Source organism: Cohnella sp. GCM10012308 (assembly GCF_042649185.1).
In the GTDB taxonomy this organism is placed as follows: Bacteria; Bacillota; Bacilli; order Paenibacillales; family Paenibacillaceae; genus Cohnella.
On sequence record NZ_JBHRYU010000016.1, the window covers coordinates 1 to 115,343 of the forward strand.

The following is a 115,343-nucleotide window of genomic DNA, read 5'->3' on the forward strand; positions in this document are numbered from 1 at the left end:
CCTACGTGTTACTCACCCGTCCGCCGCTAACTCAGTATGTAGCAAGCTACAAACTAAATCCGCTCGACTTGCATGTATTAGGCACGCCGCCAGCGTTCGTCCTGAGCCAGGATCAAACTCTCCATAATAGCGTTTTTGACGAAAGACGTTTCGTTAGAAACGACGATAGTCGAAAGACGCACAGGTAGTTCGACTTGCTCATGATAAAGCTGGTATAACTTTTGCTTCCGCCCGAAGGCTTCAGCGTCCGTTTGTTTTAACGCTCGATGTTCAGTTTTCAAGGAGCAATCTCTAACCGTTTGTTTCCCTTGCCTGTCCGCCTCGTTTTGTGAGGCAGGAATTAGATCATATCAATTACGGATGAATCTTGCAACAATCAAAATCTTCCAAATCATAATATTGTATTTTGATTCATCAAGAAGTCACCTCCTATTAAGATTCCAACGTCTATCTATACGCAGAACAAAACGATTCTGCCGATTAATATTGTTCGCTCTCGGGATGAGTTCGTGAGACTGAATTTAAAAAGCCGCTCCCCATTTGAAGGGAGCGACTCATAATGCCGAGCCTTAAAGCTAACTTTTAATTCATTAAGCTTGGATCTATGAAACCTTCCCAAGCAATGACCGATTGCGCATAATTGTCGATTACATTGGCCGCAGACTTAATAGATGTCTTATCGAAGCTGTCCAATTCTCTAAAATCTTTATCTCTTGCTGTCGTCGAACTCTTAGCATAATCTTGATCGTATAAATAAGCCAAAGATTCGTTAAAGCTAACATCCGTTTCTTTAAAGTAATTTATGTACGTATTAATTGTAGCATCGTCATCCGGTTCCAATGACTGCAAAGAAGAGCGGATCTTTTCCAAGTCCTCAAGTATATAGTATAGATCCTGGAAACCTAAATCCTTCTTTGTTAACTGCTCTCTTTGGATCTCTTTTAATTGAGTCAATACTAAATTGATTTTTTCCAGCGAAGCATTTTTCTTCTTCTCGGGAGCTGCATTGGTTGTTGAACTTGTACCAGAATTAACAGCAGCGTCTGTTTTAGTAGCGATCGGTATACTGTCATGTTGTTGGTTACATGCACTAAGAACAGAAAGAGATAATACAAAAATTAAAACCAATCGCTTTTTCCCGTTCAATTGCCGCCCCTCCATAATACGTACTGCACGCATCAAATACATCTTCAACCTCGATGATTATATTCAATTTTTTCCACATTAGTCAAGATCTCAAGCAACCATTCAACCATACTAGAATACGAATTCGGGAGAGAAACCTTGCAGTTAATAAAAAAGAGCATGGGGACGACTCTCCCCCTGCTCTTCGTATATTCTCCAGACGTCTCAACAAAGTCATGCTAACTATAACAGTGATAAAGTGTATCCGAATGAGAAGCTGATCTCCTGATAAGGAAAGTTGCCGACTTTCGACACTGAATCACGCGCCGCTCCAAACCGACGGATCGTGATGGAAGGAAGGAATCTGCTCCGGCCCCTCGTACGCGGAATATCCGCCGTCGACGTACAGAACCGTTCCCGTAATGAACTCCGCTTTGGAAGAGCACAGAAACAGAGCGGCGTCGGCTATATTCTCAGGTGTCCCGAGTCGCGCCTGCGGCGTTCTCCGCACCATATCGTCTTCCTTCAGGATTCCTGCGAGGAACGCCTGATTTAATCCGTCCGTTCGGATGTATCCGGGAGCGACGGCATTCACGCGAACCCCGTCGAGCGCCCATTCGCAGGCGAGCGTCCTGGTAAAGCTGTCCACCGCCGCTTTGGAAGAAGCGTACGGAAGACGCTTGCTGACGCCGCCCCCGCCTAGAATGGAGGAGATATTGACCACCGTTCCCGCCCGCTGCTTCAACATCAATTTACCGGCTGCCCTCGCGCACAGAAACATCGATTTGACGTTCGTATCATAAATAAAATCCCATTCTTCTTCGGTAAAACTAACGGTCGGTTTGCGGATCGTCGTGCCGACATTGTTGATTAGAACATCAAGCCGGTTATACGTCCGACGGATCTCCGCAAACAGACGTTCCACATCCGCGCCGGACGATACATCGGTCCGGATGCTTATGGCCTTGCCTCCCATGGCTTCAATCTCGCGCGCGACGCTTTCCGCAGCGCCGCCGTCAATATCCGAGATCACGACGGAAGCGCCTTCCTTGGCGAACGCGAATGCAGTGGCTTTCCCGATCCCGTTGCCGGAGCCGGTTACTAGAACGACTCGATCTGCAAACTCCACCTTAATCATCCTTTCGATGCGATTGACAAGTCCTTTATGTTCTGAGAAAAAACCGCGTGCTGGAGCCGCCATCGACGGTCAACACTTGTCCGGTAACGAAGTTCGCGTCCGCGGATGCGAAAAACCCCACGACCTTGGCCACATCTTCCGGATATCCGATCCTGCCGAGCGGGATCTGTTCGCCGATGGCTGCCGGATCGTGTCCCGGTTGGCCGTGAAATTTCTCCACGTCCGTAGCGCCCGGCGCGATCGCATTGACCTGAATGTTGTATTGCGCGAGGTCTAGCGCAAGCTGGCGGGTCAAGGCATTGATCCCGCCCTTGGAAGCGGCATATGCCGAATACTTCGGCATCGTCGTGTTCGCATGAACGGAGCTGATGAAAATGATCTTGCCTCCGCCCTTCTTGACCATATCCCTCGCGCAGGCTTGAGCGCAAAAGAAGCCGCCCTTCAGATTCGTGTCCAGCACCTCGTCCCAACGTTCTTCCGTGACTTCAAAAAAGTCGTACGTCGGATCGACGGCCGAGTTGTTGACCAAAATATCGATGCCGCCCCATTGCTCGCGAATGGCTTCCACCATCTCGCCGATCTGCTTGAAGTCGGAGAGGTCCGCGCGATGGAGCAGCGCTTTTCCGCCCGATGACCGGATCGTCTCCGCCGTTTGGATGGCCTGCTGCTCGCTGCTGCGATAATGGACGACGACATCGGCTCCTTCCTTAGCCAATTCAATGGCAATGCCGCGTCCGATTCCTCTGCCTGCTCCCGTGACGAGCGCGATTTTTCCTTGCAGCCTCATAGGTAAGCGCCTCTTTCTGAACCGGAATTATTCATGGACCGTCACGTACGACTTGCCCCACTCCCGAAGGCGCAGGTCGTATACGGGGTTGGCGCCTTCCTCCGGATGCGTGGGCCATACCGTGAAAATGACGAGCTCTTCCGTATCGCTCTTGTTGGCGATGGCGTGGTATGAGCCGCCCGGAATGAACGCGACGTCGCCTGGCAGCAGATCGTACTCCTGCCCATCCAGACGTACCATGCCCTGGCCTTTAATCACCAGGTAAAATTCATCATATTCGGCCGGGTGATTATGATCGGCATGGCTCGCTCCCGGCGCCACGATTCCCATATTGATCTGGGCGTTATGCGTATCTGAATTCGTTCGGTCGATGAGCATTTTGGAAGAATACGTTTCGTCGACGAACAACGTCTTCACTTCGGCTGCGCGGATCACATTTCCTTTACGCATGAGACAATCACTCCTTGTCAGATGTTATTTCGTATATTCTTCATTGAATTTTGTTGACGATCGAAGGGACAGGCCTGCCCTCCAGGCAGTCTATGATGCGCATGGCAAGCAGATCTCTCAAGCGGTTTTCGGATTGCTCGGAATACCAGGCCGCATGACCCGTGACGATTGCCTTAGGATGCTGGAGCAAGGGATGATCCCGCTGCGGTGGCTCCGTCTCCATAACGTCCAGCGCGGCAAAGGACACGACGCCTTCGTCCAACGCGGCGAGCAAGTCGCCTTCGTCGATGATCGGCCCCCGCGAGACGTTGATAATGGCCGGCTGCTTCAGCATGCGGGCGAACGTATCGGCGCAGAACATGCGACGGGTTTGTTCCGTCAACGGACAATGGATCGTGATAATGTCGGACTGCGCAAGCAGCTCGTCGAACCCGGTCATTTCCGCGTTGCGAGGCAGCTCCGCACGAGCGAGATAAGGATCGTGAATCAGGATCTTGCAGCCGAAAGGAGCCAACATCTCGATCACCTTCATGCCGATCCGCCCTGTCCCGACGACGCCGAGCGTCGTCTCTTTGATCGCGCGAATCGGTTTAAGCGCTTGCACTTTGCCCCAGTCGCCTTTTCTTGGCAACGACGTTGCCGTCGGCAACTTCCGGTTGACGGCAAAGATGAAGCTGACCGCATGCTCCGCGACTTCGTCGACGCAATAGTCCGGCACGTTAATAACCGGAATTCGACGTCTGGATGCGGCTTCGAGATCAATATTGTCGACGCCCACGCCGTACCGTCCGATCGCTTTTAAGCCTGGCAGGCGGTCCAATAAAGCATCCGTTACCTGTTCGAGATTTACGATCAGCCCTACGATATCCGTTAGCGAAGCCGCAAGATCCATTGGATCGTCGCATTCATAATAATCGGCTTGATAGCCGGCCGGCTCGAACAACTCCCGTTCCCTGCGGTCTCCGAAAATACCCGCGCCCAATATCGCAAGCTTTCTCACTCCCCGCTCTCTCCTCCCCGCAACGTTAACAAGCGCGCGCTATACGCAAATCAAATCTGTACGCACAACAAATATACAACATAATTATTTTGTATACAATATTTATTTAAGGTATTCATAATATCTACGTTGAATTCAAGACTATAAAAGAAGTACAATCACAATTAAGATGAGAAGTTCCGACCGGGAGTGGATGAGAGAAATGAACAAACTGGACGATCCGCTTGCGCGTTCGATTCAAGCGAAGGAAATCGTGAAGCGGCTGAGAACCGACATTATTCTCGGCGAGTACAAATCGGGGTCCCGATTGATCGAATCGAAAGTCGCCGACCGGCTCGGCTGCAGCCGGGCGCCGATCCGAACGGCTTTTCAATTGCTGTCGCAGGAAGGGCTGGTGCTGAATCTCTCGAACGGCGGCACCGAGGTGATCGGCTTCACGTCCAAGCAGGCTCATGATTTATTCGAGCTGCGCTTGCTGCTCGAACGAAAAGCGCTCGAACAAATATTGGCGAGTCGTTCCTTTCAATTCCGTCCCCTTTTCGAAGCCATGGAGGACTTGGAACGATGTCTGTCCATTCCCGACAATGCGCCGTCTAGCGCGGAGACCTCCGTTCTCGACATCCAGTTCCACCGCAGCCTGGTGATGATGGCGGAGAACAGCCCCCTTCTGGCGGCATGGAATACGATGGCGAACGTGTTCCAGGCCATATTGGAAATCACGAATATGACCAGCGCGACCTACCGGCAATTTTACGATAGTCATCGCCGGTTGGCAGATCTGGTCATTCAGAGGAATCCCGATTCGTTGGACGAGCTGACGCTTCATATCTCGAATGCCAAAGAGATCATCATCGCCCGGCTTGAACAGAACATGAAGCCCTGACCCATCGCCGCAACGATTACTCTTGCGCGGCTACAGGAAACGGCTCCTTTTGCGGTAAGCGCCGGGCTGCATGCCCGTATGCTTTTTGAACCATTTACAAAAATGATGCACGCTTCCGAACTTCATCCGTTCGGCGATCGCGGTGGAGCTAAGCTCCGTCTCCTCGAGAAGCTGCCGGGCTTTGGCCAACCTGGCCTGGTTATGATAGTCTCGCGGCGTCTGCCCGAAGCATTGCTTAAATAATCGGGAGACATAATCGTGGCTAAAGGGCAGCCCGTCCGTCAGCCAATCGGTCCGGTAGCTCTCCATCGTATGGCTCTCCAGGCTTTCTTTCACGCGGAGGATTCGCTTGTCTTGAGGCAATGCAGGCGGCGGCTCCTCGATCACCCATCGCGCGACTCTGGCCAACAGCTCGGTGAGCAGTCCTCTCAACACCATTGCGCCTATCGCCCGGTTACCCCGATACTCCTCGACCAATCGCTCGAAGTATGGCAGCGGCCAAGCGCCCGTCTCCATTCTCGGGGGAAACGGTACGGGGACATCGGGGTTTATTTGTTCGAAGCGATCCCAATCCACGTTTTGAATCATTCGCAGAACGTCGTCCAGGCCGGAATGACCTGAATAACCGAAGTGCAATCCGTACAACACCAGCGGATCGTCTTCGCTCGAACAGAACCAGTGGGGCTGCCCCGGACCGTAAGTGAACAAACAACCGGCATAAACGCGGAACGACTGGTTGCCGATTCTCGCATTGCCTTTCCCGCTCCTCACGTAGATCCATTGATAATCCCCGATGATCCGAGGTCCGAAGGATTCGCCCGGAACGCCGACCCAACGGTTCGCAAAATGAACGACCGGCTGCGCGTTTTCGATGGCCTTGATGAATGCTTCCAAATCGTAAGTCCTCCCTTGATTCCATTCCGGTAAATGACAATCCTGTCCGCTGCCATCTAAATGATTTTCGCAAATCGGATGGTATGATGACAACAATACGAGAGGGGGAAACGCAAATGATGAATCCCGTAATGGACAATGATCGAAAGCCAGTCTCAGGTACGTTCTCGGACGCCGTCCCGCTTCTTGACCAGCCCGATCGATTGCGCCCCAGAGCGAACGAAGATGGCGTTCTGTTCTTCAAAGGCCTTCTCCCGCGGGCCCGCGTACTCGAAGTCCGCCGTCAAGTCATGGACATCCTGGACAGCTTCGGCGTGATGAATCCGCAGCATCCGATCATGGAAGGCATGGCCGATGTCGAAGCCGTCAACCGTTACACCTCCGATGAGCTGCAATGGAACGGCGTAGGCGTCACGTTCGAGATGTACCACCGGATTCAAAAGCTTGAAGCGTTCCATGCCATGGCCCACGCTCCGGAAATTCTGGCGGTATTCTCTGCCCTCTTCCAAGAAACGCCGTTTCCGCATCCTAGGAATATCGGCCGGGTCATGCTCCCGCATCGCGATGCGAAAATCACGCCTTCGCACCAGGACTTCCTGCATATCCAGGGCGCGTCGAACACCTGGACCTGCTGGATGCCGCTGGGCGACGTATCGAGAGAACTGGGCGGCCTGGCCGTGCTTAAAGGAAGCCATCAGGCAGGCCTGCTCGGCGTATCGAGCAATCCTGGAGCCGGCGGTCTGGAGTCGATCCTGTGCGGACTCGATTACGAGTGGCAGACGGTCGATTACGAGGCTGGAGACGTGCTCGTCTTTCACAGCCACACCGTTCATAAATCGATGCCGAACCAAATCCCCGGTCAGATCCGGCTATCGTGCGATTACCGCTATCAGCCGGCAAGCGAAGTCATTGAGCCCGCTTCATTGAAGCCCCATGGTCCGTTTGATTGGGATGAACTCTATGCGGACTGGACGAATGAGGAGCTCAAGTATTATTGGAAAAGCAAGGAATTCCGGTTTACGGAATTCGATCATTCCATCCGATGGCAAAAAGAAAAAATATGCTGATGGAAGAGAAGCTGCGAACCGGATCTTCGGCGTCGCAGCTTCTGTTTGCTATTATAGCAGAATCGGCGCCAGTACCGGCGTCAATGCATCGGCGATCCGCATGAAGCCAAGGTCGGTCGGGTGGACGCCGTCTACCGTGCATTCGTTCCAGAGCTCCCCGAGCAGCTGAGCCCCGTCGTAAAAGTGAACGAAGCGATCGCCCTGCCGCCGAAGCTCCTCCACCCACTCTTTTTGATAATCCCGCCTCGCGATTCGATCCAGACAGGATGCCGTCTGCGTATGCTCGTAGCCATAAGGAATCCGCGATACCACGAGGATCGGTACGCTTGTATGCCGGCTGCGCAGTATGCGAATAAATTCGGGCATCGTCCGGATCAGATTGTCGATATTCGGATTGTTGGCGTCATAATCGAGGACGATGCAGCCCGGATCGTCGATCTCGGACATGAATCTCGCAATCTCGGGGTCGCCTTGGCCGTTGCCGGAAAAACCGAGGTTGATAAATTCCCGGTCGAATCTGCGGCTCAGGATGTTGGTGTAAGACATCCCCGGTCGCGATGCGCAGCCTCCCTGCGTAATCGACGTTCCGTAAAGCACGACCTTGCGATCCGAGGCGTAGGCCGGATACGCGCTGATACCGGCACCCGGATTTACGCCGATACGAACTTCATGCACGCCCTGGAACAACGGAAAGTTCAACGTGACGCAGCGCTGCGCAGCCTCCAGGCCTTCAAAAAAAACATACTCGTATTGATCGGCATCGTGCGAAAATCTCGTCGTTCCGAAATACCGCTGCGCGCCGGGCGCTCCTAAATAACAGTCGAATCCGTTCACCGCCGTCGCGGGGATATGCTCCGCGGTGTTCGGAGCGAAGAGCTTGACCTGAATGGCGAGCTTGGTCGCATTCGTCCGGAAACGGATCTGGCCCCCTGACGTATGGTTCGCCAGCTCATCCAGGATCTCGCGAATCGCGCCAGGCGCGACGGTCGGCAGCCGGCGATATTTGCGCTCCTTGGTCAGCCAGGCAAAGCCGGCGATCTGAAAAGGAGGCTCATCTGGTGCGTGCCATATGAGTTGTTCCAGTTACACCATCCCCTTTTCTCCGGACAACCGTAGCAGCAGCTTCAATTCCTGCGGCGGATTCTGAAGACGGAGCTGCGTACCGCTCCAGGTTCCGTTCCATTCCGTAGCCAGGCCTTCGCGAATTTGATCGTCTCCAGCAGGCCGTTCAACCTCTCTTATTCCGTAGCCATCCTTTAAAACGAACGTTGCTTCGATCGCCTGAATTCCCTTCGGAAGCCGAACCTCGACTTGGAGCGCGTCAAACGAGCTTCTGGTCACCTTAAAGGAAAGCTCGCCCAAATAGGTCCCTACCCGGTTCGCTTCAATCCGCTTCCCGGGCTCCAGCCAATCGGCAGGCGCGCAGGGCAGCAGCTTAAGCGTACGATCTTCCAAAAGGTAGAGCGAATTCATAATCATCTCCATCACGCGGCCGTTGCCGCTACCGTTCGGCTGCCAGGGCGACAACCAAGGCAGCTGCGGACAGAAGCGTTCATGGACGTGAAGGGTATCCAGCGTCGTCGAAAAAGCCATGGTCGAATAAAAATAGCGCAGCGCCTTCTCCCGTTCTCCGCGCAGGCTCCATACCCGATGCCAGATTCGCTCTGCCTGGTTGACGTAGTACAAATCGATCGCCGAGCCTGCATATTGCTCCTGAAGCTTGCCGAGCGCCGCATCCTCCATCCCGGGCAGCTTCACCGCGAACAAGTCGCCCATGGAGAAATAGCTGCGCATATAATACTCGATCTCCGGCACAAGCGAATCTTCGGCGGAGAGAATCCCCGTGTCCAATAAGCAGGCAGGACCGTCGATCGCATATACGGCTTTCTTTTCGCCCGGCCCGGTATACGCTTCATTGGAGATCCAGCGGATCTGCTCGCCCGGGGGATGCGGATAGGTGGCCTGCAGGACCGCCGCTTCCAGACATTCCCGGTAATCCTTGGACGCCGCCGCGTATTTTGCCGCGTCTGCATATCCCCATTCCTGGAGAGCAAGGGTCATCATGTGCAAGCCATGCCACGTATGCGCGTCCGAGAAAAAGAAATGCCCCTGATCCGGCCAATCGTGAACGCGTCCTTTCGGCAGCAGGCCGTAGTGCGCCACTCTTGTGCCGTCTTCCCGGACGATTTTAGTCGCGCTGCGTTCCCGCTCGATCCATTCGCAGGCTTGAACGATCGCCGGCAGATGCTCGCCGAACCACGATCGGTCCTTGGACGTCAAATAGTAATCCGCCAGTATCCCGAGCACTGCTCCCGTCTCGCACATCCAGAAAATATGCGCGCGAAAGGATCCCTCGGGAGACAAGATGTCCCCGGCAGGTCCTTTGCTGCCGGTCTGCGTGCTTAAAAAATACTGCAGCGTTTTTTTAACCGTATCCCCGTATCCAAGCCGATTCAACATTTTCAAATAACCGGATACTTCCCAGGAATACACGGTCATATATTCGTTGAACCCGCCTTGTCCGGGCAACGCGGAGCCATCCGCTCTTTCCGCGATCAACTGCAAGGCGTTGGCTTGGGCCGTATCGAATATATCCTGAATAATCGGCTCCGGCACATGAATGCCCGCTTTACCGGATAAGGCCGCATTCCAGACTTGCCTGCTTCGTTCGATGGCCGCTGCTTCATCTAATCGAATTTCATTTTGAATGAAAGCAAGGTCATTCGTTCTTCCGGTCACCGTGTCAAAAATTTCGATATGAATCTTTTTAGACTCACCCGGAGAAAGCTCCATTTTAAACTGAAGGATATTGGCGAATTCGCCGGCTTGTGCCGCATACGCCGCGCTCGTGCCAGGCGCCGCCTCATACCGCACGATCGCATCGCCTTGCCGATCGACAAGAAGCCCGCTTAAGGCATCGATGGCCCTATGCTCGAGCTCCATTCCGTTCAGCCAAGGCGCAAAAACCTGGTCGTAAGGGACATAATCTTCGTTGATATCGACATAAAAGTTCTCATGCATGTCTTCGACGCTCGCAAAATACCAATCCGCCGATCTGGCGAGGGTCGGATGCAAATTGGTAATGGAAAGATAAAGATGTACGCGCGCGCCTCCATCCGGCTCCGGTACGGTCAAGCTCGTTAATCGATGATCAAAGCCGGCTTGCGGCAGCGAGGAGAACAAGATCGGTTCCTTGGGCGACAAGTACGTTTGCTCCACCTTGCGGAAATCGAAAAATTGCGGATCCCCGCCCGCAGAAGCGCTTACGAAAAAGCCGTGTCCTCTTCGGAGCTGGCCTTTACGCGCGAGCGCATCCTTAAGGATTAACGTCAGATCAGGCCTAACCTCTACCAATGTATCTGCCAAAGGGGGATGAATAAAAATACGTTTGGAACGGGTTCTGGGATACCGGCCGGCTATTTGAGACCAACTGGGTTCATTAAGATGCGGAAGCGTCATTACATCTCCCTCCCGAGGGTGGTTTGCGAATACCGGATTAAATTGAGAAGCAGCCGGTCCGCTGCCGGATGACGATCGATATGGGCCAGAACGTTCAATGCATTCAAGAAAAACCGGCCCTCTTCAGTCTGGTAATGAGCGATTAACAGACTCGACTCGTAACCGCGAGGAATCCGATAGTGTCCCGTGTTGAAGCCGGCGCAAATCGTTTCGTAGGGCGTATCTTGTCCCAAGAATATCTCATGCGAGATCACTTGACCGTAATAGTCCATATCGAGAATGCCAGGCCCTTGCAGACCGTCGAATACGACATGCCGGTTGGCCACGCATTCCTTATGATAGATCGATTCTTTGATGCTCTTGCAAGTGCCCTTATTCGTCAGAGGCAGCCATTGGATAGCCGATTCGTTGTCGATAAACAGCATCGGGTCCGCAAAAAGAACGGCTGCGCCATTTTTCATGCGTTGTTTAAGAAGCATCCAGGTTTCTTCGTTCGAGGCATCGACCGGATTGCCGACAATGATGACTTCCTGGTTTGGACTTTCTCCCGCCTGAAGCGGTACGCAATTCAACCCGCGATCAATGAGCCATTTCTCTACAGCCTCATCGATCCCCCAAAGCGTCACTTGTCCGTTGCTTAGCGGATAAGCTTTCGGATCGGTCATCTGAAATTTCACCGTGCCTCCCGAAGGCGCGCCGCCTCGTTCCAGATTAGCCGCAAACGTATAACTTCCTTGCAGGCCGTCGATTTTGATCGTCTCTTTGATGACGGGGACCGCAAATGGCATGCTCTTCGGGATCGTGAACGTAACTACTTTTTCCCAAACCGTGCCTGTCGGTCCGAAAACCTTGAATCGAGCCGGGTATTCCCCTGGTGCCAGCGCATCCTCCGTGGCCAGAACCGCTTCGACCGTAATCTCCCGGCCGCAATAGCCATGCATGGCATCCACGAACAAGCACCACCTGAGCGGGGCAAACCCGTCGCTAACCGCATCGAACATCGCCGGCTTCCATTCGCGCCACAAGGTCCACATACCTTCGCCGCACATGCCGTGATCGAGCATCCCCGTTAAGTTGTATCCGCATAGACTAGGATTGGAGCGAATCAGATCGAAGCCGAACGTGCGTTGGCGAGCGTTCAATCGCTGGCTGTCGCGGAGCATGTCCTCCGGGAACGGATAAGCGTCGTCCAGACCGAGCCGTTTCCAATCCGCATACAAGGACTCGCTTTGTTCCTGCAGCCAAGAAGCGTCTTCCAGATCGGTCCGGGCTTGCGCTTGCTCGAAGCGCCTCCATTCATTAATGACGTTAAATAGGCTGCCGATTCCGTATTCCGAAAGATAAACCGGCTTGGTGCCGTTCCCCAGCTGGCGAAGGAAGCTGTTCGTCTCGGCGGATTGCGGCGTCGGCGGATAAAAATGAAATTCGCCGCAGCCATCGGCGGACGGGCGATCGAACTTGAGCGTCGGCGCGTCGGGCGCTTCGATCCCCCAGCAATACTCCCATTCGTCGCCGCCGGGATTGCTTGCCGAGCCGATGCTGAACCGAAAGTCAAAGCGGCCGCTATTGAGAAGCGCCAGCCGGGACGTGTCGTATCGACGCAGGGTCGGCAGAAAGGCAACCGCCCGCTCGAAGACGGGCCCGTCGTACGTTTCGTTCAATAAACTCCACGCCGCGATGCAAGGGTGATTGCGGTCGCGTTTGATCATTTCGATATTGCTGTGGTCGTAACGCTTCCCGACTTCTTCGGAATAAGGAAGCGTCGGATATTTAGGGTCGCTCGTGAAATTCAAGCACCAGTTTGCCATCGTCTCCTGGAAAACCAGCAATCCGATCTCATCGCAAAGATCGAGCTGTTCCGGCGAAGCGACGCCTGCAATAAACCGAACCGCGTTAAATCCGGCAGCTTTCAAATAAAACATATCTTTGCGAAGATGATCGGACAAGGTCTGTACGTGCATCGTAACGGGCGTCGCATTCATCGTATGCGTGCTTTTCAGGAAGATCCGCTTGCCGTTTAAGTGAAAGAAACCGTCCACGATCCGAAAATCCCGGAATCCGAAACGTACGGATTGCCTGTGCGGGCGTTGCCCGGCCGCGTGAATCTCGATTGTCAATTGATAAAGAAAAGGGTCTTCGAGTCGCCACAATCGCGGATTCGGGATCGTCAAGGTCATCTCATGAACGGACTCGCCGCTAATCGCGTTCACGTTAACGCGTTCGGCTTGAATCGTGTCCCCGGATCCATTCGTTCGTGCGACAGAGCCATTCAAGTCAGCGGTCGTTGCTGCGCTAAGGCTGTTGCGCACAGTTGTCGTGATTTTTACGATGCCCGTATTCATATCCGGCTGCACGAAAACGTCCGCGACATAGACGGCAGGCACCGTCCTCAAATCCACGTGCCCTTTGATTCCGCCATGGTTGAAGTCCCCGCCGGCCGATGCGACTTCATTTTTGTTGCGATGCGGCACCTGGCCAAGTACGATGCCGTCAATCGGCTCATTGGTCGGATTCAGCACGCGAACGGCCAACAAGTTCCCGCCTTCGGCGAACCATATATCCGTGACGTCGAACTCGAAGGGCGTCTCCCCGCCTTCGAAGGAGCCGGCGCGCTTGCCGTTCACCCATACGTCGGCGAGATAATCCACCGCGCCGAAACGGAGGATGGTTCGCTCTCCAGCGGAGCGAGCGCAATCGTCGTCGATCGTTTTCCAATACCACGCAACGCCATGGTATCCGGGAAACACTTGCTGGATGGCGCCTGGTACTGGAGCGGGTTGCGCTTCGAAACGAATGCAATCGAACCACCGCTCCTCGATGCCTTTATTTTCCCGGTCGACGAGAAGCTCCCAGGTTCCGTTTAACGATAGGATGCTGCCTTTTTGGCCCGTTGCGGTCATGGTCATGCGTTACGCCTCCAATTGCCCTGTCCCTATGGAATTAAACCGCGTCCGAAAATGGTATTCGCCGGACCCGACCTGGACGACTCGCCTCTGCCCGATAATGCCTAGATCGATCATGGACGCGTCAGTCCGGTCAATCCTCTCGCCATGCAATGGCACGCCGCTCTCATAAACTTGCTCCCCGTCGATGAACGGAATATGGATGTCCGCTTTCGTATTCGGCGGGATCGTCACCTGAAGTTCGGCGAAGCCGCCTTCGATCGACCAGCGACTACGGATCGTGCCGTAACTGCTCTCATATTCGCAATCGACGGAAGCGAGTCTATCGTTCAAGAAGGGACGAATTTGAATATGCTTGTATCCGGGCGTCCCGGAAGCCTTGTCGATTCCGCCCATATAACGGAACATCCACTCCCCTACGGCGCCAAGCGCATAGTGGTTAAAGGAATTCATGCCCGGCGTCTGGAAGCCTTTCTCCTCGGTCCAGCCGTCCCAGCGCTCCCAGATCGTCGTCGCTCCGTTGTTAATGGAGTACAGCCACGAAGGATACGTTTCTTGAAGAAGCAGACGGTACGCAGCCTCCTCATAGCCTGCTTCGCACAGCACGGGCAGCAGATATTTAATGCCGTGAATTCCTGTTGTAATATGCCAGCCGCGTTGCTCGATATCCGAGATCAGATGGGCGGCGGCCTTCGATCTCCCTTCCTCGGGAAGCAGCTCCATGAACAACGCCATCGCATAACCGGTTTGCGTCTCCCCTGCGATTCGTCCGTCTGTCCCGACGAAGGCTTCGTTAAATCGGGATCGGACTTGCTCGAAAAGTTCGGCGTACGAGGCGGCTTGTTCCTTTTTCCCGACCGCCTCCGACATGGCCGCCATAAGCTTGGCGCAATAAGCGAAGTAGGCGGTTGCGAACAAGTCCATCGGCGTGCTCGCGTTGAGGGACAACCAGTCTCCGTAATACTGGGTATCCGTGCGCAGCAAGCTCGGATTCATCTTGATCAGGAAGTCCATCCAGGCGGCCATCGCCTCGTAATGGTCCTCGACGATCCTTCGATCCTCATAGACGCTGTACATCGTCCAAGGGATAATGACGCCTGCGTCGGCCCAGCCTGCGGAAGCGACGAACGTGCACCAATCCGAAAATCCTTTGAGAAATGGCGCCGTATCCGTAAAAGCGCCCGTCTTCCGCTGCGCATCCACGATATCGGTCATATATTTCGCGAAAAAACCCGCTACGTCCATGTTATACGAGGCGGTACGGGAGAAGATCTGCGCATCTCCGGTCCACCCCATCCGCTCGTCTCGCTGCGGACAATCCGTGGGAACGCTAATAAAGTTAGCGCGCTGCGTCCAATAGATATTGCTGAACAACTGATTGACGCCCGCATCGGAAGTGACGAGCTTGCCGGTTTTCTTCATCGCATTGTGGATGACGCGGCCGGTGACTCTTGTCACTTTTACGTCGGCGGGAGCGGTAATCTCTGCGTATCTGAATCCGTGGAAGGTGAACTTGGGCTCGTAGCTTTCTAACCCCTCGCCTTTGAGGATATAGGTGTCTGTTTGTTTGGCCGTCCGCAAATTATCCGTGTAGATGGAGCCATCCTGGTCTAATATTTCCGCATAGCGTAAAGTAACTTTGGATCCCCGATCGCCGGTCAATTCGATTCGCGTCCACCCGACCATATTCTGGCCGAGATCGATGAGCTGCGCGCCCGACGCCAGCTTCCGCTCCGCAATCGGCTTTTTTTCCTCCATCACTCGGATCGGCGGGCTCGCCTGGGCCGTGATCCACCCTTTAAAATCGCCATATACATGGGGACTGCGCCATGCCGAATCGTCGAAGCCCGCTTCATTCCACCCGGCGTGCTCCAATCTGGCGTCGTAGCTCTCCCCCATTAGAAAATCCGAAAACAAAATCGGTCCTTTGCTCTCTTTCCACGAGGCATCCGAGACGATCGTGTCTTCGGTTCCGTCTTCGTAGCGGATGGCCATCTGCAGCATAAAACGAAGCGCTTCGCCATAGAGATTTTTCCCGTACCAGGCGATATGGCCGCTGTACCAACCCTCGCCGACAATACTGCCGACGGCATTCGAGCCCTCGTGCAGCATTCCGGTGACATCGTAAGTCCTGTAATGCACCCGGGTCTGATAATCGGTCCATTCCGGCGCAAAGTAGTCCTCGCCGACGCGGCTGCCATTGATGCTGAGCTCGATCGCGCCGAAGGCCGTCGCGAATAGCGTCGCGCTTCGCACCGGCTTTTCGATCGTAAAGGATTTGCGGAAGAAGCTGGCTTCGCGATTGCCTTCGACTGGTTTGAAAACCTCGCCGATCCAATTCGCCTTCCAGTCGCTTATGCGCAGCAGCCCCATGGACCACTCGCTTATTTCGCTCCAACCGGACGGATGGTCATCCCGGTCCCACACGCGAACCTTCCAATAATAGCGTTCGTTGGACAATAGCGTAGGCCCGTCATAGGACACGAATACGGATTGCTCCGAATTCACCTTCCCCGAATCCCATACGATTGCGGACGCGTCAACAAGCTGCTGACGATCGGAGGAGACGAGGATTTGATAAGCGGATTGGAGAAATCCCCTCGACTTTGTTTCGATCATCCAACTCAGCCTAGGGCGCGGCGTGTCGATGCCCAGCGGATTGTACAAGTATTCCGTCTTGAGATTCGTCAGGATGACGCTGTTCATGAGTCCGCCTCCAATCATTAGAGCAATTGTCCGATCCGCGGCTGGAATTGCGGGTCCTGCGGATCGTAGAATACCATCTCGCGTTCGAAGTCCGTACCGAAATGGTTCAGCTTCGTTATGTCCAGATCGATGCCGAAGCCCGGGCGGTCGGGAACCGTTATTTTCCCGTCGTTGAACACCAGCTCCTCGCGCAGCAGATCGCCCTTCATAAACTTAAGATGGGTATCGTTGGCGAACGGGAAGTTCCGCGACGATGCGACCATGTGCACGTTGCCGAGCGTGCCGATGCCCGTCTCCGCCCAACTGCCCGTGGCGCACCAGACGCCTGCGTGGTTGGCCAGATCGACGATCTGCCTGGCCTTCAATATGCCGCCCGCCTCGGACGGATAGACGAGGAAGCAGGCGCAGGCGCGCTTGTCGATCAGCCGCAAGGCATCCTCGTAAGTGGCGCAGCCTTCGTCCGCGATGATCGGCACGTCGACGGCGCGCGCGACGGCGGCCATGCCGTCCACGTCGTCGAAGCGCGTCGGCTGCTCGACCATTTGCAGATCGTATTTCTCCATCTTGCGGATCGCCTTGATCGCCGTCGGCACGCTCCAGTTCTGGTTGGCGTCGATGCGGATCTTCATCGCGGGACCGACCGCTTCGCGCACGGCTTTGACCCGCTTCGTATCCAGGTCGATGTCGCGCCCGACCTTCAGCTTAAGTTCCGTGTAGCCCGCGGCAGCGAACTTGCGCGCTTCTTCGGCGTTGACTTCGGGCTTGTCGATAAAAATGTAGCCCGAGAACGCCACTTCCTGCTTCACCTTGCCGCCCAACAGGTTGTAGACGGGCGTGTTCAGGATTTTGCCGCGCAGGTCGAGCAGCGCCATCTCGATGCCCGCCAGGCCGTAGTTGCCGATCTGCTTCCAGTTGACGCAATATTCCTCGAGCCGGTGGAGGATCGATTCCAGCTCCATCGGATCGCGGCCGATGACGAACGGGGCGAACTCCTTGTCCACGACGGATTGGATGACCGGTATCGTCGGTCCGACCGACTCGCCGATCCCGATCAAGCCTTCGTCCGTCTCGATCTGCACGATCAGCGAAGGCGCGCTGTACCTTGTGCCTCCGGACCATTTTTCGCCTTTAAAAAAGGGGATTTTAATTGCTTTCGTATGGACGGCGACGATTTTCATTGCGAATTCCTCCTATTCGTGATTAACGATTATTTTAATTGCTTCATCCGGTTCGTTCCGCGCGAATTCGATCGCTCGGTCCAGCTCGTCGAAGCTGTAATGATGCGTAATCATCGGACTCACCTTCACGCTGCCGGAGGCGATCATCTCGATGACCCGCGGCCATACTTGCGGCGCGTTCGTCGAGCCCAATAGCGTTAGTTCCTTCAGCACCGCTGCCTGAATGTCCGCCTGGACGGGTTGGCCCGGCAATCCGAAGAGCAGCAGCCGTCCCCCTCTTCGGAGCAGCTCGATCCCGAGCTTCAAGGAAGCCTCGTTGCCTGCAGCATCGATGACGATATGCTGGGTTTCCGCCGCCGGAAGCGGATCCTCGGCATCCGGGGCTTCCGACCGCAGGTTGACCGCGGCGTCCGCGCCAAGCTTGCGACCGAGCGCAAGACGATTGTCGCGCATGCCGATCAGCGTGACCATGCTTGCGCCCGCCGCTTTTAACAGCTGCACATAGTAGAGGCCGGTCGGACCGTCCCCGATCACGGCGGCATGCTGTCCAAGGCGAATATCCAGTTTATCGATGCCGCCCAGGCAGCAATGGAGCGTCTCCGCCTGGGTCGCTTCCTCCAGGCTGAAGTTGTCGGGCAGCCGGTACAGATTGGCGGCGGGGACGTTTAGATACTCCTGCCAGCCGCCCGGGAATTGCAGTCCGATCTCTCCTGCTTCCGCGCAGCGGTGCTTGTTGCCGCTGCGGCATTCATGGCATACGCCGCAGCCGATGAGCGGATCGATGCAGACGCGGTCGCCCGGCTGCCAACCGGTTACGCCTTCGCCGACGCGCTCCACGACGCCGGCCAGCTCATGGCCGAGCGCCAGCGGCGGCGTGCCGAAGCCGGCGTGGCCGCTCATGATATGCAGATCCGTGCCGCAAATGCCGATCGACAGGATGCGGATCTCGACTTGGCCGCTGCGCGGTTCTTCGCGCCCGATATCGCTTGGCGCCATCGCATTGAAGCCCGTCCATTGCCATATCTTCTTTTGCATCTGCAGCACCCTCCTTCTCTTAAAGCGCGATCGCCGTATCGTAAGTCGTTAAGATGCCCGCATCGTCAACAATTGCAAAGGACAGGGGCGCGAGCTGAACGGGATACTGGCGGTCATCCCATTGAACGATTCCCCGGTTTTCCGTTTCCAGCAGATTAAACAAAATACACTTGCCGCCGTCCTTGAGCCATACCAGGCCGATCTGGTTCCCCTCCGCGAGCCGCGGGAAGTCCCAGGAGCCTGGGGCAACCAGCCGTTGCAGCGAAGAAAGCTGCGCTGCGGAAGGTCTTGCCGCCGCTTGTTGATCCCAAACGACAATGTTGGTCGCGGCAAGCTGCAGCTTTTCCAGTAGATCCTTGTTTTTTATCGCTGCCGCTTGGTCAAATACGACTTGCTTATAACTTGGCAGCTGCGCCAGCCATTGTTCGCTCAACCGGTAATCTCCGAAAAATAACAGCAGCTCTCCGTCTACTCCGCCCTGGTCCGCGCGAACGGCCTTGACCGGCAATCCCGCCAGCAGCGGCAGGCTCGTCGGAACGAATGCTTCCGCGAATGCGCCGTGCGTGCCGTATGCCAGGTGAACCGGAAAAGCTCTCGGCACGTCGGCGGTCGCTTGGTCCAACGCCCGCAATACCGGCAGCGCGTCCGCGATCGCATGCCAGTAGCTCGCGTCAAGCACCCATGTACCGCTCATGAACAGCACGTTCTCAATGCCTGCCGTAATGGCCAGCTTCGCTTTGTAGACCAGATTGTGCTCCTTTAACGAGCGCGGCGGAAAAATCGTCGATTCGCTGTACGCGAATTTCTTATCGATAAAGCTCAGGTGATACAAAATGCCGAGCAGCTCTTCGGCTTTGGCATGAGGGGCCGTGAATCGCGTATCGTTGAACTGGTACTCTCCCACCCGGAACAGCGTGTCGGGAATTTGCTCGCGAATCGATGGAATGTCGATCCCGTGCCGCTCGTCTCCGAAATGCATCACCATAATGCCGGGCTGAACGCCTTCGATATCCGTTGCCTTTACGACGTCCGTCACTTTGACGCACTGGAACGCGACCCAATCCTTCATGATGGCCGTGTTGTTCTTTTGCGTCATTTCGACCAGCAACGATTCCCTTGTCTCCTGCCGATCGTAGGTGCGATTGAATTCCGCCACGCAAGCATCGCAATAGCAACCTTCAATAAATTCGTTGAAATTGCCGGCTCGCAGATCGTCGTCCAGGAATACTTCCTTGAAGCCCGCGTCGCGGAGCAGCATGGCCGCCTTCCCGTTGTCCTCGATCAGACACTTATCGATGGCTCCGCAATAATAGACGGTCTCGCCTTGGATATCGACCCGATAGTGCCAATGCTTGGGGATCTCCAGATCCAGGTCGGGATCGTCCGGGTTCAGCGCGTTGCCCGGGTGGCCGATCGGGATCGTGACCGCGCCGACCTCAAGGCCGTGCAGCTCCGCGAACGCCTTGGCCTGCTTCAGCTCCTCGAGGTCGACCATCTTGCCCGAGAAAAATCCGGCGATCCAAATCTTCTCGATGCCGGCGTTCTTGATGTTCGCGATCAGGTCATCCCGCGTTGACGTGTCCAACAATGGCTCATGCGCCATGCTGTATTGCAGCTTCATATTTATCGCTCCTGCCAGTTCAATTTTAAGGAAGTCATTTGAAAAATGACGCTATGCCCTTCACCAGGTGAGGCGATTGGTTTGGTAGCGGCCGAAATGGTCGCATCGCCTTCACTAGAAGAGGCGATGAGCTTGGTAGCGGCCGAAATGGTCGCATCGCCTTCACTAGAAGAGGCGATGGGCTTGGTAGCGGCCGAAATGGTCGCATCGCCTTCACTAGAAGAGGCGATGGGCTTGGTAGCGGCCGAAATGGTAGCATCGCCTTCACTAGATGAGGCGATGGGCTTGGTAGCGGCCGAAATGGTCGCATCGCCTGCACTAGGAGAGGCGATTGGCTTGGTAGCGACCGAAATGGTCGCATCGCCTTCACTAGAAGAGGCGATGGGCTTGGTAGCGGTCGAAATGGTCGCATCGCCTTCACTAGAAGAGGCGAGGGGCTTGGTAGCGGCCGAAATGGTCGCATCGCCTGCACCAGGACAGGCGATTGATACATACCAGCTGCACTTCGCTAGCTACTTCACAGTAACATCCCTCATATCCCTGTCAGGCAGCGGCGGGAATGCCGCGTGAGGCTCCGACTGGTACCAAAATGCCGTGGATGCCACGTCATCCTGCAGGTGCAAAAATTTTTGTTTGTCCTCGGCATTCAACTGCCAGCCTAACGGCTGAACGGTGGCCTTAAAGTCCGCTGCGAAGAAAATCGGATCGCAGCGAGCAATTATCGCCTAATGGCAGCAGGCGCGGACTTCCCGTAAGCTTCTGCTCAATAGGGATTCGACGGCATCATTTCCCAGACCTCAATTGTCTCGAAGGAAGCCGTGCCTCCCTCGCTGAACAGATAGACGCCCGTGCTGTCCAATCTCTCCGGGTACACCCGTCTTGCGATCGCTTGCCGCTCGTTGGCGAAAATCTCGATCACGCCTCTGTCGATATAAACCGTTAATTCGAGTTGCTCGGCATCTTTCAATTGAAAAGGAGCGGCCTCCCTCGCCTTCCAGCCGCCCGCGCCGCTGCGCGTCGAATCGAATACGAGCGCCTTCGTTTCGGCATCGTAATACAGCAGCGCGACTTCCTCCTCGTCAGGGGAAGTTCGCACCTTCAGCCCCGTTCTACGGGCGGACCCGGGCGCGATCGTCAGCTTTATTTCGGAAGACAAGCCGTTTATGCCATCCAGCTCCAGCTTGTCGCCATCGGAGAGCGCGACGGCCGGGAATTGCTTGGCGTTATATCTCAGCATGGCAAGCTCGTCTACCGGCGCCATCCGCAACGTATGGTCTTCACCCAGCCAGACGGTTCTAGGCAGGCTGTACACGCCCGACCACCCGAAGCTTGACTCGTCTTCCAGATTGTCGATGATCCACACCCATACGATCTGCCGGCCCTTATCGTCCATCAATGCTTCGGGAGCGGCGAACGCCCTGTCCACCCATGTCATGCGCCCATGACTTTCCGGCAGGAACCTATTCTCGCTGTATTCGCCGATATAATATTGGCAGCCCTTATTATGCGAAATGAACAGCTGCAGGTATTTGCCGCTTGGCGCCCCGCCTTGTCCGGACAGAGGCAGCGGGAAAAAGCTCGCGCACATATCGTCTTCCGATTCCTGCGTCCATTTGTTCGTGCGGTCCCGTTCGTAAAAACGGTCGACGTACGTCCATTTCTTCAGATCCGTCGATTGGAATAAATCCGTCCAATCTCCCCTCGCTTCGAGCGGAGAATCTTCGCTTCTTCCGTATTTGCCGAGCACGCACAGATTCCCGGTTTGCATATAATAGACGCCGTCTTTTTTCCAAATATTGCTCGGATCGCAGCTCCCCGCATATACGTGCTCGCCGTTTTTGCCGACGACTTCCGTTATGCCGTTTACCGTGCTCTGGATCGCCAGCGTATCGAACTTTTCCCATTGCTCATAGTGACGGTCCGAGCTTCTTGCGATTCCGACGCCGCCGCCGGCCATCGTCTCTATATTGGTCGCGAGGCTCGAATAAGAGATGTACGCGGTGCCGTCCTCATCGACGAAGGCGCCCCCGCTAAACGCGCCGTTATCCCCGTCGCTTGGAACCAGCGCGTCCGGATGATGGCGCCAATGAACCAGATTGTGGCTCGAAATATGTCCCCAATTAAAAGCGCCGGTCGCGCTCGTGCAGTTTTCATAGAGATACATGAGATGATATCTGCCGTTCGCGTAAAAAGCGCCGTTGGGATCGCCCGGCAAGCCGAAGCCTTCGGGCATGGCAAAGTGATAGCCTGGGCGGTAACGGTCGGCAAGAAGCAGCAGCCTGAAATCTTTCACTGTCCGGATCGATTCTTTTATCGTTTTATGGTCCATAGCCGGCACCTCCAGCCTGTTCGTAACCGCAACTTGCGCCTATAAGAGAATTTTTAAGATCGCGCTGCTGAATACGCGGTCGAAGAGTCCCCAATTCTGATCGACAAGCCCATAGGGATGGTTGACCATATTGCCTTTAAGTTCCGTTATGAAATACTTGCCGAACGTATGAAGGTTTTTGAAGTAGCTGTAGCCTCCGACAAAAGCCACCTCGTATTCGGCAGCCAAGCCGCGATAGAGGTCGTGGTAGTGTTGAAAATGGCTAGATGATCCGTTTCTGGAGAAAAGCGGGTTGGCGCCGTTATTCGTAAGGACAATGCAAGGAATGCCGGCCTCCCGGATGCCCTGCAAAATATAACGGGCGGCTTCTTCCGTCTCCTCGGGACGGCCGTAGCATACATCGTTTATGAAATACTCCATCACGATCAAGTCCGGCGCAACGCTCAACACTTCGTGATGGAAGCGGTGCCTGCCATGTCGCATCTCCTCTCCGCCATAGGCAATGACCGAAGTCGAGATTTTTGTCTTCGGATAGGCTTGCCTCAGCGCGCGAACGACTTGCGCGGGCCATAGTCCGTGACGCGCGTTGCTGGCGCCGAACAAAGCGATGCGTACCGGCCTGCCTGAAGCCGCCTTCTCCCTGAAGCCGTCCAGATGACTGCGCTGCTCCAGGGGAATAACGTCCAGCGGATCGCTCCCGTCAAGCGCATGTTTGCGATCGAATATCATTTCCGGATATGCCGTGACCTTGTAGGTGCCGGACAAATCAACCGCTGTATTCGAACCCGGTAGCGAAAAATCCAGCTCCAGCCCCCAACTGACCGGATACCGGTAAGCGGATTGCAGCAGCAGCGGCAGCTTCCGGCCGTGCGGCAGCGCCTTGGCCTCCGTCCAACGAAGCGTATCCGGCGTCAAGGTGCGGTTCGTTCCATAATCCTCTCCCGTTGCCCCGATCCGGACCTGCAATTTTCCTTCGGCATCGCCTTCCGCCGCATGAACCTCGACGATGTAGGTTCGTTCCACCATGTCCTCGTACCGTCCCGTGAGAACAGGCAGCGAATCCGGCGACCGGGAAGAAGGCAAGCGCTCCGCGGCGATCAGGCTGCCGCCGCCATAAATGCAGGATTGCCCCCAGCCCGTGAACACATGGGCCAGTACGAAACCCGTTTCTACCTCCGGCGGCTCGGGCAGCAGCAGCTCGCGGGATTCCGGTGCTTCGCTGTCGCCTTCGACGACGTGTATTGTCCCATCCTCGAGCAGCACGATGGCGTCGTATCTGCATAGCCATACGGCGTAGTCGAGGGACAGCTCCTGATCGACGACGATCTCCCCAAGCGGGTGTCGCTTGACGGTGCCCCAGTAGCTGTCTTGCGTATAATCGACGTCCGGAACGTAACGCTTCCCCCGGTCTTTCGAATACACCTGCAGCGAGCCCGGAACCATTCGCTGGTAAGGCATCCCAGCGGTGCCGCGAACGTTTTCGCCGTTCCAGCCGCTTGGAGAAGTCGCGCTCTCGCCTGCAATCCGATAGCGTTGGTCGTTAAACCGCCTTTGCCCGGCTACGCGAATACATACCGTAGCGGCTTCGGCCAGCTCGATGACCCGGTTGCCGGTCGCGATGCGTCCGGGTTCGACGATGACGTTCATGGACGCCGGCATCGTAGGAATGACCGCAAGGCCCGAATAGTTTGTTTTCATTTATGGTCGCTCCCCGCTCCTGAGGTCGTTACTCTCTTTTGGTCAGCAATATCATTTGAGAGGTTAATGCCGTATCCAGCTCGATCGCAAGACCTTCTCTCGACAAGGCATAACCGCCGACAACGAACTCGCTTCCTTCCGGCTCGATCCGCACGCGATAGCTCGCGCCCTTATCGAGGCCTTTGAAGTTCAACGTGTAGCGGTCTTCATCCGCGTTAACGAGCCTGAACACGGTCGCTACGGCTTTTGTCCTGTCCTCGGAAACGTACTCCAGCGCGGCCCAGCCCGTACCGTCGGCGCCAGGGATAACCGGCGTGTGATGGTACACTTTAGCCGTTCTGTGGAAGGTGCGGATGAAATCCTTATAAATGCCGATATATTTTTTGGCGCAAGCCATCGTGGACGGAGTCGCTTCCGCAATAGATGGCGCGATCCCGCACAGCATCGGGTGTCCCATCATAATCACGTGCATCTGAGAATCCAGATTCCCTTCCATTCCCGGCGAGTACGACCTGTTGATGAATTCGGGCGGCAGTGCCATGCTCATGCCGTTCAGGATCCGCACCGTGCGCGGCATTTTGAACCAATCGGATACCCATGTCGTGGTGAACCGGCTGACGATGCCGATATCCGTCCGTCCGCCGCCGCTCGCGCAATTCTCCAGCTGCAGATTCGGAAACTGCCTGCCAACCCGGTCGAAAATCTCGTAAATGGCCTCATTATGCTTCCAATGCGTATTCTCATTCCGGCCGTCATGAAGGTTAAAGCCCCCATCGTGAGAGCTTGAATTGTAATCGAGGCGGAACATATCCAGTTGGTATTTTTCGACGAGCCGCACGATCTCGGAAGCGACGTAGTCCTTCACTTCCGGCTTCGCAAGATCGAGCACTCTAGGGAAGGTGCTGCCGTATTTCGTTAAAAACCAATCGGGATGCGCTTCGGCGAGCTTCGATTTCGAGCCTGCAGTTTCGATTTCGACCCACAATCCGCATTTCAAACCCTTTGATCGCGCATAGTCGTAGACGGGAAACAGATCGTTCGGAAGGATGTCGGCCGCGTACCAATCGCCCGTCGTATTGCCCCAGTCGGCGCCCGCCGTTCCATTGTTGCCGTACCATCCGGCATCGATCATAAATAGCTCTGCGCCAATCTCCGCCGCGAGGTCTACCTCTTCTTTAAGTCCCGCTTCGCTCATCTCCGGCTGCTTGTAGCCTGGAACCATATAACCGGCTTGGTTATAAATGACGGGCTGCAAGCCGTCTCCGACCTGCCGCAGGACGGATTGCCGCAAATACGCATGCAGGCGCTGGACTGCCGTATCCAGGTCGGCATGGCTCATCCCGAAATGCATATCCGGCGCCGCGATCGCCTCGCCCGGCGCGATCAGTCTGGCGGGCGACGGCGTAACCGGTTGAACCTCGAAGTTCAAGTTAATCTTGTTCGGAAGACGGCTGTCATTAAAATAGTCGGCGAAAAAGGATGTCTTCCAGTTGGAGGACCAGCCCATTTGACAGACGAAATAGCCGCCGTTGATATTGTTGCGCAATATAAAGAAAGGGCTGCTGTGCCCGCTCATGCCGAATGTCGAGTTAAAGAAGATGCCGGTATTGACGGGAATGTCCTGCCAGGCAAAGTTTCCCTCATTCGCCCAATACAAATCCTTGAATCGCCCGACGGAATAAGGCGAGACCGTGTCGTCGCGCAGATTATCGGCGATGTTATCCGTAACGTTCCAAATACATCCCTTAAACGGGATGACGTTCGTAAGCCCCAATGCCGTCTTTTCCGAAAGATTCACGATCTCCAAGGTTCTTTTGAAAAATCCGAAACCGCAGCAACTCGTTATTACTTTTAACTTAATAGGCTTCACTGCATGCTTTAACGTTAACGTTCCTGTCGTGTTCCCCAGCTCATCCCGATCCGATGCGAAGTCGGAAAATTCCCATCCGTAATACAATGATTCTCCGTCGATCGTCAGGTCGAAGGCGGGTTTATCCTTTAAGTCGGTATATTCATAAATGGTCGTCCCGTTATCTTGAAACCCTGCGAACAGCAATCTGCCATCCATTAGCTTTTCTGTGTAAATCGACAGCTCCGACTTGTACTGGAAGCGCATGTTGTCAAGATCGGCGACGATCGATGTCGAATTTGCGGACACTTTAATTCCCTCCCGTTGATTTCCTGAGCTATGCTGGGCCAGTAGAAAAGGGACCACCTGAAGGCAGTCCCTCTTCAATTGCGTCAATCCGAATCCTATTCCAGGTTGTTCTCTTTAACGAACGCTTTGGCGTCATCGATGAGCTGGTGGAATTCGGCATAAGCTTTGTCTACGCCCATCGCTTTAAAATCATCGATGGCTTTGTTCTGCGCGGCTTCGAAGGCTGCGTCGTCCTTCGCCATAATATATTTCGCAACGTTCGCCAGGAAGTACGTTTCTGCCTTCGTCATCACTTGTTGATTCGGCTGGGACAATTGTTTTACGAACGCAGTGAAAGCAAAGTATTTCGAATCGGTAACGGCTTTTCCGTCTTTAATCAGCTTGTCGTATACTTGCCCCGGGTACAGTTCCGCCCCGAATTGCTGAGCCAGTTCCTTTTCGGCAGGCGTAACCGTAGACGGATCGATAACCAGCTTCAGGTCAAGCGGATAGCCGTCTTCTGCCGGCCATGCTTCATGTAGATTGGACAATTTGTTCAGCGTCGTCGTACCTACGCTTTTCAGATAGTCGCTGTATCCAGGGTCGGAAGGCTTCGCCATCTTGCCGATCAATTGCGGCTTGCCGTCTACGACATCCCAATCTACGCCTTTGACGCCGGTGAACAGCAATCTTCCGCCTTCGTCCCCGCTAAGGAAATTAAACAACTCCATCGTGCGCTCCGGATATTTATTCGCCTTGGTGATGGCGCGGGCCGGTCCGAGAAGATTGCCGCCCGGCGCGTCTTTCGGATACAACGCCATGTAGCCTGGGAACGGACCGGGCAATTGCAGCAGTTCCGCATCGGCTACGCCGGTATTGGCGACTAGATCGGCGCCGCCCATCCAGAAGCTTGCCGCCGAGTTATACACTTGGCCGTTGTTCAGCTTGGCGATGTATTGATCGATTTTTTGCGTGAACCCTTCCGGATCGAAGATGCCCATGCGGTATGCTTTATTGAAGAACTTGATGCCGTTCCAGAATACGCCGTCTTTTTGCAGGAAGTTGTCTTGAACGTCTCCGTTTACTGCGCCGATGGAAGTATCGAACGACCAGTTGTTATATCCCATCGAGAACGGATAAGAGATAATGTAAGGGAACATGTCGCCGCCGGCCCATGCCGAGAACGCATAGGCTTTCTTGCCGTCCTTCGTTGTCGGGAACTTGTCTTGAATTTCTTTATTCACTTTTAAGAAATCGTCTTCATTCGTCATCGCCGGAGCGCCGATCGCTTTATACAAATCCCATCTTGTATAGAATCCGGCAAGCGCGCTGCTAAGAGGGACAGGAGTGTCGCTGGCTTTATTCACCCGAACGGGCAGGAAATAAACTTTTCCGGTGTTGTTGCTTGCCGACGCTTTCATAATTTCCAGCGCTTGCGGCGTGTTTTTCTTAATATTCGGACCGTACTTATCGATCAAGTCGTCCAATGGAATAACCTGACCGCTCTGAATCAAGGAGTCTACCAAGTCGGAGATCCCGGCAGTCGATAGGATATCAGGCAAGTCGCCGCCGGCAACGAGCGTTTTCGCTTTTACGGCGTCGCCCGTGATTAGATCCAGCGTAATACCCAGTTTTTCCTGAATAACCTTGGCAATGGATGTATTCCATACGCCATTCAAGCTCGCATCCGAACCGCCAATGAATACTTTTAACGTAATCGGATCTCTTGGAAGATCGGTTCCGGCCGAAGGGTCGGCTGCCGGGCTTGATGCAGCTGCTTGGCTTGATGCAGGCGCAGTACCTGAAGCGGGTGCGGACGATGAAGCATTGTTCGTTGCGTTGTTGCCTGAACACGCCGTCATGGCTAGAAGGGACATGCTGGCAACCATAGCGAGTAAACTCGTTTTCTTTTTCATCCCTGACATCGAATAACCTCCCTAGTGATTGACTTGCTGTTTTATCTATTGATACATGGTTTTCTAGAAAAACCATCATATCCGAATTAACCTTTCACTGCGCCAAGCATAATGCCCTTGATAAAATTCTTCTGCAAAAACGGATAGACAAGGATAATCGGAAGCACCGAAATGACGGTGATGCTCATCTTGATCGTCTCCGGCGAGAGCTGGAGCTGCCTGCCCGAACCCGAATTGGCCGTCATGGCCGCAAGATCCTGAGACAAGCTCTGCGCTTCGTTCAGATAGCCGTACAGAATGACTTGAATCGTCTGCAGATTGGCTTTCTCGACCAGCAAGTAATTATCGATCCAACTATTCCAGCAGCCCACCGAGGCATACACGGCTACGGTTGCGATAATCGGTTTAGAGAGCGGAAATATAATTCTGTTGAAGACGGTCATAAACCCGGCGCCATCAATCTGAGCCGACTCTTCCATCGAAGAAGGTAATTGCTCGATATAAGTCTTGACCAGGATGATATAAAAGGCGTTAATGATTCCCGGCAGGACATAGAGCAGGAAAGAATTGCGAAGTCCGTACGTTTTCATCGTGATATACCACGGGATCAGGCCGGAATTGAGATACATGGAGGAGATCACGATGCGATACATGAATTTGCGGTAAGGCATCACGTGTTTGGTAAAGAGATAGGAAAGCATCGCCGAAAAGTACACGCACAAGACGGTGAATATCACTGTCTTTTCTACCGAAACCAGGAATGCGTGCGGAATTGTATTTAAACTGAATATTTTAATATAAGCGTCGATATTGAAATTGCCGGGCCAGAGATAAACGCCTCTTTGCGCCAATCTGGGTTCGCTGATCGAGTAAATGAAGACGTAGTAGAACGGATAGATGCAGATAAAGGAGAACAGGGCCATAAACACGTAGTTGAATTTATCAAAAACGCGTTCGCCCAGCGATTGTTGTTTGCTTATCACAGGATCGACTCCCCTTTCGTTTTCTTGGAGAGATAGTTGACGGCAAACAACAGCGCAATGCCGAGCAAAGATTTCACCATCCCCAATACAGTCGCATATGAATAGTCGCTGACAGCCCAGCCGACTTGATAGATGAAGTAATCGAGTACATTCAGCTTATCCGCTACAAGCGGGTTATAGAAAACGAGGAATTGATCGAGTCCGTTGTTCAACAAGTTGCTGATTTGTAATAAGAGGAGGACAAAAAAGGTCGGACCCAATCCCGGAATCGTGATGTACCGCATTAAGCCGAATTTGCCGGCACCGTCGATGCGGGCCGCCTCGTATTGCTCGCTGTCGATCCCTGCAATCGCAGCCATGTAGATGATCATCGTCCATCCGATCGTTTTCCAGACATACAGCCCGGCCTGGAAAAACCAGGCGGCACCGTTGTTGCCCATGATTCCGATAATAGGCACATCGAGATGTAAATTTCTTAACAAGGTATAATAGAGCCCATCGCTTGAAAAAACGGCGAACGTTAGGGAAAATACGACAATCCAGCTTATAAAATTAGGCAGCGTGGTCACGGTCTGAATAAATCTCTTGTACTTGCCATGCTTGACTTCATTGATCATGACGGCTGCAATCAAGGGCAAGGGCGTAACCAGGATCAAGAGCAAGCTCATGGCCAGCGTGTTTTTGAGAACCCGGTAAATTTCGCTTCGTTCGTTATAAATCTTAACGAAGTTATCGAAGCCTACGAACTTCAGCTGCGAGAAACTAAGTGCCGGATTGTAGTTATAGAAGGAATAGATCCAACCAAATAACGGTACGAAGTAGAACGCGATCACGTAAATCATAAATGGCATGGCGATTAGGAAGTACTTCCACCCGATTCTATTCTTTTTGGGTAGCATGGTTTTGTTCTCCTTGGTTTCAATTGGTCTGTACATTTATTATAGAAAACGCTTACAGTTAGAAAAATGAACTTTCCGGTGAATTACACAACAAACCTGCACGCCTCCTCAAAATCTTTGACCGCCGCCCTCAAAAAGTTGTATTTTTTTTACGTTTGTTGCACTTTTGGAATCGTGAATTTTAGTTCGGTTCCCACCTGCTGCTCGCTATGAATGACGATGCCGTATCGGTCGCCGAAGTGAAGCTGGATTCTGCGGTTCGTATTGAATAAGCCGATTCCTTTCTTTTCTGTAGAATGTTCGCTGCTGCTGCCATGAATAAGAGATTCCCTTTCCTCCTGCAGCTTCGTTTCGGACATGCCTTCGCCATTGTCGGAGATGGTCCAGGCGATTTCGTTTTTATATTCCGTTGCCGTAATCGTTACCGTCCCGCCGTTACGGTTTTTCAGACCGTGCGTAATCGCGTTTTCGACCAACGGTTGCAGCAGGAATCGGAGAAATTGGTAGTCCATCACCTGCGGCGAGATATGTTTTTGGAGTTTAACGCCGCCCGCCATTCGATAATTCATGATCTTGATATAATTTTCGATATAATCGATCTCTTCCCTGATGGTGCAAAGCATGCCTTGCTTAAACATCGGCTGCAAATAATCGCCCAAAGTCGTGATGCTTTCCACGATATTGTCCGCCTTGACCATAATAGCCATCCATTTGATCGTATTTAACGTGTTGTAGAAAAAATGGGGGTTGATCTGCGACTGCAAAGCGCCGATCTCGATCGTCCGCTTCTCTTCCTGAATCGATTCCTTTTGTTCAATCAGCTCTTGAATATTTCTGGACATTTTATTGAATTGCGCAATGAGAATCCCGAGTTCGTTCTTTAAATCTAGTTCCAACGTGAGTCCCAGATTGCCTTGCCCCATACGTCTTACGACGGTCGTCAGACTGTTCAAAGGCTGCGTTATTCTGCGAATCCAGTACCGCGACAGAATGGCTGCCGATGCCAAACTGAAAATAAACATCGTCACAACGATGAGTCTCAAGGTCAGAATATCGCTAATAAAGAGGCTTACAGGAATCTCGTTGACCAGGATCCAATTCAACGCACTGATCCGATAGGACATGATTTGTTTGCCGTTACTTTCTTCGCTGGCAAACTTGTCGCTCGTGAGCGCGGGTTGATACACTTTCTCAGGCACAGCCCCGGCTTGACCGATTTTCTCTACATTGCCGTGAGACACCACGCGGCCCGTTTCATCGACCAGATACATTTCGTTATTGTCTATATCGTTGGCGTGATTGTAAATATCGTTAAAGTACTTCATGTCCATATTGAGGACAAGCGTTGCCGCGTGGTTATTTGAGTAGAAGCTGCGCGCCGCGGTAATGTAGTTCGTAGACGCAGTCTCTTTGCCGGGTATCGCATTCGTATCCGCAATGTTGAAGTCTTGATCGGTAAATCCGCCGAACCAGACAAGCTTCTGCGCTGCCGACTTCATCTTGCCGTAAATTTGATTCTGGTAAAATGCATTCACTTTACTGGTGGAATCGAATAAAATATCGTTTCTTTGCGCAGTCGTTCGAATCATAAAGCCGTTATCGCCAAAATAACTGATCGAATCGATAAAAGAATTGTCCGAGAGCGCTTCCGAAAAAAATTGAAAAGCCGCCGAAACCTGCACGACGCTGTCCATCTCGCTCATACTCTTGAAATTAATCAAATTTTGCAATTCGGCCTCTAAAAAGAGCTGTCTGGAAACCTGGTCCACCTCGTTGACAAACACCGACAGATTATAATCGTTTTGCTTGAACTGCTGCTGATTCGTATCGATCGCATTTTTTTTCAATACATTCAGGATGCCGTAGTAAGCGATCAACGAGCTGATCGTAAAGATAAACAGAAAGATGATCAGGAACGAGACGACCAATTGATTCGCCAGGGAATTTCTGTTTGCTCTATTGAACAGTCTCATCATCCGCGTCATTTTCTCTGTCCTCCCTGCTGTCCACGAACCATTGCTTCCTGAATTCATGGGGCCGCATGCCCGTAACCCTTTTAAAAATCCGGCTAAAATAGCTGTCATCCTTATAGCCTGTCTTTGCGGCGATTTCGTAGGATTTCAGATGTGTGTTCATCAACATGTTTTTGGCCATATCGATCCGGTAAGCGTTCAAATATTCAATAAAGCTCGTCTCCAAATGCCTTTTGAAAAGCCTGCTTAAGTAGCTCGGATTCATCTTCACTTGATCGGCCAGCTGCTGGAGGGAAAGATCCTGATCGTAATGCGCCTGAATATATTTGATCGCCTCGGCGATTTCTTTGCTGATCGCTCTTTTTCTCTCATGGTAATATTGAACCTCAAGCAAATATTGCGTAAAAATCGCGATAGTTTCATCCAAAGTCGTGCTCTGATGAATTCGGCCTGCATAGTCGAGCGCCATACTGGAGATGTCGTCTGCGTAAATATTGAGGTTAACGGTCGGCCAGTGAATCCAGCGAATGATCACCACCTGGATATCCTGCCTGGATATACGTTCAAGCTGACCCAGCGACTGAATGCCGGCTTCGATTTCTTTGAAGTACCGGTCGTTAAACGGCTCCCGTTCGCGAATCATTTTGTCGAGCTTCGCGGCAACGTTTTTCGAGATGCGATCCGCTCCCATGAGATCCGATCGGATGTAGGTTACGTTACCGAGCACGAATCTTAAATCCAGCATGCGTAGGCATTCCACATACATTTGCTTAAGCGCGGAGTATCCGTTGTTGATGGAACTGATCCCAAAAATGACGGATGCGTTCAGGTACGTTTTGATGACGCTGCTGATGTGCGACAGAATGTCCTGCAGCTGCTGATAAATGTTTGATTCGCTGACGATATCCTGGAAGCTGAACGCCAGGATGTATTTCTCGTCGCGCTCGTAAATGACTTCTCCACGGTTGTAGCCGGCGAGCAGCTCGCTCATCATATTCAGGATGCTGAATCGGATCAGGTTCCCGTGGCTATCCTTGAATTTGTTTTCCATCTGCTTGAAGTTATCGATGGCCATCACGCAGAGAATCAGTCTTTCCGGTTGGAGTCGGAAATGAAGCTCCTTCGTTATGACGGCGAATTCCGCATCCGAGTATCGCCCGTAAGACAAATAGTCCTTCATCGCGTTTTCCTTGAGATTGATGGCGTTCAGTTGGTCGTGCTGCGGCTCTGCGGAGGTTCGGACGCTTTTCGTCTGCAATTCGGCCTGCACCTTCTGCAAGACCTTCTCCATCTCGTCGATGGACATCTTGAACTTAAGGATATAATCGGTCACGCCGAAACGGATGGCCTTATGAACCCAATCGAATTCTTCGTAAGCCGTCAGAATGATAATCTTGGTCTCCGCATCGTTCTCCCGGATGCGGGAGATCAGTTCCATCCCGTCCATATTCGGCATTCTGATGTCGGTCAGGACGAGGTCGGGCCTTGCTTGCTGGTAGAAATCCCACGCAGCCTGCCCATTCGAGAAGTCGGCGATAACCTCCATGCCTAATTTCGACCATTCGATGGAGTTTTTTAGACCGATGCGCACCAGCATCTCGTCTTCTACAATGATAACTTTGATCATCGCCCACACCTCGCTATTCAAGCTGCCACTGAATGTAAATAGAAAGAGCCTATTCGGATAAAGAATCGGCTCTTTCATACTAGGTAATTGAATTGATGTATATAGCGGCGATTACGTCAGCTTGACCTTCAGCAGGCGGTCGCCATGCGCGTACCAGCCCCGGGCCTCGCCGATTTTTGCGCCGCTGCCTTGTCGAACGGCACAACCCGACGAATCCAACTCGACCGGTTCATCCTCGTAGATTGCCATATCCGGATGAGTCTGAATGAATACGATTCCCCGGTCCTGGACCATCCCGTATTCGCCAGGCGATATCGCGTCTAACGCTGTCCCGTACAGCCGTTCGCCGGGAGCCCACCGCTTCACGCCGTCCCCGCTTCGCGATACCAGATTCCCTTTGCCGATATCAGCCGATCCGGTATTTCGAACGAACCGGTGGATCTGTGGATCGCTAATGGACCACTTGCCCCCGCAAAGCTCATCGAACGCAGTAGGAACCGACGTGTAGCCCAGGTCCAACGTGGTAACGGCCTCGACATAATCAATCGAATTGCCCCGCAGCTCGAACGAAAAGCTGGATTGAACGTACGAACGCAGCTGCTGAACCGCAACGCCTTTAATATAGAGATAGCGGAGAAATTCCGCCCGGCAGCCCTCGACGATGATCGTCTCGTTCCCGTAGGTGATCAATTCGCCAATCACGATGTATGGGCAGATGCAGTTGTATAGCTCAAAACGACAGCCCTCGCCCGCGTATGCCTCGAAGCCGTTATGCATCCAAAGCATGCCGTTGGAATGGACGCCTCTGGCGACAACGCGTTGGCCTTGCCGCAGCCCGCAAGCGAGTCCATTCTGATAATTGCCCATATCCGGCGTGTTTTCGTTGATTAATGTGCAATCGAGAAGCTCGATCGTACCCTGCAAATATTCGTCGTCGATGTGCACAGGAGCCTTCAAATTATAGCTGACGATGGTCAGGTTCCGAAGCGACGCGTATTCGATCCGTTGTCCGTAATAGGCCGTGTCGAACACGGCTTTCGCGTCGCTGTAGTCATCGTCGCGTTTTACGATTCGTACGCCGCCCCGCGATTGCCCGACAAGCTCCACGTAACTTTTCAAGCCCAAATACAGGTTTCCGTCATTCGAGAGATCGTAAATGCCGTTCAGAATTCGCAGCACGTACCGCTTCCGGGCCGAGTTATCCGCGATGTCGTCGAGTGCAGCCTTAAGCTCCGTATAATCGCAGTCCTCGCCGGCGGTTCCGCCGGCTTTTACGACCTTCTCCACGAGTTCGTACCGTGCGCTCAAGTCCTGGGCCATGCCGGAACCGCCTCCTTGCGGGATCAACGTAATCTTGGATACCGTATCAAACAGGGAAGCCGTATCGATCAGGGAAGCGGTATTGACCAGGTAAGTAGTATCGGCTAGGGGAGCAGCTTGAAGTTCGGCATATAGCCGTGAATCCGGAAAGCCCGGAAGCCTTCGGCATACTCGTATCCGGCCTGCAAGCCTCTGAACTTGTCCGATATCTCCATGATGCTGAGCAGGTTATGCGACTGATACACATCCATCCAGTTGAACTGGCTGGTATGCTTGGTCAGTGCTTCCTTCTTCAGCGGGAACACGTCGGAGGTGTCGACGTACACTTCCGGCAGGAAGCCGATGCCGGCGGCAGGCGTGAAGTAGAACAGAGACGGATTTTTGGCGATCGGCGGTTCGTCCGCCGGAATCAGCTTGCCGGGAATCGACAATATGACCTCGCTCACGATTTTTCCGGTAACGCCGTGGTCCGTGCTCGGATCCTCCGGAGAATGGGTCAAGATGACGTCCGGATCCGCCCAGCGAATCGCGTTGATGACGGCTCGCCGCGTCTCGGGCGTGTCTTGCAGCCCTTGATCGTCGAAGCGGAGGAAACGGACTTCCGCACCCAGGATTTTCGCCGCCTCCAGCTGCTCCTGTTCTCGCTGCGCAGCGATGGCCTCTCTGCTCTCGTACTCGTTCGAGCCGATATTGCCGCTGGTCGTCAATGCGATAAAGATGTTGTGGCCTTGCTGTTTGTACTTCAACAAAGTTCCCGCGCAGTACACTTCGATGTCGTCCGGATGCGCGCCGATGGCTAATACGTTCATAGGGATCCTCCCGCTTTCGAATCAAGTTAGATTTTTTTCAAACGAATGACGTTCCAGGACAGCTTCGGCAGGCTAATATGCAAGCGGCCGTCCCGCAGCTCGGAGCCGCTTGCGGCATGCGGCGTTACGTTCAACGGGTCGCTCGCCGTATTTCTTGCCTTCGGATCCGGGTTCGTCAGCACCAGATGCTCAGCGATCTGGTAACCGGCGAACTGCCGGAGATCGGCCTCGACGTCCAACGCTTCCGTAAGGTCCCGATTCACCGCAAAAATCGTGAGCTGCTCCGATTCCTCGTCGTAAACGGCTGCCGATTCCAGGCATGGAACGTCCGTAAACTGCTTGCAGTCGTACTTGGGGCTGCGAATGATCGGCTTCAACGAGACGCCTCGTCCGTACATCGATGCATGCAGATAAGGATAAAAAATCGTCTGACGCCACGCGATTCCGTTGTTCGCGGTCATGATCGGGGCAATCACGTTCACCAGCTGCGCAATGCAGGCCATCCGGATGCGGTCCGCGTGCTTCAGCAGGGATATGATCATGCATCCGACTACGATCGCGTCTTCCAGCGTATAGATATCCTCGATCTGCGGCGGCGCGATCGTCCACCGCTCGAGCTGCTGATCGGCGGCCGCGCTGTGATACCACACGTTCCACTCGTCGAAGGAAAGCATCATCTGCTTCTTGCTGCGCTTCTTGGCCTTCATGTAATCGCAAACCGCGATGACGGAATGAATGTAATCGTCCATCTCCAGCGTCTTCGCGACGAAGCTGGCCGTATCGTCCTTGCGATTCCCGTAATACGTATGCAGCGACAAGTAGTCGACTTGATCGTACGTATGGTCGAGCACGGTGGCTTCCCATTCGCCGAACGTCGGCATGTCGCGCATGGAGCTGCCGCAGGCGACCAGCTCGATCGAGGGATCGACCCACTTCATGAGCTTCGCCGTCTCGAGCGCCGTACGCCCGTATTCGTCGGCCGTCTTGTGGCCGATCTGCCAAGGACCGTCCATCTCGTTGCCCAAGCACCATGTCTTGAACTTGTGGGGTGCTTCGTAGCCATGGGATTTGCGCAGATCGCTCCAGTACGTGCCGCCGGGATGGTTGCAGTATTCGATCAAGTTGCGCGCATCCGCCGGTCCGCGCGTGCCCAGGTTGACGGCCATCATCACCTCTGCACCGACATTTTGCGCCCATGCCGCGAACTCGTTCGTCCCGACTTCGTTGGTCTCCAGCGCGCCCCAGGCCAAGTCAAGTCTTCGCTTGCGCGCGGCGACGGGGCCGACGCCGTCCTCCCACTCATAGCCGGACACGAAGTTGCCGCCGGGATATCGGATGATCGGAACGCCCAGCTCCTGAACCAAGGCCATGACGTCTTTGCGGAAGCCTTGCTCGTTGGCCTCCTGATGGCTTGGCTCATAGATGCCGCCGTAAACAGCGCGGCCGACGTGCTCGATGAACGATCCGTACAATCTGGGATCCACGGTGCCGATGACGTATTCTTTGTCTAGAATCATTTCTGCTTTAGTCATTCGCGTTGCGTTCCCCTTTTCGAATGCAATTTCCTTGTGCTGCTTGCTTATACTTGTGTTGTCGGACTACAGGGTCGCTATTTTCGTATTTTGAGCCCTGCGTGGGGCAGGTCCGGACAGAGAATCCGTTATTTAGCAATCTAACGCTCGAAAGTGGTCATTTTAGCTATAATAACGGATGCTGAGTCCGCTTCACCCGCTTAGGGTGCGAATCCCGTGAAAATAACGGCCGCTGTGTCCGCCAACTCCCCGTTCTGTTCGCCTTGTCGCAGCTGCGCTAGCGGGATAACTCGAATCGGTACGTTCCCGAGCCTGCTTCGATTTTCCAAGCGTCGGCTTCCTCCGCCACCGAGAAGATGCCCTCCGCCAGCTCGGCCGGTCGACCGCTTTCCCTTAACGGGCCGCCGATGGCCTTTGGCACGAAGATCGTTGCAGTTGTATTCGCCGGGATCTCTACCGTATGGGTGAAGCCGTCATCCGTCTTCTCCCATGCCGACCCGATTCGGCCTCGGACGGTATCAATCGAGCCGCTCACGCTCGTCAGGTCGCCTAGCGGATATGGCTTGATCATGCTCGTGCGGTACCCGTTCGTACTCGCCTTGATGCCCGCCAGATGCTTGTAGAACCAATCGTCGATCGTACCCAGGAAATAGTGGGCGTAGGACCGCGTTTCCGCTTCCCACGCTTCCCAGAACGACGTGCCGCCGACGGCCAGGCAATAGCCCCAGCTCGGGTAAGTCGTCTGATTCGCGATCTGGAAAGCGAGTTCGCCTTGCCCATGCTCCGTCAGGACCGGGGCCAGATACTTTGTGCCGAAGCAGCCCGTGTCGAGGTGCCCGTTCGTCCGCGTCCGAATATCCTCCGCCAAATGTTCGATCACGCGGGGAAGACGCGCATCGGGCACCGCGCCGAAGGCGACCGGGAGCACGTTGGACGTTTGGCGGTAACCCGCTTCGATTGGCGTGCGGTAGACCTCGTTCTCTGCATCGTAAAACTTTTCGTTTAACGCAGATTTCAGCCGCCCTTCCGCAGCCAGGAACGCCTCGCGATCCGCGTGCTCACCCAGCACGTCGGCGATCTTGGCCATCAAATTAAAGGAATGGAGCACGTAGGCAGTCGCCAGCAGATCGCCGCCCTCCGGGCCGATGAAAGGCCCCGGTACCGCCCAGTCCGCATAGCTCTCGTCGGTACTCGTGCCGTCGACCAGCCGATCCCATTCATACTGCAAATACCGCTTCATGGCTTCGTAATGTTTGCTAATCGTTTCGCGATCCCCGTAATATTCGTACAAGGTCCACGGGATGACGACGAACGCAGACATCCACGCGGGCGTGGGGGTCATGTACAGGAAAGGGCCCGGAGCCGTATGGCAGACCGCGCCATGCTCATCCTGCGAATCCGCGATATCCTGCACCCATTTGCCGAAAAACGTCGTCATATCGAAATTCATCGCCGCGCACTCGGAGATCGCTTGCGCATCGCCCAGCCAGCCGCGCTTCTCGTGGAAAGGCGTATCGGTCGGTATGCTGTGAAAATTGTTCAGCATCGTATCCGCCATCGCCTGATGAATCCGGCCGAATAACGCGTTCGAGCTTGCAAAGCTGCCTATAATCGCTACGTCATTATGAAAAACCTTGGCCTCCAGCTGAATATTGCCGAGCTCGCATGCGCTCTCGATCTGGATATAACGAAAGCCTTTATAACTGAACTTGGGCTCCCAGCTTTCCTCTCCGCCGCTCTTGCAGACATACACATCCTCTTGCGCATTCTCCCAAAACTGATGGTCGTAGCCGGCCTTCCATATATCCAAACGGCCATCCGCTCGCTGCATTTCACCGTAGATCAGCTTCACGCTGGCTCCCGGCTGCGCGGTAAGCGTCAATTGCGCCCAGCCCGTCGTTACCTTGCCGCAGTCGTAAACGAAGACATTGGGCTTGGGATTCGCGACAAGCACGAATGGAACGGTCTCGACCACGCGGATCGGCGGGACGAATGCGGCTTCAATCGTGCCTTCCGACGGCGTCATCGCGTTTACGGGAACCCAGTTCTCGCTTGCAAATCCTGCCTTGTTCCAGCCGTCCTGCTCGTAGCGCGCATCGTACTTATCGCCGTACCAGATGTTATCGTCCCGGGTCGGACCGTCCGCCGTTAACCATGAGCGATCGCTGACGACCACGCCGCTCGATCCATCTGCGTAATCGATCTGCAATTGCAGTAAAAACTTCGGTTCGATCGTTCCTGTACCGGGCTCGGGCTTGCTGAAATTGTCGCCGATCCAGTCTTTCCCGTACGCATAATACCCGCGCCCCAGCTCGACGCCGATACAATTGCTGCCGGAATGCAATAGCTGCTCGCCTTCGAACGTTACGTAATACACGCGTCTCGGGAATTGCGTATAATCCGGCTGCAGCAGCCCGTCTCCCAGACGCTCGCCGTTTAAGCGCAGTTCAAAATAACCGAGACAGCACATATACAGCCTGGCACGCTTGACGGCCTTCGCAACGGGGAATTCCTTGCGGATGAGCGGGGCCGGACCTCTTCGCTTAATCCTTCCCCACGGCTGGTCGCCAAAGTCGGCGATCACCTTCGCGGGCTGCCAGTCCTTCCCCGGATAATCGGCAAGCTTCCAGCTATCCTCGGTTGCGTATGAGGCAACCCAAGTGGAATCGGTGGAGATTCTCTCGATGGAGCCGTCTTCATAATGGAACTCGAAGCTGCCGATAAAGCCCGCATGGACGGAGTCCGCGTACGCGACTTCGCACGCAAGACAGTTATCCCCTTCGTTCAGCTTGGCACTGAAATCGATATAATAAAAAGGCGAGGACCAGTCCTGCTTCCATCTCGTATTCTGCTTGGCAATCGTGCTTCCGTTGACGAACAACGTGAAGAGACTCCCGCAAGTCCCGTGGAAGATCGCTTGTCGAATCGCTTTATGCGAGGGCAGACGAACGACTTTTCGGAATGCAATCTTAGCATCCGCTTCTTCCTTCTCGAGGGCGATCGACGTATGCCAGATCCAACGGCAACCCTCCAGCGGATTATAGCTCGAATTGCCGCCAATCCACTCGCCCCGCCAATCTTCGGCATGCAGCAAGCCCGTTTCGAACCAGGCTGCGGCGCTCCATTCAGAAGCGACGCCGTCACCGTCCCACACCATTACCTTCCAATAATAACGTTGACCGGATACCAGCCGGCTTCCCGCATATCGAATTTGCAGCGTCTCGTCCGAAGCCACTTCGCCGCTATCCCAGGCTCCTCCGACCGAACGATCAAGCTGCGTCTCATCCTTATCGACAATTATGCGATAGCTCGATTGCCGCTGCGCTCGCTTGGAAGCATCCAGCTTCCAACTAAACAAGGGCTGCATCGTGGAGATCCCCAAAGGATGGACGGTATTGTCCGTCTTCAAATCGTAAGCGGTTACAGCAGCGTATGATCGACTCATCTCGTTACCTGCCGTTCTTTAAGGTTAGAGGATTATGCCCTTTTCACGAAAGCGTTTAACATAAGAACTGTTTAATTAAAATCGTTAGACCTGCTTCAATCATCAGGTAAGTTGTCTGACCAATTTAATGATAATATATGTGATTTCACATGCGCCGTCAATGTATTTCCGGCTAATCGTCGTTTGGAATCCAATCAGATTCCAAACTCAAGGAGAACCCTCCTCCATTGACGGAAGATAGAACGTGTTACCGATATCGGCATCGCATCCGGTTAGCTTGTAATGCGGGCCGGACTCCTTGTTCTCCTCGATTGCAATCCCACGGCAAATCGTGCTCGGACGACCAGCGTCGCTGCCAAACCCGTCTCGCGAGTTGTCGTACGTATAGGCAAGTACCTCCGCCCCATCGTAGACCAGCTCGTAGAAGATCGGGTCGCCTTCTATAGTATATTGCGTAATTCGTACCTGATTCGCCACGCCCGTTTCGAGGTTCGCCAGGAACAGCTTCCACTTATCGAGATTGTACATTTTTCCGTGAACGTTCACCACGTCGCCATTCTCAACGGCTTGTTCGACTTCATAAGGATCAGATGCTGCTGGGAAAGGTGTTGGTTTCGCCTTTGGAATAACCGTTCCACCGGGTGCGGGAGCGGTAGTCGGGTTAAATGAATTCGCGCCAGTTGTGCCGGATTTCTCCATGCAGCCAGTTAGGAGAAGGAATGAAGCGGTTATTGTTAACGCCCATTTGTTCATTAAATGTCACCTCGAATGTAATAACGTAATAGAGGGGATAAATGTTTTGGGTTAGTCTCCACTTCCTTTCAGTGTTATTTAACAAGAAGACGAACTTTCCTTGAAAAACTGTCCCAGTCACCACCGTATCCAGAGTTCATTTCCCATCCGGCTGCTTTTAAATCAGCTCCTAAGGTCATTAGTCGTTTAATGATGTCGCTTTTCAATTCTGTGCTTGAGGAATTAGGATATGCAGGGTATCTCAAGAAATAGATGCTTAATCTACGCAGATCTTCTTCTTGGGTCTTATTAATCAGTCCAGTGTCTTTACCTGTTTGTAACAAGTAAATAATGCTTTCATTAACATCTTCTATTTTTTCGATTACCTTGTCCGGTTCTTTCCAATTCGCGTTATTTTGGAGTTCGATCGCATTTTCCAGTTGAACCAGATCGCCCTGCAGCCCAGAGGATAGATTGGAGTAAACGTTTGTCAGGTGGTTCGACTTCAGATATAAATAAGTGATTAAAACAAGATTTAGTAAGATTGAACAGATGAATATTATTTTCTTCGCCAACTCCATCACTCCTTTCCATAATTTAGATGCAATTTATTAAGTTATGTTGCGATAATCTTGCCAAATTGCTTAGGCATACTTAAATCAACTGGATTCTGAAAAAGAACGCAAAAAGGCCACTAAAAACCTACCGTCCAAAGACTGACAAGGCTTTATAGTGGCTCCGATGCCATTACGTTTTAATCTATTAGGCCGGCGCTGGCACCGAGACTTCGAACGAAGCGGTGTCCTCTTTAATCTCGACGATTACTTCGGCCGATAACTTCACGCTCGTGCTTTGCCCGGGTGCTACAGGCTCCGACGTGCTCATCGCGAACTTGCCCGGGGGCAAGTGCAGTTCGAATACGCCCTGCCTCGGCTTAAACAGCATTTTTTGGCCGTTCACGGTGTTCCTCACCGACAATATTCCGTTAAAGTTGGCCGGATCGGTTGCCATCACGCGCGCTTTTACGTTGAGTGGCGGTAAAATTAGGCGCGAGGGCTCTGCTGCAGCTTCTCCAATTTTTATTATCGGCTGACGATCCAGAAGCCATGCCTTGCCGTAAACGAGTACTGATTCGGGTTGATAGTTGCCTCTATCAAAGTAGGCATATTGGACAAATCTGACGTTTACTGGAGAACCAATACTCGTATAAAACGGACTTAACTTTACGTTGCCCTCCCAAACTGGATCGCCTTCGGCGGTCTCTATTGCAAGGCGCGACAGTGTCTGAGCCGCATCGCGCACCAGCCATCGCTCTACGCCACGATCAATTGCAGCCCTTCGAGGCGTTATAGTGTTATACCATAAAAGATCCGGGTTGCCGCCATGGCGCAGCAGCTCTTGAATCGTATCATAACCGGCAGCTCCGGCAGCATAGTAGAAAACATCCGTTGACACTTCGGCTCCATACTTTATCAAAAGACTGACCGTATCGTAGGATGGCATGACCGTCGGTCGCGGAATCGGTTCATTCATGATGATTGGGTACTTTTTAAAGGTTTGCTCCAATAGCGTATACGGGCTATCGCAGACTTTACTATTTGCATCAAGTCCATGTTTGAGGAGCACTTCCAGCGTCTCGGTCGCCTGCTTATCGCTTGGGTAAAGCAGCGGAACAACCTGTGCTTGCTTATATGTGCCTCCCCGATTCAACAGATGCTCTGCGATAAGCGGTCGGTGTTGCTGAATGGCGTAATCCAAAGCCGTCCAGTCGCTAGAAACGTTGATCTTCGCATTTGCGTCGAAACCGATGTCAAGGAGCTTCTGCAGCTTTGCCGCATCTTCTTGCATGACCGCGTTATATGCCTGCTCGTTAAGCCTCTGACGGCTGTAGCTGAATGTAAATCGCTTGTTTCTGTCGTCATAGCTCCATACATCGTATTCTAAAACGCCAACGGCCAACTTTGCGGGTATGTAAAGCGTTCCATTGATAAGCTTGGGAGAATATTCGAGCTTGGCCGTCTTTCCGTTAATGACTGCATTTGGAGAACCGATCGTTCCGGCTATGCTACGGTCTTCGAGCTTGGCGGAGAAGGCGTTTTTCTGCAGCTGAAAGACTGCGCCGACGCTTTGGAAAAATGCGCGAGCCGGCACCATCAGTACCTGGCCGAGTCGAACGGTCTGAAGCTGAAGGGTTGCTTGACGATCGGAAACGTTAAGAGACGAGATCGATGACGATAATGCCGCTGTTGGGGTGGCGGACATTGCAGATACAGGTTGTACTGCAAGCAGCAGTGCGACGGCTGTTGCCGTTGACAAGCGTAGTCTAGCGATTTTCATTTGGGCCCCCTGGCTATTTAATCCACTTCCATTATATAGTGAATGCGATTCATTGGCACTAGATTAATGCAGACAGAAATAACCCGCAAGCGGACACTTGTATCAAAGTGCCGATCTTGCGGGTCACGTTTCAGCTTGGTTCGCTCATTTATTTCGTCAAGATGTTCAGCAGCCGGTCAACCTCTTGCGTCCAATCCATTCCGATCATCTTCGCATCCTGCAGCATCAGCCCGTTAACGACCGATAGAAACAAAATCAATCGTTTGTAAGCATCGCCCTCTGCGAATTGTCCCTCCTGCTGCCCTCGGACAAATATAGGGATCACCCGCTCGATGGTATCCTGCGGGGAATAACGCTCGATAGCTTCTCTAGCCTTGCCCGGAACGCCTTCGGACGTAAGTGCCTGTTGAACGAGCAGGAAATATTGCTTGTGTTCTTCATCCAACAAATGAAGCGTAAACGCCCTAAGCTGCTCAAGAGGAGAACCTGGCAACTTTCCGATATTCTCGATGGCGCTCCGGGATTCCTCGATCGCCTCTTCCACCAGAAGCCCGAAAATCTCGTCTTTGGAATTAAAATAGCGATACGATAAGCCCTGACTGATGCCTGCTTCCTCCGCGATCATGCTCATCTTCGTGCCGGAAAGGCCTTTCTCCGCAAATATTTTAAGAGCCGCCTTTTTAATCTGATCTTTGCGTTCGTCGATAGCTTGATCGGCTTGCGCTCTTGCTATTCTTGGCATTCGTTATCCTTCTTCCTATTCGCAAGTCGTTCTGTCGGGTCAAGCCCGAGTAATGCGGGTTTGAGACTCGCTCGCTTCCCACAGCTTTTTGGCCGCATCCATGCTGCCCGCTTGCGCTGACGGCGTTTTTGTTTGCTTGTCATAGTAATACCGCCCGCTCTCCAGATTGTGGGCATCGGTATCCGCCAGCCATACAAGCGTCTCCGCACCCTTCTCCGGCGCCTGGGCAAATCGCTTCATGACGGCCATCGTCATCCGGGCCAGCCGTCCGTTGTCTTGATTGAAGTTCGTGTCGACGAGTCCCGGGTCGAAACAGTAAGCGGCAACATTGGTGCCTTGCAATCGCTTCGCCAACTCGGCCGTAAATAAAATATTCGCCAGCTTTGTTTCGGCATATCGGAAGTTAGGGCCGCCCTTCAATTTGCCCCAAAATCCGAAACAACGCTTGCCGTTCAAGTCATCGAAATCGATGCCTTTCCTGGCCATCTTATGGCCGTGGGACGACGTCGTGATGATCCGGGCATGTTCGCTCAACTTCAGTTTATCAAGCAGCAGTGTCGTTAACAAGAACGGCGCGATGTGATTGACCGCCCAGGTCATCTCCAGTCCATCCTCCGTCAGTTTATGGTCAACGAACATGGCGCCGGCATTATTGATCACCATATCGATCCTCGGACACTTCGACGACATCTCGTCTGCCGCTTGCCGAATAGAGCGCTGCGAGGACATGTCGGCGATAAAAACATCCACCGTAATCTCAGTACTGGAACACTTCCTTAGCTTAGCAGCAACCTCATTCGCTTTGGCCGCATTGCGCGCAACGATGCCCAAATTCGCACCTTTGGCCGCTAACGCGTGCGCAGCCGCCAAGCCGATCCCGCTCGTAGCTCCCGTGATAACGATATATTTACCTTTTACGTTGTGACCATCAGCATGTTGAATTCCGCTCATAGGAATTCCTCCTTGTTAATTAATGAATGAACGATTCATTTGATTATATTGTATGAACGATTCATTCATTTGTCAACAGGAAGAAATATAAAATTTCGAGCCTAAGTAAAGAACAGAATCCCATGAGCGCATGCTCACGGGATCCGTTCAATAAGTTAGCTTCAAATTCGAATCCCGTACAAGGAACCGCCGTCGACTCGGTACCATGCGTCCAACCGGTATTGCTGCGCGCTCGGCTCACTGAGTACATGCTCGCGGTATTCTATATATCCCGATCCGCTTAAAGAATATAAGATTTTACCTGCCTTCGCGGAGTAAAGGTACGAAATGCCATCAACCTTGTATATGACCGTGCCTTCCGGGATTCCTCTTTTATTGTAGAGCAACTCTCCCTCCCCAGGCCATTGATGTTCAATCATACCGTTCTTCCACTCGTTCGTTACGGTTGATCCATCGACCTTTAAACTATATACAACGCCATCGACCGTTATCATGGCTTTGATTACCTTGCCACCAGAGCCGGCAGCATCGTAAACCTTGCCCTGGCTCTTATCCTTACGGCTGAACAACCATAGCACTTTATCGCCTGTTTGTTTCCATAAAATAAAATTTTGGTCAAAGTCAAGGATCGTTCCGTCGAAGTGGTAAAGCAATGTTTCCGGCTTTGGAGTCGGCGTGTATTTTACAGCGGAGATCGTCCCGCTCTGCTTGGGACTTGTATTGCCGGCGGCATCGACTGCGACCAATGAAAAGAGATAGGACGTCTTTGGAGACAATCCTCGAACCTCGTAGCTGTGTACAGCCCCGTTCACGGTCGTTAGCAACGTATTGTTTTGATAAAGCAAGTACTTGGCTATCCCCGACTCATCCGTAGCTGGCAACCAACTCAGTTGCAAGCTGGTAGAAGTCACATGGGAAAACGCGAGCACATCGCCCTGCGGCCAAGCTGGCGCTGTGGTATCCGTTGGTGCTTGAGATTTGACAGTAAAGATCGTATCGCCCAACAAATAGCGGAGCTGGCCACCGACCCATTTTGCAACGCCCGCGTCGCCCGCAATTTGCAGCGTCTTGCCGATCTGATGGTTGTATCGATACAATTTTCCTCCATTTGCAATAATCAGGGTGCCGTTATGATCTAAAGCATAAATGTCAGCTTCCGTATCAAAGTTAGTTGCTTGCGTCACCGCACCTTCCGGGGATCGCAAATAGAACTGTCTTACCTCACTTGCGGTCGGCTCTTGAAAGGCGATCCAGCCCCCGTTTACTTCATAGCCTTTATGCGGCATCAAACGTTCCGTAGTCGTTCCATGAGCGACTTCGGTCACAATTTCGTCAGCGTACTTCATCAGACTGCCGTCTTCCAATGTGAACAGAATAACCGCTCCGTCTGTCACCGGGCCGCGCGGTGCTCCCGTATAAGTGAAGGCAGCCGTCGTGCTGTCCGTTAACGGGTCATACCTTAAAATGGAATCGTTTTGCACGCCGTTGTTGTCCGGCTCAAGCAAAATAGTGCCGCCCGGTTCCAGCTCAAAGCTGTGATCGAATGGATACGCAATACTGCGCGTTGTGCCTAGCTTGGTATCTATCCAGTGGAGCGTTCCCGCGTCCGAAATCGCCACATAGTTCCCTCTTGCCTGCCAAGGCGATCCCGACTCTACGGGGACAGACATCAGCTTTTCTCCAGTCCACCAGAACAGCTTCATTTCATACCAGCCTGTGTCGATGACAAATGCAGCTCCGGCAGGCGTAAGCTTAAAACCTTCCGATCTGTCCGTCGTAACGCCATTCAGCAGTCCGGTCTCCGTTCCATCTAGGCGGTCTTTGATCATTAATGCACCGTCCCGAAGGAGCAGCATACGGGACTCATCCGCATCCAGGATTTGCGAGTCTGACTCGCGCTCCAGCTCTACCAATTCGGGACTGGATTCAACATGAACGGTACGGGTGACATTTACGCGATGATTGTCATCGCCGCTTGGCGTGCTGCCATCCGAGATCGAATATCGGATGTTCAGCGACTTGCCGTCATACGGCGTAACATCAAAAACGCGGTCGAACTTGCCTGCCCCCTGGTCACTCTCGATGATATCCGGATTTCGGGGATCTACCCCTATTTGCACTAAAAATGAAGGCTGCGCGAGGTCGTCTTCGGCTTCAGCGATGACATGCAGGCTATTATTGCGGATAACGGCGTGATTGGTTGATGGTTCCAGCCGCGTCACGACCGGGGGCTCGTCCACAATTTCTGCTATGCCGGTTGTGGAAGCGGCTTCAGCGACAGCCGTGCGAAAGGACAGAAACAGCGCTAGAATCAGTAACCCGCAAGCCAAATGCGTAACCCTTTGACTCATTTCATTTCACTCCCATGGACGTTTTTATTAAACGTACCATAATCAGGGAAATATAAAATTACGCTGATGAACCATATTGCATGCCCTCCAAATCAGTAGATACAATGGATATTTCGCACACTACTCATGAACGCCACCCTTCTTTTTTACGCGCTCTTCCATTTTTCATCGAGACGGCTATAATCTAGTTGACTACTTGAAGAAATCCAGGCCATCTGGCGGACATAGGAGGCTCGCAAAGTATGCGCAAACGCACCATTCCCGGTATCGCTCAGTCGTGTTCGGTCATCGTCATGGGCGGCGTCGATCTCGGGACACGCCTCGACGAGCTTCAGTCGATGCGGCTCCTGGATCTTTATGCGGACGCAGGCGGCAATATGGTCGATACGGCCGAAGTATACGGCAATTGGGTTCCGGGCAAGACGAATGCAAGCGAGATCGTAATCGGCAAATGGATGAAATCGCGCGGGAACCGGGACCGTATGATCGTGACCACGAAGGGCGGGCATCCGGACCTGGGATCGATGAATGTCTCCAGGCTTCATGAAGCCGATATCAGAGCCGATGCCGAAGGCAGTCTGCGCCGGCTGCAGACGGATGCGATCGACCTCTACTGGCTGCACCGCGACGACCGGACGATCCCGGTATCCGAGCTGCTCGGTTCCCTTGGAAGGCTGGTCGAAGACGGAATCATACGAGGCTTTGGCTGCTCCAATTGGGAGACCGATCGTATAATTGAAGCAAATCGGCTGGCGTCTCAGCAAGGTTTGCCGTTATTCTCCGCCAACCAGGCTTGGTGGAGTCTCGCGAGCTTGGATAAGTCACGCATCGAGGACCCGACGGTCGTCGTATTTGACGAAGACATGTACCGTTATCATGCGGAAACAGGCATGCCGCTATTTGCCTACTCTTCTCAGGCCAAGGGATTGTTCTCTAAAATGGAGGCAGCCGCAGCGGCAGGGAAGGTCTTTGATGCCCCTCCGTTGTATTCGGTTTCCGCGAACACGAACCGATTCGAGCAAGCGCGCCGCATCGCCTCGGAACGTGCCGTGACGATCTCGCAGGTCGCGCTCTCCTATATCGTCTCTCGTCAGTTTCCTGCTTTTGCCGTCGTTGGCGCTTCTAACGAATCGCAGCTGTCGGACAGTATGGGCGCCGGCGTATTGATTCTTGATGAAGTAGAGCTAATAAAGCTTGATGGCGGACAGTACGTCGAATAAAGCAAAAGCCTCGTCCCTTCAGCAGGGGCGAGGTTCTTGCTTTGTTCGCTGCAAAAAAGACGCCAATGTAATAGGCCTGCCGATCGGTCGGCAGGCTTCATAAGTCGTATTAACGGCTTTTGTCCAACAACGCTAATTCTTTTAAAACTTCATTTATATCGCGTTCTGGATTTAACGCTTTGATCATTTCGACCGTAATAGGAGCCCCATTATATATTTGCCCTACGATATCTAACGATAACGACAATTCAAAGTAGCCTTCCGCGAATTCTACAAAATCCTCGGGCGTTTGGAATATGCAACCGACGAGAAAATCAGAACCATCGTTCTCTCCATCCGCGAATTCTACATCTCCCTTGCGCCAGGCCGAGTCGCTGCTTTCTCTCCAAATGCAAAACGTCACATCGTCTTTTTCCAAGGTATCGTCTTCGAGCAATCGCAGAAATGCTTCGGGAACGTCGTCATAGATTCCTTGTACAACGTGATGTTCGTCCTGCGCATAGGGGCTGAATTCAGATTCATGATCGAAGCCCTTCAATATACATCCGTCCCGGGAAAACAATATGAACAGACGATCGCCGGCGCCATTCTCGATTTTCGCCATACTGACGTTCTCATCCCATTCTTCAACGAGGCTGTGATATCGAAGCCAATCCTCTTGACAGAGAATGATATTAAGAGCCGCTTGAATTCTCATTAGCTTTTTTAGATTGGCCGGTTCTGGTATACGGTTTAATACGTTTGCTCCCATTCATACGCATCCTTTCATCTTTTCTTTTAAAGTTCATGACGGGATAATGAAAAGATACCTTGTTCTGCTCCGAAACGATATTACCAGCCCAACAAATGGACTACAATCCTTTAACCGTACAACCCTAAAAAATGATTCTCATTTTTAACCTTTGTTCCCGTTCGGACCAGGCATACCTCGGCTTACCCGATATTGCGCCGGGGTGACGCCGAACTTTTTCTTAAAAACACTATGCAGATCAAGCCGGCGGAGCGCAATACAGGCTGACGCTATCGGCCGCAGTCGGTTCGATTGCTTGGTATCGCGACAGCGCCAGTTCGTTCAGCGGCACGGCCAGCCAAAATGGGTCCGCAATCTCCGGGGACTTCATTATCCGTGCCGACAACGCCTGGCAAAGCTCCCTGATAAGCCAGAATACGCATTCGACGGCCGATCCGCTGAACGTCTCGCTCGGTCAAACGTTCCAAACGTCCGCGCCGTTCGACCGCGTCAGCATGACGATCGGCACGTATGCGACGAGCAGTTCAGGCTTCAACGCTGCGCTGTATCAGGACGTGGGCGGCCGCTGGTCGTTGAAGGTCAAGCAGTCGTTCGAAAATGTTCTCGATAATTCGGAGGTTATCATGAATTTCGGATCGCAATCGGCCGGAAAATATTTGCTGGAAATCACCTATAAATCCGGCTCGATCAGCTGGTATCGCCAAGCATCGGATGTTTACACCGGCACCGGCCTATACGCGCTGACGGATGGGAGTCCCGTCGCCGGCGACCGCCAATTCAGCGTCTACCGCGGCAAATACCGGATTGAAGTGCCTGCCGAAAGCGTCGACGTGACCATCGATGCCGGGAATCGCTATATCATTCCAAGTTAAGCAAGGAGTGACCCTAAAATCTTTGTAAACCAAATAGCTAATAGAATCATTGAATTAACTGAATAGGATAATGCCAGTTTCCTTAATATTCATAGAGCTCCTCCTTCTACATCCTATTATTAGGTGATTGTGAGTTTGGCATTTTCAACGAGCGGAACGAGAAGACTATATCTTCGGAGCGCATGCCGCGCAAAGTTGTTTTTTTGTCCACTTTGTCTACAATCGTCCGAGATCATTCTTTCCGATAATGCCACTACAATAAAAATCTCTCCTTAATCATTTCGGCAACTTCATGAGCCATAAGTGCCGTATTATTTATTCTTAAATAGTTTTCCTTTTTAATTTCCCCTTCGAACGAGTTTAATCGATGTTGTTCCATTGTTTTTCTCAAATCTCGTTCGGAGCGTACAACATCCCTCTTCGTCGGTTTGTGCTCCAGCCTATGCGGGGTCTTGTTACGCGCTACTCTTTCCTCCAGATCGGCTTCAAGCTCCACGAAATAGACTGCCGCACCTTTTTCTTCGAATACGTTAACGATTTTATCGACGTAGTCCCAGTCGCTCTGCAGATCGAATCCCCACACGTAAGTGAATATCATGCCATCCATATCGCTTGCGGCGGCCGCCTCAAAGATGTCCTGACGAAATTTATTCGCTAACCTCCACATCTCCGGACTAAATCCAAAATAGGGAACCAGCAATTCAATTGTCATATGATTATGAAATAGCTTTAAATCCGTTATTTTCTCCAGTTCGTGCCCCACAGTCATTTTACCGACTGCTTGAGGGCCGTATAACAAAACGAATTTCAAACTTAATCACCGCTTTCAAGGGTTATGAAACGCTTTTCAAAAATCCGGTCATGAGTTATTTGGATGCGGGAGCGGTTCCTTCCAAATTTATACGCCTAACGTTTAATGAAGTTGTACAAAAACAGGCTCCCGGCTCAATAAAAAAGAGCAGCTTGCCTACAAGGCAAACTGCTCCAGCGTGAGACGAAAATGTCTCGTGCGTTTTTAAAACCTCATTTAGCGTCACCGGTTGTCCCGTTATGCTTGTGTTGATAGGCTCGCATCATGACAACCGTCGCCATTTCGCGCGTGACGGAGCCCTTTGGATCGAATAGGCCGTTCTGTCCTTACATCAAGGAACTCGACGCTGCCGTTTGCACATCCGCTATTGCCCAGTCCGAGACGCTCCCCAGATCGCGCAGCGGAGTGGCCGGCGTTGCCGGTTGAAGATTCAAAGCTCTGACGATGACCGAAGCCAACTGCTCGCGCGTAATTGCATCGTTCGGTTGGAAATAGCCATTGTAGCCGTTCACCAGTCCGGCATGGGAAGCCGTATTGACATAAGTGTAATACCACTTGGACTTGGGCACATCCTTGAAGCCCCCTACATTGTCGGTCGTAGCGGTCACCTCCTGAATGGAGACGAGCAGCTTCGCGAATTCAGCACGTGTCAGATTGGCTTTTGGGTTCAGCTTGCCGTTGCTCCCTTGAACGAATCCTTTTCCGACTGCATCCGTCATTGAATCGTAAGCCCAGCTCGAGATCGCGTTCGCATCCGAGAACAGCTTATTCATGTCAACGTTCCCGCCGCTTTCGGCGCCTTCGACCGTGTATGAGACATAAGTGGTGAAGTGATTCGTTTTGACGATCAGGTTGTCGCCTTTCACGAACGCATAGGTGATTTTTTCGGCTCCCTTCGTCGCTGCGGCGCCTTGCGAGTCGTCGGCATACACCGGAATAGGCACCCATTTTCCGTCTTCTATAAAGCCGGCTTTCCGGTCTTTTGCGTTTTGGAACGTAAGCGTTACAGGTACGGAAAACATGAAGGATTGATCCTTCGCCCCTAGAACGAAGGCGCTATCGATCTTCTTCAGTCGTTCTGCAGAGGCAAGGCCGCCTTGAACGAGCGCTTGAAGCCCGCTATCCGTCGTATCAAGCTTCGTGAAAAGCTCGATGGCGCTTCCGCCCTTCACCAATGCTTCATGTTCAGGAATTTCGAGCGTGAGATCGCCGCGTTTAACCGTAATCTTAGGCATATCTTTCAATACAGCATTGAGATCGAGTAAGACCTTTGGCTGAATGTCCGGTATGTTGACCTGGATGCCGTTGGGATAGGATTTGCCGGCTTCTACTGCGAAAACAAAATCTTTCGCAGCGTTCTCGGAGACATTGACCACCGTTGCAGTCCCAGCTGCGCCTCCTGAACCGGTCGAATCGCCATTGTATGGATGGCCCAGATCGGCGCCAAGATCGGTCGTATAGCGCCACTGTACGCTATCGCCGTCCTTTAACTGATAAAGACTGGCACCGTAATCCGGGTACGTCCCGTTGACGTTATACATCCAACCGCTGAGATTTCCGTGATCGAACTCGCCGTCGCCGGCGATCGATTGTACGTACACGCTATTGTATAACGGCGTGTATTCATATTTGTAAGCAATCTGCTTGCTATCTAGCGCGCGTGACAGTACGGTCCATACGGTATCGCCATCCTGAAGCTCAACGCGCTCCGGGACGATCACATAACCTTTGCCTATCGTGTTTTTGTCGATCGACAACGTTACGTGTCCGGTTGTGTTTCCGCTGCCTCCGCCGTTTGAAGGATCCGCGGATTTCTCGGCATAAGCGATAAACTGGGTAAAATGCTTGGTCTTGACGATCAGATCTTCTCCGCTGTCGTACGCGTACTCGTCTTTGCCCGTTTCCATGCCGGCCGCGTCATCGGCGACCTTTTGAATCGTGTGGGCTTGATCGTTTTCAACGTATGCGGCATTCTTTCCCTTCAAGCCTGTGAAGGTCAGCGTGATAAACCTGTCGAACGTCACCCGATTCGTTCCGCCCATCGCGAACGCCTTCGCAATGGAATCCAGCTTCATGCCGCTTGCCACGATGCCGCCGATCTTCTCGTTTAGCGTCGGGTCAGAAGCGTCGACGGTCGTGAGCAGTTCTACCTTGGATGGATCGCCGCTCTTAATCTGCGTGCCTTGCGGAATAAAAGCGGACACGTTCCCCTTCGATACGGCTAACGCTGGAAGATTGCTGTCCGTCGCCGTATTCAGGCTAACCTTCGATCCGGAATCCGCTGGGATCGTAACCGTTACTTGCTTGTTCTGGTCGTAAGGATAGAGCGTAAGGCTGTAATCGTGCGTGTCCAGCGGGATATCGACGACCGGCGTCAAGCCATCCGGCAGCGGCAAATCAATTACTTTAGGTGCTGCGGGATCGACGGCATCCGTCATATCGTACAGCCGATTCTCGCTCTTCGTATAGCGATCGTATGCGATGAGCGCATAGGTGCCTTGGTCGGTCGCTATGCTGTCTACTTTGCCAGTCAGTACGTGCTTGAAGCCGCCATCGGGAGCGCCAAATGACAATAACGCCTCCAGAACGGACATGCCTTGCTTGACGAATCGCGCATCCGTCGCCGAATCGATGCCCAGAGCGGATAGCGCCGTAACGACCTGCGCGATGCTCTCGCTGCTGGTGCTTCCGAAGTTCGTAAAGCTGCCCAAGTTGTTCTGTTTGGCAGACAGCCAGACGATCGCCCGATCGATCGCCGCTTGTACCGAATCGTCAGACGCGTAATACGGTGCGAGCGCCTGCATCGCCATCGCGGTCAGATCGACATCGGCCGTAACCGTGCTGAAGCCCCAGCCGCCGGCCTGTTCGGTGCCTTTTTTCACTTCATTGTTCAGAATATATTGAATGAGGTTTTCCCTGGTCGCTTGGTTTTTGCCTTGCGCGACGGTCGGGAACGCATAGCCTCGCGTATCCATCGCGATCAGCGCCCAGATCGGACCGTTGATGCCTTGCTTAAGGACATAATCGTAATCGGACAGCGCCTGTGTCGCGTCAAAGCCCCCGACGTCATGCGGATCCTTGGCGATCGAAGCCAATCCTAGTATAAGTCGCGAGTGCTCTGTGCTCTTGCTCTTATCGAGTACGCCGTCGTTCTGGGCGACTAACGAATTGATTTTCGCCGTGACATTGTCGGAATACTTCGCATAATAGCTTGCAGGTATATCATAATGCCCGCGCGCGAGCGACAGTACCGACCATTCGCCCCCGAGCGTACCGAAGGTCGGTTCCTTTACCATATTCGCAATCCAAGTGAGATTTTTGCCGAGCTGATCTCCGACGATGCCCGACAAGTCATAGTAAACCGTAAACGTGCGAAGAGCCGAGTTGCCTGCGTTATCCGTAGCCGTAACGACGATCGTATTGGCGCCCACGATCAGGTTGGCCGTATATTGATTATCCTTGGGCGTAAGCGCGGTGCCGTTCAACTTCACCGCCGGGATGATACCAGGCGTGCCCGCGTCGGTCGCGGTTACTTGAAAGCTAAGCTGCTTCGTATCCGCATATGACTGGTCTTCAGTGCCGGCGATCGCGAGCTCCGGCTTGACGACATCCCATCCCAGTCCGTCGGCCAATTCCGTTAATGCCTGATCGACGCTAACTTGCGTGCTCTCGATATTTTCAAGCACTTCATAGGCATGCGAGTACAAGACAGCTATTACCGGATCGGCAAGCATCGTGTCTCTGGCAGGATCGCCATTGATCTTGCCGATCAGCGCCGTCAATTCATCCTTATCCGCCGAATCGATATAGCCGAACCCCCACGAAGTGTCCAGATCAGCGCCGTAGCCCCATACCGTAAACTGCGTTCGGACGACGTCTCCGTCATGCGGTTGGTAATTCGAGAACCCGTAGGGGGGGAACTGGTCGTTGACTTCATACATCCAGCCCGACATAGGGGTATAGTCGAATTCGCCGAGCCACTCGGAATCCTGCCGCCCGACGAGCGTCGCTTTGCCTAACGCGATTTGTTCGAGTATGTAGGCCGGCACATGCGCTGCTTGCTCCGAATCTCGCACATCGGATAAATAAAATGCACTGTCGATGGTTCCTGTATGCTTGATGTTATCGTCGCCCAAAGCCCGGGCGATAACTGCCGCGCCATTCTCTCCAGCATAAAAAGGTACGCGTGTCGGCTCCAGCTTGTAGCCTTGCCCCAGCGCGAACTTCTCGACACTCAACGTGATATAGCCTTCGAGCGCTCCCGCAGCCGCAGCGGTGCCAATTGTTTTAGCGCCGGCCGCAAACAACGAAAACGCGACACTTAGCGTGAGCAGCCAGGTCGTTATTTTTCTCATCATGGTGTAATATCCCTGCTTCCCATTCGTTATGCTTGCCGATTCGCGGTGTGAACGCAATAAAAAGAACCTCTTAACGGAATCGTCAAGAGGTTTTAAACAGAGATCGCCAAATATACAGGCAGCCTCAATTAAAACACCCCCTATCGCTCGTAGAGTTGTCGGTGTACATTTCCGGCAGGTCTTCTGGCTCGAGAATCATCGTCCCATGCCGCCTTCCCGGATCGTCCAGTGGCGTGTGGCATGAAGCTCATCTCTTACAGCGGCGGGACCGCGCGGGAATTGCACCCGCTTCCCTTTTACCCCGTCCATAACGCTGGTTAGCAAATCATGACGGGCACCTGAAATGAAAAATATTCAATTAGACTTGATCATCATAGCGGAATATCATGCCTTTGTCATGGATGGTTTTTGGCATTTTTATGAATACCGCAAAACAGCCCGAAGACCAAAAGTCTCCGGGCTGAATCGATGACGCAAGCCTGTCCGCGCTTATAGACGCCATCCAGGCAGCATCGACTTCGTATTTTGCAGCATGCGGTCGAACAATTGCTCCGCGCGATCGCGCGGTATCGTCACCAGCGGATCGTTCACAAATGCCTCCAGCGCCAGTCTTTTATCCTGCTTCAGCGCGGCCAACAGCGTCGTCTCCTGATTCGTGACATGACGCAGCACCATCTCATGAACGGCGTCCGGCAGTCTGCCGGCTACGACCGGGCGAACGGAGTCGTAGGCGAACACGGCATTCGTCTCCACGACCGCGCCGGCCGGAAGATCCGTCGATTGTCCGCGGTTCGTCAGGTTCACGTTCGTGATCAACTCGCCCATGCCCAGCAGCGATTTGATCATGTCGATGCCCTCTTCCCCGGTTGGCTTCAGCGTAAAGCTAACTTCTCCGACAGCCAACCGGTCTCCGTCGGCATGCAGCTTCTGCTGATTTTGGATACGCCAGTCGACCTTCGTCAAGCTGAACTTCCAATCCCGGACCGTCTCCGGATCCCGGAGATACTGATCGCCCGGCATAAACTCGGCCAGATGCCGGTCTCCGGCGGCTGCGATAACGCCGTACCGGCGGAACAGGTCGAACTTCACCCGTTGCGCCGACGCAAAGTGATCGTTGAGCCAGTGACCCTTGCGGCTGCCTTCGAACCCTTCCTCGTAAAATTCGTCGACAAAATCCTTATAGAGGGGAAACAGATCGATCCCCTGATAAGACGCCTGGTCCAGCCAAGTAAAGTGATTGATCCCGAGCACGTTCACCTTGATCTCCCTGCGGTCCACCTTGGCAATCCCGAGCTTGCGCTCGACCATCTGGGCAAGCAGATGCTGCGTTCCGAACACCTCGTGGCAGCAGCCGATCGCCTTAACTTCCGGGAACACTTCGTACAGCGTTCGCGTGCATAGCGTCATCGGATTGGTGTAATTGATCACCCACGCCTTTGGCGCATGCGCCTTGATCGCGCCGGCAATCTCGACATACTGCGGAATCGTCCGCAGCGCGCGCAGAAGTCCGCCCGGGCCTACCGTATCGCCGACGGACTGATAGATGCCGTATTCTTCGGGCAGATGAACGTCGGATGCCATCAACTCGAAGGAGCCGGGCAAGATGGATATGATGACGAAGTCCGCGCCCTTGAGCGCTTCCTCCAATGTTCGGGCGGCTTCGTACCGCCACTTGCCCGGCGCATCTTCCCGCTCTGCCAGCCTGTTACCGATGACCGCGTTTTGTGCTGCTGCATCGTATTGCAGATCGTACAGCCTGACGACGCCCGACAGATTCGGCTCCATCGCCAGGTCGCTCATCAATCCCCAGGCCCAGCCTCGCGAACCGCCGCCGATATAGGCAATTTGTAAGTCTCTACGCTTCTCTCCGCTTGCTTGTTGCATGGCCGCACGCTCCTTATCCTTTCAAACCTGTGGTAGAGATGCCTTCTACAAAGTACTTTTGCGCAAAGAAGAACAGTAAAATACATGGCAGAACCCCGGTCACCGACATCGCCAGCACCTGGTTCCATGACACGACGGACGAGGCGTCAAGCGACATGCGCAGGCCAAGCGACACGGTGAAGTTTTTTACGCTGCTGATGTAAATAATCGAGTTGAAAAAGTCGTTCCAGGTCCAGATGAACTGGAAGATGCCGACCGAAAAAATCGCGGGCTTGCTCAGCGGCAGAAGGACGCGAATGAGCACCATAAACGAATTGCAGCCGTCGATGATCGCCGCTTCGTCCAGATCTCGCGGCAGCCCGCGGAAAAACTGAATGAGCATGTAAATAAAAAACGCGGAAGTCGCAAACCCGGCCGGCACGATAAACGGCAAATAGGAATCCAGCCAACCCAGATTGCGGAACAGAATGTAGCGCGGGATGATAATCGTCGATTCCGGCAGCATGAGCGTGGCCATCATGAGCGAGAACAGCAGCGTCTGCAGCGGAAAACGAAAGCGTGCGAAACCATAGGCGACCAATACGCTTGAGGCGATCGTCAGCACGACGGTCGGCACAACCAGCTTAAGCGTGTTTAAGAAGAAATCGGAGAAGCCGTACTGGCCGTTCCCCTTCCAGCCGAGCTGGTAGGAATTCCAGACATACGTATGCGCAAAGAGCTTGCTGGAGCCGAAAATATCCTCGTTCGTTTTAAAGGAAGAAACAAACAGCCAGATCAGCGGGTAAATCATGATGAAGCCGAGGACGATGAGCAGTACGTAAAAGCCCGCCCGTCCCAGCGCGCCGCGCCGTGCCATCGTCATTTGGCCTTCCCCCCGTCCTCGTAGTACACCCATCGGTTCGATGTCCGGAAGATAACGGCGGTAACGATCATAATGATGATGAACAAGATCCACGATAGCGCCGATGCATATCCCATTTTAAAGAACGAGAACGCTTCTTGATAAAGCTTGAGCGCGTAGAGAAAGGTTGACTTCATCGGCCCGCCGCTCGTAATGACAAATGCGCCCGTGAACTCCTGGAAGGCATTGACCATCTGCATGACCAGGTTGAACAGCACGATCGGCGTGAGCATCGGTACCGTAATCCGGAAAAACATGCGCGTGCGCGAGGCGCCGTCGATCGAACCGGCTTCGTACAGCTCGCTCGGGATCTGCTGCAAGCCGGCAAGGAACAGCACCATCGAGGATCCGAACTGCCAGACGGACAGCAGGCCCAGCGTATAAAGCGCGATATCGGGATTGCCGAGCCAGTCGATCGGACCGATGCCGATGGCGCCCAGCGCATTGTTTACGACCCCGTCCTTCATGAACAGAAAGCGCCAGAGCACCGAGATCGCTACGCTGCCGCCGAGAATGGAGGGCAGATAATAGACCGTGCGAAAAAAGTTGATCGCCTTCAGCTTCGCGCTTAAGATCAGGGCGATGAACAGCGCGAACGCCAGCTTGACCGGCACGGCCAGCAAGACATAGATCGAGGTGACTTTTAACGACTGGCGGAAGTCCGAATCTTCCGTCAATATTTTGCGATAGTTGTCCAGACCGACCCAGTGCGGCGGATTGATCATATTGTAATCCGTCAACGAATAATAGAATGAAGCGATAAACGGATACAGTTGGAAAGCAAGCAATCCAATGATCCACGGAAGCACGTAGACGAGGCCGATCCATTGATAGTTCTTTTTGCTCCTCCAGGACACCGAGTCGCCATCTCCTTTCTAACCGGTTGACCCACAATCAAGCGGCGGAAGCAAGCAGAGCGGGAATAAGCCTCTTCGTTCCGCCGCCTTGCGTCAACCTCTACCCTTCAGCTCTTCCAGCTTTTTTTGCAGCGTCTGGATTAACGTGTCAGCCGCTTTATCCGGCGTCAGCTTGCCGTATGCAGCCTGCTCGATCACGTCTTGCAGGACGGCCGACACTTCCGAATTGGTCGCCACGACGCCATCTACGATGCCGGCGCTAGCGAGTCCGTCCGCAACCGCCTTGGTAACGGCAGGATCGATCTTGCCGGCTGCAAGCGCCGCTTCCTGCGCGGACTTGGAAGCCGGCGAGGAACGGACGTCGCCCAGCAGAACCGCCGCATCGGGGTTGGTCAGGAACCAATTCAGGAATTTGACGGCTTCATCCGTATTCTTGCTCTTGGCATTCACCGCGACGAGCTGAGACGGACGAACCAGCTCTGCCGTATCTTTGCCATCCTTCGTGACTGGCGGCAGGGCGGTCGTGACGACGGTTCCTGCCGGCAGCACCGATTTTAAAGTGAGCATGGTGCTGCTCATCGCCGGGATCATCGGAATGTCGCCATTGATCCACTTCGTGTTCTGCTCGGTTTTGCCGAAGAACAAGTCGGCTTCGCCGAGCGGCTGATAGACGCCGGCTTCCGTTGCCCGCTTAATCCAGTCGAAGCCCGCAACCGCGTCTTCCTTGGCGAATCCGAGCGTGTAGTCGTTATTCACCCATTGATTGCCCGTGCGCTGCTTGAGAATGTTGGTAAAGTCCTGCATGACCATGCCATGGTCCGCTACGAGCAAATATTTGGTTTTGTCGCTATCGTGCAGTTTCTTGCCGGCTTCGTACAACGAGTCCCAGTCCCACTTGATGTCGGTCGGCACGCCGAGCTTGTCCGCGGCGGTCTTGTTAATGACAAGTCCGTAGGCGTTCACGCCTGTCGGCAGCCCGACCACCTTGCCGTCGTAGGTCCCGAAGTTTTTGAGAAAATCCGCATCGAAGCTGTCCAGAGACATATTCGGCTCCTTGCTGAGATCGAGGAAAAAGCCGCTCTTGCTAAGCTCGGTCATCCAAGGCACATCGAGTTGGATAATATCGGCCGCGGTGGCGCTGGCCAGCTGCGTCTTCACTTTCTGCTCATACCCGTCGAAGCCTTGGTACTCCGCTTCAATCGTGACGTTCGGCGCCACCTTTTTGTAGGCTTCGATGGCTGCCAGCGTCGCTTTATGACGGTCGTCGCCGCCCCACCAGCTGAATCTGAGGGTGACGTCCTTGGCTTCGCCTCCGCTTTGCCCCGCATCCGCGCCGTTTGCGCCCTCATTGCTTTTCCCGCAGCCTGCCAGCAAGCCAGCCGCTAATACAGCCGTCATCGTAGCGGGAATCCATCTCTTCCGACTCATTCAAATCTCTCCCCTTCACTTGATTGGAAACGCTTCACTCATTATAAAAACGTTTTCTCGTGTTGATAACGCATCCAATCTTCGATTGTGGGTGTCATCTTTCAAGTGTTTTTATGGTGAGGGTATCCTTATATCGGTTAACGTATCCTCATTATACAAGTTGATCCCGGAACACCGTAAAGGCGTTTACATGTGCGCTTTGGTGCTATAATAGCTAGGAAAAACGACATCACAGAGGTGTTAGCCCGTGTATAAGCTGCTATTGGTAGACGACGAGGCCGAGGCCCGCGAAGCGCTGTCGCTTTACTTTCCCTGGCATGAGCTTGGCTTCGAGGTCGCGGGTCAAGCGGGCAACGGGCGGGAAGCGCTCGACATGATCGCTTTGCAGGGGGACATCGACATCGTTTTAACGGACATCCGGATGCCCGTCATGAATGGCATCGAGCTGGCCGAGGCGATCCGCGAACGCAAGCTGGACATCGAGGTGCTGTTCCTCAGCAGCTACCGGGAGTTCGAATACGCGCAAAAAGCGCTCAAATATCGCGTGAAAAATTATATCGTGAAGCCGGCGAAATACCAGATGCTGATGGACGTATTCAGCGAGCTCAAAGCGGAAATGAGTACCTCACGCCGCGCCGAAGAGACCGCCGGCTTGTCCGCTCGCACTCAGATCGGCGAGGAAGGTCTCGTCATGAGCAAGATCAAGGCGTATTTGCAGGAAAATTATCGGACGGCTACGCTCGAAGAGGCGGCAAAGCTCGTCCATATGAACGCCAACTATCTGAGCTACCTGTTCAAGCAGAAAGTCGGCGTTAACTTCACCGATTACCTGATCCGCGTTAAAATGGAGGTCGCGCTGAGGCTGCTGGCGGACGTTCGTTATAAGACGTACGAGATCAGCGAGATGGTCGGATACAGCAACGCGAAGAACTTCACAAGAACGTTTAAAAGCTACTATGGCAAAACGCCCAGCGATTATCGGAACGGATTCGAGCATTCATGAAGAGACGCTATTTTATCAAGCATCTGGCGACCTTCGTCATCCCCCTGCTCATTCCGCTTCTTTTGCTCGGCTCTGTGTCCTTTTTCACGTCCCAGCATGAGATGAAGGCCGATATCAACCGCAGCAGCCAATTTCTGCTGACGCAATCGCAGCGGCAGATCGAAATGATCCTCGACGAGCTGGATACGCTTAATCTCGCCCTTTATCAAAATGCCAAAGTATTTAACGAACTGGCCAATGTCCTGCGCAGCCCGAGCTACTCTTACGAAAGCTCGTCTGCCTATCAAATTATAAGCGGATATATGACAGCGCTCACAAGCTCGAAGCCCTATATTCAATCCGTCTACTTTTACATCGATAACCCGAACGGCCGCTTCCTGTCTTCGGTCGACGGGCTGTCGACGTTCGCGCATGCGACGGATATCGCCTGGTTTGACGAATTTATGGCCTATGACGGACCGCCGCACGAATGGACCACGAGGAGATCGACGAAGCAGCTTGGCATGCCGGACACCGTGACCATTTCCAACGTGATCTCGGCTCGTCATATCGGTATTTTCCTGAATATCCGGCCGCAATATATCGAGCGCATTTTGCGCAGTATCACCACGTACGACGGACAGAAGCTGCTCGTGCTGGACGAGAACGATGAGATCGTTTTTTCCAACGTCCCGGCCGCTTCGATAGGCGAGTCGGAGCTGCAGCGCGTGGTCGGGGAATCGTCGCCGTTTTTTGACATGGAGACGGACGGCGGGAAGGAAAATGTCACCCAAGTGGAATCGGCCCGTTATAAGTGGAAATATGTCTCTATTATCCCCCACTCGTCCTTGTATCGCACGCCGTCCCGTATTTTATCGTTTACGATCGTTTCGGCCAGCGTTTCCTTCGTGCTCGCGCTGCTCCTGACCTATTACCTGACGCACCGCAACTATCGGCAGCTGCTGGCGATCACGACGCTCATCCGCTCGGCCGAGAACAACCGGGCCCCTTTGAAATCGCCGGTCGACGTGCGGGACGAATATGCGTTTATTACGCAAAATATCGTAAAGCATTTTATCGAGCATCGTTTTGTCGAAACGCAGCTGTCGGAAAAGAAATATCGCCTGCAGGCGATGGAATTGCAAGCGCTGCAGGCGCAAATCAATCCTCATTTCCTCTACAACACGCTGCATTCGATTTATTGGGAATCGGTCGGACTGACGGGCAAGCCGAACAAGGCAAGCGAGATGATCGAGCAGCTGTCCGACATTTTGTCGTACTCCTTCAGCAATCCGAACGAGCGCGTGACGTGGGAAGAAGAGATTGCCAATACGATCAATTACGTGAGCATCCAGAAGCAAAGGTACAAAAACCTGTTCGATGTCATTTTCGAATACGAAGAAGACATTCGCGGGTTGATCACGATGAAGCTGCTGCTCCAGCCGCTGATCGAGAACAGTATCTACCACGGACTTCGAGAAAAGCCCGGCGGCGGATTGATTAAGGTAAAAATATTGCGTCGTGCAGATGCGCTTCGAATTACGGTGATCGACAACGGCCTGGGCATGGAGCGTGCACGCTTGTCCGAGATCCGACGGCGCCTACGCCAACAAGACGATGCCGGAGCCCATATCGGCTTGCGCAACACGCACAAACGGCTGGCGCTTATGTACAACGAGAGGAGTCAGTTTCGCATCCTCAGCAAGCCCGGCTTGGGTACGGTGGTGTCCATCGTGATTCCGGCGGCTCCGCCGGCTATAGATGAATCGTCTCCATGATCGATAAAATTGCAAAAAGGATGAAGCTTCGGCTTCATCCTTCCGTTTTCCTATATGCGTTTTTCTATGCGTTTCCCAAATGCGTTTTCCTATCTGCATCCATTTGCCGTGCTTGTCTATGGACGCAAGCACATGCTTGCCAACGCGCGCGCAGCGGCGCTTTTCGCATTACTCACGCCATTTCTCGCCAATTCGCGCAAGGGTTCCTCGGCAGCCGTAAATTGCTCCGCACCTAAGCGTTCGCAGGCCCTTTCCTGCACGTACATATCTTCATCCTCGAGCAATGTGAGCAACTGCGCCAGATCTGCCTTGGGTGTCAGTCCTACGATTGCAAAGGCTGTCTGGCAGCGGATGTCCTCTTGCTCCTCCTGCTTCCATAATGGCCACAGCTGATCCACCGTTGCTCTGTCCCGATCCAGCTGTTCTCCCGGACTGTCTTCCGGAGCCGGATAATCGAAGGTCCAGTCGCGCCACTCCCCCTCCGGATCTGCATCCATCCGTTCCAGCAGCGAGATGACGCTGCGCCAGCGCGGCGTCAAGTCCGTCTCCTCATGAGACATCGCGACTAGTTTCCCGGCAAGCGGCCCGCTGCGATAAATCGCTATGTAATCGCCCCCGCTATTTTCCCATAACGGCAAAATGTCTCGATAAACCGGGATAGACGCGATCTTCTCCAGCAGCTGACCTTGTTCCTGTACCGACATCCACCGCATATCGTATTCCGTTCCAAGCTGTTTTTCCGCATGCCGCTCCAGTGCGTGCAGCTCCGGTTCAGGCATCCGGATGCCAAGCGACGACAGCCATTCCTTCAATTCCATGATTGCTCCCTCCTTGTCTCTACCTATATTAAACCAAAATAATCCACACGAAAGCCGAAATTGCGATTCGCCGGGCATCCGCAGCAAATTGCATTTCTTCGCCCTATGCGTTACTATTTTTACATCGACAAATTTGCAGGTTTAAATAAGGAGGAAGCCCCGCCGATGTGCCCGCGTACCAAAGAACAAAATGAGCGCATTCGCATGCAGCGCAAGGAACAGATTCTCGAAGTTGCCGCGCGTGCCTATTTCCGCACGGGCGGCAGCTTTGACGTTCGCGACGTCGCCCGCGAGGCTGAGCTCGGGTACGGAACGGTTTACCATTATTATCCCAATCGTCATTTATTGATTGAAGACGTGCTGGACAGCGGCTTTGAGCGAAGCGGGCAGGCGTTGGAAGAATGGATGGACATTTACGGAGACAGCACCGATGGAAGTCCATTGTTGGCTTATTGCCAAGCGCTGCTTCGGTTATGGCAGGCGGACGCCCGCGCCTATCTCGTCTACAAAATGGCGGCCGAGCACTATGCAGGCTTGCCTGAGAAAGATCGGAACGCCGCCAAGAGACGATTCCGGGAGCAACTGTACAATCCGCTTCAAGCGATCGCCCGGCGTGATGACGACAGCATTGACCACATGCTTGCCGTCCTGGTCGGCTGCTGCGGACTGCACTACTATGCGGGAAATTCGGAGCTGGATGTCGATCGTATCGCCCGGCTCGCGATGCAAGCTATTACAAAGGAGTCCTGAGACGACCATGATCATTTTAAAAAGCAAAAACGAAATCGAAGCGATCCGCAAAGCCTGCCAAGTGGTGGCCGAATGCCATCGCGCGATCGCCCCGCTTATTCAACCGGGCATCAAGACGAGCGAAATCGAGCGTTTATTCGAGGAAATCATTTTGAAGCACGGCGCCAAGCCATTTACGAAGGGGTACAAAGGCTATCAATATACGACTTGCGCCTCTGTCAACGATGTGATCGCGCATGGATTTCCCAGCGACAAGCCGCTCGAGGAAGGCGATATCGTGACGATCGATACAGTGGCCGAGCTCGATGGCTGGCTTGGCGACTCGGCCTGGACCTATGCGGTCGGTAAGATCTCCCCGACAGCCGACAAGCTGATGCGCGTCACGAAGGAATGTCTCGACCTCGGCATTGAGCTGGCGCAGCCCGGCAATCGGCTCGGCGATATGACGAGCGCGATCCAGCGGCATGCCGAGTCCAACGGCTTCGGCGTGGTGCGCGATCTCCTCGCCCATGGCATTGGCCGAGACCTGCACGAGGATCCGAATTATCCGCATGTCGGCAAGCCCGGCAAAGGGCCTCGCATCAAAGAAGGCATGGTATTCACGATCGAGCCCATGATTACCGAAGGCACGTACCACATGTCAATCGACGAGGACGGATGGACCGCACGGACGCTGGACCGCAAGCTCGCCGCCCAATACGAGCATACGATCGCGATCACTGCGGAAGGACCGCAAATTTTGACCGCGCAATAACTGTCTTATTCACAAAATTTCAATGTATCCTTCTGTTCCATTCACGCGAATCCGTTGCCCGTCCTTGATCAGTCTGGTTGCATTTTCCACGCCGACAACGGCGGGCAAGCCATATTCGCGCGCGATTACGGCACCATGGGTCATCAGGCCGCCTACCTCGGTAACCAGGCCTTTAATGGATATGAATAGCGGTGTCCAACCAGGATCGGTAAAGGAAGTGACGAGTATATCTCCTTCCTCCAGATGGGCATTTTCGATATTTAAAAGGACACGCGCTCTTCCTTCTATGACGCCCGAAGAAACAGGCAGGCCTATTAGTGCTTGAGCCGGCATATTTTCTCGTTGATACGCGCCAGTAATGATCTCGCCTTCAGAGGTTATGACGCGCGGGGGCGTTAGTTTTTCGAAAAATCGGTAATCCTCTTTGCGTTTGTCAATGATCTGTTGATCCAGTTTGTTGGTGCGTGCGACTTCTTGAAGATCTTCTAAAGCGAGGTCGAACACATCTTCTTTGGCACGGAAGACACCGGCTTGAACGAGTCGTTCCGCCTCTTTCAGAATGGCTTGCTTGTATACGAAGTAGCGACTAATCATGCCGTATTTCGGATATTCCCTGTAACCAATGAAGTTCCGGACTAGGTCGATCTTTTGCTTCGCTTCCAGCGCTTTTTGCTCGCCGTCCGGCAGTTGCCTCAATCGGTTCAGCAGTTCTCGTTCTTTTTCGAGCGCCTCCTGGCGCCCCTGCTCGAATTTTTGCTTGCCGGCATTCGGTCCTAAGTTTTGGATGTGACCCAGAATCATGGGAACAAGAGCGAGCGGTTTTTCGCTCCAGCGGGTTCTCGTAATATCGATTTCTCCGGGGCAGCGCATTCCGTATTTGGCGAGATAATCGCGGATCGCCTCACGGGCCACTTTCCCTCCGTTGAAATGAACGATTTCCTCCAGAAAGTCATCCGCTTCCGTATGCTGTAAATAATGAATGACTTCCGGATAGGGGCGAATCTGATCCGCGACATCCAGTAGCGCCAGACCCATTTCCGAAGTAATATTATTCGGTACCGATTGAGAGAGCGTATCGACCGCATTTATTTCGCCCAACCACGCATTCATGCGATCATTGATCCAAGCTGAAGCATTCATGGCAGCCATAAACAAAGCCGTACTCTGAGGATCGAACAAAATCTTCTTTAATTCCCGGATGTCCTCCAAAATAAAATCGAATAGCGCCGGTCCCGATTTCGTCTGAATGTTCTGCTTCAGCTCTTCAATCGATGCTTGGTTACGCATGATTAACTCAGAAACGATTGCGGGATCGTACTCGATCGGTGCAGGCACGTCGGTATCAACTCTTTTCGGAGTCGACACCGAGGGATCATGAGGCAACAATGCGATAAACTCTCGGTCTATGATTGTTCTGACCGCACCCGATATCAAGGGATCGGAATCCAGCACTTTTAACATAGCTTCCCGGCCTGCAAGGGTAGTCAGCCTGGGGGCAATATCGACAAACAACCTTCCACCGGCTTGGCGCATAGGTGCAGGCGTAATCAATAGGTAAAGAGACAAGCCCAACGGCTTTATGGGATCTGTCATCATCTGTTGATGGCCGACGGATAAATAAACGTGATTTTCTTCATCGTTCGCTTCGGGGATCGGGAATAAAGTCGTGATCGGCCGACTCTGGACGATATAAAATATGTCGTCAACCAGACACCATTCGATATCCTGCGGGCAACCAAAGTGAGCTTCGATCTGTCTTCCGATGCTTGCCAGCCGTAAGATTTGCTGATCTGCAAGGGTTTGAGACTGTTGCCGATCTGTATCGATCGGTTTCTTCTCCGTTCCTCCCTCCGCGTTTCCGTAGAGCGCCCATTTTTTGTTCTCAACTCTTTTCTCGACGATCTCCCCTTCCCTCACTTTATAACAATCCGGAGTGACCAGACCGGAGACCAACGCTTCTCCCAGTCCAAAGCCGGCATCGATGGACAGTAATTTTCGGTTAGAAGTTAAGGGATCGGCGGTAAATAAAATACCCGAGGCTTGAGGGGAAACCATCCTTTGAACGATAACGGACAAGTACACTTGCCTGTGATCGTATCCATGCTGCATACGGTAAATAACCGCGCGCTCCGCGAACAAGGAAGCCCAACATTGTTTGATATGCCGTAAAATCGATTCTAGGCCGACGATATTCAGATAAGTATCTTGCTGGCCGGCAAACGAAGCATGCGGCAAATCCTCGGCCGTCGCGCTGGAACGCACGGCATAAGCATGTCCTTCGCCGAATTGGGAGAGATAGCTTGCTACCGCTTGCTCAACTTCGACGGGGAATTCTGCTCCCAGAATGGTTTGGCGGATTGTGCCGCTGATGTCGCCAATTTGCTCCCGATCCTTTATTTTAAGTCTCGATAACTGATTCAATAACTCTTGATAGCATTCGTTATTTTCGACGGCCGATCGATAACCGACTGTAGTTACGCAGAATCCTTCCGGCACTTGAATTTCTGGTATTCTCGAAAGTTCTCCTAAGTTCATTCCTTTTCCGCCGACAAGCCCAAGCTGCCTGCGATCCATCTCGTTAAAATCGAGCGCCCAAGTATTCATTCAACTTCTCTCCTCTACTTAACTTGAATTGAGAAAACATTTGACAATAACTGAGCGGCGGGTTATAATTAAATTATAAGATGTTCTATTTTTGCCAACTTACCAAAAATATTCTCGATCCAATTTTAACATGATGCCCAATTGGGCGCAATAAGAAGAACCTGGAGCGTTTATCCAGGTTCTTTTAGTTACATTAGATGTATAGAATTGACTAGATTCGGCTTGATTTTGACTAGCTTCGGCGGCGATTCGTCACGGACTGCGCACTTTCGGCTTGACGAAGCTTTGCGATGTTTTGCAGGTCGAAAAGCCTGCATTTGTACATGAATTTTTCACCTTCTCGCGACACTCCATCCAATTCCTGCATATGCGCAGGTTTTTCCGGAGCTTAGGCTCAAATTCTAGATTATAGAGGGAAATACCTGCATTTTCGCATCTTTTGTGTCCAAAAGAAGCGGCTTTGACGTAAACAGATGTATATATGCAGGCATTTCATTTCGGCAAAAGAACGACGTTAGTGACGAATGTCCACCCCTGCCGAGCGGTTTGCTCCCGACTGGAGCATCTTCCAGGCCTACCATTGCCCCTTATCCTTCATGCTTCGCCAAATAAAATTGCACGATCGCCACCGTCACAAGAAAAATGAGCACGTAAATTCCGATTTTAACCCACAGTTTGGATTTTCCCTTTTCACGGCTTTTTGGTGTCGTATACTTCATGACCATCGCACGGATCGCGTCTTTCCCCGCCAAGTATCGCTTCGGTATGAGATGTCCGGCATTGCTGGCGATGAACAGATAGATTCCTTTTTTATTCATGATAACCTTCTGCACGTCCGGCCATAGAACCTTGGAGGTTGTGGACTCGGATGCCATATGAAATCCTTCCGGCGTAAATTCGTAAATTTTCTTTTCCTGCAAAAACTTGTTTTGATAGCTGCGGACCGCGCTTCGGTAGAGCGTAATGGGAAACAAGGCGCTGAAGATTACAAAGAACAAGCTGAAAGCATAGGAGCCGAATGGCTTTCCCTGAGAGATTTGGAAAATAGCATAGGCAAGAAACAGGACGCCCATAGAGGCAATGATCCAAATGCCCCCGTTTCGCTTCATGTACGAAAAATTAAAATCTACGACATCACGACTCGTAAGCTGCATCTCGATTTTTTCGTATTCCTCCATCTAAACGCTCCTCGATTAATATAATTGAAGACGATTTGGTACATTTAGGTGAATTGCAAAATGCTGTATGTAAGTTAAGTTTGTTCGTTAGCAATCAAATCGGAATGTAGACTCAGAAAAGCGCGGCGAGCGCAACCGATAACCCGCCGCTTTTTTTGTCCTGACGAGTCCTGCCGCCCCTTCTATAGCCGCTTGTTTTTCTTCTCATCGATATAAATATCCAGTGCCGTAATGCCCCGCGTCGCAAGCTTGATAAACAAATAGAGACTGTACAGCCCTAATAAAATAAATAATCCGTAGACAATAATTAAGATCGTGGGGAGCAGCTCGAATCCGGAATCCACTTCCATCGTACACCTCTGTTTTCATTGTGATGGCTTAACACAATGATAACCTTAAAACCCAAATATGGGGAGGACTTTTTGTCCTCCCCAAAGTTTTACATGCTATTTGTTAAAAGATAGTCGGCACCATGCCCCCGTCCATTCGGATCGGCGAGCCTTTGAACGCGGAGGCATACGGACTGCAGACGAATGCGGCCAACCGACCGATCTCCATCGGGCGTATAAAACGCGCAATTTCAGATTGCGGTAAATTTTTTGACACAAAATCCTTCTCTTTTTCCTCGAAAGTCATCTTTTTATCCGGATAAAAGCCTTCGATGATCGCTCGCACGTTCTCTGAAAGCGTCGGTCCCGGGAGGATCGTATTTACCGTGACTTCCATACCCTTGGTCAGCTTGGACAAGCTTCTGGCTAAGGACAGGAGCATCGACTTGGTCACGGCATAATGAGGCATCTGCCCCGAAGGCATCACGGCTTCCTCGCTCGCGATAAATAGAATGCGTCCAAAATTTTGTTTGATCATGGCGGGTAAATAAAATTGGGTCAGCCTGTTGGCGGCCAGCACGTTGGTGCGAATGTATTTCTCCCATACGGCATCGTCCAGGTCGTCATAGGACATGAGCTCGTAAACGCCCATGCTATTGACCAATATATCGACATGTGGGAATTTCTCGAGCAAAGCATCTCTTTGTTCTACGTCCACGAAATCCGCAGTCGCCTTCCGAGGCTTGGTCTCAGGGAATTTGGTCTGAATCTCATTTACCGTAAGCGCTACTTCGGCATCGTTCCTGCCATTTATTAGAACATGAACGCCCTCTTTTGCAAGTTCAACGGCAATCGCTTTGCCGATCCCCCTGCTTGAACCCGTTACTAATGCGGTTTTGTTTCTCAATTCCAGCTCCATCTGTCCCTACTCCTTATTCTGAAGATAGGGATCATGATAGCGCGTTTGACCTTGGCGGTAACTAGCGCGTTGCGTCAAAGTTCTTGCGCCGCGCGCCAATTCGCCGGCGTCGTGCCTTCCCAGGAACGGAACGCGCGATGAAACGAATTGGGGTCCTCGAATCCGACGAGGAAAGCGACCTCTTTAATCTCTCGCGAGGGGTCTGCTAAAAAAGCGAGTGCCTGCGCATGTCTGGTGTCTGCCAGCAGCTGCTTGAAGCTCGCTCCCTCTTCCGTCAAGCGGCGCTGCAAGGTGCGATCGCTCAGCCCCAAAGTTTGGGCTATGCTCTGTATGTCGATCCTCCCCTGCGATAGGCAGCGTACAAGAATCCATTTCACCTTATCGCTTAATTTTTGATTGCTCTGCAGCTCAGTCAACGAACGATCCAGGGCCGGCGTCAGAATATCGAGAAGCTCTTCATTGTAGGAGGCAAACGGGAGATCCAGATCGCTGCGGCGCAGCGTAAGCCGATTGACGTCCGCGCCAACCTGAACCGGGCAACCGAAGAAACTTTCCAGAACGACAGTATCGCCCATTTCGCCGACAAACGAAACCGATTGAGCCGTTAGCGGCAGGTTCGTTCCGCGGCGGCCCAGCTCCAGAAGATAGGCAAGCGTCGTACCGACCATAATCGAGGGGCCAGGCTGCGTCGCATGCGCCCATTCCAGATCGATAAGGCCATGATCGTCTGTTTCTCGCATGCGCAAGTGCTCGGGCGGACACATCTGTTTGTACCGCGTCATTCGCGTTAACGCATCCCGATAATCCCGGGCATGGAAGGTCGATAAAGCGGCCGGCGGATATTGCGCCGTCTCGAAGGCGGTGGCCAACCTGACGATTCCGGCGGCGGTATCGCCGACGAGCTCTGCGTACGACTGCCAGATCGCGTAATATTGAGCGGTCGTGACGACCGGTTCATTCATCATGGATAGCGGCAAACAGCATTTGCGCAAGATGTCATGAGGGGCGATCCCTATTCGGCGCATGCTGGCCCAAAAGCCTGGTGCGAGCTTCACTCGGTCAGTGGCGATTGCGTTCAAACTCAATACCTCCCGAGACAATGTAAAATGGAAATGGCCCACGGCGTCCGTGGACCATAAGTTCTATTGATTATAACTTAAGTATGGCGAAGTTGCCTATCCTGTTCTTTGTTGCATGGGAGCCAAAAAAGTCCATCGCACGCATTAGTGTTACGGTTTATCTATTCCGTTTATCTTCTCAAAGTAAGGGGCGATCATGGCGGCGAGTCGCTCGAATTCCTGCTGCTCCTTCTTATTCAATTTATCCTCATGGTTAATCTTGTTTTCATCTGTCATTTTCAGCTTTAGTTGCATCAACTGCTTGGATAACGTTGTATAATCCTTGAATTCGTCTTCCGTGAGTTTGCCTTTTGCAGCCTGCAGCATTTGCTCAATTTGCTGGTAGTCCTCCCTTGCGCCTCCGCGCTATTCAATGTCACCAGAAGAGCCAAAGATATGGTCCGCCAGATAGGATGATGCGTATACGACAGACGGAAACAGGATTGCTGCCGTCACAATGCCCGCATGCATCCTTTTTTTTCATTCGAGTTCCCCCCCCAGCTCATGCTGCAATTCTGAATGCAGCACGGCTTGATCCTGCGATAGACGAGAAAAGAAACCGTCCGATAAACATCTTGGTTAGTCGCCTGATAGAAAAGCTGAAACGCAGGCTCTTCGCCAGATACTGCCTTTTCAAGCCAATGAACCAACTCTTTATCATTCATGGGGGGCCCTCCCTGACTGTTACAACCCATCATTCGCTCTTAGCTTGAAAAAGGTTCAGTAATAGACGGGTTCATCAGCTAACTTGTATCCTCCTGCCTTTATGAACGGAAACCGCACAAAAAACCGTCAAGGAAGATCGAAGATCACCCTGACGGTCATATTAGGCTTGGCGGAGCTCCGAACCTCGACTCGCGCGGAACCCCTATCGATGGAACTTTCGACAGTCGTTCCGTTGATCAGGCCGACAGCCATGTCGGTGTCGCGGCCGTTCGTCACCCGCGCCCTTCCACTGCGTAAAGCCTGCAAATATACATCCTTTTTGCCGATGTCGACCCTTTTGAGAGAGAAAGATGCAAATACATCTTTTTTCTTCCATCAGGCCGATTCCCAGCTTTTGCTTTGCATTTACCTGCATATTTGCAGGTATTTCCTCAAGTGGTGCGAGTCGGCAGAAAATACATGTACAAATGCAGGCTTTTTGAGTTCACCCAACATCCGAAAAGGACCGGTACGCCGAAAGCAGGCTGCTGCTGCTTCTTCCTCTCCCCCGTCCGCGATTCGCGGCGCCCGAGTCTGGAAGGAAAGCGGAAGGAAAGTAAGCACGCAAGGACATTGGCCCCAATGAAAGCTTCGGCAACTCGATAAAACTAACGCCCCTGCCTCATCTCGTAAAGCTTGACGGCCAGATGAAGCTGCAGCCGGTCGTTCACCTTTTCCGGGTCGAGCCCGAGCAGATCGTAGACGCGTTCGATGCGGTAAGCGACCGTGTTGTAGTGCGAGAAAAGCGCCTCCGCCGTCAGCTTGCCGTTCTCGTTGTGCTGCAAGTAGCATTGGAGCGTTTTGAGCAGCTGCGTATTGTGCTTGCCGTCGTAGTCAAGGATGGGCTTGACGATGCGGTCGAGAAATTCAAGGACCTGCTCGGACTCGGGAAGCATATACAGCAGTTGATAAACGCCTAGCTGATTATAGCGGATTTGGGCGTCGCGGATGCCGCAGATCGAGCTGATAAAATGGATTTTGCGCGCTTGCTCGCAGCTTCGTCTGACCTCGTCCGCCGCGTCGACGGGATCGCCGACGCAGAAGGAGACGTCCGCTTTGGATTCCAGCCCGAGCAGGCGGGTGAGCCGATAAAGACATTTCTCCAGCTGCTGGTTCAGATGCTCTGCCGTCTCGTGCGAGACGAGAAGCGCCATATGTCCGTCGAGCTGCGTTCCCCAAATGCCGTCCCGTTCCGTGCTGAACCGGCGGAATTGCTTGATCGCCTTGGACAGAAGCTTCGGATTGGCATGCCTGTCCGGGAGCTTGACATAAATAGCGCTGTAGGCGCCTTCGCGAGCTATGCGGCATCCGCAAGCGTCCGCCCTCGCTTGGATGTCCTGCCGGGTGACGATGCGTCCGGTAAGCCAGTCCTGCAAAAATTGGTCGACGTACTTGGACTCGACCTCGCGTCTGGCGTGAAGATTGGACAATTCCAGGCTGACCAGCACCCCGATTCGATCCATGGTCAGCTTATCCGCATCATCGAGCTCCCGGTTCCATTCGAGCAGCAGCATGCTACATTCGTTGTCCTTGCCGTCCTCGTTCGAGATATACACCCGTATCCGGCGTTCGTTAACGGTCATGAAGCTGACGCCCAGCTCGATATCGTGGCACAACCTGGCCCATTCCTGCGAATCTTCGTTTCCCGGGAACAATGCCTTGGCCATGGGCGAAAAGTAAAGCTGGTTGGAGCCGTCCATCAGGACGACGGGGTTCAACAGCGTCTCGTCCAGCTCGCCGAGAAAGTCGTCGATTCCCCCGCCGTGCAGCAGCTTCTTCGACAGCTTCTGGTATCTGAATTGAAGCAGCGTGAGATGCCTCGCTTCCTGGACCAGCACCCGTTCCATGACCTCGCGGACCACATCGGAAAAAGATGTCGGGAGCGGCAGCTCGATGAGCGGAATGTCGTATTGATTCGCCATCTCCAGCACGGCAATCGGAATATCCTCGATATACCTTTTCGTTTTGATACCGAGCGCGGCCACGCCACGCTCCGCGAGCTGCGGGATCATCTCCGCGATTCGGTCCGGATCGTCGCGAAACGGAAAGCCGCTGGTCACGAGAAACTCGCCGGGCCGCACCCAATCGATCACGTCCGGCACTTCCATGACGTTGACCCGATTGACCGCCCGATCCATTCCCTTGTGACCCGCGAGTACGATAGCGCCTTGCAGATTCGGAATCAGCAGCAGATCGCGGCATGTAAAGGCCAACGTATCGTTAATCATAGTCCAAGCTTATCGGTATAGGTGTCTTCGACGAGGTGCGTGTTAAAGTAGGTATTCTTAGGTACATCGGCCTCTACGGGCAGAAAAATGCTGATTTGCTCGCTCGGAGAATCTCCGACGCAGGCGACGGAATGCACGACCCCTGCCGGCACGTGGAACGTATCTCCCGCTTTGTACAATGTCCAGTTTCCGTCGCGCAGCAGCTTGACCTCGCCGGCGGTAATATGAATAATCTCCGCGACGTCATGGTAGTGAGGAAGAACGGCGCCGCCAACCCCGATTTTCTCCCACAGCACCGAACTGACGCGTACGCCGAGTTCGTCCGCATGCGAGGCATTCACGATCTCCCGGTGATACAGGTGCCAGTGGTTGGGCATCAAGCCCCATTCCATTTCGGCTCCGACGATAACCTTCGTTTCTTCCGCTTTGATCATGTTGTCGCGCTCCTTCACGGTCTCTTGTTTATTTTCGGTCAAACGTTCCTCCAGCTCCCGGCGGCCGTGACGTCTTCCGCAGCCGCATCTGCCGACGCGTACGCTTCGCATACGAACCCGGGCACCTCGGTGCCGTCCGCCAGCTCGATCTTGCCGATTCCGAGCGGCGCGGGAATAAGCGCGGCAAACCGGCCGAACGTTTCCAGCGGCATCTCCCAAATTTCCAGCTCGATGGACGATCCGCCCTGCTCTTGCTTGACGAGTCCCGGTTTGGCGGGAGAGGTCGGCAGTTTGTAAAGCTTGTATTTGGAAGCCGTCTTCTCTTCCTTGACGAACGCGGCGCCGTGATCCTTCATTTGCCGCTCGAGCGGGAAACCTCTCATATGCAATCCGCACACGGCTACAGGTGTCGTGATCGGCAGTTCGTCAAGGAATCCGGCCGAAGGCCGCTGAGTCTCCTCCGAAGGGTAAGCCCACCGATCGGCGAGCAGCGCCAGCATTTCTTCTCCGCCCGACGACGCGAACAGCGTAATGCCGAAAGGCACATCCGGCGCGGCTTCTCCCGCCGGAACGGCAATGGCGCAGAGGTCTAGCAGATTGCAGTGATTCGTCCAGCGCCCCATATCGCTATTCGTTCGGACCGGGTCGTTCCTGACCTCTTCGCGGAACCACGTACCGCCGGCCGTCGGCAGCAGGAGCACGGCGTGCTCGAGCAGCTTGGCCGCTTCAAACTTCAACGACTGGATCCGGTGCATGGCCGTAAAAACCGCAGCCGCATCGTGTCGATCTCCCGAACCGGATCGCAGCACCTGCTCCGTCACGGGGAACGTAACGCCGGGATGCGTCTCGACGAACTCGCCCAAAGCCGACCAACGCTCGGCCACCCACGGCCCGTCGTAAAGGACGGCAGCGGCTTCCGAGAACACCGTATAATCGATCGTTTGCACCTCGATGCCAAGCTGCGACGCCTTCTCCTCCGCTCGTTGCCAAGCCGCCTCGTACTCCGAAGCATAAGAGCCGAAAAACGGCCAGTCTCCGGCGGGAAGCAAAATGCGCCGCGGCAGCTCGGACGGCTGTCTAGCGATCGTTCGGGACCAGGGATCCGAGGCGTCCTGTCCGCGTACGACCCGGTCGACGCGCATCGCGTCTGCGAGATCATGCGCGAACACCGTCACGCAGTCGAGGCTCCGGCATGCCGGAACGACGCCGCGCGTCGGCCACGCGCCAAGGCTTGGCTTCAAGCCGACCAAGCCGTTCAGCGCGGCAGGCACGCGTCCCGATCCCGCGGTGTCGGTGCCGAGCGAGAACGCGGCATGTCCGCGCGCCACGGCGACGGCCGATCCGGAGCTGGAGCCGCCGCTGATCAGCTCGGGCTTCAGCGCGTTGTGCGTCTCGCCGTAAGGGCTTCTCGTTCCCACGAGCCCGGTCGCGAATTGGTCCAGGTTCGTTTTGCCGAGCGGTATCGCTCCCGCTTCGGTCAGCCGCGCGACAACGGAAGCGTGCGCGTCCGGCGTATAAGCATATTCAGGACAGCCTGCCGTCGTGGGGATATCCGCGAGGTCGATATTATCCTTAATAGCAAACGGGATTCCCCACAGAGGCGCGGATTGGTCCAATGTATCCAGCCGATTCAGATAAGGCTCGAGCGCTTCCTTCTCAGGAGGCGCGATCCATATATTCAAGTCACGGTCTGCGCGAGCGCGACGGATGATCTCTTCTACGACGTCGCGCGGCGTAAGTTCGCCGGCCGCGTACTGTTCCCGCAGCCAGGCTGCGGTCATTCGAAGGGGGAAATCTGCGGCAGTCATGGTCGGCATTTCCTCCTTGTCGTTTGCTATCGTTTCTTTGTTCTAATAGCCGCAAAACTAAACATTCGCGCGACGGAAAATGACGGCGACCGGACCGCCGCCCGCCGGGCCCTGATGCTCGGCGCCGCCGGAGACGTAGATCATCGGGTCGCCGACGATCGAGGCCAGCACGGCGCCCACCGCAGCTCGCGCATGACGCGTATGGTTGATATCCGAATCGCCCAGCATCGTGTGTCTCCGGCCGCGGACAAGTCCTGTCGGATCGGCTTCGGCCTTGGCGAGCACCTGTACGACCTCCGCACCCGGATTGTCCGCCAGCATCGCGAGCAGCGGCTTCGCGTCGATCGCGTCGGCCATGACCCCGTGACTCATATACAGCTCGCCGCTCGCTTGCGCCGAGTTTCCGAATACGATCACTTCGCAATAGTCGAGCTCGCTTCCCGCCGACGTGGACGCGACTTCGCTGTACTTGTCCCACGACTGGCACACATCGCCGTCGCCGATCTCCGCGAGATCAATCTCCCCAAGCGCGACGGCCGCGCCGAGCGCGGAAGCCCCGCGGGAATACCCCATCGACTTGTACGTATCGTCTACCGCGACTTCTGTTCCACGTGCACGGGCATCCGCCATGTCGGCGTCCGTCAGCAGCGGACACTTGATCTGCACGAAGTGCACGTCGGCAGCCGACTCGATGCGCGCCTCCGCCATGGCCCGGCTAACGGCAGCCGATACTTCAACGATCTGCGCGGAGCGCCCGAGCTCTTCCGGGAGGAAGCGCCGGGTATGCGCAACGCCGACCGCAAGCGACTTCGAGCCGACCGAAGGCGTTGCAGTCTCCGACGTTTCAGAGCGGCTTATGACCGTAAAATGCGGGGCGAGCACGCCTTCCGTGCCGCCCGACATAATATAGGAAATGCGGTCCGCCGCTTCTGCTCCGACGAACCCTGCAAAAAAGCCGCGAAGCGATTGGACGGCGTATCCCCTCGTAAAATCGTTGACGCAGCCGTTGCCTTCGGTTTTTCCCAGCACCGCGATGACCTGCGACGGGTGAATCGTTCCCTCTTCGATGCAAGCCCGCAGCGAAGCGATATCGCTTGGAGAAGCTGCCGGAACGCGTATGACCGAGATGTTCATGCCTCATCCACCTTCTGCCAGAAAATGACCTTTTTTTCGACGGCTGCGATAATCCCGAACAAGATGAGCCCTGCGACGGCAGCTGCGGCGATTGCGGAAAACATAATCGGCGTATCCAAATGATAAGAAGACAACAGCACCAAATAACCGAGCCCTTTATTGGAGCCTACGAATTCTCCGACGATGGCGCCTACGATCGCAAGCGAGCTGGAAATTTTGAGCGCGGACAGTACATAGGGCAGGCTGGTGGGCAGGCGCAGCTTCCAGAATATTTCCGCCTTCGTACCTTTATAGGCCGAAAACAGCTCCCACGCTTCGTGCTCGACCGCCTTTAAACCTTTAACGCTGTTAACGAGTATGGGGAAAAAACAAATAATCATGGACGCGGCCACTTTGGACCAATATCCGGTTCCCAGCCAGATGACGAGCAGCGGGGCGAGCGCTACGACCGGCGTCGTCTTGAGCGCGATCGCCAGCGGAAATATACCTTTCTCGGCCGGACGGGAGTGGACGAACAGAATCGCCGTCAGGAATCCCAGCACGTTGGCGAGCAGGAATCCCAGTACCGCTTCATACAGGGTCACGCCCATATTGCGCAGCAGCTCGCCGTCGATGACCCGGGCAATGTCCGAGGGGGCCGGCAGCAGATATAGCGGAATATCGAAAATCCGGACGACGGCTTCCCAGATCAAAATCAAGCCGAGGGCGAAAGCTACGGGGTAAAGAATATCCTTGATTTTGGTTGTCATAGCGCCTTCACCTGCTTTCGAATTTCCCTGACCGCGCTCAAAAATTCCGGGAGCTCCTGCATCTCCGCCTCCCGCGGGTGGGACAGCGGCACGTTCACGATGTCCTGGACCTTGGCCGGGCGCGGCGACATCATCACGATCCGGTCCGACATCAGCACGGACTCTTGAATCGAGTGGGTGACCATGACGACCGTGTTAAGCGCCGTGTCGGGATTGGCCCATAGGCGGAGAAGCTCGATATTGAGCTTCTCCCTCGTGAATTCGTCCAGCGCGCCAAACGGTTCGTCCATCAGCAGGATGGATGGGTTCGCAGCAAGCGCTCTGGCGATCGCGATCCGCTGCTGCATCCCGCCGCTCAGCTGCTGCGGAAAGTGGTTGCGGAAATCCGTCAGTCCCACAAGCTCAAGCGACCACTCCGCTTTCTCGCGACGCTCGGCCTTCGATTGCTTGGCGCGCTGGGGGCCGATGCTAAGCGGCATCTCGATGTTCTGAATGGCGGTCTGCCAAGGCATCAGCACCGGTTTTTGAAAGACGATGCCGATCTCTTCCCGCGGTACGTGATGCACGATCCCGCCGCCATCGTCGGGCGAGAGCAGGCCGAGGATGAGCCGGAGAAGCGTCGACTTGCCGCAACCGCTCGGTCCGAGAATAGACATGAATTCACCGCTGCGGATATCTAGAGACACCTGGTTTAATACGCGTACATTGCCGAACGTGAGGGAGCAATCTTTAATCGAAATGGCGTTAGCTTTTACATTGAAGTTGGAGTTGGGGCCAGCGGCGCGTTCTCTGGCAGACTCGGCGATGCTTCTGATGGCCGCCATCGGCGATCACTCCTTTATTGTTGAATGAATTCGTTCGTAAAGGCCACAGGCAGGTCCTGCTTCTTCTTCAGGAAACCAATGTCGATCAGACTGTCCTGCAGCGTGCTCCATTCCGACTCTTCCATCAAGCCAAGCGGGCCTTTGTCGGCTTCGAGCAGCGGGATGCTGGCGTTCATCATTTTCGTCTCGTGCTCGAGGTTGAGCTGGTCGCCGTACTGGACGGTCACTTGCGCCGCTTCGTCCGGATGGTTGATCGCATAATCCCAACCCTTCATCGTCGCCTGGACGAAGCCTTTGACGGTCTCGGGATCCTTATTAATCATTTTCTCGGTCGTGAACAGCGTATCCGCGTAAAAATTAATACCGTAGTCGCTCGGATAGATCACGTTCACATCCTGACCTTGCTCCTGAGCCGCGATGACTTCATTGATCACGTAACCCGGCCAAGCTTTGACCTGTCCCGTAAGCAGCGGGCTAAGATCGTATTTGACGGGCATCTCGCTGATCGACTTGGCTTTGATGCCTGCTTTATTGACCATGGCGCGGTAGGTGAGCTCCTCATTGCCGCCGAGCTTGACGCCGACTTTTTGGCCTTCGAGATCCTTCATCGACGTGATTCCGGAGCTTTTGAGCGTGAACAACACGAACGGCGACGAGCGGTAAATGACCGACAAGGCGACGACCGGCGCTCCTTTTTCGCGGGACATGAGAATTTGATCGGCTCCCGTTACGCCGAAGTCTTCGCTTCCCGACGACACCATTTGCACCGACGGAAAGTCCGAGCCGCCCGGACGGATATCCACGTCGAGACCGGCGTCTCTGTAGTACCCTTTCTCCTTGGCGATGTAGAAGCCGGCAAATTGGGCTTGATTGATCCATTTCAGCCGGACGACAACTTTTTTCAGGTCCTTTGCGCCGGCATCCGCGCTTGCCGTCGAAGCTGCCGCAGACGTCGCTGCCGTTGCCGACGGAGCCGTATCGCCAGCCCCCGATTGATTGCTGCCGCCTGCGCTGTTGCCGGCGGTAGTGCTGCCGCAGCCTGCAATCGCCACTACAGAAGACAACAGAAGTACGGACATCCATTTCCCATTCACTTTACGCATACTCGATTCCCCCATTTTCCTGTTTATAAAGATTCCAAAGCTTTGATCAACTTGCCGGAATCGGACACGCTGCCGAAAACGCCGCCTTGCATCTGTACCATTCGAAGCGCCGCTTCATGGTTGGACGGATCGGTCGCTCCCGTACAATCCTCTAAAATGAGGCATTCATAGCCCCTGTCGTTAGCTTCGCGCATCGTCGTATGAACGCAAACGTCGGTAGTGATTCCCGTTAGAATGAGGTGCGTGATGCCGCGGGTCTTCAGGATCAAGTCCAGGTCCGTGGCATAAAAGCTGCCCTTGCCCGGCTTATCGATGACCGGCTCTCCCGGCAGCGGCGCAAGCTCGGGAATGATCTCCCAGCCCGGCTCTCCCCGCACAAGAATGCGTCCCATCGGTCCTTCGGAGCCGATCTCGGCCCCCGCCTGCTTGCTTCTCCAGCGTTTGTTGGCCGGCAGATCCGATAGATCCGGCCGGTGTCCCTCTCTCGTGTGGATCACCGTGAATCCCGGTATTTCCCGAACTTTCTCAAGCAGCCGCGAGATGGGACCGATCGCCCTTGCCGTCAGCGACAGATCGTAGCCCATTTGCTCGACATAACCGCCTTTGCCGCAAAAATCGATTTGCATATCGATGACCAACAGCGCTGTCCGGTGCGGTTGAATCCTTCCGTCATAAGGCCAAGCGTATGGTGCTGCCTCTACCGTCATGTCAGGTCCTCCTATCCGTACTTCTGTTTTCTTTGTTATGTGTCACATTATATCACTTTAAAATCCTGGATTCTTTGTATATATTCCAAATATATTTGCATTATTGTTGTGGAAATTCCGAAATGAGTTATATACCTAACACATAATGTAATTTAATAGTTATGTATATCGTCATATTGATTTCACGTCACCAAAGTGATTGATCGGCGCCCTTGATGCACCATCGATTCTATGAAACTTTTTCCAAGAGAGAGGCGTCTAAACCTTGACGCAATAGAACAATATGGATGAGGTGGAAAATTGAAAAAGATCGGCTTCTTTGTTTTGCTCGCAGCTCTCATTTTCGGTTTGTCATTCGCGGGACAAGCAAGCGCCCAAACTTCCGGGGCTACTATCATCCTGGACGGACAAGCGCTGTCGCTCCAGAAAAAAGACAAAATCGAGATCATTAAAGGAAGCGTTATGGTCCCCCTCCGCGTCATTGCCGAAAATCTGGCGCTGCTGGTTACCTGGAATCAGCAGAACGCGCAAGTTAAAATTTTAACGGGAACCGGCGACATCGAGCTGACGATCGGCCGCATGACCGCTAGCGTCGGCGGCGCCGAATTGAAACTGAATGCCGCTCCCGTCAACCGTTCGGGCACTACGCTCGTACCGCTTCGCTTTATCGGGGAAGCAGCAGGACTCGAGGTCGGCTGGGACAACGCGAAAAAAGTCGTTTCCCTGGCTTCGCCCCAAACGTCCGAGCCTACGTCGGCGCCAACACCCACGCCAACGCCGTTTCCATCGGCTTCGCCGACGCCATCGCCGGGAGCGACGCCGACGCCAGTCCCTTCGCCTTCCCCCGTTTCCGGCGGACAGATCAAGGGCATCGGCTGGAGCAACGACCGATTGGCGATCTCGTTCGTCGGCAGTCTGGTTCCAAGAACGTACGCCGCCGCCGATCCGGCGCGCATCGTCGTCGAACTGCCGAAAACTTCGTTCGATCCGGCCTTCGCCTCGATTCAGGCGTTCGATGCAGCTACGCAGTCAGGCGCGTTCGCCGTAACGGATAGCTCGAATGCGACCCGCGTTAGATACGCTGTGACCGATACGGACGCTCAGACCATCGCGATTACAATAGAGCTAACCGGGAACAAGAGCTTTACCGCATACCAGGAAGCCGACTTTGAGACGAGCGTGTACGTGATCGATCTGAAGACGTCCGCCACGCCGACGCCTTCCCCCGTCAATCCGGACAACGGCAAAAAAATCATCGTCATCGATCCGGGCCATGGAGACGGCGATCCCGGTGGCGTCGGCGCGACCAACAAGCTGGAAAAGAACTTTAACCTGTCATTGGCGCTTAAAGTAGAAGCCTTGCTGCTGCGCGAGCCAGCCTTCCAGGTTCTGATGACGCGTCGCGACGATACCTTTGTTCCGCGGCCGGAACGCGCCTCGCTCGCCAATGCCGCAAACGCGGATGCCTTCGTCTCGATCCATGCCAACATCGCGGACGGCAAGCCGACCGTACGGGGTACGGAGACTTACTATTATAAAAATAGCGGCAAAGCCTTGGCGGACATCATGCATAAGCATGTACTGGGCGCGACCGGCTTCACCGACCGCAAGGTCAAGAACGCGAATTACCAGGTGCTGCGCGAGACGACGATGCCCGCCACGCTACTCGAAGTCGGGTTCCTGTCCAATGCGACGGAAGAATCGATCCTGTTTAGCGACAGCTTCCAGGACCTGGTCGCGAAGGCGATCGTCGACGGGCTGAAGGAATACTTCGGCGTGAAATAATTCAATCGAGAGTCAAGAAAACCGTCAGGGAAGATCGAAATCGCCCTGACGGTCCTTTTAGATTTGGCAGGCATACGAAACTTCCAGCCAAGCCGCCTATCCCCAGCTCATCCGGTTCCGACTTGTTCGTATATGCGTTTCCCGCGTTGCGCATTGGTACCCCAACCGTCGCTTTATGTTAGAAAATAAATGTACAAATGCAGTTAATTGATCCACGCAGCCAAGTAGCTCAAGCGTCCCCTCCAACGCCTGCACTCCCCCCAATTTTCCGCGGCTCGAGTTATGAAGCAGGCTTTTGATCCCATACCTTGCTTCAGACAAAAAAGCCCGCGATAAACGCGGGCTTTAACGAGGGTATGCACGGCTATCATTGAATTCTACAGCTGAAATACGACCGTAGGATTTGTCGCGACATTATGGATGCTCTCCGTAAACGTTCCTCCGTAGTACATTCTAAAAGTATAGGCGCCTGCCAATAGCTCCTTGCTTACCTCGCCGCCGCTCGTATCTCCGATCGTTTTCCAGCTGTCCCCATAAAACTTTGCAGTGCCGCCGTCAACCGGATTCCCTTGACTATCCTTGAGCTGCACCTTGACATTGACGGTTTGGAAGACGACGATGGGATCGGTTCCGACGTTTTGATTTTTATCGTTGTTCATCCCTTCATACTTCATGCGGAAAGCGTAAGCGCCGGGCAACAACTCCTTGCTGATCTCGCCGTCTGTCGTATCGCCGATCGTCTGCCAGCTTTCCCCGTAATATTTCGCCATTCCGGCATCCAGCGAACTTCCATGGCTATCCTTGAGTTGAATTTTGACTTTGACCGTCCGGAAGACAACGACTGCGTCGGTTCCGACGTTCTGCGTCTTGTCGTTATTCATGCCTCCATAATACATACGGAAGTTATAACTTTTCTCCGGCAATGATTTACTTGCCGCTCCGGCGCTGTCGGTCGTACCGAAGTCCTTCCAGCCGTTATCGTAATATTTGACTTGGCCGCCGCTTAACGGATTGCCGTTGCTGTCTTTGAGCTGGATCTTGACTGCTGTCGCGGCAAGCGCGAAGCTCGTATTTTGAGCAGACTCCGTATTACCGGCATGATCCGTTGATTTGTAAATCAAGCTGAACTGACCTTGCTTGTCGAACGTAACGGCCGACGTATAAAGCTGCCACGTTGCCCCGTTATCCAGACTATACTCAGTTTTCGCCACGCCGGACGCGTTGTCGCTGCCGGTCAAAGTCAACGTGACCGGACCAACGAACGCGCCGTTTGCGCCATCCGGTACCGAAGGCGATAAGCTTGCGGTCGTCACCGGCGCGACTTTATCGATGTTGCTTACCGCATAGCTCGTGACCTCGGAGACGTCGCCCGCCGCATTGCTTCCTCTGGCATACACCGTTTCATTGACCGAGACGGTGACAGGACTCAAGTAAGGCGTCCATGTACCGCCGGTGCCCAGTCTGTACTCCTTCACCGTCGCTTCGTTAGGATAGCTGATCGTAACGGTAACGTCGGCGTTGGTCGGCGCGGTTTTATCGGCGGCAAACGTTGCGCCGGCCGGCAGCGTTTGCGCCAGCTTTTCGGCGGTCCAGACCTCGACCTCCACATAATGGCTGTATGCATTCGCATTGCTTCCGTTCAGCCACAAGCGTACATACCTCGCGTTCGTTTCGGCGAACGGAATATCCTTCCCGCCGCTCGATTCCACGTACTCCGCGTCCGTTCCCGCGCCTTGCCCTGCGCTATTGTCCGCATCATTGTTGAAAACCGTTGTCTTCGTCGCAAATGTGCTGTCGTTCGATACCTGAACGATGACATCATGATAGGTCTTTCCGCCCAAGAAATAGTGCCATAATTTAATATCATTAATATCATAATTCTCTCCGAGGTCAATCTGAATCCAGTTTACCGTGTTGGTGAACATATCTACAAAGTTGGCGGCGTTCTTGTCTCCGTCCGTTAGACGCGTCCGATTTTGAGCGTTCGCATTCGAGGTAATGCCCGTTTTATTCAGTGCGACGTTAACGGGCGGGATCGCGTCCGGTCCGGATATGCTCGTGATCTCGACCTTGCCCATTTGCGGGTTCCAAACGTTTGACGTATTTTGCTTGTAAACGATTTTCAGGTAAAGCGTTCCTGCAGGCAATGCATCGCTGCTATAGCTCACTTTATTCCAGCTGAGCGATACCCCCGGCACGGATACCCTGTGCGGCGTTAGCTGCGTGTAAGTCACGTTATCGGGCGACGTATAGAATTCAAAATCCGTCGTCGATTCGCCTGGAAAATACCACGTATCGATCGCGAACTTTTCCATCTTCTTATTCGTAAAAGCCTTATAAACGACAAATTCATTCGTATTCGCGGTTCTGGACAACCGCGACGTATCCCCTTCCATCTTTGTTGAATTAGCGCTGTCAAAGGCAAGCTTGGCCGTGTGATAAAACATATTTGTAAAATCGTTCAACTCATCGACCACGGTCACGCGATCGGCAGGCCATTCCGGCGTTACTGAAGGATCGTATTGAATGGAAAGCTTTTGTGCGGCGCCGGCCTTGCCTTGCGTATTGACCTCGAACTTGATTGTAGGACTTAGCTGTAAAACCGTAACGGCGGGATCCTTCTCGATGACCGCTATTCCTGTTTTCCGGATTTCATAAGTAACCTTGCTCTGAAGATGCGTCGGATCGGAAACGGCAACGTCCAGCACCCCGGCTTGCTCCTTCAACATGATGGATGAAGGGTTAAAGGCGATCAGATCTCCGGCGCTGCCTGCGGTCCAGAAGTTTGCGCCTTCGATGTTAAGCGCTTTGTCTTTGACCGCTTGCACGCCCGCCGTGTTCGCGATGATTTCGATATCCGGATTCGCGCTGTAAGCTGCCGTTTGTGCCTCGCTCTTGTTCGGCAGCAGGACATAGGCATAATCCTTGTTGACGGGATTCGATCCATGATCGTACCAGAGCGTCAAATAGTTTTTGGAGAGCGTTGCGGAAGATCCCCCGGCACCAACCTGGGCCCAGCTGCCCTGCATGGCTTCTCTCGACCCTTTGATATTGGCCGGCTGCGGGAAGTAGTATCCGCCGGTGCCTTCCAGATAAGCAAATGATACATTGTTCATATCCTCCGTCCATCCCAGTCCGGCCGGCTTCGTCACGCCATTGACGACAAGCTTTTCGTCTCCTTTGTTTTTAGTGCCGTTATGCAAAGGATTTAATACGGGTCCCAGCGAGTTAGGCCCATAAAATTGAACTTCGGAAACTTTATTGGTCAGATCGACGTCATTGCCGTGGAAAACGAGCTTTAAATACCGGGCGTTCGTATCCGCAAAATCATAGGCTTGAATTTCGGAGGTCAGTCCGTTGCTGTGGCCGCTGTACGCGGTCGCCCATACGGAATCGTCGGCCGAAGTCTGGATATCAAAGGAATATTGGCGAGATACGCCTTGGAAGAAGCTGATTCCTGCATAACCAACCGGGATATTGCTGCCGAGGTCGTACTTCAGAGATTGCCCATCCCCGGTCGACGACCAATACGTCGCGATATCGGAATCGACGGTTTCGAGACTATTGGTGGCGGGAGACGCATTCAAAGGCACGACCGTCGGCGGCACGACCAAATTGCCTGAAACGCTAGGCGCGTAGATTTGGAGCTCATTGATATGGTTCCACGAATTCGCCGTGTTCCCATGGCCAACGATTTTTAAGTATCTGGCTTGAACGTCGGGAAAATCGAATACTTGGATCTGAGAAGCGCTGCCTACAATCGCAGAGCTGCCGCTATAAACGCTATTCCAAACCGAATGATCGTCGGACACAAGGACGTCGAATGAGGTCGTTCTTCCTGTCTGGCTGAGGAAGTTAGCGCCGATATAGCCGATGGGTTGAATCTTGCCGAGATCGAATTGAATCCATTGGCCGTCGCCAAGGGAAGACCATCTGGAATCGAGGTTATTGTCGATCGTATACTGCGGCAGATTGGTGCCGTCATTGCCGCTGTCCGTTACGGCAGATACCTTTAATCTTAGAGGTTCGCTGCCCGTCGGCGTCGAAGCAGGCGAGCCCGGATCGATGCCCTGCATGATCCCCGCTTTGTTAAGCAACCTGTTTTCGATCGTCGTCTCGATATTGCTGCCGTCCGTGCTGTTGATTCCGCTGCCTAGCGCAACGATTTCATCGTCGAACATAAACCATGACTTTTTCGCTTTGAGCGTTTTATTGTAAGCCTTCAAGTCCATTCCGGCCGTCGCGTATTGGTCGAGAAGCGCCGTGCCTCCCGTCCAGGTATTCGGACTCGTGTACCCGGCGCCCGATGCATCGGCTCTTGGCGTCGTGTCCACCGTCGTTCCGGGCAAGCGGTACTTATTGACCGTCGGCCAGTAATCGGTATATTGCAGCGGATCGTTGTTGTTATAAAGATAGGTCATTCCCTCTCCCGTATACCAACCCTTTAAGTTTTCGCCGCTTATCGATTCATAGTTGGCGATCCGGCTGGACGACATGCTTACGCCGAAGGCAAAGCCCGGCTTCTGATGAACGACCCTGTCCATGCCGGCAAACACCTTCGTTTGAACCTTTTCGCCTCGGGATACGATGTTCGCATCGTTTAGTATGTTTTTTGCCAGCAGCATGATGTTCATATTGGCGTCTTTATAGAAATTGGCCGGGCCCTCCTGCTGAATCCAGTATTTGACCATCTCTTTCATACGCTTCGAATCCGCCGCCGGCGCGCTTTGCGACATTCGCAAGATGGCTCCCATCACCTTGTGGCCTACGACATGATCTTGATTGTAGCTTCTCGATATCTCCCGGCCGCGAACCATATCCATCATGGCACCGTTGTAGATCAGCGGTTCGTAGGAGTCGTACACCCATTGATAAACATGGCCCAGACCCGCATATGTGGATTCCCATGGCGAATCGTTTAATAAATAGAGCACATTCGCCATGTCCTGCAGCAGATTCGCTCCGTACCCGCCGTTATACGCATAAGTAAGATGTTGAATAAAAGAACCGTCTTCATAAAAGCCGTCCTGCGTCGTCACGTAGTCCATGACTTGACTCAAAGCTTCCCTTGCAGCCTCAAGCTTAGTGCCGGATTTTACGATAATGCCGCGTACGGCCGCAATTTGGGTTTTCCAGACGCGGTTCGCGCCCGTAGCAATGGAATCGTTGTTGTGCAGTTTGGTCGGGTCGGATGCGAACTTTTCGACCGCGTTCATATAATTCGTCATTTTATTCGGCGTGGCAGTCAGATCGTCATACATTAACAATACGATATCGACGAGTTGGATGGGCGCCCCGATCTCCAAATCCCACCACGTAACCCAATCCACGGGTCCCAGAGATTCATTGTACCGGTTGGCATACATCCAATCCAGAGCGCCGATAATATCGCTTTTAAGCGTTGGGTCGCCATACAGGCTTGAACCGTAAGTACTGTAGGCGATCGCCATTTCCTTAATGCGCAAATAACTTTGCGTGATGTGCGAGACGGTGGTTGCGCTATTCAAATCCGCCCACAAATAAGTTCGTCCGGCGGATTTGTCCATCGTTCCCCAACTGGTTTGCGCTACAAAATTAATTTTGAATGCGACATCAGGATCGGAAGTGTTGTAAGCGGCTCCGCCCGTTATCGTGTCCTTCCACTTCTCTCTTAGCGTGTCAAAATCATCATTAGCCGCGCTTGCGTGAACTGCTCCAAATTGCGCAAAAAACGATAGAAGGATGGTTACAATCAGCAGCATACTCAACTTTGGTCTCGACCTTGTGGACATAAAAACATCACCGTCTCTCTCAGGATTATTGGTTCGACCTAACCCGAATTCGACTCCTTCCCTTCTGGTCTGGATTATATTGTAAGGGAATCGCCAATCTACTAATACCGGATCAGCTTTCGTTTTCACCTGACGATATTCAGGTTTTTAGAACCTGATCGCGGGAGAGACGCATTGCGCAAAAAAAATCGACACACCGGGCGGTGTGTCGATCGTTACGATTCCATACGCTTTTTATAGTCCAACGGGCTGAGTCCAAAGTGCTTTTTGAATATTCTCGTAAAATAATCGACATCCTCGTAGCCTACGCGATTCGCGATTTCATATACCTTTAACGACGAGTTGAGCAGGAAGTCGCGCGAATGATTCATCCGTTCCGCGACGATATAATGCCAGACCGTCATGTTCGTCTCTTGCTTGAACAAGGTACACATATAAGTTTTATTATGCGACACCCGCTCGGCCAGATCCTGCAAGTTCATCTTTTCGCCGTAATGGACTTGAATGTATCGCTTCATCGCATCGACGACCTTGGTCGACTGATTGTCGCGGATGCCCCGCATGGCCGTTATCAAGCGATTAGACCCTTGTTCCATTCTTCTGACGGCGCATAAGCGAAAATAGCCGCGCGTTGACGAAATCGTCAGCATGGGATCCAGAAGCTCCAAATCCTCGTCCTCGTCCTCGTCCCATTCGATTCGAAGCTTGCCCTTCGACAGCTCTTCGACGACCGTTTGAAGCCATAGAATAGAAAGCGCGTTCAATAAATAATAGCTGCCGGCCGCCCAGTCTTCCAATAGCTCGAGCGTCTCGACAATGAGCAGCGGCATCGTCTCGCTACGCAGCGTTTGGATCTGCTCGATCCATCGTTCCATCCAAGCCCGGTTTAGGGGCAGCTTGCGCAAGATCAATTGGGCAGCCTCGTGATTGCGCTCCTGCATCATACGGCTCGTCGCCGAGAATAGAGACTCGTTCAACGCCCGCGAATCGACCGGTTTCAAAATATAGTCCAGCGCAAAGAGCTTCATGCTGCGCTGCGCGTAATGAAAATCGTCGTAGCTGGATACGACCATGCACTTCATCCAGGGGTAAAGCCGGTTGATCTGCTCGATCAACGCCAACCCGTCCATGAGCGGCATACGAATATCGGTGATACACAAATCCGCGTAATAGAGTTCCAGCCATTCCAGTGCCTTAACGCCATTGGAAGCGGTTCCTGAAACAACCATCGTATCGCTATAATCCGTTACGTGCTTGGACAAGCTAGTGCGAATTAACATGGAATCGTCTACGATAAGCACTCGGATCATGTCAGCTTCTCCCCTCGACAGATCGATACTAGTTCGAGACTAAACGATAAACGGCCGGCGTACAATACGCGAATGCACTCGCCATGCATTTCATTCTAAAAGACCCAATAATTCATATACGGTTAGCGAGACGACGCCATTCGCGGCGATCCCGTTCTGACGCTGGAATTTTTTTAGCGCGATAGTCGTAGAAGATCTGAATCTGCCGTCGCAGGGGCCGTCGTAATATCCGGCGCTCTGCAAGCGGTTCTGAATGAGCTGAACGACTGCGCCGGCATCCCCTTCGCTTACCGGTTTCAAATCTTGATTCGCTTCGCCGAGCGCATGGCCGAATATGGTTACTTTCGTTCCGACGGGGATCATCTCGTACAATTCCTCGACATCCCGATTCCGCATGCGAATACAACCGTGGCTGGCATGCCGGCCTATGGAGAAAGGCTTGTTGGTGCCGTGAATTCCGTAAACGCCCCAGGGCACGTTTAAGCCGATCCAACGCGAACCGAACGAAGGACCCCAATTTTTCCCCTTATAGGTGACGATATAATCCCCTACGGGCGTTGGCGTGGAGGGATTGCCGACCGCAACCGGAAAGCTTTTGTATGGGATATGATCCAGATATACCATTAACTTATGGCGCTGCGGAAATACTTCAATCGTAACGATACCGGTATCTTTAACGATCGGAAGCGCCGGACTCGCATGGATATGTAATGGCATTAACGATTGGATCAAGATGAAAATGATCGGCAAACCACAAACTATATATCGGAAGCGGCTCATCCACATACCCCGTTTAATTTTCCCTTATCTTGACCAGAAGTCTGGAAATCATGCGATCGTTTGACACATATGCCAAGCTGTCGACTCATATCGTGAGAAACGGGGAAAGTACGCGCGTTGAGAAGACAGGAGGTATATCGAATGGCCGTTTCTTATATGGATTTCACTTCGCCTAACGTGCAATTTGCTTATGACGTCAACCAAAATCGGACTTTTACGAAAGATAGCGCCAACTACATCAATACGCTTGGCATTCAACAGCTGAACACCCTCGGCAATGCGTCGCTGCTGGATATTTTTATGTCCGCGGGCAACGTGGTGGAGCCGCATGTCCACCAGAACGCTTCCGAACTCGTCTATCTGGTCTCGGGAGCGGCCGTCGTCTCTATTCTAAATCCGTTTACCAAAGAAGTGCGAAACTTCGCCCTCAGGCCCGGCCAGGTCGCCCTCGTGCCCCAGGGCTGGTTTCATTGGGAGATGGCGACGGAAAATCAAACGCATATTATCGCGATCTTTGACGCCCCGGTTCCCGAGTTCATCGCCGTATCGGATTTCCTGCGGCTCGCGCCAAGAAACATGCTGGCGCATACTTATTGTCTGGACGAGACGCTTATTACCGCCGCGCTTGCGCCAATTAAGGAAACGACGACGATCGGACCGCCCGTCAGCTGCGGGAATACGTTCGCGTCGCAATCGCAGCCTCGTATTCAATACGGGGTACGTCCTAACGGGAACGGATCTTAGCGCTCTCCTATTCGTTAAAAAAGAGGAGCGACAGGCCTAGCCGTCCGCTCCTCTTTGCAGCATTCGCCGCAAAACAGACGCATTATTATTAAGTTGAAGCAGCAGGAATAAAGATGCTTAACAGACGGTTTAACGGATGAAAATGAGTTTTTTCAATAAGAACCGCTTTTTCTAATAAGTCGCTTATTTCTATATTCGGGTTTAGCGCGATGCCCACTTCGGCAAGATTCGCGAGCTGCTCTTCAATCGGAATGCGTACCGGAGGAGGCGACGCAAATTTGACCTTTCGCTTCAAGTTTTGGAACATTTCTCGATCACCCCCACCGTTCAGGCTTTCATTTACCTCGAATCCAGCCGATAGAGTCCGCCTTCGGCCGAGGTTAGATATAATTCCCCTTGCTCGTCGCGGCCGAAGGTCGTTATATTCAACTCGGATTGCAGGAGGAGCTCGTTGTGATACTTGCCTCCCGCCTCCTCTTGGAGCGCCCATATCTTCCCTGAGCCATAATCGCCGTATACATACCAACCTGCGAGACCGGTTATGGCCGCACCTCGGTATACATATCCGCCGGTAATAGACTGCCCTTCCTCGCGTCCGTAGGACCAGATGGGGTCGATGACGTCCGCCTTGCTCGCCTCGGCTTCGCAACCGCTTGCGGGCTTATAGCAGCGATCCGCCTCTTTGAGATTCCAGCCGTAGTTGCCGCCATTAACGATCTTGTCGATCTCCTCGAACTTGTTCTGACCGACGTCCGCCGCCCACAGCTCTCCGGTGGCGGCATCGAAGCTGAAGCGCCAAGGGTTGCGAAGACCGTACGCATAGATCTCCTTTGCTCCGCCGCCCTTCGCGAACGGATTGTCCGCCGGAATCGCGTACGCCTTGTCGCCTTCAGCCTTGCTAACGTCGATGCGCAGAACCTTGCCGAGCAGCGACTGCTTGTTCTGTCCGTTGCCTTGCGGATCTCCGCTGCTGCCGCCGTCGCCCGTCCCGATATATAGGTAGCCGTCAGGGCCGAATGCAAGCTGGCCGCCGTTATGGTTCGCATAGGGTTGCTTAAACGTCAACAGCACTTTTTCATCTTTCCCGCCGCCTGACGCCGTCTCTTCTTCCATAAGTAGACGATAACGCGCGATTTCCGTATTCGTCCGGGTCGTATAGTTTACATAGATGAATCCGTTGACTTCATATTGAGGATCGAATGCCAATCCAAGCAGTCCTTGCTCCGTCCCCTTGGAATAAACGCGGTCCGTCAGGTCCAACACCGCTTCCGTTTTTCCGCCTTTGTCCGCCTCGGCCGCGCGGAGCGCGACGATTCGCCCTTCCTGCTCCGTCACGTACAGACGGTCCCCCCTTGACTCGATCGCCGTCGGCCGGTCCAAATTTACCCCTTGGAAAACAGGCGTAAGCTTGACGTTCGCACGCGCGGACGAATCGCCAGGATCGTCGCTTTCGTTGCCGCTCCCTTCGGGTGAGGCGCCTTCCGACGCACCAACGTTCGAACCCGGTCCAGTCGGACCGCCCGCCGGCTGCGAGCGCTGCGGAGATTCGCCGGGCATTCCCGCACCTCCATCACTCTCTTTCGAACAAGCTGCAGCACCTGCAAGCGCCAGGCTTAGCAGCACATACAGCCCCCATTTGATTTTCACGTCGTCTCCCTCCGTTCGGTTAGCGGTCTTCTGCCTGTTACACGATCAGCCGATCCCCATCTCCGTTTCTTCCCGCAGTTTTCTAATATCGCTGATCGGCGGCAAGCCGAACAACCGAGCGTATTCGCGGCTGAATTGCGAGGGGCTCTCGTAGCCGACCCGGTAAGCGGCATCCGCAGCGTCGACAGCTTCGGTCAGGAGCAGACGGCGCGCCTCCTGCAGCCGGATCCGCTTCTGATATTGCAGCGGGCTGAGCGTGGTCACTTCCTTGAAGTAACGATGCAGCGACGAAGGGCCCATATGCGCCATTCTGGCGAGCTCTTCGATATGAAGCGTATTTGCAAAGTCACGCTTAATGCGGGCAATGACGCCGGCGATCCGGCTTGTGCCGCTTCCGGTCAGCGCGATCTGCTTGAAAGCGCCGCCGTATCCTCCGCTTAACAACCTGAAAAACATCTCGCGGATAACCAGCGGCGCCAAATAAGAGATTTCCCGGGGCGTATCCAGCAGCTTCACGAGCCGAACCGTGGCGTCCAACAGCTCGGGACTCGTCCGATCGACGTACGCCCCGCGCTTTAATTCCCTCGCATCCTCGCCCTCAAGCTCCGCACCTTTAATGACCTCCAGCACTTGAGCCGGATCAAGTCCGAGCCGCAGGCATAAGTAAGGCGATTCTGCGGAAGCTTGCAGCAGCCGCGAGGTAACCGGCAGGTCGACCGAAACGACAAAATGCGCGGAAGGGCCGTACGTATAGCTATCGCTGCCAAGCATGACGATTTTCGTGCCTCGGGCGACGATTACGACTGCCGGCTCATAAATCGTATGAACGGGCAATGTAGACTTTGAGCTTCGAATCAGACGTAGCGACGGTATAGCCGTATCATAGATCCCGTCGCTGCCCGTATTTCGTTCGATCAACGAGGCTAGCTCTGCAAGCTTTTCGACGAATGCGAGGCCGTTCTTTTGCAGAAGCTCTTCTCTCTCGGCATGTCCTGGCGAGGCTGTGACTTGCGGTTGCAGCATCAGTTTCCCTCCGTCGCAAGGCTATTGTGGTTAAATTCATTATAGCACCGAACGACACCGACAGCCGATCGGTTGGAGGTTTAGGCAACAACTTGGCACGATCCGGCTACCCGATCCAGCGTCGGTCGAGGCATAATAAAGATGCTGGTCCAACAGACTTGTACAAGAGAGGCGGATTGAATATGAAAAGAAGAACGTTAGGCAACGGCGGCCTTGAAGTATCGGCACTTGGGCTGGGCTGCATGGGCATGTCCGACTTCTACGGCGGCAGGGACGACGAAACGTCGCTGCGCACCATCGACCGCGCCCTGGAGCTGGGGATAAACCTATTGGATACGGCAGATATGTACGGCGTTGGCAAAAATGAGGAATTGATCGGTAAAGCGCTCAAGGGACGGCGCGAAAAGGCGATAATCGCGACCAAGTTCGGTAATGTGCGCAGCGAAGATGGCAAGTATCTGGGTATCGACGGCCGTCCTGAATATGTAAAAGCCGCCTGCGAAGCGAGCCTTCGCCGTCTCGGCGTCGATTATATCGATCTCTATTATCAGCACAGAGTCGATCCGAATACGCCGATCGAGGAGACGGTCGGCGCGATGGCCGAGCTGGTGCGCGAAGGCAAGGTTCGTTACCTCGGGCTGTCCGAAGCGGCGCCCGCTACGATCCGCCGGGCGGCTGCCGTACATCCGATCGCTGCGCTGCAGACGGAGTATTCGCTCTGGAGCCGCGACGTCGAGGACGATATCCTGAGCGTATGCCGGGAGCTCGGCATTGGTTTCGTGCCCTACAGCCCGCTAGGCCGCGGCTTTTTGACCGGACAGATCCGCAAGTTCGAGGATCTGGCGGAGGACGACTACCGCCGCTTCTCCCCGCGTTTCCAAGGCGATAACTTCCAGCGCAATCTGGATCTCGTTGAACGAGTCGCCGAGTTGGCCGCAGAGAAAGGCTGCGAGCCTTCTCAGCTAGCGCTTGCCTGGCTGCTGGCGCAAGGCGAAGACATCGTGCCGATTCCCGGCACGAAACGGATCAAGTATCTGGAAGAGAACGTTGGCGCACTGCAAGTCGCGCTAACGCAAGAGGATCTTGCTCGCATCGATGACGCAGCGCCGCGAGGAACGGCTTTTGGCTTGCGCTATCCGGAAGCTTCCATGAACAGCGTTAACCTGTAACGCTAATTAAAAACGCTTTGTGCGGAGGTTACTCCGTACAAAGCGTTTTTGTATGATGCCCGTTGTTTACGTACGGGAAGCCATTCGCTCTACGAATTCAATCAGTCCCCATAATACGACGACGCTTAGCGCAGCGATTATAGCGGAGCCGCCGGCATGAATAAACGCGAAGACGCCAAAGGCAGTTGCCAGCCCAAAATGGATTTTGCGCGTATGCTTGCTCTTCAAGCGGCGGATCAGGTAGCCGTAGACCGCTAAAGTCAGCAGCAGCACGAATGCCGCAATGCCTGTATACGTGTCGTCCTTGACGACTGCCTGCGTCAAAAAATAAATGCCGTGAGCCGCGATCAGTACGAGGGCCGCATAAGCAACCGGTTGATGGAGCCGATTGAACAGAGGAACAAGTTTTTTCACTAAAGCCGAAGGAGACCTACGCTTCTTTTTCAATCGCAGCCATGCGTAACTGACAGCCGCGCACCAGACGGCGATCGTGCCTAACGTCCTGAACAAGCCTTCGCTTCCTTGCTCTCTGCGCTCCATGCCGGGAGGCGCATTGCCGAGGGACGGTCCGCCGTGAGCGCTCCCCGGGTGGACAACGCCGGAAAATGCGTACAAAATCAAGGCAATGCCGGCGAGAAGCGAGATGGCTGCAGGGATGTACAGGGTTCGGTTTTGCTTCATGCCATTACCTTCTTTCGAACCGTAATTGGGAGACAAGCGCATGCGCCAAGGACCGCGCATTGTGCTTATGTTTCGACAATACGATATACTTCTTAAAATTTAATGCTTTTATATTAACCAAATCTTAAGTCGTTGCAGGATGCCAGATCCTTGACCAGGTTGTACCAGATAACGCCGCCGTGCTGCGATTCGGATCGGCCGCGGTTCGCAAAACCTTGCTTTTCATAAAAGGGGACCAACTCTTCTTTGCAAGTTAGCGTAACGCCTTCCCTTTCGTTTTCTTGCGCAAGTTCCTCCCACGCGTCCATTAATTTTTTTGCGACGCCCTGCCCTCTTGCCTTCTCCGATACGGCTAGTCCTAAAACGCTTTGATACCCGCCCTTATCGGGATTCGCCTTGATTTCTTTGAACAAGTCGTCCGTTATGTACGGTCGATCAATGACGGGACCATTAATATAACCGAGTATTTCTCCGTCATTTTCCGCCACGATAAATGTATCGGGGATCAATGCAATCCGCTTAGCAAAGGCCTCCTTAGTGGCAGCCTCCTCTTGGGAAAACCCTTCGTTTTCAATCCGTACAAGGTGCTCCAGATCTGAGGGTCGAACGTTTCTTAACACAAGCATGCCTAACCGTCCCCGTTTCCTGAATCATTGTACAGCTCTTATCCACCTTCATTCATTTTAACGATTCTGCATGTTCGCATCAATCGATGCAAAAAGGCCGGTGCATCCATGCACCGGCCTCGAAGATTGTTAAAACCTTCATTAACCTCTCCAGTATTTTAAGTGCGGATAACGGAACGACTCCAACGCCGTGCGTTCGCCGAGCGCAAATTCCCCATCCGGTTTGTAAACAAAAGGCTCTTCGCCTTGCGCATAAGAGGCGGCGGCTCTGCGGTCCAAGCATTCGAGCAGCATCTGCTGCTTCAGTCCGAGATATTCGCGCGTATGCGGTCCAAAATTCCATTCGATCTCGCCGGGGCGGAATTCGTAGTAGACCGTGCGGCGCAGCGGATTGCCGTCTCCCGCGGGCGAGCCGTGAAGCACCGTGATGTCGTGGAAAATGGCATCGCCCGCTTCAAGCGGAACGGGAATGGCATCCTCCGTGCTGAACCGGTCGGCTCCGTCTTGTTCGATCCGCGCTTGGCATGCCTCCTTCGACCACTTGTTGCTGCCGGGAATGACCCAGAGACAAGTCGCCAGATCCGCCGAATCCAGGTAAAAGTCGACGTTAAATATAGGCCTCGGGTCTTCGCAGCCGGCCGGCACTTCCGCATCCCGGTGCCAAGGCACGATAATGCCTTCATCCGGCATTTTAAGAACCATCGAATCCCAGGTTGGAATAAAGTTGTTGCCCTGAAGCTTCTCGACCGAGCGCAGTATAAAAGGGTGACCGAGAAGCGCCTTCATCGGATCGCTTTTGTCGATGACATACTCGACGCGGCGCAGTACGTTGCGGCCGGTTTTGCCGCCTTTTCCGTACATATAGTCTGGGTCGTCCTGAACGCCGGCCACGCCTTTGGCCACCTGCTTTTCCATCTCGGCTTGAACGGTCGCAAGCTCTTCTCCCCGAAGCACGCCCCTAATGACCAGAAATCCATTATCTAAAAAGAATTGGGCTTGCTCCTCCGTGATGCTGCTTTGCGTACGCGCATCGGCAACTAACATTTCGATCTGCGATTTGCTCATCGTTTTGTCTCCTCTACTCGTTAGGTTGTGCTCTCGAGTAAGAGTTTAGCGAATAAATCGCCCGGTGTATTTGGCAGGGACATTCAATCTTGTTGCCAAAATCACTTTGTTATACGATAGAAAAGGAGGCGATAACGATGAGCGATGAGAAACGGGAACATCTGGCCTTGGGCAGTACGTCTCTAAGCGAAATGTCGCCGGATGTACCGGACTTCCAGTTTCCACCCTATATTACGCTGGCGCATTTGTTTGACGCTCCGAAGGGATGGGCGATTCATAACCGGACGATTGGTCAATACGTGCTCCAATATGTCGTTGAGGGCAGAGCGGATTATCCGGTTGGCGGGCATGCGTATCCTACAGTCAAAGGCGACCTGCTGTTCCACCGCCCCGGCGAGCTTCACTCCATCCTAACGTTGGAGGGGGAACCGTATATTTGTCTTTCCCTCGTTTTTCATTTCGGAGACCATGACTTTCCGATTAACCAGTTGTTCGGAGACTTGCATTTGCTCGGCAACTATGCGGGCACGGAACTCGAGAAAAAGCTGATTCGCCTTGTGCATCTGTATCGGCAGCCGGGTATTTCCTCGCAGCTGCAAGCGCAAGGACTGTTGCTTGAGACGCTCGGGGAAGCCGCGACCGGAATGAACCGAACGTCGACCGGGTCCACGGTAGAGGAGCGAATAAAAGCCAAGCTCTTGCTGCTGCAAAATCACATTCGCGAGCATTACGCGGAAAATGTCCAGCACAGCGACCTTGAACAGATCGCGGGACTTAGCCGCAACTACATTATCGTGCAGTTCAAGCGTCAATTCGGACTTACGCCGATGCAGTATTTGACCTGGGTGCGCATTCAAAAAGCGAGGGAGCTGGCGCTGCAGACCAATCTGTCGGTAAGCGAGATTGCGACCCTTGTCGGATACGCGGACGTGCATACGTTCGGCAAAATGTTCAAGAAAAAAACGGGAACGAGTTTGTCCCAGTTTTGCTCGGCGTTGGTTACTTATAAGGTGTAACTAAAAGCCGCCGGTTGCGCCGGCGGCCTGATAATTTTTCGATCGTCCCTTTGTGCGCTCTGCTTATGGGCAAAATATGCTGCTACTATTTAGCTTGCAGGCGAAGCAGTCGGCTGTCCGACGGGATCGCTTCCTGGCTGCGCATTCGTTTGGCCGCCGCCGTTCGTCCCGTTCGGGAACCGGCCTTGCCCGCCGCCGAAGCCGCCCCTTCCGCCTCCGCCCATCCCGCTGCCCAGCTTGGAGAGATCCACCGAGGAGGCGTCGATCAGCGCGCTGGCGTCGGCCGTTTGACCGTCGGTCGTCGAAGGAATATTGCCGTCGAGCTGTCCTTGAATGCTCTCCGCCCGCAGCGCGCCCAGCTTCGACAACTCGGCAACCGCCGCTTTGTACGCATCGTACGTACTGAAGGCGCTCGGATCGTTTTCCACATGGCTGCCGATCAGCTGATCGAGGCTTGCAACCGTCTGTTCGAACTTACCGCCGGCAAAATAACCCGTCACGATTTGTTGCAGGTATTGATGATATTTTTCCTTGTACTCGGGCACTTCGAGCAGCTTGCCGAGGATCGGACGATCCTCCAGGCTGACGCCGGAGAGGGGCGTGTCGATCGCCTGATTGACCACGTCGGAAGCCGTCCCCGACTGGAACCCGCCGAACGCCATATTGTAATCCCAAGGCAGCATGCTGAGCTGGCCGTCTTTTTCATAAAGATAATAATTATGCCCCATATTGGAGGTATAGCTGTCCATGTTCACGACGACGGTATGCGCGGCAAAATATTTCAACACCGCATCCACGTCCACCGTCGAAGCCAGATCCGTGCCTGTGCTCAGGTTTTTCAACGCGGCGATCACGCGTTGGTAGCCGGATTCATCCGTCTTCGTCACGGCGTTATCGAAAATCGCGGAATAGCTGCTGATCTCATCGTCCGTGTAGACGAGCGAAACGCCGTTCTGAGCGCCGTTCATGCCGCCTCCGCCCGGACCGCGGTTTCCGTTGCCGCCGGCTTGGGGGATCCCGTTTTGCGCGGCTGCGACGCCGTTTGCTCCACCATCTGCGGCATCGGGGGCGCCCGGCATGTTGCCTCCGACTCCCATTCTATCGTCATCGCCGTCGTTGTTCGGCTTATACACCTCGCCTTCGCCGTCTTTCGTCCGGTCGAGGAAGCTGTCGTCGATCACTTCAACCGCCAGATAGAAGCCCCATGCCTTCCCGTTCACCTGGATATCCGCAAACGCAAACAGCGGAGCGTCGACGCCGATATAACTCATGATGTCATAGCTTAAGTATTCCTTCATATAGCTGCTGTCGGACTGCATGTTGTTGACGACGATTTTGTCGAGCCCCATCCACGTCTGGCCGTCTACGTACTCGTCGAATTTGATTTTAAAACTGTATCGGTCGGTCGTATCGTCCTGCACGACTTGCTTCAGGCTGGAATTGCCCTTGGGCCGAATCCCGACATTTTTGATCGTCGTCCCGTTAATCGTGACGTCGGCCGGGATGTATTCCTTGTCCGACGCACTGTCCAGCATTTCCTGCCACTTCGTTTCATCGACATCGACGGAAAACGTCATGATCTTGGTTTTGTCGATTTCGCCGACATAACCTAACGTTTGCGCGCTTGCTGCTTTCGCTGAAGCCGTTGTAACGGCTTCGGTCGAAGCGCCCGACGTTTGCGACGTTCCCTGGCTGCATGCCGCCAACAGGGCGGCGCACAATACCGCATAGCCGGTATGTTTGACGATTGTAGTTATCTTCAATTGAGCATCTCCTTTACTAAGCGGATCTTTGCCAGAAAGACTGCGATGCGCTTAGTTTAAGGAAGGAACCTTTAGCGAAGCTTAAATCATTTCTCCCAAAGTTCGATGAGCCGACCTTCCGGATCTTTTATCCAAATAAATTGTCCATATTCGGAGCTCTCTTTTTCCTTGGCGAGCGGCACGCCGATTCGGCCCAGATGCGCAATCGTCTCGTCTATGGATTCGACTTGAAAATTCAACATCGTTTGCTGTTCTGCGGGAAAGTATTCATCGTCCTCTTTGAAAAAAGAAAAAGCCGTCTCATTGTCGGCTTGAGGCTTAATGACGGTTCCGTTCCAATCGTTGAATTCAAGTTTTAACGTTTCGCCATACCACTTTTTAATGGCTTCCGGATTTTTCGTTCTCCAAAAAATGCCGCCGAATCCCTTAATCATTATAACAGCTCCTCTATCGTCTCATTTCGGTTCACCCGATTTACAATAAATATTCGAGCTTCTATTTCCACTTCCTTTTTGGACACGCGATAATATTTTCGGACAGCGCCGGCACCGTTGTCGCATGCGCCGTCTACCGAATAAAGACGCCGCCGAACTCATCGGCGGCGTCCTGCTGCGAGCGCGAATCAGTTGGGCTGCGAGAGCGGATTGCTCGGATTTTCGACCATAACGCCGACTTCGCAGAAATCGTAGCTGCCTCCGGAAGACTCGAGCTCTACCCGGAGATGATAAAATCCGTTGTGAAAACGAAACGTATCGAGATAAAGCGGCTCAGGTACCGTAGTGCCTTCGTACAGAACCTTGCTGCCGAATCTGAAGGTGAACCGCTTGATGGATTCTCCTTCCGGCACGCCGGCGTCCACCTTGATCTTCAGTACGTTGTTCACCTTCTGACGGTCCTTGATCCCCCGCATATTGACAGCGCATTTAGGCGCCGGCGCCACATAGACGCCGTCGATCCAGAGCTGTCCGCCCTTGCGCTCCTGCCGTCCGTCGACGGGGGTAACGACGAGGATGACCGCGTCTTCGGCCGGTACGACGAACTTAGCGGTGCCGGTAACCGACTTTGCCAGAAATCGTCCGCTCACCGTATCGTAGAGATCGACCTTTTCCAGGCCGAGTCCGTTAATTTCGACCGTCTGCTCCGTGCCGAACGGATTATAGTACAAGTAGGTCTGATAGGCCTCTTTGTGAAAATAATCCGTCTTCAGGCAATCGATCTGCAGAATACCTTCGACATTTGTCTTCTCGATCAGCGCGCCCATGAAGCCGACATGGCTGCCGCTGTAAACTGAGAAGTCCAGCGGCCCCCATCCGATCACGGTGGCGTCGCCGCTCGCATATGGAGACTTATCCTCATATTCTTTACGGATGCCTTCGTACGGAAGGGCATGATCCGGATCGCCCTCCCAGTCCGCGCCGGACTGCTTGTCCGCCGGCAGGCCGTCCGCATAGAACAAGCGGGATTGATTGGCGACGTTGAGCATCCATTTGCCGATCGCGCGCGCATAACGCGAGTCGTATCGCAGAAACGGCGCCAGCGTGCTGAACAGGAAAAATCCGTTCATGACGAAAATGTAGCCGCCGAAATCTTTCAAATTTCCGACCAAGCCGTGCATATCGTAATTTCCCCAGCGCTCCGTGCACATGCCCCAATCCGGACGAATCTCTACGCCGCCGTCGAAAATCCAGTTGATGTATTTGGTCACGTCATGGCTTGTTCCGTGCTCGGCCTCCATGCGGGCAGCCAGATACGGGGAGTAATACATGAGCAGCTCGTAATAGGGGTTGTCTTCCTGGTCATCCAGGAAGTCGAGACAGCGCTGGGCCGTGTCGTAATAAACCTGGTCGCCGAAACGTAAGTAGGCCAAGTACATCAGCATGGCCACCCCGGACGCGGCGTCCGGTTCCTTCCATTTCCCGTTATCGACCGGTTCCATATTTTTAAAGTCAAAAGACGTGTAATTAAAATTGACGCGTCCATCCTCGTCGGTCATAATCTTAACCGCTTCGACCCAACGGTCCGCCGACGAACGAACAAGCGACTCCATATCCGGTTCGTTCGGATAAAAGTAAGCCAGTATGGCATATAAAATATTGGCCTGTATCTCGTACCAGAACGTATCGCCGCTTGGAATGCTCGGGTACCAGACGAAGACGCCTTCGTCTTTCCGATAAAAGGTCTGCAGCATCTTGACGTAATTGCTGCCGTCCTGGTTGCTCTTGTCGATGCCGACCAGCGTGGCCCCGAGAACGGAGGCCATAACCGTAATCGCCTCCTGGGAGCCGTTGCTTCCTTGGTCCGATTTGCCGACATAGGACATCAGCCCGAATGTATCTTCCTCCATGTTGTAATGCGTCCTGTCCCGCCATATAACAGGGAGGTATTCGCCCTTGCGGTCGAAGTCGAACGCGAACCGGTCGAACGCTTTGGCTTTGTCTCTCCAGTCCCTGATCTCGAACGGGTTGGGGACGGTCGGCATGGATTGGACCAAGTGAAGATTTTTCTGAGGTGAAGGCGTAACGTTTACTTGCTCCGTTTTACGCATCGGCAGTTGAGTGGCCATCCTGGTTCGCCTCCTGAGGACAGTGATTTCCGCATGAGACTATTACCCCGGATGGTCGGAGCATAAAAACAATTCGGTCAGCTCTTCTTTTTCCGATTGCGGAGCAGCGAAGTTGCCAGCGAGGTCGTCGCCCCGAGAGAGAACAACAGTAGCCCGACAAACAGGACAAATCCGATAAAAGGGATGTTTAACATTGAGATCAGTATGAATGCGCCCGTACCCGCTTTTATCCAATCGGGTTTGTCCGCAGCCCATCGGATTTGCTCGGCTATGAGTGGACTGACAATCGTTAATCCGAAGGCCAGCGCGATTGTGCGGAGCTTCGCAGGATGCGTTTGAGCGACAAGCCGGATAAGAGCATCAGGCATTCAGCGACGATCGTTGCGGTTATCCAGACGGTCGGAATCGACGAAGCCACATGTGAAACGATATAAGCCGCCGTTACCGTAAACTTCAACAGAACGGCGAATACCTTCAACCAAATGTCCCCGTACTTGTAAATGACGGCCGCGAAGACGAGAAGCATCATTGCCGGAATGAGTACCGCGCCGGATTTCGCCGCCGCTGAGGTGGGGGACGCGCGGTCCAGTGCCTCCATGACGTTCCGTTCAAGCGCAGCAGGCGCTTCTATTTGTAAATAAAAGTCCGTCATCTGTTTTTGCATGTCCATCAAGTCGGACAGGATCGCGCTGCAGGAAGCGCACGCGGCCAAATGAAGGTCGATCTCCTGCCGTTGACTCTCATCCAGCTCCTCGTCCATATAGGCGGACAACCATTCGGCGGGGTGATCGCTCATTGTTCGTCTTCACCTCTTTTCATAACCTGTCTGAGCGCGAGCCGGGGTCGGTCTGAACCTGATGCACCTGATAAGCGGATGCGCGCAGAGAAACCATGAGTGTCGTATTGGTAATCCCGGGCATATAATCGCGCTGCATTTGAAAAGCGGCGACGCCTCCCCATGCGACGATCAGGACGACAAAAATCAAAATGATAACGGACCGCTGCATAACGGATTGAATGAGTTTATTCATAAAAAGAGAAGCCCCTTTCGGTTGATCTATCTCAAAAGGACTTCCCGTTGGTTCGAATTGTTCAGGGCGCATAAAAATAAATTTTGCCAATCCCGTTCGTTCCGCACGAGTAAAATCATGTAAACTTTGGAATACTCCCATTACGTCCGAGACGGAATCCAGTGCGGGAGGAACTTCGCCGATGTCATCCGTTCTGGGTTATATCCCAAGCTGGAGCGTATTCGGTCAGGCTTTGATTGCGCTCCTCATTCCCATCTTGGCCAACCGCATTTATCGAATCGCATTTTCCATCGTTCGAAACGGCAAGGCTTCTTCCTCGCATGGAGACAAGCTTCTCTCCGAATCTGCCGCTTCACCGGAAGGTAGGCGCTTCAGCGGAGCGTACCAGGACGATCTCGATGCCATAATGGCTTCGATCGGCGGCAGCTGCGATGTACGCTCCCGATCGTTCTTGATGTCAAAGTCGAATAGGCAAGCGACGCTGTTCTGGGTCGACGGCATGCAGAACGACCGGATCCTGAACTTGCAGATTATGCAGTTCCTGATGTTCGAAGCCGCCGCGGACGACCTGTCGCGACCCAGCAAGCTTGGCGAATCCATGCCCTTCAACTGCTTGGTCGATTCCGTGGATATGGACAGCTTTAACCGCTCCGTGCTGTTCGGACATGCGGGACTGTTGGTGGAAGGCGCGCCGTATGGCCTGCTCATCGAGTGGCCCGAAGGCGCGAACCGCGGCGTCGAAGAACCCGTGTCCGAGGCTCTGCTGCGAGGGCCGCGGCTCGGCTTTACCGAAGTGCTCAGCGAAAATACTTCAATGCTGCGAAGGCAGGGTTTTAGCGACCAGTTGGAGATGAAGAGCTATCGGGTCGGCACCACGCTCAAGAAGGACCTTGTAATCGCCTATTTCAAGAACATCGTCAACGCGGATTTGCTCGAGGAGGTTAAGAAACGCCTCGACAAGCTTGACTATGATTTTTTCGGCGAATCGGGCATCGTTGAGCAATTAATCGAGGACAACACGCTCAGTCCGTTCCAACAAGTACAAAACACCGAACGTCCGGACCGGGTCATTCATGCGCTGGTCGAGGGGCGGGTTGCCATATTGCTCGACGGAACGCCATTCGCTTTAATCGTGCCGGCTACCTTCAGCATGCTGCTGCAATCGCCGGAGGATTATTACGAGCGTTGGCTGCCCAGCTCGCTGCTCCGCATACTGCGGTTCCTCGCCGCATTCATCGCACTAATGGCTCCGGCGCTGTACATCTCGTTGATCTCCTTCCATCCGGGATTGATTCCGACCGAGCTGGCTCTTTCCATCATCGAGACGCGGCAGGGCGTTCCGTTTCCTGCGCTGATCGAGGTGCTGATTCTGGAGGTATCCATCGAGATCCTGCGGGAAGCGGGTATCCGACTGCCTAAACCGATCGGACCCGCGATGGGCATCGTCGGCGGCTTGATCATCGGGGACGCGGCCGTACAAGCTGGTATCGTGAGTCCATTCCTGGTTATCGTCGTTGCCGTAACGGCGATATCCTCCTTTTCGATTCCCACCTACAGCGCCGGAATCACGCTTCGAATATTAAGGTTTGCCGGCATGTTGTTCGCGGCTATTCTCGGGATGTTCGGAACGATTCTTTTCTTCCTGATGCTGTGCAGTCATCTCACGAAGCTCAAGAGCTTCGGCGTTCCTTACTTGACGCCGTTATCCCCATTTCGGCTTCGGGACTGGAAAGATCTGTTCGTTCGCGCCCCCATCTCAATAATGAAGCGCAGACCGGCGATGATGAAAACAAAGAACGATAAACGACGAATCTGAGCGCCATGAAGGAGGACCGATTGTGTTCGTACGTACCGACGATAAAATCACAGCCTCGCAGGCCGTCGTTTTTCTGACCAATACCGTGCTTGGAGCCGGCATCCTCACGATGCCAAGCGGCATCACGCAGGAGATGAAGACGCCAGATTCCTGGCTAACCATTCTGATCGGAGGCATCATCGTCTTGCTGGCCGTTTTTTTGATGGTCAAGCTGTGCCAGCAATTCCCGGGTCAGACCGTTTTTCAATTTTCCGCGCGCATCGTCGGCAAATGGCCGGGCGGCTTGTTAAGCTTGCTGCTCATTTTGTACTTTCTAACGATCGCCGGGTTCGAGATCCGTTCGCTCGCCGAAGTTACTTTATTTTTTCTGCTGGAAGGTACGCCAAGTTGGGCAATCGTCGTTCCCTTTATTTGGGTCGGCTGCTACCTGGTAACAGGCGGCATCAATTCCATCGCCCGGGTTTACCAGATCGTCTTCCCGATCACGATATTCGTTCTCCTCGTCTCTTTTGGGGTCAGCTTTCGACTGTTCGATATCGACAACCTTCGTCCTGTGCTCGGCAACGGCATCGCTCCTGTCTTGCGTGGATTAAAGTCTTCAATATTGGTTTTCACCGGCTGCGAAGTCGTGATGACAATCACTGCATTTATGCAATATCCAAAACAAGCAGTTAAAGCAATGCTCGGCGGCATCTCCATTCCCTTCGGCCTTTATATGCTGACCATCATTTTCGTAGTCGGCGGTCTGTCGATCGATACGGTTATCACCAGCGCTTGGCCGACGATCGATTTAATCCGCAGTTTCGAAATAACAGGCTTTTTCGTCGAGCGGCTTGAATTTCCTTTAATGGTCATTTGGCTGATGCAGATGTTTTGCAATTTTTGCAGTTTCTTCTTCCAATCCTCGCTTGGGGTTTCCCAGCTTCTTAAGTGTTCTTATCCTCCCGTCATCTTTGGTATGGTTCCGATCATCTTTCTGGCGGCGATGATCCCGAAGAGCCTGCAGGATATTTTCGCCCTCGGAGGAACGATCGGGACGATGGGACTCTGGCTGTTCGGGCTGGTACCGGTGCTGCTCTCGCTTGTCTGGCTGGTTCGAACGAAGGGAATGAAACAACATGTGTAATTCAATTTTCAAAGGGGTTACGCTGTTTCTATTGTCAGTCCTGCTGTCCGGCTGCTGGAGCAGCAAGGAGATCGAGACGCTGGCGATTTACACCGGATTGGCATTGGATGTCGGCATGCCGGCTCCCGTAGAAAAGGAGTTCGAGGCAAAGGGAGCAAATTATACGGAGCGCAACAAAGTCATGGCTACCGTTCAGATCGTTCCGGTGAAAGCCATGGGATCTCAAGACGAGAAGCAGAAAGCGGCACAGCGCCCATATCAAAACGTTTCCGGCAGCGGCGATTCCATTTTAGAGATTTTCCGTCAATTTTCAATACGATTGGACCGGCCGATCATCGGTCATCACCTTAAAGTCATCGTCATTTCCTCTGAATTGCTAAGACGTCAGACGATGGAGCAGCTGATGGACTTCGTTTTGAGAGACAATGACATCCGTCCGAGCACAATGGTGTTTATAAGCCAGGACAAGGCCGTCGAGACGCTCTCCTCCGCACAGCCTAACGAGGTTCCTTCTATGCACATCAAAGACATGCATCACAATCAAGCGAGAACCAGCAAAGTGCTGGAGCCGATAACGCTGTCCAAAGTCGATGCGTTAACTTATGCCAAACGAAGTTTTGTTCTGCAGAACATTGTCGCCGGCGGTGGCGAAATCGAATTTTCAGGCGCGGGCATTGTCAAAGGCTCCACCGGCCATTGGATCGGCAACTTAAGTCAGGACGATACGGAATGCCTGGCTTGGCTCAACAAATCGGGGGCAAGCGGCGTAATTAAAGCCTATGACGATAAAGACGAGCCGCTCACATATGAAATCGAGTCCGTGAAGAGCAAGATAAACGCTATCGTCGACGAAAAACAAATCAAATTCAAAGTTTCTCTGGCCTTTAAAGGACGTATCAGCGAAACTTGGGGCAATCACAATGCGCCGACATCGAATGCCCATGCCGAGAAGCTCGCATCGATCGTCGAGGAGAGACTGTCGTCGATGATGCAAACGCTGATTAGCAAGCTGCAGTCCGATTATAAAACCGACGTCGCGGGCTTTGGCCGGCGGCTTGCAATCGAACATCCTTCCGCTTGGAAAAAAGTGAAAAACGAGTGGGACGATATTTTCAGTCGGTCTGACGTCAGTATTAAATATGACGTAGAAGTAACAAACTTCGGCTCCTTTAGCGAGCGATGAACGAATCGTTCAAATTGAGTGATATATAACTACGTTGACAGGACTGATCTTGATGGAATATACTCGTATCCAGACACGAGTGTAAGATTATATTACACAAACTCTTGTATAAGCTCATTAATCGGAGTGAGCGTCTCGACCAGGCAACCGTAATTGCCCCAGGCTACAAGAGGCCGCTTGATGGAACCCTTCCGTTTTCACTTGGAAACGCGACAGGCTTCTTCATTTCGCGCCTCTTATGCCTGGGGTTTTATTGCGTTTCACCCCATTTCAAAAGGAGTGTTCGAAATGACCCATTCAAACGCTGCGGCCGAAGTCCGCGCGCAGCTCCCTCGAGATTGTACGTTTACGCCTTCCGATTGGCAGGTGCTGTCGCAATATTGGTATCCCGTCGCGATCGCGGAGGACATTATGGATCGGCCGGTTCCGGTCAAGCTGCTGGATGTCGGGCTGGTCTTATACCGCAGCCAAGGTCAAGTCGTCATCGCCCGCGATATTTGTTTTCACCGGGGCGCTCCGCTCAGTAAAGGATGGGTAGAAAACGGCGAGATTGTCTGTCCTTACCATGGGTTCCGCTATAATTGCGAAGGCGTATGTATGTCTGTTCCCGCCCACCCTAACGGAAAAATATCGCCCAAGCTTAAATTGATCACCTATCCGGCCGTCGAAAGGTACGGCTTAGTCTGGACTTCGATTGCCGGCTCGGAAGAAAATATTCCCGACTTTCCGGGTTGGGAAGACCCGGACTACGTGAACGTGCTCCCTCCCAGCTTCGATATTGCCGGGGCCGCGGGCCGTCAGATGGAAGGCTTTCTGGATGTATCGCACTTCGCGTTCGTGCATACGGCAACCTTCGGAGACCGCAACAATACCGAAGTGCCGCAATATAAAGTGACCAGAGAAGGCGACGTGCTGCTGGCGGATTATTGGAGCACCGTCAGCAATTATGGCAAAGGGCAGGAGAATCCGGCACCAGAAGGCTTTATGTGGCTTCGTGCGTTCCGGGTATACGCTCCGTTTACGGCTTCGCTTACTGTTCACTTTCCGAACGACGGCAAGCTGATGATCTTGAACTGCGCTTCTCCCGTCTCCGCAAGGAAAACCCGTTTGTTCAGTCCGATCTCACGCAATTTCGACAAGCGCGTTCCGGTGCAAGATACGATCGAGTTCAACCTTCGGGTATTCCGGGAAGATGCCGATATGGTCGAATCTCAGATGCCCGAGGATCTCCCGCTGGATCTATTGGCGGAAGCCCATATTCCCGCTGACCGTACGTCGATCGCTTATCGCCGGCTGCTGACGGAGCTTGGGCTGGGGCGCCATTATACATCATAGTAAAAGGGATCAATCCCTCGAAATCAGTTGAGATTCTGCCGTTTATCCCTATAATGAAGGAATGTACGGGTAGATCCGGCAACCATCAGTCAACGAGAAATGAGGAATAACAATGCTGCAAAAAGCGACGTTCGCCGGAGGATGCTTCTGGTGCATGGTAAGTCCATTCGAAGAGCAGCCCGGCATTCATGGCATTATCTCCGGATATATGGGCGGCGAGTTGGAGAATCCGACCTATGAGCAAGTACTGACGGGTGAAACGGGACATCTCGAGGTCGTGCAAATCACGTTCGACCCTGAATTGTTCCCCTACGAGAGGCTGCTCGAGCTCTACTGGCCGCAGATCGATCCGACCGATGCGACCGGTCAGGGCAATGACCGCAAAAGCCAGTATCGTGCCGCGATTCTATACCATAACGAGGAGCAGCGGCAGCTCGCGATCGAGTCCCGCGAACGTCTGGCGCAAAGCGGACGCTTCGAGCAACCGGTCGTCACCGCCATCGAAGAAGCCTCCGTCTTCTACCCGGCCGAAGACTACCACCAGGACTATCACCGCAAAAACCCGAAGCACTACAAGGAATCCCGCGTTTATTCCGGTCGCGATGCGATCATCGAGAAATATTGGAGCGAGTAATTCCGATAAGCCAAGAGGCACCTCGCAGTTGCCTCTTGTTTATGATTTGAACAAATGAATTCATTTCGCAAACGCCACGATTACCTTTTACAGCTGTTCCTCCAAAGGAAGGCTTGCCAGCTGAGGGAACGAGTCCGTAAATGCCGACCAATCCGAAGTCATCTCCGATTCCGTCAATAAACACGAATCCAGCTCTTCGGTTAGGCGCCCCCGGTCCAGAGAAAGACCGATCAATACGATTTTATTGAGGCGATCCCCATACGTTGCGTCCCAATTCCGGGCAATCTCTGGATACTCCCTGAGTAACGCTTCCCTTTCAGGCTTCGCAATCGCGGCGACCCAATATCCGCCGGGACCAAATTGAATGGACGGCCCTGCTTGGCTCAAGTTTTGCGCCATATCGTTCCTCGAGGCCAGCCATACCATGCCTTTGGCACGCACGACCTCCTCCGGCCATTCGCTCATCCAATTCATGAGGCGCTCGGGATGAAAAGGCACTCTTCGCTCGTACGCGAACGACGAGATACCGTATTCCTCCGTCTCTGGCACATGATGATCTTTGGCCATCTCCAGCATCCAGCCTGCCGACTGGCTCGCCTGCTCAAAATCGAAAAGTCCCGTATTCATGATGTCAGACGGACTGACCCGTCCGAACGCGGAGCGAATGAATCTCGCGCGAGGCTGCAGGCTCCGAATAACGCGCTCCAGGCGCTCAAGCTCTTCCGGACTGACACGATCGCACTTATTCAGGATAAGTACGTCGCAAAACTCGATCTGATCGATCAAAAGATCGACGACCTCGCGCCGGTCATCCGGACCCACGTGCTGCTTGCGGTCCGTCAATGTGTCGCCGGAGGAATAATCGTTCCAGAAACGGTATGCATCGACAACCGTAACCATGCAATCCAGTCTGCAATACTTGGTCAAATCGACACCCAGCTCTTCATCGATATAAGTGAAGGTCTGGGCGACCGGGATCGGTTCTCCGACGCCGGTGGATTCAATCAGTATGTAGTCGAATCGGTTTTCGAGGACGAGCCGCTCGACCTCCTGCAGCAAATCCTCGCGAAGCGTACAGCAAATGCAACCGTTGGACATCTCGACCAGTTTCTCGTCCGTTCTGGACAAGCCCCCGCCTTGCTGGATCAGATCCGCATCGATGTTGACTTCGCTAAGGTCGTTTACGATAACCGCAACGCGAAGGCCGTCCCGATTGTTCAGCACATGATTCAAAACGGTGGTCTTGCCCGCGCCCAAGTAGCCGCTAAGGACAGTCACCGGAAGTTTGGGATAAGTTGTCGGCATGGTCAATGAAATTCGCTCCTCTTTATCGCCTTTATTCGTAATTATTACAATTAGTATAACAGGCGAAAACAAGTTTGTGAATTAAATTGTAATAATTACTTTTAATTGACCTGGCGTTGTTGAACGGAAAAGAGTGAATAAACGATCGTAAACGCCACTAAGTAAGAGCAATACGTCCAACCGATATTCCAACCGTTTCCATATAAGATCCATTTCAATTTTACGAGGATCCATTCTGCGAAGGTGATTCCCAGACTACAAAAGAAAATGACGAAAATGGGCGACCAAGTCCGGCGTTCGATGAAATAAACGAGAAAAATCCCCCATACCGGATACAGGCCCAGGTTAAAAGGAAGGGTCGAGAAGGATTCGTTTGCATCCGTAATCGGCTTCGCGATCCAAAAGCCGTATCTGACAAAGATATCGTTAAATAAAAATGCAATCAACGAACCGATCGGCCCAACGCGAAGACATAAGTTCCGTTTATTAGGAACCGGAATTAACGCCAAGCATAGCCAGGGAATAATAAACCCGATAATCCAGTTGATGACCATGACTAGCACCTCTACTTGTCTGCTCATTTTAGAATCAGTATTCACTTGGCAGCCGCTGTTGAAACGATGAAAGCGCAGGGCTGCGTTAGCCGCGATTTTCTCGCTATGTCGTAGGCCCCCTGCTCGTGGACATCCGCGCGGAATTGGCTGTATGATTCCGACTCCATCCCCTGTCGATTTTATATAAAAAAACGACAGCCTTTAAAGGCTGCCGCACGTGCGAACGGTTTTCGATGCCAGGCAGACATGCGCACTGGGACTAACCTCTTAGCGCCTTCGGCAAATCCGCCGGAACCTCTATTAGCTGATTTTCTGCTGCTGCTCGAGCGCCCGCAGAATCAGGGCTGCCGCTTCGGCGCGGGACGCCAGATACGCGGGCCGAAGCAGCCCGCCGCTGCCCTGCAGCAAGCCCTTCTTCACCGCCCAGGTGATCGCTGGCTTCGCCCAGGCGGGAATGCGGGCGACGTCGGCGTAGCCTTGAAGCGGATCCCCGACTTGCGTCACACCGCTTGATTCGTCTTCGCCTCCGAATGCGCGCTGGATCATGGCAGCCATTTCGGCTCGGGTAATTGGGTCGTTCGGACGGAATCGCCCGTCCGCGCCCTGCACGATGCCGGCTGCAGCCGCCTTTTGCACCGCCTCCGCATACCAGGCGCTAGGGAGAACATCGGTGAAGCTTGCTCCATTTGCGATAAGCGCCGCCTTGCTTGAATCTTGGGACAGCAGCGACAGGACCAGCTTCGCGAACTCCGCCCGCGTCACTTGTCCGTTCGGCCGGAAGGTGCCGTCCGGGAAGCCCGTCAGGATGCCGCGTGCCGCCAATACTTCTACCGCGGCGCGGCTCCAATGGCCGGCCAGATCGGCGAAGCTCGGCAGCGCCAGCAGCACTGCATACGTACCGGGCTCGCGAATGTCCGCGGACACCGAACCCGCCGCATTGTGGACAATCCCGCTCGCGTAGGTCCATGTTTTTCCGTCCCATTTGTAAATACCCAATTTGCGATTGTCCTCTTGTCCCAGCTTGGCGGCGTCGTAGACGATCGTGATCCGAACGTACGCTTCAGGCTGTCCGTCCGGCTCCGGACGCCAGTCGAAGACGTCCGATACAAGCCGCAGCCGCGAATCCGTCGGTATGGTAGCGATCGTAGGCTTCGTTCCGACGATCTGCTTGGCTCCGCCCATCGCCGTTCCCTTCGGCAGCAAGAGCTTGAATTTGCCGCCGAAGAAGCTCAATTCGCCGCCATCCGCAGGAACGTTCAGGCGCTCTGCCGATGCATTCGTCGTCGGACCGCCAGGGGAACCCGTTCCCGGATCGGTTGCGCCGCGCACGATCTTGACGAACACGGATTGCTGCGGCGATCGGTTGCCCGCGTCGTCCACCGTCCACAGACGCACCTCATACTCTGTATTCGCGGCGAGTCCGACGATCGTGTATGCATTCGTGCCTGCCGGCACCAGTATCGCATCGCCTGCAAAAGCTTCGCCGATTTTCGTCCACTGCAGCTTCACGCCTGCCAGGTCCGCATCCCCGGGTGCCGTCCAGGTCAGCTTGGCAGCGCCGTCTCCGGCAACCGCGAAGACATTCGTCGCTTCGGCCGGCGGGACGATATCGAGCGCCGCGGGCTGCGACATTCCGGTGCTCGCGACTGTCGTCGCCACGCTGGAGTTACCCGCCGCGTCGTAGGCTCTCGCTTCGAACGTGTAGCGCGTGCCTTCACGAAGTCCACCGATCCGGGCATAACGTTGACCTGACGGGACCTCGAGCTCGATCGCTGATTCGGAAGACCCCTCCACGCGATAAGAGACGACGATTCGGTTAAGATCCGGATCCTCGGGCAGCCGCCAAGACACAATCGCTTGCGAGACGTCCGTGCCGACGTTCAGACCTTCGACCGCCAGAGGCGGCGTTTTATCCGATGCCGTGACCGTTACCGTATTTTCGTACGTTTCTCCCAGAGCCACGCCTGCATAGCTGCGCACGTTTCTGTCGACGTAAACGCCATAGGCGCCTCCGACCGTTAACGGTTCCGTCGGCGTAAAGCGCACGACTGCCGATGCCATACCGTCTTGGATCTGCACAGGATCGACCAGATGCCAGGTGCCCGCTACATCGGCGGAAGCGTCGGTGTCGATAATGGCGAGCAGCGAGCCAATTGCGGATGCTTCCGCGATCGGACGATCGAACCGGATGTCGACATAAGCGCCTCCCGGTGCCGCTTCGACCTTGATCGGCTTCGCGGGCAGCGTGGAGATCATCGCCACGTTGACGTCGAAATGAGGCGGCAGCACGGTCAGCACTTCGCTTTCCGCCGCGAGATAGCCCGGCTTCGTGAAACGCACCTTCCATTTTCCTTCAGGCACGTCCCAAGCATAGCGGCCGTCGGT

At 53.5% G+C, this 115,343-nt stretch carries 89 protein-coding genes, 1 rRNA gene, 1 pseudogene and 2 riboswitches (1 of these 93 running past the window's edge); of the genes and pseudogenes, 18 read left to right on the top strand and 73 right to left on the bottom strand.

Features of this window, described 5'->3' with window-relative positions; translation table 11 throughout:
- The 6 genes from ACFOTD_RS17730 to ACFOTD_RS17755 form a co-directional block, all read right to left on the bottom strand.
- Nucleotides 1–128, bottom strand: a 16S ribosomal RNA gene (locus ACFOTD_RS17730); the annotation flags it as partial.
- A gap of 454 nt (nucleotides 129–582) precedes the next feature.
- Nucleotides 583–1,146 (bottom strand): hypothetical protein, encoded by a 564-nt coding sequence (locus ACFOTD_RS17735; RefSeq protein ID WP_378121047.1) that lies wholly within the window; start codon nucleotides 1,144–1,146, stop codon nucleotides 583–585.
- A 298-nt stretch (nucleotides 1,147–1,444) separates the two neighbouring features.
- On the bottom strand, nucleotides 1,445–2,254 hold the full coding sequence (locus ACFOTD_RS17740) for an SDR family NAD(P)-dependent oxidoreductase (protein ID WP_378121049.1): 810 nt from the start codon (nucleotides 2,252–2,254) through the stop codon (nucleotides 1,445–1,447).
- Nucleotides 2,255–2,288: 34 nt separating this feature from the next.
- Nucleotides 2,289–3,050: an SDR family NAD(P)-dependent oxidoreductase gene (locus ACFOTD_RS17745; protein ID WP_378121051.1), complete on the bottom strand. Its 762-nt coding sequence runs from the start codon at nucleotides 3,048–3,050 to the stop codon at nucleotides 2,289–2,291.
- Between the two features lie 27 nt (nucleotides 3,051–3,077).
- Nucleotides 3,078–3,500: a cupin domain-containing protein gene (locus ACFOTD_RS17750; RefSeq protein WP_378121053.1), complete on the bottom strand. Its 423-nt coding sequence runs from the start codon at nucleotides 3,498–3,500 to the stop codon at nucleotides 3,078–3,080.
- A 40-nt stretch (nucleotides 3,501–3,540) separates the two neighbouring features.
- Nucleotides 3,541–4,500 carry a C-terminal binding protein gene (locus ACFOTD_RS17755; protein WP_378121055.1) on the bottom strand — a complete coding sequence of 320 codons (960 nt, stop codon included), beginning with the start codon at nucleotides 4,498–4,500 and terminating at the stop codon, nucleotides 3,541–3,543.
- Nucleotides 4,501–4,702: 202 nt separating this feature from the next.
- On the opposite strand from ACFOTD_RS17755, the gene ACFOTD_RS17760 reads away from it, so the two are divergent.
- A complete protein-coding gene (locus ACFOTD_RS17760) occupies nucleotides 4,703–5,383 on the top strand; it encodes a GntR family transcriptional regulator (RefSeq protein WP_378121057.1) in 681 nt (226 codons plus the stop codon).
- A gap of 30 nt (nucleotides 5,384–5,413) precedes the next feature.
- On the opposite strand, the gene ACFOTD_RS17765 is transcribed toward ACFOTD_RS17760, so the two are convergent.
- Nucleotides 5,414–6,277, bottom strand: a complete 864-nt coding sequence (locus ACFOTD_RS17765; RefSeq protein ID WP_378121059.1) for a helix-turn-helix domain-containing protein — start codon at nucleotides 6,275–6,277, stop codon at nucleotides 5,414–5,416.
- A gap of 116 nt (nucleotides 6,278–6,393) precedes the next feature.
- On the opposite strand from ACFOTD_RS17765, the gene ACFOTD_RS17770 reads away from it, so the two are divergent.
- The gene (locus ACFOTD_RS17770) at nucleotides 6,394–7,344 is read left to right on the top strand and encodes a phytanoyl-CoA dioxygenase family protein (RefSeq protein ID WP_378121060.1); all 951 of its coding nucleotides are present in this window, start codon (nucleotides 6,394–6,396) and stop codon (nucleotides 7,342–7,344) included.
- 51 nt (nucleotides 7,345–7,395) lie between these two features.
- Here the strand turns inward: ACFOTD_RS17770 and ACFOTD_RS17775 are convergent, their stop codons facing one another.
- The 7 genes from ACFOTD_RS17775 to ACFOTD_RS17805 all read right to left on the bottom strand — a co-directional run bounded on the left by ACFOTD_RS17775 (nucleotide 7,396) and on the right by ACFOTD_RS17805 (nucleotide 20,246).
- Nucleotides 7,396–8,427: an SGNH/GDSL hydrolase family protein gene (locus ACFOTD_RS17775; protein WP_378121268.1), complete on the bottom strand. Its 1,032-nt coding sequence runs from the start codon at nucleotides 8,425–8,427 to the stop codon at nucleotides 7,396–7,398.
- On the bottom strand, nucleotides 8,428–10,548 hold the full coding sequence (locus ACFOTD_RS17780) for a hypothetical protein (protein WP_378121062.1): 2,121 nt from the start codon (nucleotides 10,546–10,548) through the stop codon (nucleotides 8,428–8,430).
- Between the two features lie 254 nt (nucleotides 10,549–10,802).
- Nucleotides 10,803–13,709, bottom strand: a complete 2,907-nt coding sequence (locus ACFOTD_RS17785) for a glycoside hydrolase family 2 protein (RefSeq protein WP_378121064.1) — start codon at nucleotides 13,707–13,709, stop codon at nucleotides 10,803–10,805.
- Nucleotides 13,710–13,712: 3 nt separating this feature from the next.
- Nucleotides 13,713–16,412 carry an alpha-L-rhamnosidase gene (locus ACFOTD_RS17790; RefSeq protein ID WP_378121066.1) on the bottom strand — a complete coding sequence of 900 codons (2,700 nt, stop codon included), beginning with the start codon at nucleotides 16,410–16,412 and terminating at the stop codon, nucleotides 13,713–13,715.
- Nucleotides 16,413–16,429: 17 nt separating this feature from the next.
- Nucleotides 16,430–17,590 (bottom strand): mandelate racemase/muconate lactonizing enzyme family protein, encoded by a 1,161-nt coding sequence (locus ACFOTD_RS17795; RefSeq protein WP_378121067.1) that lies wholly within the window; start codon nucleotides 17,588–17,590, stop codon nucleotides 16,430–16,432.
- Nucleotides 17,591–17,602: 12 nt separating this feature from the next.
- Nucleotides 17,603–18,625 (bottom strand): zinc-dependent alcohol dehydrogenase, encoded by a 1,023-nt coding sequence (locus ACFOTD_RS17800; protein ID WP_378121069.1) that lies wholly within the window; start codon nucleotides 18,623–18,625, stop codon nucleotides 17,603–17,605.
- 19 nt (nucleotides 18,626–18,644) lie between these two features.
- Nucleotides 18,645–20,246 carry a hypothetical protein gene (locus ACFOTD_RS17805; protein ID WP_378121071.1) on the bottom strand — a complete coding sequence of 534 codons (1,602 nt, stop codon included), beginning with the start codon at nucleotides 20,244–20,246 and terminating at the stop codon, nucleotides 18,645–18,647.
- 81 nt (nucleotides 20,247–20,327) lie between these two features.
- On the opposite strand from ACFOTD_RS17805, the gene ACFOTD_RS17810 reads away from it, so the two are divergent.
- The gene (locus ACFOTD_RS17810) at nucleotides 20,328–20,816 is read left to right on the top strand and encodes a hypothetical protein (protein ID WP_378121073.1); all 489 of its coding nucleotides are present in this window, start codon (nucleotides 20,328–20,330) and stop codon (nucleotides 20,814–20,816) included.
- A gap of 193 nt (nucleotides 20,817–21,009) precedes the next feature.
- On the opposite strand, the gene ACFOTD_RS17815 is transcribed toward ACFOTD_RS17810, so the two are convergent.
- From ACFOTD_RS17815 to ACFOTD_RS17900, 18 genes are all read right to left on the bottom strand, one after another.
- Nucleotides 21,010–22,575 (bottom strand): glycoside hydrolase family 32 protein, encoded by a 1,566-nt coding sequence (locus ACFOTD_RS17815; RefSeq protein ID WP_378121077.1) that lies wholly within the window; start codon nucleotides 22,573–22,575, stop codon nucleotides 21,010–21,012.
- A gap of 39 nt (nucleotides 22,576–22,614) precedes the next feature.
- Complete coding sequence (locus ACFOTD_RS17820) at nucleotides 22,615–24,273, bottom strand: SGNH/GDSL hydrolase family protein (RefSeq protein WP_378121079.1); 1,659 nt, start codon at nucleotides 24,271–24,273, stop codon at nucleotides 22,615–22,617.
- Between the two features lie 28 nt (nucleotides 24,274–24,301).
- Complete coding sequence (locus tag ACFOTD_RS17825; RefSeq protein ID WP_378121080.1) at nucleotides 24,302–26,431, bottom strand: alpha-galactosidase; 2,130 nt, start codon at nucleotides 26,429–26,431, stop codon at nucleotides 24,302–24,304.
- Nucleotides 26,432–26,526: 95 nt separating this feature from the next.
- On the bottom strand, nucleotides 26,527–28,335 hold the full coding sequence (locus ACFOTD_RS17830) for a type 2 periplasmic-binding domain-containing protein (protein ID WP_378121082.1): 1,809 nt from the start codon (nucleotides 28,333–28,335) through the stop codon (nucleotides 26,527–26,529).
- 77 nt (nucleotides 28,336–28,412) lie between these two features.
- Complete coding sequence (locus ACFOTD_RS17835; protein WP_378121083.1) at nucleotides 28,413–29,309, bottom strand: carbohydrate ABC transporter permease; 897 nt, start codon at nucleotides 29,307–29,309, stop codon at nucleotides 28,413–28,415.
- Nucleotides 29,306–30,208: an ABC transporter permease subunit gene (locus ACFOTD_RS17840; protein ID WP_378121085.1), complete on the bottom strand. Its 903-nt coding sequence runs from the start codon at nucleotides 30,206–30,208 to the stop codon at nucleotides 29,306–29,308. Before ACFOTD_RS17840 ends, ACFOTD_RS17835 begins: the two co-directional genes overlap by 4 nt.
- A 149-nt stretch (nucleotides 30,209–30,357) precedes the next feature.
- Nucleotides 30,358–32,193: a cache domain-containing sensor histidine kinase gene (locus ACFOTD_RS17845; RefSeq protein ID WP_378121087.1), complete on the bottom strand. Its 1,836-nt coding sequence runs from the start codon at nucleotides 32,191–32,193 to the stop codon at nucleotides 30,358–30,360.
- Nucleotides 32,165–33,808: a response regulator gene (locus ACFOTD_RS17850; protein ID WP_378121089.1), complete on the bottom strand. Its 1,644-nt coding sequence runs from the start codon at nucleotides 33,806–33,808 to the stop codon at nucleotides 32,165–32,167. Before ACFOTD_RS17850 ends, ACFOTD_RS17845 begins: the two co-directional genes overlap by 29 nt.
- A gap of 111 nt (nucleotides 33,809–33,919) precedes the next feature.
- Nucleotides 33,920–35,128 (bottom strand): hypothetical protein, encoded by a 1,209-nt coding sequence (locus ACFOTD_RS17855; RefSeq protein ID WP_378121090.1) that lies wholly within the window; start codon nucleotides 35,126–35,128, stop codon nucleotides 33,920–33,922.
- Between the two features lie 104 nt (nucleotides 35,129–35,232).
- Nucleotides 35,233–35,937, bottom strand: a complete 705-nt coding sequence (locus tag ACFOTD_RS17860) for a PIG-L deacetylase family protein (RefSeq protein ID WP_378121092.1) — start codon at nucleotides 35,935–35,937, stop codon at nucleotides 35,233–35,235.
- 26 nt (nucleotides 35,938–35,963) lie between these two features.
- On the bottom strand, nucleotides 35,964–37,469 hold the full coding sequence (gene arfA, locus ACFOTD_RS17865; protein WP_378121094.1) for an arabinosylfuranosidase ArfA: 1,506 nt from the start codon (nucleotides 37,467–37,469) through the stop codon (nucleotides 35,964–35,966).
- 277 nt (nucleotides 37,470–37,746) lie between these two features.
- A complete protein-coding gene (locus ACFOTD_RS17870; protein WP_378121096.1) occupies nucleotides 37,747–40,914 on the bottom strand; it encodes a family 78 glycoside hydrolase catalytic domain in 3,168 nt (1,055 codons plus the stop codon).
- A gap of 207 nt (nucleotides 40,915–41,121) precedes the next feature.
- A complete protein-coding gene (locus ACFOTD_RS17875; protein WP_378121098.1) occupies nucleotides 41,122–41,667 on the bottom strand; it encodes a DUF4362 domain-containing protein in 546 nt (181 codons plus the stop codon).
- Nucleotides 41,668–41,741: 74 nt separating this feature from the next.
- Nucleotides 41,742–42,221 carry a hypothetical protein gene (locus ACFOTD_RS17880; protein ID WP_378121100.1) on the bottom strand — a complete coding sequence of 160 codons (480 nt, stop codon included), beginning with the start codon at nucleotides 42,219–42,221 and terminating at the stop codon, nucleotides 41,742–41,744.
- 187 nt (nucleotides 42,222–42,408) lie between these two features.
- Nucleotides 42,409–43,983, bottom strand: coding sequence for a stalk domain-containing protein (locus tag ACFOTD_RS17885; protein WP_378121102.1), 1,575 nt, complete (start codon nucleotides 43,981–43,983; stop codon nucleotides 42,409–42,411).
- A 148-nt stretch (nucleotides 43,984–44,131) separates the two neighbouring features.
- Nucleotides 44,132–44,725: a TetR/AcrR family transcriptional regulator gene (locus ACFOTD_RS17890; protein WP_378121104.1), complete on the bottom strand. Its 594-nt coding sequence runs from the start codon at nucleotides 44,723–44,725 to the stop codon at nucleotides 44,132–44,134.
- Between the two features lie 39 nt (nucleotides 44,726–44,764).
- Nucleotides 44,765–45,676 (bottom strand): SDR family NAD(P)-dependent oxidoreductase, encoded by a 912-nt coding sequence (locus tag ACFOTD_RS17895; protein WP_378121106.1) that lies wholly within the window; start codon nucleotides 45,674–45,676, stop codon nucleotides 44,765–44,767.
- Nucleotides 45,677–45,837: 161 nt separating this feature from the next.
- Nucleotides 45,838–48,027, bottom strand: a complete 2,190-nt coding sequence (locus ACFOTD_RS17900; protein WP_378121108.1) for a fibronectin type III domain-containing protein — start codon at nucleotides 48,025–48,027, stop codon at nucleotides 45,838–45,840.
- Between the two features lie 242 nt (nucleotides 48,028–48,269).
- Here ACFOTD_RS17900 and ACFOTD_RS17905 point away from each other — a divergent pair, with 242 nt between their 5' ends.
- Complete coding sequence (locus ACFOTD_RS17905) at nucleotides 48,270–49,247, top strand: aldo/keto reductase (protein WP_378121110.1); 978 nt, start codon at nucleotides 48,270–48,272, stop codon at nucleotides 49,245–49,247.
- Nucleotides 49,248–49,356: 109 nt separating this feature from the next.
- Here the strand turns inward: ACFOTD_RS17905 and ACFOTD_RS17910 are convergent, their stop codons facing one another.
- Nucleotides 49,357–49,998 carry a hypothetical protein gene (locus ACFOTD_RS17910; RefSeq protein WP_378121111.1) on the bottom strand — a complete coding sequence of 214 codons (642 nt, stop codon included), beginning with the start codon at nucleotides 49,996–49,998 and terminating at the stop codon, nucleotides 49,357–49,359.
- Nucleotides 49,999–50,236: 238 nt separating this feature from the next.
- Nucleotides 50,237–50,383, bottom strand: coding sequence for a hypothetical protein (locus ACFOTD_RS17915; RefSeq protein WP_378121113.1), 147 nt, complete (start codon nucleotides 50,381–50,383; stop codon nucleotides 50,237–50,239).
- A 109-nt stretch (nucleotides 50,384–50,492) separates the two neighbouring features.
- On the opposite strand from ACFOTD_RS17915, the gene ACFOTD_RS17920 reads away from it, so the two are divergent.
- Nucleotides 50,493–50,870 (top strand): hypothetical protein, encoded by a 378-nt coding sequence (locus tag ACFOTD_RS17920; RefSeq protein ID WP_378121115.1) that lies wholly within the window; start codon nucleotides 50,493–50,495, stop codon nucleotides 50,868–50,870.
- Nucleotides 50,871–51,123: 253 nt separating this feature from the next.
- Here the strand turns inward: ACFOTD_RS17920 and ACFOTD_RS17925 are convergent, their stop codons facing one another.
- The 6 genes from ACFOTD_RS17925 to ACFOTD_RS17950 all read right to left on the bottom strand — a co-directional run bounded on the left by ACFOTD_RS17925 (nucleotide 51,124) and on the right by ACFOTD_RS17950 (nucleotide 61,109).
- Entirely contained in the window at nucleotides 51,124–51,681 is a 558-nt protein-coding gene (locus ACFOTD_RS17925) for a DEAD/DEAH box helicase family protein (RefSeq protein ID WP_378121117.1), read from the bottom strand.
- 326 nt (nucleotides 51,682–52,007) lie between these two features.
- Nucleotides 52,008–56,039, bottom strand: a complete 4,032-nt coding sequence (locus ACFOTD_RS17930) for a DUF4430 domain-containing protein (RefSeq protein ID WP_378121119.1) — start codon at nucleotides 56,037–56,039, stop codon at nucleotides 52,008–52,010.
- Between the two features lie 156 nt (nucleotides 56,040–56,195).
- Nucleotides 56,196–56,396: riboswitch (cobalamin riboswitch) on the bottom strand.
- A gap of 132 nt (nucleotides 56,397–56,528) precedes the next feature.
- The gene (locus ACFOTD_RS17935) at nucleotides 56,529–57,923 is read right to left on the bottom strand and encodes a family 4 glycosyl hydrolase (RefSeq protein WP_378121121.1); all 1,395 of its coding nucleotides are present in this window, start codon (nucleotides 57,921–57,923) and stop codon (nucleotides 56,529–56,531) included.
- A 13-nt stretch (nucleotides 57,924–57,936) separates the two neighbouring features.
- Complete coding sequence (locus ACFOTD_RS17940; protein WP_378121123.1) at nucleotides 57,937–58,785, bottom strand: carbohydrate ABC transporter permease; 849 nt, start codon at nucleotides 58,783–58,785, stop codon at nucleotides 57,937–57,939.
- Nucleotides 58,782–59,681 (bottom strand): carbohydrate ABC transporter permease, encoded by a 900-nt coding sequence (locus tag ACFOTD_RS17945; protein ID WP_378121125.1) that lies wholly within the window; start codon nucleotides 59,679–59,681, stop codon nucleotides 58,782–58,784. Before ACFOTD_RS17945 ends, ACFOTD_RS17940 begins: the two co-directional genes overlap by 4 nt.
- Before the next feature lie 93 nt (nucleotides 59,682–59,774).
- On the bottom strand, nucleotides 59,775–61,109 hold the full coding sequence (locus tag ACFOTD_RS17950; protein ID WP_378121127.1) for an ABC transporter substrate-binding protein: 1,335 nt from the start codon (nucleotides 61,107–61,109) through the stop codon (nucleotides 59,775–59,777).
- Nucleotides 61,110–61,356: 247 nt separating this feature from the next.
- Here ACFOTD_RS17950 and ACFOTD_RS17955 point away from each other — a divergent pair, with 247 nt between their 5' ends.
- The gene (locus ACFOTD_RS17955) at nucleotides 61,357–62,112 is read left to right on the top strand and encodes a response regulator transcription factor (RefSeq protein WP_378121129.1); all 756 of its coding nucleotides are present in this window, start codon (nucleotides 61,357–61,359) and stop codon (nucleotides 62,110–62,112) included.
- Nucleotides 62,109–63,869 (top strand): cache domain-containing sensor histidine kinase, encoded by a 1,761-nt coding sequence (locus ACFOTD_RS17960; RefSeq protein WP_378121130.1) that lies wholly within the window; start codon nucleotides 62,109–62,111, stop codon nucleotides 63,867–63,869. The genes ACFOTD_RS17955 and ACFOTD_RS17960 overlap by 4 nt, the downstream gene beginning before the upstream one ends.
- Before the next feature lie 116 nt (nucleotides 63,870–63,985).
- Here the strand turns inward: ACFOTD_RS17960 and ACFOTD_RS17965 are convergent, their stop codons facing one another.
- On the bottom strand, nucleotides 63,986–64,687 hold the full coding sequence (locus tag ACFOTD_RS17965) for a hypothetical protein (RefSeq protein WP_378121132.1): 702 nt from the start codon (nucleotides 64,685–64,687) through the stop codon (nucleotides 63,986–63,988).
- Between the two features lie 60 nt (nucleotides 64,688–64,747).
- Here ACFOTD_RS17965 and ACFOTD_RS17970 point away from each other — a divergent pair, with 60 nt between their 5' ends.
- Together ACFOTD_RS17970 and map are read left to right on the top strand one after the other, a co-directional pair.
- Entirely contained in the window at nucleotides 64,748–65,437 is a 690-nt protein-coding gene (locus ACFOTD_RS17970) for a TetR/AcrR family transcriptional regulator (protein ID WP_378121134.1), read from the top strand.
- A gap of 7 nt (nucleotides 65,438–65,444) precedes the next feature.
- Nucleotides 65,445–66,191, top strand: coding sequence for a type I methionyl aminopeptidase (map, locus tag ACFOTD_RS17975; RefSeq protein WP_378121136.1), 747 nt, complete (start codon nucleotides 65,445–65,447; stop codon nucleotides 66,189–66,191).
- A gap of 9 nt (nucleotides 66,192–66,200) precedes the next feature.
- Here map and ppsA read toward each other — a convergent pair whose 3' ends face one another.
- The 15 genes and pseudogenes from ppsA to biuH all read right to left on the bottom strand — a co-directional run bounded on the left by ppsA (nucleotide 66,201) and on the right by biuH (nucleotide 82,031).
- Nucleotides 66,201–68,795, bottom strand: coding sequence for a phosphoenolpyruvate synthase (ppsA, locus tag ACFOTD_RS17980; protein ID WP_378121138.1), 2,595 nt, complete (start codon nucleotides 68,793–68,795; stop codon nucleotides 66,201–66,203).
- 587 nt (nucleotides 68,796–69,382) lie between these two features.
- Nucleotides 69,383–69,973 carry a YcxB family protein gene (locus ACFOTD_RS17985; protein ID WP_378121140.1) on the bottom strand — a complete coding sequence of 197 codons (591 nt, stop codon included), beginning with the start codon at nucleotides 69,971–69,973 and terminating at the stop codon, nucleotides 69,383–69,385.
- A 182-nt stretch (nucleotides 69,974–70,155) separates the two neighbouring features.
- Nucleotides 70,156–70,323 (bottom strand): hypothetical protein, encoded by a 168-nt coding sequence (locus ACFOTD_RS17990; protein ID WP_378121141.1) that lies wholly within the window; start codon nucleotides 70,321–70,323, stop codon nucleotides 70,156–70,158.
- A gap of 103 nt (nucleotides 70,324–70,426) precedes the next feature.
- Complete coding sequence (locus ACFOTD_RS17995) at nucleotides 70,427–71,221, bottom strand: SDR family NAD(P)-dependent oxidoreductase (protein WP_378121143.1); 795 nt, start codon at nucleotides 71,219–71,221, stop codon at nucleotides 70,427–70,429.
- Between the two features lie 74 nt (nucleotides 71,222–71,295).
- On the bottom strand, nucleotides 71,296–72,300 hold the full coding sequence (locus ACFOTD_RS18000; protein WP_378121145.1) for a helix-turn-helix transcriptional regulator: 1,005 nt from the start codon (nucleotides 72,298–72,300) through the stop codon (nucleotides 71,296–71,298).
- A gap of 150 nt (nucleotides 72,301–72,450) precedes the next feature.
- Nucleotides 72,451–72,678, bottom strand: a pseudogene (locus ACFOTD_RS18005) (DUF3600 domain-containing protein); the annotation flags it as partial.
- Between the two features lie 113 nt (nucleotides 72,679–72,791).
- Nucleotides 72,792–73,004 carry a hypothetical protein gene (locus ACFOTD_RS18010; RefSeq protein WP_378121147.1) on the bottom strand — a complete coding sequence of 71 codons (213 nt, stop codon included), beginning with the start codon at nucleotides 73,002–73,004 and terminating at the stop codon, nucleotides 72,792–72,794.
- 648 nt (nucleotides 73,005–73,652) lie between these two features.
- Nucleotides 73,653–75,272 carry a PucR family transcriptional regulator gene (locus ACFOTD_RS18015; protein WP_378121149.1) on the bottom strand — a complete coding sequence of 540 codons (1,620 nt, stop codon included), beginning with the start codon at nucleotides 75,270–75,272 and terminating at the stop codon, nucleotides 73,653–73,655.
- The gene (locus ACFOTD_RS18020) at nucleotides 75,269–75,748 is read right to left on the bottom strand and encodes a cupin domain-containing protein (protein WP_378121151.1); all 480 of its coding nucleotides are present in this window, start codon (nucleotides 75,746–75,748) and stop codon (nucleotides 75,269–75,271) included. Before ACFOTD_RS18020 ends, ACFOTD_RS18015 begins: the two co-directional genes overlap by 4 nt.
- The gene (atzF, locus tag ACFOTD_RS18025) at nucleotides 75,745–77,514 is read right to left on the bottom strand and encodes an allophanate hydrolase (RefSeq protein WP_378121153.1); all 1,770 of its coding nucleotides are present in this window, start codon (nucleotides 77,512–77,514) and stop codon (nucleotides 75,745–75,747) included. Before atzF ends, ACFOTD_RS18020 begins: the two co-directional genes overlap by 4 nt.
- Before the next feature lie 57 nt (nucleotides 77,515–77,571).
- Nucleotides 77,572–78,648, bottom strand: coding sequence for a cyanuric acid amidohydrolase (atzD, locus tag ACFOTD_RS18030; RefSeq protein WP_378121155.1), 1,077 nt, complete (start codon nucleotides 78,646–78,648; stop codon nucleotides 77,572–77,574).
- Nucleotides 78,645–79,397 carry an ABC transporter permease gene (locus ACFOTD_RS18035; protein WP_378121157.1) on the bottom strand — a complete coding sequence of 251 codons (753 nt, stop codon included), beginning with the start codon at nucleotides 79,395–79,397 and terminating at the stop codon, nucleotides 78,645–78,647. The genes atzD and ACFOTD_RS18035 overlap by 4 nt, the downstream gene beginning before the upstream one ends.
- The gene (locus ACFOTD_RS18040; protein WP_378121159.1) at nucleotides 79,394–80,221 is read right to left on the bottom strand and encodes an ABC transporter ATP-binding protein; all 828 of its coding nucleotides are present in this window, start codon (nucleotides 80,219–80,221) and stop codon (nucleotides 79,394–79,396) included. The genes ACFOTD_RS18035 and ACFOTD_RS18040 overlap by 4 nt, the downstream gene beginning before the upstream one ends.
- Nucleotides 80,222–80,235: 14 nt before the next feature.
- On the bottom strand, nucleotides 80,236–81,324 hold the full coding sequence (locus ACFOTD_RS18045) for an ABC transporter substrate-binding protein (protein ID WP_378121161.1): 1,089 nt from the start codon (nucleotides 81,322–81,324) through the stop codon (nucleotides 80,236–80,238).
- A gap of 23 nt (nucleotides 81,325–81,347) precedes the next feature.
- Entirely contained in the window at nucleotides 81,348–82,031 is a 684-nt protein-coding gene (gene biuH / locus ACFOTD_RS18050) for a biuret amidohydrolase (protein ID WP_378121163.1), read from the bottom strand.
- Nucleotides 82,032–82,331: 300 nt separating this feature from the next.
- On the opposite strand from biuH, the gene ACFOTD_RS18055 reads away from it, so the two are divergent.
- The gene (locus ACFOTD_RS18055) at nucleotides 82,332–83,816 is read left to right on the top strand and encodes an N-acetylmuramoyl-L-alanine amidase (RefSeq protein WP_378121165.1); all 1,485 of its coding nucleotides are present in this window, start codon (nucleotides 82,332–82,334) and stop codon (nucleotides 83,814–83,816) included.
- 377 nt (nucleotides 83,817–84,193) lie between these two features.
- Here ACFOTD_RS18055 and ACFOTD_RS18060 read toward each other — a convergent pair whose 3' ends face one another.
- The 3 genes from ACFOTD_RS18060 to ACFOTD_RS18070 all read right to left on the bottom strand — a co-directional run bounded on the left by ACFOTD_RS18060 (nucleotide 84,194) and on the right by ACFOTD_RS18070 (nucleotide 91,614).
- Nucleotides 84,194–89,587, bottom strand: coding sequence for a polysaccharide lyase family 8 super-sandwich domain-containing protein (locus tag ACFOTD_RS18060; protein ID WP_378121167.1), 5,394 nt, complete (start codon nucleotides 89,585–89,587; stop codon nucleotides 84,194–84,196).
- Nucleotides 89,588–89,802: 215 nt separating this feature from the next.
- On the bottom strand, nucleotides 89,803–90,897 hold the full coding sequence (locus tag ACFOTD_RS18065) for a response regulator transcription factor (RefSeq protein WP_378121169.1): 1,095 nt from the start codon (nucleotides 90,895–90,897) through the stop codon (nucleotides 89,803–89,805).
- Between the two features lie 90 nt (nucleotides 90,898–90,987).
- A complete protein-coding gene (locus ACFOTD_RS18070) occupies nucleotides 90,988–91,614 on the bottom strand; it encodes a L,D-transpeptidase family protein (protein WP_378121171.1) in 627 nt (208 codons plus the stop codon).
- Between the two features lie 204 nt (nucleotides 91,615–91,818).
- Between ACFOTD_RS18070 and ACFOTD_RS18075 the strand changes: the two genes are divergently transcribed.
- Nucleotides 91,819–92,421 (top strand): cupin domain-containing protein, encoded by a 603-nt coding sequence (locus tag ACFOTD_RS18075; protein ID WP_378121173.1) that lies wholly within the window; start codon nucleotides 91,819–91,821, stop codon nucleotides 92,419–92,421.
- A gap of 88 nt (nucleotides 92,422–92,509) precedes the next feature.
- Here ACFOTD_RS18075 and ACFOTD_RS18080 read toward each other — a convergent pair whose 3' ends face one another.
- From ACFOTD_RS18080 to ACFOTD_RS18090, 3 genes are read right to left on the bottom strand one after another with little or no spacing between them, the layout of a single operon-like run.
- Nucleotides 92,510–92,728 (bottom strand): hypothetical protein, encoded by a 219-nt coding sequence (locus ACFOTD_RS18080; protein ID WP_378121175.1) that lies wholly within the window; start codon nucleotides 92,726–92,728, stop codon nucleotides 92,510–92,512.
- Between the two features lie 32 nt (nucleotides 92,729–92,760).
- Nucleotides 92,761–94,068 (bottom strand): PQQ-dependent sugar dehydrogenase, encoded by a 1,308-nt coding sequence (locus ACFOTD_RS18085; RefSeq protein WP_378121177.1) that lies wholly within the window; start codon nucleotides 94,066–94,068, stop codon nucleotides 92,761–92,763.
- A 45-nt stretch (nucleotides 94,069–94,113) separates the two neighbouring features.
- The gene (locus tag ACFOTD_RS18090) at nucleotides 94,114–95,091 is read right to left on the bottom strand and encodes an AraC family transcriptional regulator (RefSeq protein WP_378121179.1); all 978 of its coding nucleotides are present in this window, start codon (nucleotides 95,089–95,091) and stop codon (nucleotides 94,114–94,116) included.
- 182 nt (nucleotides 95,092–95,273) lie between these two features.
- Here ACFOTD_RS18090 and ACFOTD_RS18095 point away from each other — a divergent pair, with 182 nt between their 5' ends.
- Nucleotides 95,274–96,260, top strand: coding sequence for an aldo/keto reductase (locus ACFOTD_RS18095; protein ID WP_378121181.1), 987 nt, complete (start codon nucleotides 95,274–95,276; stop codon nucleotides 96,258–96,260).
- A gap of 66 nt (nucleotides 96,261–96,326) precedes the next feature.
- On the opposite strand, the gene ACFOTD_RS18100 is transcribed toward ACFOTD_RS18095, so the two are convergent.
- The 3 genes from ACFOTD_RS18100 to ACFOTD_RS18110 form a co-directional block, all read right to left on the bottom strand.
- The gene (locus tag ACFOTD_RS18100) at nucleotides 96,327–96,941 is read right to left on the bottom strand and encodes a hypothetical protein (RefSeq protein ID WP_378121183.1); all 615 of its coding nucleotides are present in this window, start codon (nucleotides 96,939–96,941) and stop codon (nucleotides 96,327–96,329) included.
- Between the two features lie 113 nt (nucleotides 96,942–97,054).
- A complete protein-coding gene (locus tag ACFOTD_RS18105) occupies nucleotides 97,055–97,567 on the bottom strand; it encodes a GNAT family N-acetyltransferase (RefSeq protein WP_378121185.1) in 513 nt (170 codons plus the stop codon).
- 141 nt (nucleotides 97,568–97,708) lie between these two features.
- A complete protein-coding gene (locus ACFOTD_RS18110) occupies nucleotides 97,709–98,632 on the bottom strand; it encodes a phytanoyl-CoA dioxygenase family protein (RefSeq protein ID WP_378121187.1) in 924 nt (307 codons plus the stop codon).
- 137 nt (nucleotides 98,633–98,769) lie between these two features.
- Between ACFOTD_RS18110 and ACFOTD_RS18115 the strand changes: the two genes are divergently transcribed.
- Nucleotides 98,770–99,648: a helix-turn-helix transcriptional regulator gene (locus tag ACFOTD_RS18115; protein ID WP_378121189.1), complete on the top strand. Its 879-nt coding sequence runs from the start codon at nucleotides 98,770–98,772 to the stop codon at nucleotides 99,646–99,648.
- Nucleotides 99,649–99,737: 89 nt separating this feature from the next.
- Here ACFOTD_RS18115 and ACFOTD_RS18120 read toward each other — a convergent pair whose 3' ends face one another.
- From ACFOTD_RS18120 to ACFOTD_RS18140, 5 genes are all read right to left on the bottom strand, one after another.
- On the bottom strand, nucleotides 99,738–101,411 hold the full coding sequence (locus ACFOTD_RS18120; RefSeq protein ID WP_378121191.1) for a CotH kinase family protein: 1,674 nt from the start codon (nucleotides 101,409–101,411) through the stop codon (nucleotides 99,738–99,740).
- An 86-nt stretch (nucleotides 101,412–101,497) separates the two neighbouring features.
- Nucleotides 101,498–101,845 carry a VOC family protein gene (locus ACFOTD_RS18125; RefSeq protein WP_378121193.1) on the bottom strand — a complete coding sequence of 116 codons (348 nt, stop codon included), beginning with the start codon at nucleotides 101,843–101,845 and terminating at the stop codon, nucleotides 101,498–101,500.
- 188 nt (nucleotides 101,846–102,033) lie between these two features.
- The gene (locus ACFOTD_RS18130) at nucleotides 102,034–103,974 is read right to left on the bottom strand and encodes a hypothetical protein (RefSeq protein WP_378121195.1); all 1,941 of its coding nucleotides are present in this window, start codon (nucleotides 103,972–103,974) and stop codon (nucleotides 102,034–102,036) included.
- A 289-nt stretch (nucleotides 103,975–104,263) separates the two neighbouring features.
- Nucleotides 104,264–104,770: an anti-sigma factor family protein gene (locus ACFOTD_RS18135; RefSeq protein WP_378121196.1), complete on the bottom strand. Its 507-nt coding sequence runs from the start codon at nucleotides 104,768–104,770 to the stop codon at nucleotides 104,264–104,266.
- Between the two features lie 19 nt (nucleotides 104,771–104,789).
- Nucleotides 104,790–105,095 (bottom strand): hypothetical protein, encoded by a 306-nt coding sequence (locus ACFOTD_RS18140; protein WP_378121198.1) that lies wholly within the window; start codon nucleotides 105,093–105,095, stop codon nucleotides 104,790–104,792.
- Nucleotides 105,096–105,186: 91 nt separating this feature from the next.
- Between ACFOTD_RS18140 and ACFOTD_RS18145 the strand changes: the two genes are divergently transcribed.
- From ACFOTD_RS18145 to msrA, 5 genes are all read left to right on the top strand, one after another.
- On the top strand, nucleotides 105,187–106,821 hold the full coding sequence (locus tag ACFOTD_RS18145; protein WP_378121200.1) for a spore germination protein: 1,635 nt from the start codon (nucleotides 105,187–105,189) through the stop codon (nucleotides 106,819–106,821).
- Nucleotides 106,822–106,843: 22 nt separating this feature from the next.
- The gene (locus ACFOTD_RS18150) at nucleotides 106,844–107,947 is read left to right on the top strand and encodes a GerAB/ArcD/ProY family transporter (protein ID WP_378121202.1); all 1,104 of its coding nucleotides are present in this window, start codon (nucleotides 106,844–106,846) and stop codon (nucleotides 107,945–107,947) included.
- Nucleotides 107,940–109,130, top strand: a complete 1,191-nt coding sequence (locus ACFOTD_RS18155; protein ID WP_378121204.1) for a Ger(x)C family spore germination protein — start codon at nucleotides 107,940–107,942, stop codon at nucleotides 109,128–109,130. The genes ACFOTD_RS18150 and ACFOTD_RS18155 overlap by 8 nt, the downstream gene beginning before the upstream one ends.
- 84 nt (nucleotides 109,131–109,214) lie before the next feature.
- A riboswitch (purine riboswitch) is annotated at nucleotides 109,215–109,316 on the top strand.
- A 102-nt stretch (nucleotides 109,317–109,418) separates the two neighbouring features.
- On the top strand, nucleotides 109,419–110,465 hold the full coding sequence (locus ACFOTD_RS18160) for a Rieske 2Fe-2S domain-containing protein (protein ID WP_378121206.1): 1,047 nt from the start codon (nucleotides 109,419–109,421) through the stop codon (nucleotides 110,463–110,465).
- 115 nt (nucleotides 110,466–110,580) lie between these two features.
- Complete coding sequence (msrA, locus tag ACFOTD_RS18165; protein WP_378121269.1) at nucleotides 110,581–111,099, top strand: peptide-methionine (S)-S-oxide reductase MsrA; 519 nt, start codon at nucleotides 110,581–110,583, stop codon at nucleotides 111,097–111,099.
- Nucleotides 111,100–111,186: 87 nt separating this feature from the next.
- Here msrA and ACFOTD_RS18170 read toward each other — a convergent pair whose 3' ends face one another.
- From ACFOTD_RS18170 to ACFOTD_RS18180, 3 genes are all read right to left on the bottom strand, one after another.
- Entirely contained in the window at nucleotides 111,187–112,404 is a 1,218-nt protein-coding gene (locus ACFOTD_RS18170) for a GTP-binding protein (protein WP_378121271.1), read from the bottom strand.
- Between the two features lie 101 nt (nucleotides 112,405–112,505).
- Nucleotides 112,506–112,958 carry a CBO0543 family protein gene (locus ACFOTD_RS18175; protein ID WP_378121208.1) on the bottom strand — a complete coding sequence of 151 codons (453 nt, stop codon included), beginning with the start codon at nucleotides 112,956–112,958 and terminating at the stop codon, nucleotides 112,506–112,508.
- Nucleotides 112,959–113,258: 300 nt separating this feature from the next.
- Nucleotides 113,259–115,343 carry the final stretch of an S-layer homology domain-containing protein gene (locus ACFOTD_RS18180; protein WP_378121210.1) on the bottom strand. 5,853 nt of this gene lie beyond the right edge of the window, so 2,085 of the gene's 7,938 nt are visible here — the last part of the coding sequence; its start codon lies off the right edge, out of view; the stop codon is at nucleotides 113,259–113,261.

Coding starts and splice junctions, on each gene's coding strand:
- ACFOTD_RS17890 (WP_378121104.1), bottom strand. CDS start 44,725: ATGCCAAGAATAGCAAGAGCGCAAGCCGATCAAGCTATCGACGAACGC.
- ACFOTD_RS17905 (WP_378121110.1), top strand. CDS start 48,270: ATGCGCAAACGCACCATTCCCGGTATCGCTCAGTCGTGTTCGGTCATC.
- ACFOTD_RS17840 (WP_378121085.1), bottom strand. CDS start 30,208: ATGCTACCCAAAAAGAATAGAATCGGGTGGAAGTACTTCCTAATCGCC.
- ACFOTD_RS18070 (WP_378121171.1), bottom strand. CDS start 91,614: ATGCCATTACATATCCATGCGAGTCCGGCGCTTCCGATCGTTAAAGAT.
- ACFOTD_RS18060 (WP_378121167.1), bottom strand. CDS start 89,587: ATGTCCACAAGGTCGAGACCAAAGTTGAGTATGCTGCTGATTGTAACC.
- ppsA (WP_378121138.1), bottom strand. CDS start 68,795: ATGAATACTTGGGCGCTCGATTTTAACGAGATGGATCGCAGGCAGCTT.
- ACFOTD_RS17800 (WP_378121069.1), bottom strand. CDS start 18,625: ATGCAAAAGAAGATATGGCAATGGACGGGCTTCAATGCGATGGCGCCA.
- ACFOTD_RS18145 (WP_378121200.1), top strand. CDS start 105,187: ATGTCATCCGTTCTGGGTTATATCCCAAGCTGGAGCGTATTCGGTCAG.
- map (WP_378121136.1), top strand. CDS start 65,445: ATGATCATTTTAAAAAGCAAAAACGAAATCGAAGCGATCCGCAAAGCC.
- ACFOTD_RS17940 (WP_378121123.1), bottom strand. CDS start 58,785: ATGACGATGGCACGGCGCGGCGCGCTGGGACGGGCGGGCTTTTACGTA.
- ACFOTD_RS17965 (WP_378121132.1), bottom strand. CDS start 64,687: ATGGAATTGAAGGAATGGCTGTCGTCGCTTGGCATCCGGATGCCTGAA.
- ACFOTD_RS17750 (WP_378121053.1), bottom strand. CDS start 3,500: ATGCGTAAAGGAAATGTGATCCGCGCAGCCGAAGTGAAGACGTTGTTC.
- ACFOTD_RS18075 (WP_378121173.1), top strand. CDS start 91,819: ATGGCCGTTTCTTATATGGATTTCACTTCGCCTAACGTGCAATTTGCT.
- ACFOTD_RS17900 (WP_378121108.1), bottom strand. CDS start 48,027: ATGAGTCAAAGGGTTACGCATTTGGCTTGCGGGTTACTGATTCTAGCG.
- ACFOTD_RS18130 (WP_378121195.1), bottom strand. CDS start 103,974: ATGGCCACTCAACTGCCGATGCGTAAAACGGAGCAAGTAAACGTTACG.
- ACFOTD_RS17860 (WP_378121092.1), bottom strand. CDS start 35,937: ATGAACGTATTAGCCATCGGCGCGCATCCGGACGACATCGAAGTGTAC.
- atzD (WP_378121155.1), bottom strand. CDS start 78,648: ATGAACATCTCGGTCATACGCGTTCCGGCAGCTTCTCCAAGCGATATC.
- ACFOTD_RS17885 (WP_378121102.1), bottom strand. CDS start 43,983: ATGAAAATCGCTAGACTACGCTTGTCAACGGCAACAGCCGTCGCACTG.
- biuH (WP_378121163.1), bottom strand. CDS start 82,031: ATGACGGTAGAGGCAGCACCATACGCTTGGCCTTATGACGGAAGGATT.
- ACFOTD_RS17960 (WP_378121130.1), top strand. CDS start 62,109: ATGAAGAGACGCTATTTTATCAAGCATCTGGCGACCTTCGTCATCCCC.
- ACFOTD_RS18035 (WP_378121157.1), bottom strand. CDS start 79,397: ATGACAACCAAAATCAAGGATATTCTTTACCCCGTAGCTTTCGCCCTC.
- ACFOTD_RS18160 (WP_378121206.1), top strand. CDS start 109,419: ATGACCCATTCAAACGCTGCGGCCGAAGTCCGCGCGCAGCTCCCTCGA.
- ACFOTD_RS18115 (WP_378121189.1), top strand. CDS start 98,770: ATGAGCGATGAGAAACGGGAACATCTGGCCTTGGGCAGTACGTCTCTA.
- ACFOTD_RS17845 (WP_378121087.1), bottom strand. CDS start 32,193: ATGACGCGGATGATGAGACTGTTCAATAGAGCAAACAGAAATTCCCTG.
- ACFOTD_RS18090 (WP_378121179.1), bottom strand. CDS start 95,091: ATGCTGCAACCGCAAGTCACAGCCTCGCCAGGACATGCCGAGAGAGAA.
- ACFOTD_RS17855 (WP_378121090.1), bottom strand. CDS start 35,128: ATGGCCCAGGACTTGAGCGCACGGTACGAACTCGTGGAGAAGGTCGTA.
- ACFOTD_RS18170 (WP_378121271.1), bottom strand. CDS start 112,404: ATGCCGACAACTTATCCCAAACTTCCGGTGACTGTCCTTAGCGGCTAC.
- ACFOTD_RS17795 (WP_378121067.1), bottom strand. CDS start 17,590: ATGAAAATCGTCGCCGTCCATACGAAAGCAATTAAAATCCCCTTTTTT.
- ACFOTD_RS17790 (WP_378121066.1), bottom strand. CDS start 16,412: ATGAACAGCGTCATCCTGACGAATCTCAAGACGGAATACTTGTACAAT.
- ACFOTD_RS17820 (WP_378121079.1), bottom strand. CDS start 24,273: ATGAAAACAAACTATTCGGGCCTTGCGGTCATTCCTACGATGCCGGCG.
- ACFOTD_RS17995 (WP_378121143.1), bottom strand. CDS start 71,221: ATGGAGCTGGAATTGAGAAACAAAACCGCATTAGTAACGGGTTCAAGC.
- ACFOTD_RS17770 (WP_378121060.1), top strand. CDS start 6,394: ATGATGAATCCCGTAATGGACAATGATCGAAAGCCAGTCTCAGGTACG.
- ACFOTD_RS17815 (WP_378121077.1), bottom strand. CDS start 22,575: ATGGACCATAAAACGATAAAAGAATCGATCCGGACAGTGAAAGATTTC.
- ACFOTD_RS18010 (WP_378121147.1), bottom strand. CDS start 73,004: ATGAATGATAAAGAGTTGGTTCATTGGCTTGAAAAGGCAGTATCTGGC.
- arfA (WP_378121094.1), bottom strand. CDS start 37,469: ATGACTAAAGCAGAAATGATTCTAGACAAAGAATACGTCATCGGCACC.
- ACFOTD_RS17930 (WP_378121119.1), bottom strand. CDS start 56,039: ATGATGAGAAAAATAACGACCTGGCTGCTCACGCTAAGTGTCGCGTTT.
- ACFOTD_RS18110 (WP_378121187.1), bottom strand. CDS start 98,632: ATGAGCAAATCGCAGATCGAAATGTTAGTTGCCGATGCGCGTACGCAA.
- ACFOTD_RS17760 (WP_378121057.1), top strand. CDS start 4,703: ATGAACAAACTGGACGATCCGCTTGCGCGTTCGATTCAAGCGAAGGAA.
- ACFOTD_RS18045 (WP_378121161.1), bottom strand. CDS start 81,324: ATGCGTAAAGTGAATGGGAAATGGATGTCCGTACTTCTGTTGTCTTCT.
- ACFOTD_RS17920 (WP_378121115.1), top strand. CDS start 50,493: ATGACGATCGGCACGTATGCGACGAGCAGTTCAGGCTTCAACGCTGCG.
- ACFOTD_RS17870 (WP_378121096.1), bottom strand. CDS start 40,914: ATGAGTCGATCATACGCTGCTGTAACCGCTTACGATTTGAAGACGGAC.
- ACFOTD_RS17935 (WP_378121121.1), bottom strand. CDS start 57,923: ATGCAACAAGCAAGCGGAGAGAAGCGTAGAGACTTACAAATTGCCTAT.
- ACFOTD_RS18095 (WP_378121181.1), top strand. CDS start 95,274: ATGAAAAGAAGAACGTTAGGCAACGGCGGCCTTGAAGTATCGGCACTT.
- ACFOTD_RS18155 (WP_378121204.1), top strand. CDS start 107,940: ATGTGTAATTCAATTTTCAAAGGGGTTACGCTGTTTCTATTGTCAGTC.
- ACFOTD_RS17875 (WP_378121098.1), bottom strand. CDS start 41,667: ATGAACAAATGGGCGTTAACAATAACCGCTTCATTCCTTCTCCTAACT.
- ACFOTD_RS17895 (WP_378121106.1), bottom strand. CDS start 45,676: ATGAGCGGAATTCAACATGCTGATGGTCACAACGTAAAAGGTAAATAT.
- ACFOTD_RS17910 (WP_378121111.1), bottom strand. CDS start 49,998: ATGGGAGCAAACGTATTAAACCGTATACCAGAACCGGCCAATCTAAAA.
- ACFOTD_RS18135 (WP_378121196.1), bottom strand. CDS start 104,770: ATGAGCGATCACCCCGCCGAATGGTTGTCCGCCTATATGGACGAGGAG.
- ACFOTD_RS18105 (WP_378121185.1), bottom strand. CDS start 97,567: ATGCTTGTGTTAAGAAACGTTCGACCCTCAGATCTGGAGCACCTTGTA.
- ACFOTD_RS17745 (WP_378121051.1), bottom strand. CDS start 3,050: ATGAGGCTGCAAGGAAAAATCGCGCTCGTCACGGGAGCAGGCAGAGGA.
- ACFOTD_RS17830 (WP_378121082.1), bottom strand. CDS start 28,335: ATGTCAGGGATGAAAAAGAAAACGAGTTTACTCGCTATGGTTGCCAGC.
- ACFOTD_RS18040 (WP_378121159.1), bottom strand. CDS start 80,221: ATGGCGGCCATCAGAAGCATCGCCGAGTCTGCCAGAGAACGCGCCGCT.
- ACFOTD_RS17985 (WP_378121140.1), bottom strand. CDS start 69,973: ATGGAGGAATACGAAAAAATCGAGATGCAGCTTACGAGTCGTGATGTC.
- ACFOTD_RS17785 (WP_378121064.1), bottom strand. CDS start 13,709: ATGACCATGACCGCAACGGGCCAAAAAGGCAGCATCCTATCGTTAAAC.
- ACFOTD_RS17805 (WP_378121071.1), bottom strand. CDS start 20,246: ATGAAGCTGCAATACAGCATGGCGCATGAGCCATTGTTGGACACGTCA.
- ACFOTD_RS17850 (WP_378121089.1), bottom strand. CDS start 33,808: ATGATCAAAGTTATCATTGTAGAAGACGAGATGCTGGTGCGCATCGGT.
- ACFOTD_RS17990 (WP_378121141.1), bottom strand. CDS start 70,323: ATGGAAGTGGATTCCGGATTCGAGCTGCTCCCCACGATCTTAATTATT.
- ACFOTD_RS18015 (WP_378121149.1), bottom strand. CDS start 75,272: ATGATTAACGATACGTTGGCCTTTACATGCCGCGATCTGCTGCTGATT.
- atzF (WP_378121153.1), bottom strand. CDS start 77,514: ATGACTGCCGCAGATTTCCCCCTTCGAATGACCGCAGCCTGGCTGCGG.
- ACFOTD_RS17950 (WP_378121127.1), bottom strand. CDS start 61,109: ATGAGTCGGAAGAGATGGATTCCCGCTACGATGACGGCTGTATTAGCG.
- ACFOTD_RS18080 (WP_378121175.1), bottom strand. CDS start 92,728: ATGTTCCAAAACTTGAAGCGAAAGGTCAAATTTGCGTCGCCTCCTCCG.
- ACFOTD_RS18065 (WP_378121169.1), bottom strand. CDS start 90,897: ATGATCCGAGTGCTTATCGTAGACGATTCCATGTTAATTCGCACTAGC.
- ACFOTD_RS18175 (WP_378121208.1), bottom strand. CDS start 112,958: ATGGTCATCAACTGGATTATCGGGTTTATTATTCCCTGGCTATGCTTG.
- ACFOTD_RS18100 (WP_378121183.1), bottom strand. CDS start 96,941: ATGAAGCAAAACCGAACCCTGTACATCCCTGCAGCCATCTCGCTTCTC.
- ACFOTD_RS18125 (WP_378121193.1), bottom strand. CDS start 101,845: ATGATTAAGGGATTCGGCGGCATTTTTTGGAGAACGAAAAATCCGGAA.